This is a genomic window from Moraxella sp. Pampa, assembly GCF_035181385.1.
In the GTDB taxonomy this organism is placed as follows: Bacteria; Pseudomonadota; Gammaproteobacteria; order Pseudomonadales; family Moraxellaceae; genus Moraxella.
Genome location: NZ_JAXCJK010000001.1, coordinates 230,686 through 314,885 on the forward strand (window position 1 = coordinate 230,686; position 84,200 = coordinate 314,885).

Below are 84,200 nucleotides of genomic sequence, written 5' to 3' on the forward strand. Positions count from 1 at the left end.
TTTTGGGCGATGATGTGATTATTGGGCGAACCTGCCATGCAGATGTTGCTTTGTTTAAACAGGCCAAAAAAGAAGGTGCAAGCTATGGTGCGATGGGGGCGATATTTTCATCCTTAACCAAGCCAAAAGCTGGTCTTGTGTCAATGCCAATCTTGCAAAAAACCGCCAAAGTTGATTTGCCTTTATGTGTGATTGGTGGCATCACAGCTGATAATCTTTACCAATTGCGAGATGAACTGGGCGATGTGCCGTTGCAGTACATTGCCGTAACTGCCGATATCATGGCACACAGCAGTAGCACCATCGCCGCCAAATGCCGTGCGTGGCAATTAAAATTGCAGAACTGGTAAGTTGGTAAGATTGCTTGATTAAAGCCTGATTTTACTATGCCATGCCATTGATTTTATTTTTCTAAGATTAACAATTTTTTATGACAAATATTAGTATTAATTATCCAAAATTAAAGCCTGATTTTACCACCTATTTCCATGGTACTGATGATGCTGGTTTTGCTCTTTGGCTGGCCACTTATGCCAAAACGCATTCACATTTGATTTTGGTGATTTGTGATAATCAAGCTCAATTGCATAATTTAGAAAGTGAGTTGGATTTTTTTGGCATTAAGACGCATGGTTTTAGCGACTATGAAACACTGGTCTATGAGAACTTGTCGGTGCAACAAGACATCATCTCCGAGCGTATTAACCTACTGACACATATCCCAAAGGCGGGCGTTTTGCTTGTAGCGGTGCAAACACTCATGCAGCGTATCGCACCGCCAAGTCATCTTTTGGGAAGATTTTTTGACCTGAGTGTTGGCGATACTTTTGATCTAAGTCAAGAACGAGAACGCCTGACCCGAGCAGGTTATGAAATGGTTGATAATGTCTATGCAGTGGGCGAATTTGCGGTGCGTGGTAGCATTGTTGATATTTTTGTGGTGGGTCAGGCACTGCCATTTAGGTTGGAGTTGTTTGATGATGAAATAGAAACCATCAAATTTTTTAATCCAGATACACAGCGTACCGTCAGTCAAAATGACTTACTCAATCTACAACAAGAGAGTCATTTTGATGCCAAGCTGATACCGACATCACCAAAGGTGAGTCAATTTCGTCTACTGCCTGCTTGTGAATTTGACTTGGATAATAAAGAGGCTTTTCGCCAAAATTTTGCCAGTCTTTTTCCTGATGCATCGGCCCGTAAGTTTGGTTTGTATAATGATGTGATGGCAGGCATTAGCCCATCGGGTGTGGAATATTATGCACCACTGTTTTTTGAGCTAGATGAATGGCGTAAGGCTGGCTCGTTGTTTGAATATTTGCCGAATGATACGCTCATTATTCATGATAAGCAGTTGGCAGCTTGCCATGAAGAATTTTGGAATCAGGTAACCGCTCGTTATCACTCTCGTGCTTTTGATAAAGATGTGCCCATCGTGCCACCAGAGCTACTGTATCTACCAAGCAACGAGTTTTTTGGAAAACTAAAAGCATATCCAAAAATGGTATTTGTGCAAGATGAACCTAACGCTTTATCTATTGATGCTTTGCCTATTTTTGCTCAATTTGCACCAAAGCCTGTACCCAGTTTGCCAATTCACCACCAAAAACACGAGCCTTTAAGCGATTTTTTGGATTTTGTGGCAAATTGTCATGAATCTGTGTTGCTTGCTTGTGAAAGTGCGGGTCGTCGTGAGATTATCTTGGAGTTGTTAAAAGGCAAATTGGTTTGTCAGCAAGTGTTAGATTTTACTGAATTTGTGGATAACTTGTCTGATTTTGCTGATAAAACTGACAAAATCGCCTTGACGGTAGCGCCGATTGAGCGTGGATTATGGCTGATGGGTGAGGGTGGATTTTGTGTGATTAGCGAGGCACAAATCTTTGGCAGACAGCCCATTCAAAGCCGAAAAAAGCGTCAAAATGCCTTATCCCAAGCCTTTTTGGTCAAATCTGTCAGCGAGATGACCGAAGGCTCGCTTGTGGTGCATTTGTCCTATGGTATAGGGCGTTATGTGGGGTTGGTGGTGTTAGATGTGGGTGATGGTGAGCAAGAATTTATTCATATTAAATATGCTGATGATGCTAATGTCTATGTGCCAATTACCAATCTTGCTTTGATTGGGCGATATAGCGGTACAGACTCAGAAGCGGTACAATTATCAAAAATTGGCTCTGGAAAATGGGATAGAGCCCGTCAAAAAACTTTGACTGACATTTATGATGTGGCGGCAGAACTACTGAATGTGCAGGCAAGACGCAATGCCAAAGAGGGTATTGGTTTTGATATTGATGTGGCGGCATATGAACTGTTTGCCAGTGGTTTTGACTATGAAGAGACGCTTGACCAAAAAGCCGCCATTGATGCGGTGATGTTTGACATGAAGCAGTCTAAGCCTATGGATAGGCTTATATGCGGTGATGTTGGTTTTGGTAAAACCGAAGTTGCCATGCGAGCAGCTTTCATTGCTGTTCAGGCAGGCTATCAGGTGGCGGTACTTGTACCAACAACATTGCTGGCAGGACAGCACGAAGACAGCTTTAAGGATAGATTTGCCGATTGGCCAATTAGCATTGAAAGCTTGTCTAGATTTGTTGGCAAAAAAGCACAAGGTGAGATATTGGCTGATTTGGCAGATGGTAAAGTGGACATCATCATTGGTACGCACAGACTGCTACAAAATGATGTGAAATTTAAAAAACTGGGTCTAATGATTATTGATGAGGAGCATCGTTTTGGGGTGCGTCATAAAGAAAAAATCAAAGCCATGCAAGCTGATGTTGACACACTCACCATGACGGCTACGCCCATTCCACGCACACTGAACATGGCACTTTCTGGAATGCAGGACATTTCTGTCATTGCTACGCCACCTGCTCGCCGCCTTGCCATCAAGACTTTTGTTGCTCAAAAGAGTGAGCAAACAACCAAAGATGCGATTTTAAGAGAAATTTTGCGTGGTGGACAGGTGTATTATCTGCATAATGATGTCGCAAGCATCAATTCGGTTGCTCAAAAAATATCGGAACTTATTGCCGAGGTGCGTGTGGGCGTAGCACATGGGCAAATGAATGAAAAAGAGCTGTATGCTGTGATGAATGACTTTTATCACAAAAAAACCAATGTCTTGGTAGCAAGTACCATCATTGAAACAGGCATTGATGTGCCAAACGCCAATACGATCATCATTGATCGTGCCGATAAATTTGGTCTGGCTCAACTGCATCAGTTGCGTGGTCGGGTGGGGCGTTCGCACCATCAGGCTTACTGTTACCTATTTGTTCCATCCATCAAAGGGCTAACAACCGATGCCAAAAAACGCCTTGATGCCATCAGTAGAGCCAACACCTTGGGTGCAGGATTCATGCTTGCAAGTGAGGATTTAGAAATTCGTGGTGCAGGTGAGATTTTGGGTAAAGAGCAGTCGGGTAATATGCAAACCATTGGTTTTGGGTTGTATATGGATATGCTTGAACGCGCAACTAAGGCAATAAAACAGGGAAAAACACCAAGTTTGGAAACGCCCCTTGATTTGGTCAGTGATATCAACATTCATGCAAGCGCTCTTATTCCAAGTGATTATTTGGCAGATGTTCATGAACGGTTGTTATTTTATAAACGCATTGCAAATTGTGAGAGTATGGATGAATTAAATGACCTAAAAAGTGAAATGATAGACCGCTTTGGTAGTATGCCTGTTGCACTTGCCAATCTTTTTCTTGTGCATAAAATGAGAGTGCAAAGCATGCTACTTGGTATCGGCAGGATTGATGTTAGTGCCAGTTCGTTGAGTCTAGACTTTAAAGCCGATACGCCCATTGATGGTTTGGCGATTATCAAGCTATTGCAAAGCCAAGAGGGGTATCGCATGAATGGAGCAACTGAGCTAAAATACACTTTTAAGAGTGAAAAAGAAGTTGTAGAACGAGTGGATGCGGTATTTGAGTTGCTCAAATATTTTGAGCAGAGCCTTGTTCAAAATTCAACGGTGGATTTATCGCCAAAAGCATGAGAAATGTTCAACAACTCATGGATTTTATGCTACAATAAAAGCATTTTTATTAAGACCAAATAATCACATTTTAATAATATCAAAAAGAGAATAGCAATGTTTCAATTACATCCAGTTTTGGCAAAAGATACTTTTTTAGTGGGTGATTTTCCATTATCTACCGTGCGTTTGATGAATGATTGTCAGTTTCCTTGGCTTATTCTTGTGCCACGAGTATCGGGTATCAAGGAAATTTATGAACTGAGCCCCGCTGACCAAGTACAATTTTTAAGAGAGTCTAGTTGGGTTTCTAGCCAGATGGCAAAAATCTTTGGTGCAGATAAAATGAATGTTGCTGCACTAGGTAACCAAGTATCACAGCTTCATTTTCATCATATTGTCCGCTACCAAAATGATTCAAAATGGCCCAATCCTGTATGGGGTACGCCTGCCATTCCTTATACCGCCGAGGTGCTACAACATATGCAGCAAACTTTGATGATGGTATTGCGTGGTCATCATGAAATGCCCTTTGACTGGAAGATGAGTGTGTAAGGATTAATTTATTGATTTTATTAGATAATTTATCTGATACCTATCAAATTAAATATATTACTAAGTGTACTACCAAAAAAAGACAACCTTGAAAATTTTTGAGGTTGCTTTTTTTAACTACGGTAGCTTCTCTCCGCTTTTGTATTTCAGACATTTTTCATTTACTGGGACTGTCAATTTTAATCGGTTTGAGAAAAAGTGCTTTTTTGATGTCATAAAATAAATCACATTATTTCAATTGCCGTAGTAGTTTTGAGATTATATTTGACGGTTACGACAGCCAAAAACATAGGGCAAATGTTGATGATATAGCTAAAAAATGGGCTTAATGGTTGAATACACTGATAACATCAATCAAAGATTGAGTGATGATCGTTTAATCTCTGGTGCTTTTAATGTCCAAAGTCCTTACTTTTAAATAAAATACAAAACCCACAATGACTAACAAAAAACCAAAAAAGCTCCAAAATATATTAAGTTGGAGCTTTTTTTATATGTTAAGTAAAATGCAAAATAAATAGATTATTGCTCGTTATAAGCTAGGCTGATTTTTTCTTCTATGGCGTTTTTGCCAACAGGTTGAATGCTTACTTTTGCCAAGCCTTGTGAAAGAGGGGCGAGTTGAGAAAATGCTTTTTTGCTCAAATCAATACGACCTGCTTTGCCAATTCTATCATTAACCTTGCAGATGATGGATTCACCCGTCTTGATGTTGGTCACTTCAACATGAGTGTTTAGGGCGTAGTTATTAGATGCACAAGTCATGCCTTGATTGCTAAAAACCTCGCCACTTGCTGTTTTACGACCATTAAACTTATCTGCATAAAAGGATGCGGTCGTGGTGTTTGCTTGGGCAGTTTGTAGTGCAATCATCGTCAATAAAAAAGCACCGATATAATTTCGCATTAAGCACCTATTAATTAAAAATGGACGCTTAGTATAATATATTTATAACAAAATTGCCATCATGGGGTATGGTAAGACAATGTATTTACTCTGTATGTTTACAAAAAAAATAACGATTGAGATGGATTGATTAAGATAATTTTGGCTAACCAACCTATACTAACCTAACTAAAATGAAGTTTATGTTTAATAAACAAAAATCTTTTTACTCAATTTTGACGTTTGATGGTCTAGGCCGTCTGGGCAATTCTGGCTAATTTTGAACAATTGATGCGTGTTATTGCCTAACGATGCCATTTTGTTTATAATAAATGTCGCTTTTAAACCTTATTTCTGATTTTTTCTGATTTCAATTAAACCTAGCAGGGGTAAACATGACAATTTTAACAATGAAAGATGTGGATTTATCGGGTAAGCGTGTCTTAATTCGAGAAGATTTGAATGTACCTATTAAAGATGGGGTGGTGATTAGTGATGCGCGTTTGCAAGCCGCTTTGCCGACACTAAAAGATGCCCTAGGACAAGGTGCAGCAGTGATTGTCTGCTCGCATTTGGGTCGTCCAGTTGAGGGTGAGCCAGAAGACAAATATTCACTTGCACCCGTGGCAGATTATTTGGCAAAGGCATTGCAATGCCCTGTTAATTTTTCAAAAGATTATCTTAAAAATGGGGTGAACGCCAAGATTAGCGAGATTACTTTGCTTGAAAATGTACGGTTTAATGTTGGAGAAAAAAAGAATAGCGAAGAGTTGTCCAAGCTGTACGCTCAATTATGCGATGTGTTTGTAATGGACGCATTTGGCACAGCTCATCGTGCCCAAGCATCAACCGAAGGTGTGATTCGCGCAGCTGCCATTGAGGGCAAACCTGTGTGTGCAGGTAATTTACTTGCTGATGAACTGTCTGCCTTATCTCGTGCACTTGACAATCCAAAAGCACCTGTAATTGCTATCGTGGGTGGTTCAAAGGTCTCAACAAAACTTGATGTATTGTTAAGCCTTGCTGATATTTGCGACAGCATCGTTGTTGGTGGTGGCATTGCCAATACATTCCTTGCAGCAACTGGCGTGAATGTAGGGGCTTCATTGTATGAGAGCAATCTGGTGGACACTGCCAAAACAATCATGCAAAAAACAAAAATTTTATTGCCTAGCGAGGTTGTTGTTGCCAAGAAATCACAAATTAATTTTGATGATTTTTTAGGTTCGCTTGAAATTGCTGATCCTATTATCAAGTCAGTCGGTACCATTGCTGATGATGAAATGATTTTAGATATCGCCCCAAGTAGTGCTCATGAAATTGCCAATGCCATCAAGAGTGCCAAAACCATTCTTTGGAACGGTCCTGTTGGCGTGTTTGAGGTGGATAAGTTTGGTGAGGGTACAAAAATCTTATCACTTGCAGTCAAAGATAGTGAGGGGTTTAGTATTGCAGGTGGCGGAGATACTTTGGCAGCCATTGATAAATATGGTGTGGCAGATAATGTCAGCTATCTATCAACAGGTGGTGGGGCATTTTTGGAATTTGTTGAAGGCAGGGCTTTGCCAGCCATTAAAGCACTTGAGGAATCAAATGGTTGATGGGTTGGATTTTTTGTTAAATTTTGTTGTATTTTTTAAAGTGGGACTTGTAAATTTTTATTGACAAGGCTAAACTAATGCCAAAATGAACATGAGTACACTTTAATCGGTTGGTCAGTTTGTTTGGCGGATTGAAGTAGGTTAGCGTCATCCATCAAAATAATTCACTTATTGTTGGTGCTGATTGTCCACGCTGATTGTGTATTAGGTAAAATATAAATTAAGACAGCTGAGAAATGAATTATGAAAAAGCTATTTATCGCTACCGTTGCTTTAGGTCTTGTTGTTCTAACAGCGTGTAGTCAGCAAACCAAAGAAAAAACCAGTGAGGCCGTGGAAACTGCTAAAACAGATGTTGCCGTCGGTACTGCTGAGGTTGCTAAAGAAGCCGAGCTTGCTGCCCAAAATGCTACTGAGGCTACTAAAAATGGTGTACAGCTGGCAGCTGATAAGACCTCTGAGGTTGTCAAAGAAGTGGGTGCAAGAGCAGATGCTGTGGTCAATCCAAATGGTGCAGAAGATAAAGTACCAGAAGAGCAAAAGTATTAATTTTTATTTTTTTTGCCCCTTGACCCAACTTTACTTCAATGATAAAAATACAAAAAGTCCAACTGCGATGGTTGGGCTTTTTTTGATGGATATTTTATGTCCACGATTTTTTTTTGCAGAACTTTGTGTAAGAATTTTATGAAACTTGCTGATAAATTTTAGTATTTTTGCTATAATGGCAAAAATACTACCATTCCACCACTGATTTTTAGGAGCGACAATGGCACTTGTATCCTTACGCCAATTACTAGACCATGCAGGCGAGCACGCTTACGGTTTACCTGCGTTTAATGTCAATAACTTAGAGCAAATGCGTGCCATCATGATGGCGGCTGATAGGACAGATTCTCCCGTCATTGTGCAAGCATCGGCAGGTGCTCGTAAGTATGCGGGTGCACCTTTTTTGCGTCATCTGATTTTATCGGCGATTGAAGAGTGGCCGCACATTCCTGTGGTGATGCACCAAGACCACGGTACAAGCCCTGCGGTATGTCAGCGTTCTATCCAACTTGGATTTAGCTCAGTGATGATGGACGGCTCTTTAAAACAAGACGGCAAAACCCCTGCCGATTATGATTATAATGTGGCGGTTACTCGTGAGGTTGTGAAGTTGGCACACGCTTGTGGCGTGTCTGTGGAGGGTGAAATTGGCTGTTTGGGCAGTTTAGAAACTGGTATGGCAGGTGAAGAAGATGGTGTGGGTGCAACAGGCGTGCTTGACCATTCACAGCTTCTAACTTCGGTTGATGAAGCTCGTCAATTTGTCGCTGACACAGGCGTGGACGCACTGGCAATCGCTGTGGGTACAAGCCACGGAGCGTACAAATTCACCCGTCCACCGACAGGTGACATTCTGGCAATTGACCGTATCAAAGAAATTCACGAAGCTCTGCCAAATACGCACCTTGTCATGCACGGCTCATCAAGCGTGCCACAAGAATGGCTACAAATCATCAATGATAATGGCGGTAGTATTGGCGAAACTTACGGCGTGCCAGTAGAACAGCTTGTTGATGCAATCAAACACGGTGTGCGTAAAATCAATATTGACACCGACCTGCGTTTGGCAAGTACGGGTGCTATTCGTAAATTCTTAAACGACCATCCAGCCGAATTTGATCCTCGCAAATATTTGCAGGCAAGCATTCAAGCCATGCAAGAGATTTGCGAAGCTCGTTATGAGGCTTTTGGTGCGGCAGGTAACGCCAGCAAGATTCGCCCAATTTCGCTAGAAAAAATGGTAGAATACTACCAATAATTTATGGTGTATTAAGGCATGAAGGCGTAAAATTGATTACGCCTTTTTTCATAGAAGTTAAAATTTGACAGATGTTATATCTAAAGATATTGCAAATTGATGGTGTGGGGTAATTATGATAGGGTTTATTAAAGGTTTGGTTCACTATTTGAATGCACCATTGGCGTGCATCATGACACCAAATGGCATTGGTTATGAGATTGAATTACCAGTTCCATTGTTTTGTCAGTTGACGCTTGGGGGCGAGGTTGGTGTTTATACACATTTATTGGTTCGAGAAGATGCACAGCTTTTGTATGGTTTTATTGATAAACAAGAAAGAGATTTATTTAGAAAGCTCATAAAAATCAATGGCGTGGGGGCTAAAATGGCACTTGCCATATTATCATCTTTGTCTGCGGCCGAGCTAAAACATACGGTTGAGCAAGGAGATGACTCAGCACTTGTGCGTATTCCGGGGATTGGTAAAAAAACCGCCCAAAGACTGATTATTGAGCTAAAAGGCAGACTGTTGGATTTTGAGGGTGTAACAAATAATTTTACTGGTCAAGGTGAATTTTTTGATGAAAATGTGCATCAGACCAATCAAATGCACATCATTGCCGAGGTGGAAAGTGCCTTGATTGGTCTGGGTTATAAAGAAAAAGAAGCACAAAATGCCATCAAGCAGGCAAAACTTGACTTGGATAATATGGATACTTCAAGTTTATTAAAGGCATCATTAAGACAATTATCTGGATTTTAATATAAAAAATGGCATAATTATCATTATGCCAAATGCTAGCGAAAAAATTTCGCAAAATAAAAACCTAAAATAATCCTAAAAAATCATCTTAAATTGATGCTATTTGGCGATGGAAAGCATTTCCATTAGAGCTTGTGTGCTGGCTGAACGAGTTAAATTTGGATTGATGACCACGCCTAAATGTCGTTGTAGTTCAAAATTTTCTACCATGTCTACTTTCACCAAGTCCTGATTGATGAGTGTTTCGGGTAGCACCGACCAGCCAAGCCCGATAGAAACGAGCATACGAATAGATTCAAGTGGATTGGTGGTCATGGTAGCATAAGGGCGTAGATTATGACGATTGAACTCCGCCAAGGTAATCTGGCTGGTAAAGGTATTGGCTGCAGGTAAAATAGCAGGATGATGAGCCAGTTGAAATAAAGTAACCCCGCTTTTTTGTGCAAGAGGGCTGAGCGTGCCTGTAACAAAATACAAGGGGTCTGACCATAATGTATGATAATTCAATCTTAAATCAAAGTTGGGTGGTAATGTTAGAAATGCCACACTAACCTCACCATCAAGCACTGCTTTGTGAGCTTCTTCAGAGTCCATAAATTGCACTTCTAATTGTACAGCAGGATAGGTCTGAATGAAGCGTTTTAATACAGGGGCAAGATGGTGCAGGCCGATGTGGTGGCTTGTGCCAATCACAAGTTTGCCACTTGCGGTTTCTTTGGAGTGTTGCAAGCTGCTGCGACATAATTCATAATCATCAAGCCATTTTTTGGCATAAGGTAAAAGTTCGTGTGCCGCAGGCGTGGCAATGATACCACGACCTATTGTATCAAAGAGGGTTACGCCAAATTCGCTCTCTAAGTTTTTAATGCGTTTGCTTACCGCAGGCTGTGTGATGAATAGTTTCTCAGCGGCACTAGAAATACTTCCTGTTTGCATCACAGTGGCAAAAGTAGTTAAATTGACGGTATTCATGATGATTTTCCATGGGTCAGATTGCCATCTATTTTAATAAAAAAAAGTTTGTAAATAAATAAAAATTTTTATATTTTTTTACTCGCTTTATTCAAGTCATTATGGTGCAAGATATTTTAAACTTTCCAAAAAGTTATATAATTGATAAAAATCATAAATTAGCATTATTGTTTGATTGTGTTATAATTGCTTAAAACTGACAAATACCCACGCATTTTTGGAGACAACAATGGCAGGCAATGAAACAACCAACAACAATCCCCAAACGACAACAAAAACCTTATACGACAAACTTTGGGACACGCATTTGGTCAAACAGCGTGATGACGGCTCGGCACTCATTTATATTGACCGCCAATTGTTGCACGAAGTTACCAGCCCACAAGCCTTTGAAGGCTTGACCCTTGCCAATCGCACGCCTTGGCGGTTGTCTGCTAACATCGCAACCCCTGACCACAATGTCCCCACTTCTACCTTTGAGCGTGAACAGGGCATCGCAGGCATTGTTGATGACACTTCACGCATTCAAGTCAAAACGCTTGATGATAATTGCAATGCCTTTGACATTGTGCAATTTGGCATCAATGACGAACGCCAAGGCATCGTCCATGTGGTTGGGCCCGAACAGGGGCTGACCTTGCCTGGTATGACGGTGGTGTGTGGCGACAGTCATACCGCAACCCACGGTGCTTTGGGCTGTTTGGCACACGGCATCGGCACAAGCGAAGTGGAACACGTGCTTGCCACCCAATGCTTGATTGCCAAAAAAATGAAAAATATGCTCATTCGTGTGGACGGTAAATTGGGGGCTGGCGTTACTCCAAAAGATGTGATTTTGGCGATTATTGGCAAAATTGGCACGGCAGGTGGGACGGGCTATGCCATTGAATTTGGTGGGCAAGTGTTCCGTGATATGTCGGTAGAGGGGCGAATGACCGTGTGCAATATGGCGATTGAAGCAGGGGCAAGGGTGGGGCTTGTGGCGGTGGACGACAAGACCATAGGCTATGTCAAAGGTCGCCCCTACGCTCCGACTGGCGATGATTGGGAGCGTGCGGTCGCTTATTGGCGGTCTTTGCATTCAGATATTGATGCGTATTTTGATGAAATTGTGGTGTTAAATGGCGATGAGATTGAACCGCAAATCTCGTGGGGAACATCGCCTGAAATGGTTGTACCAGTATCCAAAACCGTACCAACGCTTGATGATGCGACAGATGAAGTGCAAAAAAATGCCTATGAGCGAGCGTATCAATATATGGGCTTGACGGCAGGTCAGTCGCTGTCGGACATTCGCCTTGACCGTGTGTTTATTGGCTCGTGTACTAATTCACGCATTGAAGATTTGCAAGAAGTTGCCAAAATTGTCAAGGGCAAAAAAGTTGCACCCACCATCAAGCAAGCGATGATTGTGGCAGGTTCGGGTCTTGTCAAAAAACAAGCCGAAAAAGAGGGCCTGGACAAGATTTTTGTGGACGCAGGCTTTGAGTGGCGGCAGCCGGGCTGTTCTATGTGCCTTGCCATGAATGCCGATAAACTGCAAGCAGGCGAGCATTGTGCCAGTACATCAAACCGCAATTTTGAAGGTCGTCAAGGCAATGGCGGTCGCACGCACCTTGTCAGCCCTGCAATGGCGGCAGCGGCAGCGATTTATGGGCATTTTGTAGATGTGCGGTCGGTGGTGTAAGCGTGAAAAATAAGGCGGTTTATGTTAATATAAATTGTCTTATTTTTTTAAATAAACCAAGAAAACAGGAAAAACTCATCTGGAAATAAAAAATTTATTCTTAACTTAAAAGTGGAGCTTTTATGAAAAAATTATTATTAGTACTACCGATGTTAAGTCTTTTAAGTGCTTGTGTTATTACAGACCCTACTGGCAAGCCTGTACCGATTGTTATCCAAACGCCAAGCCCCCAAGCGGTGATTATTGACGGTCGTATTAAAGATAGTCGTATTAAAGAGAATGCACCGATTTATGTGTGTCAAATTAAGCCGTTTATAGATACTTTTAAAGCCGAAAACACAAGCCGTGGCAAAGCGATTTTGGACACCCAAAAACAATGCCTTGCCAAAAACGATGCCATGTTTTGTGAAGTCAAAGACATTGAATGCACCGAATACAAATGATGACTTTTTGCAGACTTGTTAAAACTTTCAATTTAACTGATTTTTTTTTAAAAGGAAAACAGTATGAACGATTTAGCCCAAAACACTTACCTAGATGTGCGTAATCCTGCCCAAGTGCAAGGCGATATGGTGCTAACTTGTGATGATATTGGTGAAGGTAGCACGCTGTCCAATGACTATATCGCCAATATTTGGGGTTATACAGGGGGCAATATCAGTCCCAATCTGAAATGGCAAAATGCCCCAAAAGACACCCAAAGTTTTGTGATTACGATGTACGACCCAGACGCACCAACAGGCTCGGGCTTTTGGCATTGGAATGCGTTTAATATTCCAGCCGACTTGCATCAATTACCAAAGGGTAAGTCTAATAACTTTGGCAATGGGATTTTGGAATTAAAAAATGATGCAGGACTTGACGGTTTTATTGGGGCGTTTCCCCCAAAGGGCGACAAACCGCACCGCTATATTTTTACGCTGTATGCCCTAAATCAAAAATTGGATTTGGGCAATAACATTAGCCCTGCGGTTTTGGGATTTAATTTAAATGGTAAGGTATTGGCAACAGCGAGTTTGACGGCTTATTATAGTTGGTAAATGGGAGCATAAAATGCCTATTGAAATTGTGGAGCATTATTATCAAATGATACAACATTTAAACAATGCCGATAAAATGGTATTGGTTGAAAAAATCATTCATTCGGTTAATAATCCATTACAGCCATTAAATGCAAATCATCAAGACGGTTTATTGGGTTCTTTGGAAGATAAAAAAAATTCCCAAGACATTCAAAGTTTTTCCAATGATGTGATATTACAAAAAGATATTGATGAATATTCGTCTTTGGATTATTTGGCGGTGAGCGAAGATAAAACCGATAAAGATTGGATTACCAATTTTTTGGCAATGACCGAAAAGGCATCGCAAAATATTGCCACGCATTTACCACAAAATGAGCGTGGTTGGACACGAGATGATATCTATGAGCGATAAAGCCTTTATTGATACCAACATTTTGGTTTATACGGTTGATGGGCGGTTTCCAGAAAAACGCCAAACGGCTTTGGATTTAATCACAAATTTGCAAATCAATTAAAATCTTGTGATTTCTACCCAAGTTTTGCAAGAGTTTTATAATGTTACCACCTATAAACTTAAATTAGACCCAGTCCAAATGCAAAATACGGTTGCTAATTTGAGTAAATTGCCCATTGTATTGACCGATGTTTCGCTAATTGAACAAGGTATTAAGGTAAGCATTCATCATAAATTAAGATTGTGGGACGCTTTAATGATTGTCGCTGGATATAGAGCCGATTGCAAAATAATGTATTCCGAAGATTTAACGCACGGGCAAATCATTCAAGGCATTCGCATATTAAACCCTTTTAAACTCTAATAAGGCAAAAATTATGAAAAAATACACCACCGAAATTGGCATTGTTGCCCCACTAGACCGTGCCAATGTGGACACTGATTTGATTATTCCCAAGCAGTTTTTAAAATCCATCAAACGCACAGGCTTTGGCGATAATTTGTTTGATGAACTAAGATATTTGGACGAAGGCTATTTGGGGCAAGACATCAATGCACGCCCCAAAAATCCTGATTTTGTTTTAAATCAAGACAGCTATATTGGTGCAAGCATTCTTTTGGCACGCACCAATTTTGGCTGTGGCTCTAGCCGTGAACACGCCCCTTGGGCATTGAATGAATTTGGCTTTCGCACGATTATCGCCCCAAGTTTTGCTGATATTTTTTATAACAACTGCTTTAAAAACGGTATGCTCCCTGTTATTTTATCTGAAAGCGAAGTTGATGAACTTTTTAAAGAATGTTTTGATACTGTCGGTTATCAATTAACGGTGGATTTGGCAAATCAAAAAGTGATTAGCCCAACTGGCAAAGAATACGCCTTTGAAGTGGACGCATTTCGTAAGCATTGTTTGTTAAATGGACTTGATGACATTGGACTAACTTTGCAAAATAGCGATGACATTAAAGCCTTTGAAGAAAAAGCCAAAGTGGAGAGACCGTGGGTGTTTAAAGAATTGAATGCTTGATATGAGTATTGCAAACTATTTATTTAATGGCTTAACCAATTTAAATACAGGGTTTGATGCCCCAGATATTTTTTATGTCTGCCAAACTGATTTTGAAATCGTACTCAATCGTGCAGAACAGAAAAATATTAATATTTGGGGAATTGAGCCTTGGCTAGATGGTGAATTTTTTGGTGTGGCAGTTTATGAAGATTACGATTTATCCGCCAATGACCCAAAATGGTATCGGACAGCCTTTGAGCAATTTAAAAGAGAAAATCCTAATTTGCAATACGCAATAACTTTTGGTTGAATTGATTAAGGAAAACTTATGAAACACATCGCAATCCTAAACGGCGACGGCATTGGTCCTGAAATTGTCGCCCAAGCGGTTAAAGTATTGGATAAACTTATCCAAAATGGTTTACAGGCAAGTTATGAATACGCCAAATTGGGCGGCGAAGCCTATGACGCTTATGGCTCGCCTTATCCCAATGAGACCCAAAAAATCGTGCAAAAAGCCGATGCCGTGCTGTTGGGAGCGGTCGGTAGTCCGCAATACGACAGTTTAGACCGCCCCTTACGCCCAGAACGGGGGCTTTTGGCAATTCGTAAAGATTTGAATTTATTTGCCAATTTACGCCCTGCTATTCTTTATAAAGAACTTGCCAATGCGTCCACCTTAAAGACCGATGTTGTGGCAGGGCTTGATATTTTGATTGTCCGAGAGCTGACAGGCGATATTTATTTTGGCGAGCCACGAGGGATTGTTACCAATGACAAAGGCGAGCGTGAAGGCTTTAATACAATGCGGTATTCTGAGAGCGAGATTCGCCGTATTGCCAAAGTTGCCTTTGAGTCTGCCCAAAAGCGAAACAAAAAACTGTGTAGCGTGGATAAAGCCAATGTCTTAGAAACGACTGAACTTTGGAAACAAATTTTTAATGAAGTTGCCAAAGAGTATCCAGATGTGGCGTTGTCGCATATGTATGTGGATAATTGTGCGATGCAACTTATCAAAAACCCCAAGCAGTTTGATGTGATTGCCACAGGCAATATTTTTGGTGATATTTTGTCCGACCAAGCGTCTATGCTGACAGGTTCTATTGGTATGCTCCCATCAGCCAGCCTTGATGAAAATGGCAAAGGGCTTTATGAGCCAAGCCACGGCTCTGCCCCTGACATTGCAGGGCAGGATATTGCCAATCCTTTGGCGACCATTTTGTCGCTTGCGATGATGCTTCGGTATAGCTTAAACGATGAAATGCGTGCCAAGCAAGTGGAAAATGCCGTGCAAGCGGTATTGGCGGACGGCTATCGCACCAAAGATATTTATGAAGACGGCACAACGCTTGTGGGCTGTGGGCAAATGGGAGATTTGGTGGTGAGTGCGTTATAAGATGATGCAAGTAAAATTGATGTGATTAAAAATAGGATTTGGTACATGCTAAATCCTATTTTTTTATGATGAGCTTAAATTTATAAACTATTACCATTATGTTATAATGGTTCGTTGCTATATGTAAAATTATTGAAAAATTAGCTTGATATTTTCTGTAAAATCTAAGATAATATGACATTAATAATTATTATCGTTTGTATTATGGATTATCACGCAGTAGTATATGTGTACAGGCAATTATAACCATGAATAATATGAATTTTACTTCAAATAATGGTGTAAAAGCCATAGCCGTTGGTGTGGCGATGGTGTTGCATGGGTTGGTGTATTTTGGTTTGGCAAATATGCAGACGCCAAAGTTAAAACCGCTTAAAATCACATCGCCCATCAAAGTGGATATCATCGAGAGCGTTGCTTCGTCAGAAGCTACCGAGCTTAAAGAAGAGCCAAAAGTCGAAAAAAAACCCGAACCACCTCCAGAGCCTATCAAGCAAAAACAAGCAGAACCCAAGGTTGTGCCTAAAATTGAACCCAAAGTTGAACCCAAGCCTAAGGTTGAGCCCAAAAAGGAACCACCAAAAGTACCTGAGAAAAATATCAATCGCCCAGATGAGATATTGGCTGCCAAGCAACATGATGAGGCTCAAGCAAAATGGGAGGCGCAACAACAGGCTGAAGCACAAAGACAGGAGCGTGAAAGGGCTCATGCTGAGGCGATGCGTCTAAAGGCAGAGGCAGAAGCACGAGCCAAAGCACAGGCTGATGCCATTGCAAAGGCGCAAGCAGAGGCGCAAGCTGCTGCAAACAACAGTAACAAAAAAAGCAGTGAGGATCGCAGCACTACTAATGTTGTGGGCGAAATGACCATCAGTGCCACCAAAGCGAATGCCAGTTGGAAGAAAAAACCGAATTTTTCAAATATTGATGCAGGCTCTGATCGAGTAAAAACTGTTGAGTTTACGGTGCAATTGGTGATTGATGAAAAAGGGCGTATCATCAGTGCAACGGGTGTATCTACGAAACTTGGTCGTGCTGTGGATAGACAAATTGAATTGGCTTTAAAAAGAGCATCATTTCATCCATTTAAAGATGAGCAAGGAAATCCTATCCGTGGTAGAGCAAGTTTGCCAATGAGTTTTACAGTTAATTAATTAAGTTGTCTTATTAAAAGTTTTTATTTTTTGTGAGGAAGTTTTATGGACTTTGCATTTTATTGGAGTCATACTGACGCTGTTAGCAAAACCTTATTCTTTATTTTGTTTGCTTTGTCTGTCGTTTCTTGGGTAGTTGGTATTATTCGTGTGGTGCAGTCGTGCAAATTGGCAGGTGGCATTGGCGATGACCTAAGACAGTCTGTATTGAGTGTATCAACAGAACTTGATGGCTTGGACTTTGGTCAAAAGAAAATGGTTGTAGAGCAAAAATTATTGCAAAATATTGCACGCTATCGCTATGAGATGGAGAAAGGTCTGCCTGTTTTGGGTACGACAGCTTCTATCGCACCTTTTATTGGCTTGTTTGGTACGGTCTGGGGTATTTTTCATGCCTTACATGGCATTGCCAAAAGTGGTCAAGCAGGTCTTGCTCAGGTCGCAGGCCCTGTGGGTGAAGCACTGATCATGACGGGCTTGGGTTTGGCGGTGGCGATTCCTGCGGTGGTGTTTTATAATATCGCAACTCGTACCAATAAGCGTGCAATTCATGTTGCTAATGATACAGCCCACCAAATCCTAGCTGAAACCGCACGATAAATAAGAAGGGGGTATCATGGCTTTTGAATTGGGTAACAATGAAGATGGTGGTATGAATGAGATGAATCTCATTCCGCTTATTGATATCATGTTGGTATTGATGATTATTTTTTTGGTAACGGCAACGGTACTAAACCCAACGGTGCCACTTGATTTGCCAAAAACTACCGCAAGCATCAACGAGCAGCCACCAGAAGTACTGCAAATTAGTATCGATGACAAAGGTGATGTCTATTGGGACAGCGAAAAAATTGATTTGATGGAATTGGAAAAACGCTTTGCTGATGAAGTTGCCAAAGGTGCTGATCCACAAGTGCATTTGCGTGCTGACCGTGAAAGTAAATATGACATGGTTGCACAAGTGCTTGCCGTCGCCAGCACCACAGGGTTGTCAAAGATTGCTTTTGTGAATGAATGATTTTTGCATCGGCTTTAGTGAAAAAACCTTACAAATTGTAAGGTTTTTTTTATGAGTCTGATTCTAAAATTTGCAACTTTTGGGTCAATTGTGCTAATTGTTTGCGTAAATCATCATTATCACGAATGGATAATTGTTTGTTGAGTTTTTTGATTTGTGTGCGAAGTTTGGCATTGGCGATGGTGTTTTTGGCGGTGTTTTTATCAATGCTCATCACAGTGGTCTCGTTGGTAGTAATGACATTTGCCATGGCAGATTCTACTGTGCTTACAACAGGTTTGGTGCCATGTTTGATGTTTGTTTCAACACGATTTAGGTGATGATGGTAGCGTTTTCTTAGGTGGTTTTGCTCATCGGTTCTTTCCTCATCACTTAAAATTCTTGGGTATTCTACCAAATCAATGCAGTCCACAGGGCAGGGGGTTAGACACAGTTCGCAACCTGTACATAGTTCGGTGATGATGCTGTGCATGTGTTTGGCAGTACCAATAATAGCATCAACAGGGCAGGCAGGAATGCATTTGGTGCAACCAATACAATCACTTTCGTTGATGACCGCTCGGACTTCAATAGGGCGTGAGGTGATATCATTGGTATGCCATTTGCTAGGCGTGGCAGTCATTGGGGTGGCATTTAAAATACTTGTGATTTGATCGGTAACAGCCTGACCACCTGGTACACACAAATTCGGTGCTTCGTCATTAATGACAACGCCATACGCATAGGGCAGGCAACCATCATGATGACCGCACAATCCGCACTGAGTTTGTGGTAGGATTTTATCAATTTTGGCGATGGCAATGCGTTTATTCTCTGGCAGAGCATCTATCTTTAAAGGGCTGAATAAAACAGGCAGGTTTTCTAATCGGATGGTGATGGTCATGGCTGGTAAATGTTAGCGGTTATTATTGTTATATTAAATGTAAGCAATATTATGCAAGTTGGACGACTTTTTGAATGAGTGCGTGAGCAATGGTGCCAACTTTTGGTATGATTGGCAGTTTGTCTGTGTCAAAAAACCGTGCCTCTGCCAATTCACTTTCTTGCAAAACCACATCGCCGCTTTGATAATCAGCAATAAAGCCAATCATAAGATTACTTGGGTAAGGCCAAGGTTGAGAGCTTATGTAGCGTATATTGTCTATTTTTAAACCGACTTCCTCTGCAACTTCACGATGCACGCATTGTTCTAAGGATTCGCCCGCTTCAACAAAGCCAGCTATCAAGCCATACATGCCGATGTCTTTATGGCGTTGGTGTAAGGCGAGTAGGATTTGGCGTTTTTGATTGTCAGGGTTGATGCGTGTGATGGCAGTGATCACGCAGGGCTGTATTCGTGGGTAGGCACGATGATGGCAACGACCACACATCATGGCGTGTTCAGAATAATGTGATTTGGTGGGAGAGCCACAACGAGAACAAAACTGATGGTCAGCTTGCCAAAGTATGAGTAAAATGGCACGACTGATGGCATGAGCTGTGTCTATGTCTAAATAATTGACCACATGACGATATGCTAAAAATGACAAAGATGTAAATTGTGTGCTGTCAAATTTATCGCCATAGCAGTGGATAAGCCCCATGCTAATGGCATAATCTTTATGAATGGCAAAAATTGGCCTAAAGGCAGATGTTGCCAAAATACCATCATGAATTTCACTAAATTCAAGAGATATGCCATGCTCGTTTAATTCGCCCGTTAAGACAGCAGGGGTGCCATGTTCATCGCACAGTACGCCATCTTTATCAATCACATAATATGACACGCTCATGATAGCACCTGTGTACGCCAAGCATGATCTGCATCTGCATCGCTTGCTGATGCTTTGAGTAGATTTGCCAAATCTGAAAGATTGCCAAAGCTGGCTTCGCTGGCTGTATCACCAGTCTGGTCATCAGAATATTCCATGTGCATGGCGATTTGACCACCTGTCATGGCCAAATATACTTCAGCCAAAATCTCAGAGTCAAGCAAGGCTCCGTGGAATGTACGATCTTGTTTGCCAACATTAAGACGGCGAACTAATGCGTCCAAAGAGTTTTTTTGACCTGGGTAGAGTTCTTTGGCAATAGCAAGTGAGTCAGTCACCTGCACCTTTTCGGTAAAATCACCCAGACCTACCTTGCTAAATTCCATATTCAAAAAACGCATATCAAATGACGCATTATGAGCGATAATTTCACTACCAATCATAAAATCATAGATTGCTTGTGCAACATCAGCAAATTTTGGCTTATCAGTCAAAAACTCATTTGAAATGCCATGCACTCGGATAACTTCATCATCCATGATTTTATCAGGATTGATATATACATGTAATTTATTGCCTGTAAAGCGTCGCCCCACCATCTCAATGATACCCACCTCTACGATGCGGTCGCCACCTTGGTCATCAAAACCTGTAGTTTCTGTATCCATGATGAGTTGGCGGTTTTTTGTGCCACGATTAACAGGCTCTGGTAATATCGCCCAAAAATCAGGATTGGCACGACGAGTGTTGCCATCGTAGTTTGGATTTTGGTTGTTGTCAGGGCTGATGGTAAAATTTGTTGTCATAGATGCTGCCAAAGCTGATTTGGGTGCATCATCATTGTCATCTGCACGACTGTCTGGGCTGTTATTTTCGTTTTTAATCAATTCCTCACCAAAGCCTAATACGCCTTGATTGGCAAGGTTATCCGCCATTTCGTTGCCTGCGTGTCCTGCGTGTCCTTTAACCCATTGCCAATCAATCGATCGGTTTTGTGTGAGTGTATCTAGCTGTTGCCACAATTCAACATTTAAGACAGCTTTTTTATCCGCTTTACGCCAACCGTTTTTTTTCCAGCTGTGTATCCATTTGGTGATGCCGTCTTTGACATAGCCTGAGTCTGTCCAAATTTGGATTGGCATATTGGTGGGGGTGCGTTTTAGGGCGGTGATTGCCCCCATCAGCTCCATGCGATTGTTGGTGGTATCAGGCTCTCCGCCCCAAATGTTTAAAATATCGCCATTGGGGTAGGTGATGTGTGTGCCAAATCCGCCAGCACAAGCACCTTCTTTGCCATTGCCTTTGCAGGCGCCATCGGTGTAAGCGATGATAAAGTCAGTCATGATTGTTGGTCTTTTAGTGATTGTTGTATGATTGCTAAATATTAACTAAATATTAACTAAATATTAAAATGGATAAAGTATTATAAATCATCATGCGGTTTTTGTCATTTTTAAGAAAGCAAATGTTGTGATTTTACTAAAAAATTTTGTCAAGAATTTGTTATAATGGCATCTATCATTCGCTAAATGTCATTCACCAAAAAGAGCCGTCATGACCGATTTATCCCAAGTTCATTTACAAGCACAAGAGAATTTGCCATCGCAGGAGTTGTCGCATTATTTTGGGCGTAAGTTTCGTAAAGAAGCGGTATTTGCCCCAAAAAATGTACCAACTGTTAGTACCAACCTTCCATTATTTTTGGAGATTGGTGCAGGCAAAGGCAAGCACGCCGTATTGTTTGCCAAGGCAAATGCTGATAAGCATTTGATTGCCATTGAACGCACAAGTGAAAAATTTGAAGCTTTTCATAAACTTGCCACCAGCGAAAACTTGACCAACCTAACCGCCATTCATGCTGATGCAATTGCCTACACCGCTCATCACATTGCCCCAAATTCACTTGATGGTGTTTTTATTCTTTATCCAAATCCAGAGCCTGCCAACAAAAATCAGCGTTGGCTAAATATGCCTTTTTTTGAATTTCTCATTTCTCGCATGAAAGCGGGAGCGACCATTACAATTGCTAGTAATATTGGTGAGTATATTGATGAAGTAAAACAGCTGCTTGATCAAGTATGGTTGTTGCCTTATGAGTGTTTTGAGATTGATAAGGCATCGGCTCGCACGCATTTTGAAATCAAGTATTTGACTCGTGGCGAGCTTTGTCAAGAGTTGGTTATTTTAAAACCAAATTATTACCAAACTCGTTTTGACGCATCAAGTATTGACCAATGAAAACTCACCAAAAAAGTGTTGCCATCATTGGGGCTGGTGCCTCAGGATTGATGGCGGCAGAGACTTTATCTACGCAGGGTGTGTCCGTCTATGTTTATGAGCAAATGCCTACCGCAGGGCGAAAAATTCTCATGGCTGGAAAAACTGGTCTTAATATCTCTCATAGCGAACCATTGGACTTATTCATCACTCGCTATCAACCCCATGCCATAGGTGATTTTGTTCGCACTTTCAATGCTAAGGACATTCGTGCGTGGCTGTCTTGTCTTGGTATTGACAGTTATGTTGGTTCTAGTGGCCGAATTTTTCCTGTAGAGATGAAAGCCTCTAAATTTTTAAGAGCGTGGCTAAGTCGTTTGACCAAGCAGGGTGTGAGCTTTTATTATCGTCATCGCTGTGTGGGCGTGGCCGATGATGTGGTGAGTTTTGAGCGATTGGATAAGTATGGCAAAGTGATTGATGAATTTTCCCAAAAGTTTGATGCCGTCATCTTGGCGTGTGGTGGTGGTTCGTATGCTCGTTTGGGTTCAGATGGATTGTGGCAAAATTGGTTTTGTGCCGAAGCATTGACCCCGCTTTATGCCAGCAATGTTGGTATCATTCGCACTTGGTCGCCTTTCATACAGCACATCTTTGGACAGCCATTAAAAAGAGTAAAAGCGAGCGTGGGTGGTGAGTCTGTATATGGCGATATTATCATCAGTCATTATGGCATGGAAAGCGGAGTGATTTATCAGCTTAATCGTGCGATGCAAGATCAAATTATACGGTGCGGTAAAATCAGCCTGACGCTGGACTTGTTGCCTCATAAATCATTTAATGAGATTGCTAGGGTTGGTCATCGCACCAAAAAGCAGTCTTTAAATAACGCTCTTAGAAAAGCAGGGCTGGACCCTGTAAAAATTGCTTTAATGAGAGAATGTACACAAAAATCCGACTGGTCGGATTTAAATAAAATGCTGAGCTTTATTAAAAGATTGCCCATTAAATTTGATGGTTTTCGACCAATAGATGAAGCGATTAGCACAGGTGGTGGGATCAAGCTATCTGCTTTGAGTGATGGTTTGCAATTTAAGAACAATCCCCATGTTTTTGTTGCAGGCGAGATGCTTGATTGGGAAGCACCGACTGGCGGTTATCTTTTGACAGCGTGTCTTGCAATGGGGCATGTTGTGGGCAATGGCGTGATGAATTTTTTAAATGACATGACCAAAACAGTCTAAAAATATCATGAGTACAAATTGTAAATTTGTGATAATTTTGTCAGATTTTCCGCCATTTTATTAAAAATCTGCTACAATGACACCGCCTTTTTATTTTGATGACTCATAACTATTAACTGGAAGTAATCATGAATCGTTTAGCCAATTTTTGTGCAGGTCCTGCATCTATGCCGACTGCTGTTTTACAAAAAGCACAAGATGAAATATTAAACTGGCGTGGTACTGGTGCATCTGTGATGGAAATCAGCCATCGTAGTGCTGATTATACTGAACTTGCCACCAAAGCCGAGCGGGACTTACGCAAGCTGATGAATATCAGTGATGATTATGCGGTTTTATTTTTGCAAGGTGGGGCGGCATTGCAATTTTCTGCCATTCCTTTAAACTTACTAAACGGCGGTGTGGCAGACTACCTAATCACAGGTACATGGTCGCAAAAAGCCTACAAAGAGGCTAAGCGATATGAAACATTGGGCTTGGGTAAAATTAACTTAGTCGCCCAAGGTGATGGTACCGATGTGCCAAATGTTGATACTTGGCAGTTGTCAGGTAAAGCGTCTTATTTTCATTATTGTCCAAACGAAACCATTCATGGCGTACAAATTTTTGACACACCAAAGGTGGATTCTGCGATTGTGGCAGATTTGTCATCATGTATTTTATCTGAGCCAATTAATGTTGATGATTTTGCTTTGATTTATGCAGGTGCTCAAAAAAATATCGGACCTGCTGGTCTGACTTTGGTTATCGTGCGTAAAGACTTACTAGAACAAGCATCTGCTTGGTGTCCAAGTATCATGAACTATAAAAGTCAGTTTGAAAATGACAGTATGCTAAACACGCCCTCAACTTATGCGTGGTATCTGTCTGGTCTTGTGTTTGAGTGGCTACTTGAAAATGGTGGTGTAGAAGCCATTGCTAAGCTGAATCATGCCAAGGCGGATATGCTATACCGTGCGATTGATGAAAGTGATTTTTATAGCAATAAAGTGAATCCAAAGCACCGCTCCATCATGAATGTGCCATTTCAACTTGCTGATACAAATCTTGACAAGCTTTTCTTAGAAGAAAGCAAAAAAGCAGGCCTGCTTAATCTTAAAGGCCATCGTGTAGTAGGCGGTATGCGTGCCAGTATCTATAATGCCGTAACACTTGAACAGGTGCAATCACTTGTTGTCTTTATGAAAGAATTCGAGCAAAGATACGGCTAATTTTGACTGAGATTGGATACATCATTAATGAACAGTCCACCATGATAAAGATACCAAAGGGACAAACCATGCCAACCATCTGTGCGATTAAAGTTTTTAAGGATAACTATATTTGGATTATCAGCCAAGATGGTCAAGCCATCATTGTTGATGCAGGCGATGACAGGCCTGTGCTAGATTATCTACAAACCAATCAATTAACGCCCATTGCTATGCTCATCACGCACCATCACAATGACCATGTGGGCGGTGTGGCGGCTGTAAAATCTGCTTATCCTAGTATGCAAATTTTTGCTCACCATGAGCATGGAGTGGATACTAGCTTTTTTGTCAAAGAAGGTGATGAGTTTACTTTGCTTGGGCTTGATTTTAAGGTGTGGCACACGCCAGGGCATACCGACACGCATTTGTCTTATTTGTGCGATATCGGCGGGGTTTGTCATGTATTTTGTGGTGATACGCTGTTTAGTGGCGGTTGCGGTCGTGTGTTCACAGGAACAATTGCTGAGCTGTTTGAGAGTATATCAAGATTTAGTCAGTTGCCAAGCGATACGCTGTTTTATCCTGCACACGAATACACACTGAATAATCTAAAATTTGGTTTATCCATCTGTGCTGATGCGGTTAAAGATGGCATACAGCTTGCCATTAAGCAAACTCAAAAAAAACTGGACATGGGGCAGATTTCCTTACCAACTACGCTTGATAAGGAACGAAATATCAATGTTTTTTTGCAGGTTGACCATCAAGGTATGATTGACAACATTCAAAAACAATGTACCATCAAAGACAGCTCGCCATTATCGGTATTTGCTACTTTGCGTCAGCTTAAAGATAATTTTTAATATCAATCTGTTTTTAATCGCCACCAAAAAATGTTCAATTGATGACATTATGACTATATTTTCTTTACTTGCCTTATCTTTTGGTATGTCCATGGACGCCTTTGCCAGTGCCATTGCCAAAGGGGCGACACAAAGACAGACAAGTTTTTTTCAGGCTTTTAGGGCAGGCATTGTCTTTGGGGTTATTGAAGGTATTGCACCAATCATTGGTTGGTTTTTTGGTGGGGTAGCTCGAGGCTGGTTATCGCAGATTGACCACTGGATTGCATTTGTATTGTTGTTATTTTTGGCAATTCGCTTTATTCGTGAGGCGATGGTTAATCAAGACAGTCAAAATGATGAGGTTGGGCATCAGACGAATCCAAAAGATAATTTTGCTTTAATGATACTCACCGCTGTTGCCACAAGTATTGATTCTTTGGTGGTGGGTGTATCTCTTGCATTTTTGGCAGTTAATATTTATATGGCATCGCTATTAATTGGCGTTGCTACAACCATCATGGCAACTTTGGGGCTATATTTGGGCAATCGTTTGGGTCTTAGATTTGGCAAAATTGCCATGTTTATCGGTGGTCTGGTGCTATTTGTGATTGGTGCAAGTATTTTATATAGCCATCTAACCCATTGATTAACCAATCTTACTTATGAATGATTTTGCTGATTATCCTAAGCGTCAAACACATGGAAAAATCATCAAAATCATGCTATGATTAGCGATTTTTCTTAAAATCATTTTACTAAAATTTAAAATCTAATGCGACATATTCCAAAAACTCCCCAAGAAGTCCGTCATACGCCCAAAAAACGCTTTGGTCAAAATTTTTTGCACGACACGAGTGTGATTCGGCAGATTGTTGATTCTATTCGTTTATCCCGTACGGATAATTTACTAGAAATTGGTCCAGGGCTTGGTGCATTGACCGAGCCACTTTTGGCAGAAGTAGACGGCATGACCGTGATTGAGCTTGACCGTGATCTGGCAAGTCAATTAAAAATCAATATTGGTGTCAATAGCCATCTTGATTTTACCATCATTAATGATAATGCCATGCATATTGATTATCGCAAGCTTGCTGAAACAGTGGGTAAGGGTGCATTTCGTGTGGTGGGCAATTTGCCTTATAATATTTCTACGCCCATTTTGTTTCGTTTGCTTGAATTTGGTGATGTCATTACCGATATGCACTTCATGCTACAAAAAGAAGTGGTTGATAGAATTACTGCCGAGCCAAACAGCAAGGAATATGGTCGCTTGTCTGTCATTATGCAATATTATTGTATGGCGGAGTATCTTTTGACTGTGCCAAAAGGTGCGTTCAACCCACCACCAAAAGTAACCTCGGCGGTATTTCGTCTGATGCCTTATCAGCATAAGCCAATCACTGCTCAAAATGAGGCATTGTTTGCCACCATCGTGCGTGAGACTTTCAATCATAGACGCAAAACTTTGCGAGCAATTTTTAAAATGGTGAACTTGCTACCCACTTTAAATGAGAGTGATTTTGACAGCATTGGCATTGCTTCACAAGCTCGCCCAGAGTCGTTATTGGTGGCAGATTTTGTGCGTTTATCAGATCTGGTAAATCAAAAACAGCAAGCAAACCATTTAAATGATTAAGTAAATATGACTCACAATACAAAAAAAGTCCATCGTCATGAATATGTGATCGGTGATTTGCAAGGTTGTTTTGGGGCGTTTGAACGCCTGCTTGATGTACTTGATTTTGATGAGCATCAGGATAAAATTTGGCTTGCTGGTGATATTGTGGCAAGGGGTGAGAACTCTTTGCAGACTCTAAGGACGGTTAAGCGATTGTCTGACAAGGGAGCATTGACCACCGTACTTGGCAATCATGACATTACATTGATTGCTGTGTGGCGTGGTGTCATGCCACCCAAACCCAAGGATAAAACTTTACCAATTTTTAGTGCGTCTGACTGCGATGAGTTACTTAATTGGTTGCGTACTCAGCCGTTACTTGTTTTTCCTGATGATAAGACGGTGCTGACTCATGCTGGCATTCCACCAAATTGGTCAATTGATGAAGCAAATAGATATGCCAAAGAGTTGCAAGCTGCTTTGAGTGCAGATTTGACCAGTCTTGATAGGTTGTTGCCAAAATTGTACGCTAAAAAAACAAACATATGGCATGATGACATTGGTGGTGCCAAACGCTTGCGTTTGATTGCTAATTATTTGACTCGTATGCGTCTTTGTGATAAAGAAGGTCGGCTGGAGTTTAGTTTTAAAGAGGGTCTATTGGATAAAATGCCGATAGGCTTTCGCCCTTGGTTTTTGTGGGATACCCCAAGGGAGCGCCGAATTTTATTTGGACATTGGGCAGCTCTGCAAGCCAAAGTTGCCAGCCCTGATGTACGCTCGCTAGATGGTGGTTGTGTATGGGGTGGTCGTTTGGTGGCGTATAGATTAAGTGATGAGCGGATTTTTACGGTAGAGGGTCGTATTTCTGTTGATGAGCTTTTATGACTCTTTTTATTATGAAAGAATAAAAAAAAGACCTTAAAATAAGGTCTTTTTTTTATCTATGTTGTAGATATCATCAACGATAGATTAAGCGTCTTTAAGTGCTTTGATTGAGGCGTTCAAACGGCTCTTATGGCGAGCAGCTTTATTTTTATGAATCACACCTTTGTCAGCCATACGGTCAATGACTGGTACGGCTTTATTGTAAGCTTCAGTAGCTAATTCATATGCTTTTGCTTCGATGGCTGCGTTGACACGCTTGATGAAAGTACGCACCATTGAGCGTTGTGATGCTAGATGTTGGCGACGCTTAGTATTTTGACGAGCGCGTTTACGAGCTTGTGCTGAGTTTGCCATGGTTTATCCTTGGATAAAAGTTGTTAATGTTAAAGTTAAAATGTTAAGCTTGATGATTTGGGCAGCCACCAGATCATCATTTTTTTTAAGAAATGGCTGTAATGATTAAAAAATTTACCAAAATTTCTAAACTAAGGCCATGCTTAAAAATAGACACGATGCCTAACATTATAAAATAAAACGCCATTTTATCAAAAAATTTTAAAATTTTCAATAAAAATCGGCACTTATCTAGGGGCTGACATATTCTACGGTATTTTTGGGTGCTTTGGCAAGGTTTTGGCTGTGATTAATATCAATTTTTGCCACTTTTATGTTAAAATGGGGTATTTTATAGTTGTTACTTATTTTATTTATGAAAAGAAAGGCTGTCTTGATTGGTGCGTCTGGGCGAGTGGGCAAGGCACTTACCCAAGAGCTTGCTGCACTTTATGATACGCTTATCATCATCACACGCACACAGCCAAATACCATCAGCGAAAATACACACATCTATCATGTGCAAAATTTTGATGTGCTATCTGATACGATTGCCAGTATGCCAATTGGTTTGGATACAGATGTATTTAGCTGTTTAAGTATTGCCAAAAAGGACGCTACCAGCAGTGATGAATTTCATCAAGTTAATGTGTCGTTTAACTTAGCCTTTGCAAAAGCGTGCCATGATAAAGGTGTCAAGCGATTTTTTTATTTATCAAAAATGGGTGCGGATAAAGCCAAAGGAGATGTTGAGCTGGTTGCCAAATCTGATGTTGAGCGTTATTTGAGTTCGCTAAATTTTGGTGATGTGGTGTTTTTTCGCTTGCATAAACTGACACCTGCCAAAGAAAAGCTTTCTATCAAATCGCTGTCAAGATTTGGGGTGTATTTTGCCAAAACAACCCTAAACACAATGATTTCTTTTGATAAAAAAGAACGACTGACACCAAAACGAGTTGCTGCTGCCATGGCACTGACTGCCTATCAGTTAAATCTGCGTAATAAATATCAAACGCATGGGAAAAACTGCCTTGTCATCAGTCATGATGAAATGTGTGCCATGACTGCAGTAGATGGGCATTGATGATACTTAATTTATTCCATGGACTATTTCTTATTTTATGTCGTTGGTATTCATGGGTGAAGGTGATTGTCGCTGTTCATGGGCGATTGTTTTTGTGTAATTTTTTTTGCGTTTATGCTATAATAGACGCTTGATTTTAAAATAAAAAAGGTTGGTTTATGACCGATAGCGTAACTCCTGTTGGGATTGTTGATGAGTTGAAGCAGTCGTATCTTGACTATGCGATGAGTGTGATCGTCTCTCGTGCTTTGCCTGATGTCAGAGATGGGTTAAAACCCGTTCATCGTCGTGTGATGTATGCCATGCATGAGCTGTCTAATGACTACAATAAGGCTTATAAAAAGTCTGCTCGTGTTGTAGGAGATGTTATCGGTAAATACCATCCGCATGGTGATACTGCTGTTTATGACGCCATCGTTCGTCTTGCTCAGCCGTTTTCTATGCGATACATGATGATTGATGGTCAAGGAAACTTTGGCTCAGTTGATGGCGACCCACCTGCCGCCATGCGTTATACCGAAGTGCGTATGCAAAAACTGACTCATCAGATGCTTGGAGACCTCGATAAAGACACGGTAGATTGGGAGGATAATTACGATGGTTCAGAAAAAATGCCGTCCGTGCTACCTGCCCGTGTGCCAAATCTTTTAATTAATGGGGCGACAGGAATTGCGGTGGGCATGGCCACTAATATGGCACCCCATAATCTGGTTGAAGTGGTGAATGCTTGTCTTGCCTATGCCAATAACCCACAGATTACCGCTGATGAGCTTGCTGATTATATCAGCGGTCCTGATTTTCCGACAGGGGGTATTATCCATGGTCGTAGTGGTATTCGTGATGCTTATATGACAGGCAAAGGGCGTTTACATATTCGTGGTCGCTACACCATTGAAAATATGGAAGGGGTGAATCGTGAGCGTGAGCGTATTATTTTTACTGAGATTCCCTACCAAGTTAATAAAGCCAAGCTCATTGAGCAAATTGCCCAACTTGTTAATGACAAAAAAATTGATGGTATCTCTGCCATTCGTGATGAGTCGGACAAGGAAGGAATGCGAATCGCTATTGATTTGAAACGAGGCGAAAATAGCGAGGTGGTGGTCAATAATTTATTTTTACAAACACCTTTGGAATCTAGTTTTAGCATTAATATGGTTGCCCTTGATAATGGCCAGCCAAAATTAATGACCTTACATGGTTTGATTTCAGCGTTTATCCGCCACCGTCAAGAAGTGGTTACACGCCGTACTATTTTTGAATTAAACAAAGCTAAGGCTCGTGGGCATTTACTTGAAGGCTTAACCATTGCTCTTGCTAATATTGATGAGGTTATCGAGACCATCAAGCGATCTGCCAACCGTGCACAGGCTCGTGAAAACTTAGCATCTCGTATTTGGCAATCTGGTGATGTGGTTGCCATGCTCAAAAATGCAGGAGCCAGTTCTGTGCGTCCTGAAATTATTGAGGGTGAGGATTTAAACGCCCCATTTGGCTTGATTAATGATGATAAAGAGTACCGTTTATCACCTGACCAAATCAATGCTATTTTAGATATGCAACTCCATCGTTTGACAGGGTTGGAGCAAGATAAGCTATCGGCGGAGTATCGAGAAATTTTGGGTGAGATTGCCAGATTGCAGCTTATTTTGGCAGATTTTGACATTTTGATGAATTTAATTAAGACTGAATTGGTGCAAATCCGTGATGATTTTGGCGATGAGCGTAAGACGGACATTGTTGATTCACGCGCTGATTTTAGTCGTGAAGATTTGATCCCTGAGCAAACAGTGGTCATGACTGTATCACGCACAGGCTATGCCAAGACACAGCCAATTGGTGATTATCAGGCTCAAAAACGAGGTGGCAGAGGCAAATCAGCCACTACTATGAAAGAAGATGATGTGATAGAACACTTGCTTGTTACCAGTACGCATGCTCATATTTTATGCTTTACCAATACAGGAAAAGTTTTTGGTCTGCGTGGTTTTGAGGTGCCAATTGCCTCTCGTGGCTCAAAAGGAAGACCACTTGTCAATCTGATCAATATGGAGGCAGATGAAAGTGTAACCGCCATTTTGCCTGTCGATGATTTAAAAGCAGATGATAAATTTGTATTTTTTGCCACTGCGAGCGGGACGGTAAAACGAGTGGCTTTATCACAGTTTGCCAATCTGCGAGCCAATGGATTAAGAGCCATTGATCTGGTAGATGGCGACAGCCTTGTCGGTGTGGCAATAACAGACGGCGAACAAGAAATTATGCTGTTTTCAAGCGAGGGTAAGGCAATTCGATTTAAAGAATCTGCCATTCGTGTGATGGGTCGTACCGCCAAAGGTGTGCGAGGCATTCGTGTGAATCTGCTGGCAAATCTTGGCTTGGACGATGATGAACCTGCTGATGACGATTCAGATGATGCCGATAATGTTGTCTCAGACGATGGCATGGCATTGCTTAGCCGTGTGGTATCGCTTGTTGTTGTACCAAACGAAGGTGAGATACTGTGTGCCTGCGAGCAGGGCTATGGTAAGCGTACACCAATCGCCGAATATCCGACTAAGGGGCGTGGCGGTCAAGGTGTGATTGCAATTAAGACAAGTGAGCGTAATGGCCAGCTTGTTAAGGCGGTGGCGGTAACAGACGATGAAGATGTGATTCTTATTTCAGATAAGGGCACGCTTGTGCGTACACCCGTTGCCCAAATCGCTACCGCAGGACGAAATGCACAGGGCGTTCGCTTAATCCGCATCGGTGAGGGTGAAACATTGGTTGGTGTGGCATGTGTAGAACATGAGGAGGTTGAGGAAATAGAAGTTTTTGACGCCAAAAATTTGACAAACCCACCTGATGAAAGCGAAATATAGAAGTATAAAAAAAGTATGAAATAGGGGTATCTACCCCTATTTTTTTGACAAAATTTTGTAAACAAGTGCTCTATTGTTCATCATTGTGATGTTTTTACCTCAAAAATCATCAAAACTGTTCGCTATATTGTCATCAAATGGTAATTTTTGTTGTATCAACTAAGCTTAAATGACTTAAAATTAAATTTCATCAACCAAATAACTTGAAAAATTTTCAATATTTTTTAAAAATATATCACTTTTTTTCATCAAGAAAATATGGTTTAATACACACATTCCATAAGCAACCCAAAAAGGTGTTAAAATGACCACACAATTTCAATGCAAGGTACATACCCAGCGATTTGATGAAAACTATGAGCCAGCGAGTAGTACTCGTTTGACAACTAACTTTGCTAACTTGGCTCGTGGCGAAAACCGCAAGCAAAATTTACAAAATGCCATTGCGATGATTGATAACCGCTTTAATGATTTGGCAAATTGGGACAACCCTACCAATGACCGTTATTCGGTTAAATTGGATATTGTTTCAATTGACATTGATGTGGTGGGCAAGGGTGAGTTTTTTTCAGGGCTTGAATGGCTAAAAACTTCGGTGATTGATCATCAAACAGGCAAAACCATTGATGGTATTGTTGGCAATAGTTTTTCATCTTTTGTTCGTGATTATGATTTTAGCGTATTGTTGCGTGATTATAATCAAGATAAACCAGAATTTAGTGTACCAGAAGGTTATGGCGACTTGCACGGAAAGCTGTTCAAGTTCATGCTGAATTCACCAGAATATAAAGCTCAATTCAAAAAACCTCCCGTACTGTGCTTGAGTGTTGCAACAACAAGAACTTACCACAGAACAACAAATATTCACCCAATTTTGGGCGTAGAGTATGTGCAAAATGAGTATTCTTTGACTGATGAATATTTTGCCAAAATGGGCTTAAAAGTTCGTTATTTTATGCCACCAAAATCGGTTGCACCGTATGCGTTTTATTTTGATGAAAATGCAGACTTGCTTAATGATTATACGAATTTAGAGTTGATCAGCACGATTGCGACCATGGAAGCATTTCAAAGAATTTATCGTCCAGAGATTTATAGTGCCAATTCTGTTGCAGGGCAGGTATATAAAGGTAGCTTAACTTATCAAGATTATTCAGTGCCAAAAGTAGATTATGACCGTGTAGAGCGTACTGATCTGGCAATTAGGCAGGGTAAACTTGCAGAAGAGCAGTTCATCAAGCCTTATAAAGAAATTTTAGATGCTTGGCTAAAAGAGTCATAATTGAGTTTAATTTAAATCAGTCGATGCAATTTTAGTCGACTGATTTAATTTTTTTGATATAATTGCACGGTTCAACCATTTTAGGAAAAAATAATGAGTAATATTCTTCTTCCCACCTCTACCGCTGGCAGTTTGCCAAAACCGTCTTGGCTTGCTGAGCCTGAAAAACTTTGGTCGCCTTGGAAATTTGAAGGTGAAGAGTTATTGCAGGCCAAAAAAGATGCTCTGCTTGTATCGCTTGCTGAGCAAACAGCAGCAGGCATTGATATTGTTAGTGATGGCGAGCAGACTCGTCAGCATTTTGTAACGACTTTTATTGAGCATTTAGATGGTGTGGATTTTAATAAGCGAGAAACCGTCAGAATTCGCAATCGTTATGATGCCAGTGTGCCAAGTGTGGTTGGGGCAGTCTCTCGCCCAAAATCGGTATTTGTAGATGATGCCAAATTTTTACGCCAACACACCGATAAATTGATTAAATGGGCATTGCCTGGTCCGATGACAATGATTGATACGCTGTATGACGGCCACTATAAAAGTCGTGAGAAATTGGCTTGGGAGTTTGCTAAAATCTTGAATGAAGAAGCCAAAGAGTTGGAAGCGGCGGGTGTGGATATCATTCAGTTTGATGAGCCTGCCTTTAATGTATTTTTTGATGAGCTTAATGACTGGGGCGTGGCGGCATTAGAAAGAGCGGTTGAAGGTTTAAAATGTCAAACGGCTGTGCATATCTGTTATGGCTATGGCATTAAGGCCAATACAGATTGGAAGCAAACGCTTGGGGGTGAATGGCGACAATACGAAGAAAGTTTTCCAAAACTACAACAGTCTAAGATTGATATCATTTCTCTTGAATGCCAAAATTCTCGTGTGCCAATGGATTTGATTGAACTGATTCGTGGTAAAACGGTGATGGTTGGTGCGATTGATGTGGCAAGCAATACTGTTGAAACTCCAGAGCAGGTGGCAGATACTTTGCGTAAAGCATTGCAATTTGTTGATGCTGATAAGCTATTTCCAAGTACCAACTGCGGCATGGCACCTTTGTCTCGTACTATTGCCCGTGGTAAACTTAACGCTTTGAGTGAAGGTGCGAAAATCATTCGTGCTGAATTGGCAGGTTGATTTGATAGGTTGATTAAGAAAGACAAAATGGGGCATGACTTGTGTTCCATTTTGACTTTTTGCTTGATATTTAATGATAAGAAGAATTAAGAAATTAAAATGGTAGATGTAGCAGATTTTAAAGACGCAATGGCAAAACTAACCACAGCTGTGCATGTGGTAACAACAGACGGTACAGCAGGTAGGCATGGCTTTACTGCATCAGCGGTATGCAGTGTTACTGACTCGCCCCCAACTTTGCTTGTATGTATGAATGGCAATGCGCGCTCCTATGAGTATTTTGTTGAAAATCGTGTACTGATGGTCAATACTCTGACAGCCAAGCAATCGCATTTGTCTAATATTTTTGCATCTCCGTTAAGCTCTGAAGACCGTTTTGCTAGTGCTGAATGGGAGCTGCTATTAACAGGTTCGCCCATGCTTAATGAGGCCTTAATTAGCTTTGATTGTAAGATTAGTGAGATAAAGCAGGTTGGTACGCATGGCATTTTGATTTGTGAGATTGTAGCAATCAAGCAGGGCGATGGCGATGAGGCCTTAACTTATTTTAATCGCAATTATCACAAGACTGATGCACAGACAGCTTTGTTCTAAATCTTTGTTTGCTCGTCATTGGTTGTCTTGCTCATAAAATAATTGGTCGTCAAAAGTTTGTTGTCAAGCAAAGGCACTATGGCAAACTGTGTATGGCTTTAAGTTTTAAAAAATCAATCAAATATTAAGTGTTTGATTGATTTTTTTGGATTAAGATTCGGTGTCAAGGGTTGTTGCTAGCTTATTTTTTTGTGTTTTATCCCATTGTTGTAAGGCAAGCAAGCGTCGCTTGTGTATTTCAGACAAAATGATGTTCTTGCTTTGCTCGTGTTGTTTTTTGAAAGTTTCAGCCAGGACTTGACTTAACAACTCATTAAAAAACAAACCAATATTCTCAAATTTTTGCCCAACCATTTGCCCAAAAAATTCACGCCAAGATTCTGCCAGTACATCTTTTAGTGCTTCATTGGGTAAATTTGCCATGATAAAATGTGCCTGCTCATCGATGGTCTGTAAATCATTGGTTGGTAAAAATGAATCAATCAGACCTTGTTTGGCAAGTTCGTTTAATTGCATGATGGTACAAGTCAGCTCCATTAATGCGTCATCACCAATGCTTCGCCAAGTGGGTAATTCTGGTAAGCGTAATTCATGCTTTTCAAGGCGGTCAATAAAATCAACATGAACATCAATCACACCAGATTGGGTTAAGATGTTGCTAAGCGGATCACAGGCCAAAATGTGGGGGGCGTATAGCAAACAAAGATAAAGTAAAATATTGCGATTGATGCTTGCTTCATAATTGGCTTTGTCAATATGATAGCGTTCTTTGCGTGTATCTTTTGTACTTAATTTTTGATAAATATCGTTATTGAGCCAATATTTAAAACTAGAACCTTTGGGGAACTTGGCGGTCAGCTCTTTAAGCCTTGCCATTGCAGTTGCTTTATTCTCTGGAAGGCTAATATCATAACGACTGCTTAGTACTTCAAAAATATAATCTGATGTACTGACAGCAGACTCAATTTGTCTTTGCATTGAATCTACACCATACATCTTGATGTAGGTGTCTGGATCGTGGCTGTCTGGTAAGGTAAGAAATTTTAGCTGTTTGCCATCTGATAATATAGGTGCAGCAATCTCTAGGGTACGCCAAGCTGCACGCTGTCCTGCCTCATCACCATCAAAACACAGGGTTAGACTGTCATTGTATTTTAATAAATTGGCGATTTGTCCTTCATTTGCTGCTGTTCCCATCGGTGCGACCGCCCCATAAATCCCAGCTTGATGAAGGGCTATGACATCCATGTAGCCCTCAACCATCATGTAATTATTCGCCTTGGCTTGGCGTGCCTCGTACAGCCCATATAAAATGAACTGTTTTTGAAAGACGGGGGATTCTGATGAGTTGATATATTTTGGCATTTCATCACCCAATGACCGACCCGCAAAACCAACCACACGACCTTGTCGGTCTTTGATGGGAAATATGACACGGTCTCGCAATAGATCAAAATCTCGACCCTTTTGAGAGGTGCGTACCAAGCCCAATAGTTTTAAGCCTTCAATGTCTTGAGGAAAGGCCTCCTCTAAATGTTGCCAACCAGATGGTGCATATCCTAGATTAAAAGTATCTATTGTCTGTTTGGTCAGGCCGCGAGAGGCAAAATATGCCATCGCTGCTTGATTATTGTGCAACTGATATTGATAATACTGGCAAATATTGCTGAGTAAACTGTATAAATCACCTTGCTCATCATGTTGGATTGCATCAGCAATATTGCCATTATAATCAAAGCTTGTGTGTTGATGGTTGTTATGATAAATATTAAACTCATCAGGTTGATGGTGGGTGCCATCTAAGTCTAAATGCTGATGAGCTGGGCCATCTTGCGTGAGATGGTTCTGAATTGGTGTGTTTGTCTGATTTGGTGGAACTTGTGATTTGCTACTTTTTTTGTATTTAATGGATTTGTCAAAGGCATCATCTTTGGGTAAATCAATGCCTGTTTGTTCAGATAAAGCGTTGAGTGCCTCCATAAAGCTCATGCGCTCAAATTCTTTTAAGAAAGTAACAGGATTGCCTTTTGCACCGCAGCCAAAGCAATAGTATAGATTGGTCTCTGGATTGACATAAAATGATGGTGTTTTTTCACCATGAAAAGGACAGCACCCCTTAAACTCTCGTCCAGCGGGTTTTAGTACGGTGTGGCGGCGAATCATGCCCACAAGGTCGGCTTGACTGTTGAGCTGTTCAATGACAGATTCAGAAACTCGCATACCTTACCTAAAATGATTTTTATAAAGCTTAAAAGACAACCAATCCCATAAAGCTATTTTAAGGGATTGTGATGTCAAAGATAAAAAATGTAGCAAAAACAAATGAAAAGAGAAGCTTTATTGTATGCCCTGTTGTGGTTTTTTGGGCAAATAAACCAAACTCTTATCGGTTGCCATTATTATTTGATAGGGTTAAATTCATCGCCTGATGAATCACCTGTGTATTTGTTGCTCCTTCATAAGAGTCGGCGGTGGGTTCAAAATTATCTTTGCTACGACCCAATTTACCAAAACTAATCATAGACAGTGTACGCTTGGTCCATGATGAAGCACCTTGATTTGGCAGGCGAACCTCGCCATCATTGGTTAAATATTGAGGATAGTTGATTTGTAATAAAGTTTTGTATTGTTTGGCGGTGTCGGTCATGCCCAGTTTGTCATAGCTGTATGCCAAAATGGCGATTGACTCAGGTATGGCTTCAGATTGCGGATAGTATTGAAATACCCATTTGGCACGATTGGCGGCGGCAAGATAGGCATCTCGCTTAAGATACCAACGAGCAGCAACCAATTCGTGTTCAGCAAAGTCATTATAAATCGCAATCATTCGCTGGGCAGCGTCAGGTGCGTATTGACTATTTGGAAAATTATTTACCAAGACTTGAAAAGTATTGAATGCCAATTGTAACCAAGAAATATCACGTTGGGATTGATCCATTTTAAATAGGCGTGAAGCCTTTGGCGAACCGCCCATATTGGTTATGCCTTGCACATAAATGACATAGTCAATGTAGCGACTGCTTGGGTATGATTGTATGAATTCGGCAGTGCTTTGAATGACTGCTTCAAAATTTTTTGCTTGATATTGTGCATAAATCAAATCAAGCAAAGCTTGTTCGGCGTATTGACCTGTTGGGTAAAAAGTGCGGATGTTTGTTAAGGCAGTAATCGCCTCATGATTTCGACCCTTTTCAAGGGCGTTTTGTGCATCTTGATAGTAGTTGGCATCGGATTTTTCAGCGGTGGCAACAACTTCGCTTTTTTTGCCAAATGCACCTTTTAAAGTGGTGCAACCTGTTAAAGCCATGCTGCTTACGATGAATGCTGTGATGAGTTTTAATTGTAGTGATGACTTCATGAGGTCTCCGTGAATGCAAATTTGTTTTAAATCAATTTTAATGCTGATTAGTTTAACATAAATTTGGCAAAAAATATCAACAAATATGTGTTTTTATATGATTTTCTTGTGAGATTTCTTGCATTTTTTATTAGAAATTTATAAGAAAAAAAAGCACAAATGTGTTAAAGTGTTCAGTTATTTTTATATGATTTTTAAGAAAAATGAGAACTGATAACATTGATATTTTAGCAAATTTAACGCCTGAAATTTTGCCAAGCGATGCCAATAACGATACTAATAATGTTGATGGCGAATTTGATTTTGAAGAAAATCACGCCCCAAACAGTGTATCTTTGAGCCATGTTGTTGGCCATGATCATGAGGGCGTGCGTCTAGATAAGCTGTCGGCGATGGTTTTTGGTGATTTTTCTCGTGTGCAGTTGCAAGGATTTATTGATGATGGCAAATTGCTTGTCAATCACACCAGCCAAAAACCAAAATATCGGGTTAGATTGGGCGATATTTTATCCCTAGAAGTCATATTAGAGAGTCATTCAGAGGATTTGCCACAAAATATTGCTCTTGATGTTATTTATGAAGATGATGAGGTGATTGTGATCAATAAGGCCGCTGGCATGGTAGTGCACCCAGGGGCAGGTAATCGCACAGGGACACTTGTTAATGCACTGCTTTATCATTATCCAGATAATGCCCACCTGCCAAGAGCAGGGCTTGTGCATCGCATTGACAAGGATACAACTGGGTTGCTGGTGGTGGCACGCACCAAATCAGCCCAGATGAATTTGATTGAGCAATTAAAAGACAAGAGCGTCTATCGCCATTATCAATGTATTTGTCAGGGTACGCCAAGTGATATTTTACGCCATGCTAGGATTGATATGCCAATCGCACGCCACCCTACACAACGCACCAAGATGGCGGTGCGAGACGGTGGGCGTGTGGCAATCACGCATATTTTAAAAGCGACAAGCGTGCATGAGCGATATAGTCTGCTTGATGTGCGTTTGGAAACAGGGCGAACTCATCAAATTCGTGTGCATTTATCACATTTGGGTTTTTCGCTTGTGGGCGACCCTGTATATGGTAGGCCTATCAAATCTGGACTGTCTGCTGAGTGCCATCAAGCTGTACAGAATTTTTTGCGTCAGGCTTTACACGCCCATCAACTGGGATTTATTCACCCAAAAACGGGTGAATCCAAACGATTTCTTGTGCCGTTGCCTAATGATATGTCATATTTAATTAACGTATTACAAGAAGGCTAGAAAACATTAGGAAGTATGATGAGTAATTTGATGGGCGTGTCGGGCGATTTAACAAAAAACTGGGCGAATTCTCTGATCGTTTTGCACCGTACACCAACCATTTTGGTGGTGCAAACAACCGCAGGTATGTTTGATAAATTTGGCAGCAATGATGTCTATGGGCAGTTTAACCTAGGGCTTCATGTTGATGACATACCAAGTGATGTGCTGGTTCATCGAGCAGAACTGCTTGATGAGCTCAATCAACAATATCGGGTTGATTGCCTACATTGGCTTAATCAAATTCATAGTGATATTGTGGTCAATATCGATGAAAGTGTTGGCATTAAAGCATTAACGGCTGACGCACTGATGACGCACAAGGCTGGGCATGGGCTTGCCATCATGACGGCAGATTGTGTGCCTGTGGCTGTTTTTGCTGATGATGACGATCAAGATGCACCAATCGCTTGTATTCATGCAGGCTGGCAGGGCCTAAGCAATGGTGTTATTGCCAAAACCATTGCAACCATACGCCAAACTCACCCAAAAACCAAACTTCATGCCATCATTGGTGCTTGTATCAGCCAAAACTCTTATGAAATCACACGCAAGTTGGCTGATGATATTGTAGGGCAAGTCTGTGTAAAACAATTGACCCATTTTGATGAGCTGGATTTATATCATGCCATCATTAAAGATGGTAAGTCTTGCGATAAGTGTTTGATTGATTTGGATAAATTGGCCAGGTTTGAGCTTGAAAAATTGGGGGTGAGTGTGCTTAATGATGATACTCCTTGTACCTATAATGACACGCGTTTTTACTCTTATCGTGCACAAACTCATGCAAAAAAACCTGCCACAGGACGCATGGCGTTGGTTGTCGTGAGATTGTGATTGTGATGAGATGATTGGTTGGACTACCAGTTTTGTATTACTTTATATTTCATATCTCTTGGTGTTTGTGTTTAGTGGTGAGCTAAAGCGATTAAAACCAGCTTTCTAACAAATAAAATTCTGTCCTGCTCAACGCTTTTTTGGCATCAGACTTATTTTTGGTGGGTAGGTTGGTTGGTGTTAAGATGATTGGGTGGTGAATATGAGTATTTTGCGTGTTACTGATTGCCAACTTTTGGTGATTGCTCGGGGTGAGTGTTATGGGCATGGGATTTCTTGCTGTTTGAATGTGCTGACAACCCACTAAACTCAAAGCGACCAGTAATGCCAGTGCTATATTTGTTGTTTTTTCCATCTTTTTCATGCCAATATGATGCCTTTACTGTCTTTTGTGGTGCTTATGGAGTTTTAACTTGTTGTTTTAAAAATCATTTTGGTGCGCTGTTAAATTCAATGGTGAGTTTGCTGGCCATGCCTGCCACTTCGCCAAAAGGAGCACTGTCATTAATGGCGGCTTTTATATCATCAGCAAGTTCTTGATTGCCCTTGCCAATGTCTATGCCCATCACGCCACCTGTGTCATCAAGCTGTATGGTTACCATCAGTTTTTTGCCAGAGCCAGAGCCAGAGCCAGAGCCAGAGATAGTATCATAATTTTGATAGGGATTGCCATCATTTTCCTGTATCTTATTTTCCCATGCTTCGATGATGCGAATGGTGGCAATTTGAGCGGCCTTTTTTAGTGCAATGCTGGGGGCGGGTCTATGTACTGGTATGATGTCTGGCTTGTCTGTTGGTGCAAGTGGCTTGTCTGAGTGTGTCTGACTGATAAAATCTGATGTTTTATGTTCTTTTTGGCCGAGCGTTTGATTGGTTGTGTGTTGAAAATCTGCCATCTCTTCTTCATTTTCATTTTTAATCATGATGGGTGCGGTTTGCTTTGATTGCGTGGTTTTAAAATGATGATTGCTGTCTTTGTGGTGGGTACGAACATGATGCTGAGTGTGGCGTATTGTCTTTTTATGTGTTGTTGTGCTTACAGGGCTTTGTGTCTGCTGTGTGGCGTTGATCAAGGTGATTTGTATTGGCAAGGTGTTGGCGACAGATTGACCTTGGGCTTTTGCTGATACGGCAAGATAGATGACAAAAGCATGAGCTAAAATCACCATAAAAATAATAAATACCACCACTGGACTGGGCTTGATGTCAGTAACAATCTGCTGTATTGTGGCTTGCTTCATGAGGTGTGTTAGGATTTTAATGATGATATTTTGGTTGTTATGCTATTTTAGCACGGATTTGGCATGGATTGCACACCTTGCCAAAGTGCATTACAATACGCATCAATCTAAGCGTATCAATCTAAGTATGATAAAATTTACCAAATGATGCCCAAAAAAGTATATTAAGACTTTTAAATAATTGATGACGAATGAATTATAAATGATGAAAAAATTACCTATTTTAGCCAAAGATCGCCATTATCTGCATCGCCTACGCCAAGAAATTAAACACGCACAAGGTGATGATAAAGCCAAAAAACAAGCCAAATTTAATGAAGTTATCAATCTTTCAAATCAGGCGGTCATTGCACGACAAAATGCCATGCCATCTCATTTGCCAGAACTTTTAAATCATGATTTGCCCGTTACCAAAGAGGCACAGATGCTCATAAAGGCGATTGAAGATCATCAAGTCATCATCGTGGCAGGCGAGACAGGTTCGGGCAAAACAACTCAGTTGCCAAAACTTGCCATGCTTGCAGGCAGGGGGGTAACAGGGCAGATAGGACATACACAACCACGCCGTCTGGCCGCTCGTTCTGTGGCCAGCCGTATCGCACAAGAGCTTGGCGAACCGCTAGGAAAGACGGTCAGCTTTAAGGTGCGATTCACCGAAGAAGGCGGGAGGGATAGTATTGTCAAGCTCATGACAGATGGTATTTTGCTTGCTGAGCTTGGTACGGATAAATTTTTAACCCGCTATGACACCATCATTATTGATGAGGCACATGAACGCAGTTTGAATATTGATTTTATTTTGGGTTATTTAAAAGGCTTGCTACCAAAACGAACAGATCTTAAAATCATCATTACATCTGCCACGCTAGATACCGAGCGGTTTGCTGGTTATTTTGCCAAAGATGGGATACCTGCACCTGTCTTTAGCGTAGAAGGGCGTAGCTATCCTGTGGAGGTGCGTTATCGTCCTTTGACTGATCAGATCATCACAAGCCATGATGACGATGCCTTTGGTGAAGCGGAGGACAATCTGCCACGAGCATTGACAGCGGCCATTGCTGAGTGCTTTGATGATGCTGCAAAAAAAGGACACCCGCACCAAGCAGACATTCTGATTTTTGCCAGTACAGAGGCAGAGATTCGTGAATTACAAGAGATTTTGACCACGCACACCCCAGCTCATACCGAGATATTACCTTTGTTTGCTCGGCAGTCATTTGCTGAGCAGCAGCGTATTTTTCAGCCATCAGGCAGGGGGCGACGCATCATCATTGCCACCAATGTTGCTGAAACTGCTTTGACCGTACCAAACATTCGCTATGTGATTGATTTGGGTTTTGCTCGTATCAGTCGTTATAATTATCGCTCACGCATACAGCGTTTACCGATTGAAGCCATCAGCCAAGCTGCTGCCAATCAGCGTAAAGGTCGTTGTGGGCGTATTGGTGATGGCGTGTGTATTCGTTTGTATTCTGAGGACGATTTTAATGCTCGTCCTAAGTTTACCGAACCTGAGATTTTACGGACAAATTTGGCGAGTGTCATTTTGCAGATGACTCGGCTAAATCTTGGTGATGTGGCAGAATTTGACTTCATTACACCGCCAGATTTTCGTCTGATTAACGATGGCAAAAAGTTGCTTTTAGAGCTTGGGGCAATCACAGACGCACCAACCAAAACCGCCATAAAAAAACGCAAATCCCTGCCGATTGCCTTGACCAAAATCGGCCAAATAATGGCAAAAATGCCCATTGATCCACGCCTTGCTCGTATGCTTGTGGCAGGTGATTATTTTGACTGCTTGTCAGACATACTCATCATTGTTTCAGCTTTGGCGGTGCAAGATGTGCGTGAAAGACCAGTGAACAAGCAAGCACAAGCCGACCAAAAGCACGCTTTATTCCGCCGTGATGATTCGGACTTTTTGTTTTATTTAGAGCTGTACCAAGCCTTGTTTGGTAAGCATGAGCTTAATAACAATCAGATATTAAGTGTGAATGCTCGCCGTAATTTTGCCAAAAAACACTATCTTAGCTTTACTCGCATTCGTGAGTGGCAAAAAACACATGAACAGTTATCTGCCATGATGACAGAATTGGGTTTTGTGATTAAGAAAACTGAAGAGATGTTGGGGGTGGATTTTCAAGATGGTCAGAGTCAAGATGTCATCAAAAATACCAAAGTTGATACCAAAAAAGGCGTACGCTTATCATTAAATAAAGATAAGACCAATAAAAAAACCAAAAATAGTCTTAGTCTGTCTGCCCTAAAATCCATCAGTCATGGTGTGATGGATAAAACGGCGGTGCAATATGTCAATATTCATAGGGCGATACTCACGGCACTTTTGTCATTTGTGGCACACAAGACAGATGTTTTGGGCGAATATATGATGGCTCGTAGCCAAAAGGCACGAATATTTCCTGCCAGTACTTTGCATAAAAAAGGCGTGGATTGGTTGATGGCTTTTGAGGTGGTGGAGACTTCTCGGGTCTATATGCGTTGTAATGCAAAGATTGAGCCTGAGTGGATTGTGTCAGCGGCGGGCAATCTATTAAAATATCACTACTTTGAACCGCATTGGTCAAAGAAAACTGGGCGAGTGCGTGCCTATGTGCAGATCAGTCTGTTTGGATTGGTAGTGGTTGCCAAAGAGCTGACTAATTATGAGCCTATCAATACAGAACACGCCAGAGAGATTTTTATCCGAGATGCACTTGTGGGTAATAACTATGGATTTGCTGCCAAATTCCTTGAACATAACACCGCCAAGATTAAAAATGTGGAGCGTATTGAAGATAAGCTTCGTCGCAAAGATTTGCTTGTTGATGAAGAAAGATTGTATCAATTTTACCATGATAAAATACCAGGTCACATAGCCAACCGTAAATCTTTTGAGGAATTTTATCACGAAAAATTTAATCAAGACCCTACTTTTTTATTTTTCAATGATGATGATGTCTTGAATGAAAATGTTGAAGCCAATCATGAATTTCCAGAAGTTTGGCAGATGGGCGGTCTAAAATTACCACTGTCTTATGTGTTTGACCCTAGCTCTGATGATGATGGCGTTACTGTTCGTGTACCCGTTAAAGCGTTGTCGCAGATTGATGCAGTAGCACTGCTTTGGGGGGTTGCAGGGTGGCGTTATGAATTGGTGTTGCAATTATTAAAAACCTTGCCAAAAGAATTGCGCCGTCAAATTGTCCCCATTCCTGATACGACAAATAAGATTTTTGATAAACTTAATGTCTTAAATGGGGCAGGTTTGCTTGATCAAATCAGCCAAAATTTATTAAGGCTTGGCGTGCGTGTCTCGCCTAATGATTTTGAGCCGTCTAAGGTGGATAATTATTTGCGTCCACTGATTTGTGTCGTTGATGAGAAAAATCATGTCATTGAAAAAAGCCGAGATTTGGCACGCTTAAAAGCTCGGCATACGACCGCTATTCGCCAAGAAGTTGTGATAGAAGAGGGGCTTCATCACAATTTTCCAAGCCATTTTAATTTTGTGAGAAATAAGCACAGTGCAGGCGTGGTCATGCAGGAGTTTTCGGCATTAAAGGCGGATAAAACAGGTGCGACAGTATCAATTGCTCAGTTTACCGAATTAAGGTCTGCCCTAAATACGCACAAAAATGGTGTGCTTGCTCTGATTAAGGCCAAACTGGGGGCAAGACAAAAACAGCTTACTTCGCAAGTTGATAAAGCCTTTAAGCTGGCCTTTGCCCCACTTGGAGACCTTGAAAAACTAAAAAACATTGTGGTTGATGCAACCTTGCAGGCGTGTCTATACGACCATGCACCACGCTTGATTAACAGCACCAGTGAAAATGCACGAGTTTATATTGGTGGTCTGATTGATGATGAAACAGCTTGGCTTAGCGAACATTTACCATTTGATGAGCATGAATTTGCCCAGACAAGCGATAAAGTTTTGGCGGAATTTCTCTTAACAGGACAGGCTGTTTTACGGACGCTCAAAGACATATATACAAGCTGGCAAACTGCCCGTGGCAAACTTTTAATGCTGGATAATGAAATCTTTGGTGAAAGCATTGAAGATATTGAAGACCAGCTAGACGATTTGAGTTTATCTGATTTTATTTATCGCACTGATGTGATGCACTGGCGAGAGTATCCGCGTTATTTACAGGCACTCAATGTTCGCCTTGATCGACTAACACATAATGTGGACGCCGATCTTGATGGCGTATATCTGTTAGACACACACATGGAACGCCTTGCCAATCGGGTGCATGACCCAAAAATCGCTCAGTATCGCTGGGCAGTAGAAGAGTATCGCATCAATTTGTTTGCCCAACCAATGAAAACCAAATTTGCGATTTCCGAAAAAAGACTGGAAAAAATTTGGGCAACTCTGACTAGCCGATAGGCAAGGCGTATGCTCAATTACGCCTTGGTAAAAGTTCTTTGTTGTGATGACTTGCCATCAAATGCTTAAAATTTGAGGATTTTTTTGTAAACAGCTGTATTTTTTTACAAATGCTTACACTTTTTTATGATAAACTAATTACATCTTTTTGACTGACATCAAAGCATAAGGAAAAAATATGTCAATTTATCTGACTGCCACAGGGCTGCATAAACCAAAAGATAAGATCACCAATGAAGAGCTGGTATCGGCATTTAACGCTTATGTGGATAATTATAACGCTCAAAATGCTGATGCCATCGCAAATGGCGAAAAGGTCGCCTTGCAACACTCATCGGCTGAGTTTATCGAAAAAGCATCTGGCATCAAATCTCGCCATGTGATTGATAAAAAAGGCATTTTAGATCCAGATATTATGGCACCGATATTTCCTGCTCGCAAGTTGGGCGAAGAGCTTTCTATCATGGCGGAGATGGGTGTTGATGCACTAAATCAAGCACTTGATAATGCAGGTTTAAAGGGTGAAGATTTGGACGGTATCATCTGTGCTTGTTCAAATTTTCAGCGTGTATATCCTGCCATCGCCATTGAGATTCAAAATGCGGTAGGTATGGTAGGCGGTTTTGCCTTTGATACCAATGTGGCGTGTAGTGCGGCGACTTTTGGTATCGCACAGGCAATCGGTATGATTAAGGCAGGGCTTGGCAAGCGTGTGGCGGTGGTTAATGTGGAGATTACCTCAGCACACCTAAACTGGCGTAACCGAGACAGCCATTTTATTTTTGGTGATATTGCAGCAGCGACCATTATTGAAGAGCTGGACACGCCAAAGGGCTATGAAATTCTAGACTGTAAATTATTTACACAGTTTTCAACCAATATCAAGAACGAATATGGCTTTATGGACAGAAGCGAGTATTTGGCGGCTGGGCGAGAAATGCACTGTGATATTAAAGAGCCAGTTGCAGATAAGTTGTTTTTGCAAGAAGGGCGTAAGGTTTTTCGTGAGGTTTGCCCAAAAGTATCCGAAATCATCAGTACGCACCTAAAAGAAAATGACATTGGTACGGATAAAATCAAAAGAATGTGGTTGCACCAAGCCAATATCAATATGATTGATTTAATTTTGCGTAGTGTCATGGGTAAAGACGCAGATAAAGCCATCGCACCAATTGCTATTACTGAGTATGGTAATACCAGCTCGGCCAGCCCAGTGATTGCATTTCATGAACATCAAGATGGAGTGCAGGCAGGTGATTTGGGGGTGATTTGTTCGTTTGGTGCAGGCTATTCTATTGGCTCGGTCATTGTCAAGAAAGTCTGATGCCAAACCAAGATGGCTCATGATGACCAAAACAACCAAGTCATTTAAATAAATTGAAAAGCACTTTTAGTAATAAAAGTGCTTTTTTTTAAATAGATAAAATTTATTTAACATAATCCATATAATAACATGAGAAAAAATATTTAATAAAAATCTTAGCATTAAAAAAAATCAAAAAATCAACACAATAACCAGAAAATCAAGGCATTTTAAAGAGTGTATCAATTAAGATATTTAATTTATGTACCTAGTTTATTTGTCGTAGGGCGTGTGATTTGCTATAATGACGCTTCTTTTACTTTGGATGTATGTCCATCAGCGGAAATTTGTTAAATGACCACGCCACTCATGAATGAGCAGACCTATCAAGACCAATTAAATCATAAAATCAATCGCATTACTGCCCAATTTGCACCATTTAACCCACCTGCATTGGAAGTATATCCTTCACCCATAAGTCATTTTCGTATGCGTGCTGAATTTCGCATTTGGCATACTGATGATGATATGTTTTATGCGATGTTTGAACGCAATGAAAGTGGTAAAAAAACTGTCATACGCATTGATGATTTTGCCACTGCCAGCTTGCAGATTAATGAGTTGATGCCCATTTTGCTTGCTGAATTAAAAGCAAGCAAAACACTGTCTGAACGAATTTTTGAGATTCATTTTTTAAACACCTTAAAAGGTGAGATGCTTGTCAGTCTGATTTATCATAAAAAACTAGACAATATTTGGCAAGGTCTGGCAAAAAATCTGTCGGATAAATTAGGCATCATAATCATTGGTCGCAGTCGTGGGCAAAAAATCGTTTTGTCTGAAGATTTTGTTACTGAGCAGATGGTCGTCAATATCAAAGGCGAGCAAACGCAGTTTTTGTATCAGCAGGTTGAAAGTGGATTTAGCCAGCCTAATGCGATTGTGTGCCAATCCATGTTAAACTTTGCCTGTGATGTCGCAGATGCCATCAGTAGCAATCAAAATAATCAAAACCAACAACAAGATTTGTTGGAATTGTATTGCGGTAATGGCAATTTTACTCTGCCTTTGTCTTGTTATTTTAGACAAGTGCTGGCAACAGAACTTGCTAAATCCTCTGTGAATTCTGCAAAATGGGCAATTGACAAAAACAACATTCAAAACATCGCCATCGCACGCTTATCGGCAGAAGAGTTTAGTCAGGCCTATAACGCAGAGCGTCAGTTTAGACGCCTGATAGAGGCAGATATTGATATACAAAGCTATGATTTTAATACAGTTTTTGTAGATCCACCTCGTGCAGGCATCGATGATGAAACTTTAAAAATTTTGATGAGCTTTGATCATATTATCTATATTTCTTGCAACCCTGACACCTTGTTTGATAACTTGCAATTTTTAAATCGTACGCATGAAATAAAGCGTTTTGCCATGTTTGACCAATTTCCTTATACTCATCATATTGAAAGTGGTGTTTGGCTAAGTAAGCGATGGTAAAAAGATTGGTAAAAATGATCAATTTATGGCAAAATAGCAAGCTAATTTTAGCAAGATAACAAAAGTGCAACAGCCATCATGAAAGAAAGTTTACGCCACCGCCTTGATCAAATGGCGGACAGATTTGAAGAAGTTACTGCTTTGTTGTCCGACCCAGATACCATTGCTGACAGCAAAAAATTCCGTGAATTGTCAGTGGAACATAACGAGCTTGGCGAATTGGTAGATGCTTGGGCAAGGTTTTGTCAAGCCGAAGAAGATTTGGCGACCGCCACCGAAATGCTGTCTGATCCTGACATGAAAGAGATGGCGGAGGAAGAGGCTGATATCGCAAAGAGTGAAATTGAGCGATTAACCGAGGTGCTCAATGTATTGATGTTGCCAAAAGATCCAAACGATAAGGCGACCGCTTTTCTTGAAATTAGAGCAGGCACAGGCGGTGATGAGGCAGCCATTTTTTCTGGTGATTTGTTTCGTATGTACCAAAAATACGCTCAATCACAAGGTTGGCAAGTAGAGGTGCTGTCCGCTAATGACGGAGAGCATGGTGGTTATAAGGAAATCATTACTCGAGTTTCAGGCGTGGGTGTGTATGGGCGATTGAAGTTTGAAAGCGGAGTACATCGAGTCCAGCGTGTACCAGCTACTGAAAGCCAAGGGCGTGTGCATACATCTGCTTGCACAGTTGCCATCATGCCAGAAGTTGAGATTGATGATAGTGTAGAGATTAACCCTGCTGATTTACGCATTGACACCTATCGCTCTAGCGGTGCAGGCGGTCAGCATGTTAATACCACTGATTCAGCCGTGCGTATTACACACATTCCCACAGGTATGGTGGCAGAATGTCAGCAAGAGCGTTCTCAGCACGCCAACAAAGATAAGGCAATGAAAATGCTGGTTGCCAAAATCCAACAAGCCAAAGTTCAAGCTCAGCTAGATGCTACCAGCGACATGAGACGAAATTTGGTCGGTTCTGGCGACCGCTCTGAACGCATTCGTACTTATAATTTTCCACAAGGGCGAACTACAGATCATCGAATCAATCTCACCCTATATAAGCTAGATGCCATCATGGAGGGGGATTTGAGTGAATTACTAGACAGTTTATTGCGTGAGCATCAGGCAGATTTGATGGCAAGTGTGGGATAATGATGAATTATTAAGTGTTTAGGGTAATAAAATGCTGGTTAATTACCCTAAAATGTCTTAAGTATGTTTGAACGCAAATTTTGATGATGGCTTTTCATCAAGACTACTTCGTGCATATATGATTACTTTTTTATTGTTTTTATTCGTGCCTTTTATTTTGTGCAATGACTTTGCGATCAGTCGTCCTAAAAATTAGTAGAGCGGGCGATTAAAAAAGTGATCGCCATGGTCTATTTTATGTTTAATCTATATCCAATCCAAGGTTTTATTTATGTCAAATACACAGCAAACACAACTTTTAGAAAATGAGCTGATTGCCCAACGCCATGCCAAACTACAAGACTTAGAGCAAAAAGCAAAAACCCATGGTAAAACCGCTTATCCAAATACTTTTAAGCGTGAAGATTATGCTGCTGATTTGCAAGCACAATTTGAGGGTGTCGACAAGCAGGCCATTGAAAGCGGTGATAAGGTTTATGCCAAAGTTGCAGGGCGGGTTATGCTTAACCGTGGCTCGTTCATCGTTATCCAAGACATGACAGGGCGTATCCAGCTTTATGTCGATAGAAAAGGGCTAGATGAGCAGACATTAGAACTGATCAAATCTCTTGATTTGGGTGATATCGTAGCAGGCAGTGGTCATATTGGGCGTTCTGGTAAGGGTGATTTGTATGTACATTTGGAGCAATTTGAACTGCTTACCAAATCCTTACGCCCACTGCCTGATAAATTTCACGGTCTTACTGACACCGAGGTGAAGTATCGTAAACGCTATTTGGATTTGATGGTCAATGAAGAGACACGCAAGACTTTTGAAATTCGCTCTAAGGTGATTGCAGGCATTCGAGAATACCTCACCAATGAACGCTTTATGGAGGTGGAGACGCCAATGATGCACATGATTCCAGGCGGTGCATCTGCTAAGCCATTTGTCACGCATCACAATGCCTTGGACATGGAGTTATTTTTAAGAATAGCCCCTGAACTTTATTTAAAAAGATTGGTTGTGGGTGGTTTTGAACGAGTATTTGAAATCAACCGTAATTTTAGAAATGAGGGCGTTTCTACTCGCCACAACCCTGAATTCACGATGATTGAGTTTTATCAAGCCTATGCTGATTATAAGGATTTGATGGCACTTACAGAAAATATGCTTGAAAAACTGGCAATGGACATATTGGGCACAACCAATATTCCTTATGGTGATGAGGTATTTAGTTTTAAAGCACCATTTGATAAAATTCCAATGAGTGAAGCGATATTAAAATACAATCCAAATCTTACGCTTGATAACATCAATGACCGAGAATTTTTAGCTGATTTTGTTAAAAATACCTTAAAACAAGAGGTTAAACCTTCTTTTGGACTGGGAAAATTACAAACCATTGTCTTTGAGGAAACGGTGGAAACGCAATTACGCCAACCGACCTTTATTACCGAATATCCTGCTGAAACATCACCATTGGCAAGACGCAATGATGATAATCCACACATTACCGATCGTTTTGAATTTTTTATTGGTGGGCGAGAGCTGGCAAATGGTTTTAGCGAGTTAAACGACCCGATCGACCAAGCTGAACGCTTCCGTCAGCAGGTGGCGGAAAAAGATGCGGGCGATGATGAGGCAATGCATTATGATGCAGACTTTATTGAAGCCTTAGAATATGGGTTACCGCCAACAGCAGGGCAAGGTATTGGCATTGACCGTCTGGTCATGCTATTTGCCAACGCACCAAGCATTCGTGATGTGCTTTTATTTCCACATATGCGTCATAAGACAGACTGATTGGTATTTAATTTTATTGTTTAAAAAATCTAAAAACAGCACACCCATGTGTGCTGTTTTTTTTGTTATGCCATCAAAGTTTATTTAATGGCAATCGTATGCCAAGATTGATTTTTGGTATGATGATTTTTAGTGGCAATTTAAGAAAAATAGCAAATAAACCTTGCCTTGAACAAATTTAAGAGGGGATTTTAACTTTTTTTGCTATAATAACCCCTAAGAAAATGATAAATACTTTTAATCAATTTTGGACTTGAATATGGGCAGTTTTATCTTTCTTGAAATTTTTGTTGTGGTGTGTTTAGTATCCATTACCACAACATTGTTTAATAAACGGATTTTGGGTCTACCACAGGCGATAGGCGTTCCTATCGTCTCAGCATTATTGGTATTCTTACTACAATGGTCGGCGACACTGTTGGCCAGTAACCAGTTTGTCAGTATCAATATTCATGCCATTGAAGCGACAGTACGCCACATTAATTTTTATGATTTTTTAATCAATGGTGTGATTTGTTTTATTTTGACGGCATCGGCATTAAAATTTAAAGTCAATGATTTAAAGACTTATTGGAGACCGATTGGTATTTTGGCAAGTCTGGCACTGTTGTTGTGTGCACTTGTTTTTGGTATGCTTCTTTTTGGTTATCAATTTGTTACAGGTCATCATGTGCCACTGATTATCTTGTTGCTTTTGGGTTCAGCACTTGGGGCAACCGACCCAATTGGCATCAAGGGCGTACTAAGTTCTATTAAAGCACCTGAACATCTGATGATTAAGCTTGAAGGCGAATCTTTATTTAATGACGCCATGTGTATTGCCATTTTTATGACGATTTTAAAGGTGATTCAAGGAGGTGCATTTAATGTCTTGCATGTCATTGAGCATTTGGCGTTTGAGATTATTGTGGCGGTCATCATCGGTTTGGTATTTGGCAAAATGGCGTTATACCTTTTAAAAGGGAAAAATGAGATGGAGTCGCTGATTTTGACCACAGCAGTATTGGCGGCTGGCTCTTATTTGGTCGCACTTTATGCCCATGCTTCTGCACCGATTGCCTGTGTGATGGCAGGTTTAATCGTTGGTAATCGCTGGCAAGAGATTTTGGCTCAAAAAGATGTTGAAGAAATCAATCATTTTTGGCACACCATTGAGGGTATCATCAATTCGTTCTTATTTACACTGATTGGTCTTGAACTGTTTATTTTGGATTTGAATGCAGAAATTGTCATTGGTGGCGTGGTGGCGTTTGTCATCTTGCATTTGGCTCGTTTTATTGCCAATTTTGCCTCCTTTGCACTATTTCCTAGTGTGCGTAAAAATGCCTACAAAGGCAGTCTTGAGATTTTATCTTGGGGTGGGGTGCGTGGTGGCATTTCATTGGCGCTTATTTTGGCGGTGGCAAATGTACCTCAATTGGCTCAGTACACCAATGTTTTAATTGGTTATACTTTTATTGTGGTGTTGCTGTCTGGCGTGGTGTGTGGGCTTGGTCTGCCTGCGGTCATCAATGCCTTTTATTACAATCCCAATGAGCCAACCACAGGTTTTTATGGTTGGTATCAGCGTCTCATGCATAAAATCATGAACCGTTCTGACAGGCTGTATTTACTAAAAGAAGACCAGTACGGTAATCAGACAATCAGTCTTTATGAACCAACGCCTGAAGAATTGGAGGAGTTGCCAGATTTTGATGACACCAAGCATGAAACACATTTGAGTCTAAATAATCCAGACCGTTTTTAGTGGCTGACTTTTAAAGTATCGTATTTTCATGTAAAATTAACCCATCATAACAAGTGAAGTCATCATGAGTGAATATCAAGTACTAGCCAGAAAATACCGCCCAAAAGATTTTAGCCAGCTACTAGGGCAAAGTCATGTTTGGCAGGCCCTTGCCAATGCCATTGATACAAAAAGATTGCACCACGCTTATTTGTTCACTGGCACTCGTGGTGTGGGCAAAACAACCATTGCGCGTATTTTAGCCAAATGCCTAAACTGCGAAACAGGCATTACAAGCACACCATGCGGTGTATGTGATACTTGTATGAGTATTGATACTGGGCGGTTTATTGACTTGATTGAAATTGATGCGGCCAGCCGTACAAAGGTTGAGGACACCAGAGATTTACTAGAAAATGTACCTTATTCGCCTACACAAGGTCGTTACAAGGTGTATTTGATTGATGAAGTGCATATGCTTTCTACACATTCTTTTAATGCGTTATTAAAAACCTTAGAAGAACCGCCAGAGCATGTCAAGTTCATCTTAGCAACTACTGATCCACAAAAGCTACCAATCACCATCATATCACGCTGTTTGCAGTTTGTTTTGCGGCCAATGTCTCAGGTGCAGCTACACGAGCATTTAAGCAAAGTTCTTGCCCAAGAAGGCATTGCTTTTACTGATAATGCCATTTGGCAGCTTGCCGAATCCGCCAAAGGCTCTGTGCGTGATGCGTTGTCTTTGACTGATCAGGCCATTGCTTTTGGTGGTGGCATGATTAGCGATGAGAGTGTCAATGGTATGCTTGGATTGGTCAATGGCCTTGATGTACTTAATCTGATTGATGATATCTATATGAATAATGCAAGGGGAGTTGCTGACCATATCACACGCCTAAGACAGCAGATGGTAGATGCTGTGGCGGTGTTAGATAGGCTTGTTGATACCTTGCATGAGCTTGCTATGATACAGTATTTGCCGTTGCCAATGGATAAAAATCATGAACAAAAGCAAGCCTTCATTGAATTGTCAAAGAAAATTTCTGCCGATGTCATACAGTTGTATTATGAAATTGCTATCAAGACTCGTGATGGCGTGCGTTTGGCCAGTACGCCAATGCAGGCGTTGGAAATGGGTATTTTAAGATTACTTGCCTTTCGTCCTTTATTGGATAATGAAATGGTTGGCATACCAAGCATAGAACAACATACCAAAAAAACAGATGAACATAGCATAGATAAAAACAACATAGATAAAAATAATACAAATGACATGACCGCCATGTCATCAGCTGGTGCTGGTGATAACAATCGCCATATTGATGATGAGGACATTAAAAGCGATCAACAAAATACCGACCATCAAGCATATGCCGACCTGCATGACGACCAAGACCCAATACAATCTGGTCAATCAAACAAAAACTTAGAAGAAAACACCCAAGCCTTAGACGACTTTAATGCTGAACCAAGCCTTGCTGTCAGTCAAGATGATACACAAAATACCAAAGCGGTACAAGCAAAGCAGTTTAAAGACAGTGAGGTCGTACCTGTACAAATGGCAAAAACACAGCCAAAATCTGTCGAACCGCCTGATTTGATTGGTACTGATGTGCCAAGCGATACAAAAACCGCTTTACAAGAAAAACTGCTTGCACCACCTGTTGATTTGACTGGTGAGTGGAATGCGTATAAGTGGGATTATTGGTTATCTTTGGCTCGTTGCGACGGTGTTTTTGATAACGATGAATTGGCATTATTAAACCACAGCCAAATGATGGGTAGGATTGATGGCGATGCCATATTGTATGTGGAAAATCATAATGCACAAGTCAGTGCCAGCTTTATATCCGCCAAAGCCAAAATTTGTGAACGCCTACCGCAGATGGTGCTTGGTGATGAACTGATGCTTTTAACCGATGATGATAAGCGTGCCATTCCGTATGTATTGCAGCAGCAACGCAATGCTGAGGTTTTGATCTCTGCTCAAAATCAAATCATTCAAAGTCCTGTTGCACAAATGCTTTGGCAACAAGGGTTTGTTATTGATAAAGAAGTCATTTTATCAGGAACAAAATTAACCTTAGGCTCATAAAAAGACCATTTAAGTCCAAGGTCATTTAAATGAAATGATGTGTATAAAATAAGAAAATTTTAATTATTTGGATAGTAAGAGGATGTCTGATGTTGGATAACTTACGAAGCATGGCAGTATTTGCCAGTGTCGTGCGTCTTGGGTCTTTTAGCGGAGCGGCTAAAGAATTGGGCATCACAACAAGTGCAGTTAGCCAGCAAATCCGCTCACTTGAAGCAGACTTGGGCGTTGCTTTATTGCATCGTTCAACACGCAAACTGAGCCTAAGCGAGGCAGGTGAAAGCCTTTACCATGCTGCTGTGCAGATGGTCAAGTCTGCCGAACAAGGGCGAGACAGTGTCAATCAATTAAAAGACGAGATTGCAGGTAGTCTGAGAATTGCTACATCGCCTGAGATTGTTAGTAGCTATCTTATTCCTGCACTGAGCAAATGGCTGGGCGAACATGAGAATTTGTCGCTTAATATCATCTCTCGTGGCGATGACCTTGATGTCATTGAGGATCGCATTGATTTGGCATTACTTTTGGAGGAAAACCCACAAGGTGTCAGTCTGACCAAAGTCAAGCAATTGCTACTGGCATCGCCTAACTATCTTGCCAAGTACGATGCTATTAGCGTGCCAAAAGATTTAACAAATCATGCTTTTATCACACAAGGTGAACGCTCAAGTGAAAATTTGGAATTTCAAAGAAGTAATGATAAATTTAGTATTCGTATGTCATCACGCCTTGTTACCAACAGTCAGTTGATTGCATTAGAGCTTGCGGCATCGGGCTATGGCATTGTCAAGGCAAGTGAGTTAAATGCTAAATCATTCATTGAATCCAAAAAGCTTGTGCCTGTGCTTGCCGATTATGCCTTGCCAGCATTGACATTAAACGCTCTTACAGTAGCTAAAGATCAATTGCCAACCAAGGCCAAAAAATGCCTGACAATACTTACTGAGCATTTCAACCAATGATTTGATGGGCGTGTTTGTACTTTTTTATTATGGCGGTCAAGTTAATGATGGATAAATAAGGTATCAAACAGCCTGATGAAGCCAAACACACGACGCCCTACTAAAATTGGTGCCAGACACTTGGTAAGACGCACCATTTACCGAAAATATGTCATTGCTAAGCAAAAACGCTTATGGGCGTTTGTTTACTTAAAACAACAAAGGCAATCTGAGAAAATGAAGCAAATACCTAATAATGATGAGTCATAACAACAAAAGGCATCTAGGATACCTTTTGTTGTTTTTTTAGATTGATTTTATTGATCAATCACAAAGCATCAATGTTGGTTTTTATGATTTTAATAGATGATTTTCTAAGTAGTGGATGTTTTGTGCCTCATTCACAAAATTATCATCTTGTAAAATAACATCACGGTGCAAAGGGATATTTGTCTTAATGCCTTCAATGACCAGTTCATCAAGAGCGTGCAACATTTTGGAGACTGCTTGGCGACGCGTCTGTGCATGACAGATGAGCTTGCCAATCATTGAATCATAATAACTTGGAATATCATAACCTTGATATAGATGTGAATCAAAACGCACACCTGAACCGCTTGGCGTAAATAGGTTGTTAATCTTGCCAGGACAAGGCATGAAAGTCTTTGCGTCTTCAGCGTTGATACGACATTCGATGGCGTGTCCACGAATGGTGATTTCATCTTGATGGTAAGATAAGCCATAGCCTGCGGCGATTTTTAATTGCTCCACAATGACATCAATGCCTGTAATCATCTCAGTAACAGGGTGCTCAACTTGTACTCGTGTATTCATTTCAATAAAAAAGAATTGTCCATCTTCGTACAAGAATTCAAAAGTACCCGCACCACGATATTGAATTTGCTTGCACGCACGCACACAGGCGTCCAAAATTGGCTGTCTGATGTCATCGGGAATGCCTGGGGCAGGGGCTTCTTCCAGAACTTTTTGATGGCGACGCTGTAATGAACAATCACGGTCAAATAGGTGTATGGCATTGCCATCGCCATCACCCAAGACTTGCACCTCAACATGGCGTGGGTTTTTCAAGAATCTTTCCATGTACACTGTATCATCACCAAAGGCACTCTCAGCTTCAGCTTTAGCGGCTTGTACTTGGTTTATCAGCTCTTCAAAACGCTCCACCACACGCATACCACGACCACCACCGCCAGCGGCAGCTTTTACGATGAGTGGAAAACCGATTTGCTTGGCCTGCTCTTCGGCATTATGCAAAGTGATGGCACCAACAGAGCCAGGAACCGTGGGTACGCCAGCTTTTTTCATGGCGCGAATGGCAGATACTTTGTTGCCCATCAGACGAATGTGATCAGCGTGCGGCCCCACAAAAGTCAGCCCTGCTTCTTCAACTTTTTCAGCAAACTCAGCATTTTCAGACAAAAAACCATAACCTGGATGAATGGCATCGGCACCTGTAATTTCAGCGGCCGATAGTAAGGCATTCATATTTAGGTAGCTTTGTGATGATGGTGCTTGACCGATACATACCGCTTCATCTACAAAACGCAAGTGCATTAAATCTTTATCGGCTGTTGAATAGACACCAACAGTTTGTATGCCAAGCTGTTTACAGGCTCGCACGATACGCAAGGCAATTTCACCACGGTTTGCAATCAATAACTTTTTAATCATGGCTCACCTACGCTTTGTAGCGAATGACTGGCTGACCAAATTGCACCACATCGGCATTATTTACCAAAATTTCTTCAATAATCCCGCTTTGAGTGGCTTCAAGCGGATTCATGATTTTCATCGCTTCAATGATGCCAAGTTGATCGCCAGCTTGTACTTTTTGACCAACCTTGACAAACGGTGGATCATTTGGGCTTGGTGCTGAGTAAAAAACACCCACCATTGGTGAAGTTTCAACCTTACCGCTGGGGGTTTTTGGTAGGGGGGTAGAGGTAGCTACAGCTGATGATGCGATAACGGGTGCAGCAGCAATGCTTTGCACAGCAACATTACGCGTCAGATTAATATAGTCATTGTCATGACCACATTCTAAATTAACCAAGTCTTTCTCTTCCATTAAGTCAATCAGTGCACGAATTTTTTTGATGTCCATAGTCACCACCTCTTAAATCAAATAACAAATAATAACACCTGTTCATTGTAACAAATTTTTTCAAAAAATACCCAAATAAACTTGGGTTAGGTATCGCCTTGTGAAAAATTCCAAAAAAATATGGCAATGAACACGATTTTAGATGGATATAGTGTACATTCGTTTTATTTTATTGCAAGCATTTTTTTGTATTATTTTCTTACAATTTTCTAAAATTGTACTGGCTTGTATAAAAAATTGGCTTAAAAGCAATTATTTTTGGTAAAGTAAGTGGTTGTTGTTGAGTGTGTTGGCTTCATCTAGCCAAGCAGGGTTTACCCATTTTTGCACATCAATAAATTCAAAATGACGCATCTGTTCAAGCAAGTCATCAGGGTCGGTTGCAATACAGACAAGACTTAAATTTTCCTTTGGCATGAAGCCTTCATCAGTACATTTTTTTAGGGTTGATAAAAATGGGTCAAAAAAGCCATTGGTATTTAAAATACCTATGGGCTTGGCGTGCTGGCGAAGTTGTAGCAATGACAGCACTTCATACAGCTCTTCTAGTGTGCCAATACCACCTGCCATCGCAATGAATCCATCGGCAAGCTCAATCATTTTATATTTTCGTGTTGCCATGTCTGGGGTTTCGATGAGCTTAGTAAGACCCTTATGGGCGACTTCTTTTTTCTTTAAAAAAGTTGGTATGACGCCTGTTACCACACCGCCATTATTAAGCGTGCTGTCAGCAATCGTACCCATCAGACCAACATTACCGCCGCCATAGACCAGTTCAATATTTTGTTTGGCCAAAGTTTGCCCCATGAGCTTGGCGGCTTCATAATAATCTGGGGTGCTACCAAAATTTGATCCGCAGTACACGGCAATCTTATTTAATATTTTCATATTTGCTCGCTTATTTTGTTTACCAATACCTAAAAATAAAACAAAAATATGTCAATATTTGCCATATTTTATCCAACGCCAAGGTTGTACCGTGCCCAAACCCATGCCAATTAAGCCCAAAACCATGACCATATTCAAAGGCTCACCAAGCAATGGCACCGCTATGATGGCTGATATGAATGGTGCAAGCGAGGACAGTCCGCCTGCCATGAACGCACCAAGGCGAGAGACTGCCATTGCATAGGTTACCGTAGCGACAATCATGACCAATATGCTATGAAAAACCCCCTGAACAACAAGGTGGTGAAGACTGGCATTTGGTGATGAAAAACCAATGAATAACGCATAAATTGGCAAATAAATGAGCGCTGACCACACCACCGTGCTGCACATTGACTGCCATGGCGTAAATTGCCATTCTTTTAGTAGGATACTAAACCCTGCCCAGCAAAAAGCACACGCCAAAAAAATGACATCACCGACATTAAAATGATATGCACCCATAGCAATCATGCTACTCATTACAATCAATGTTGCGATAATGATGATTAGAGCAAGTTTTGTATCGGTATCAGGTCTAACCTTAAAAATCAACCAAAGTAATAAGGTTGTCGCCACAGGAATCATGCCATTTAAAAATACCGCTCCATGCACGACAGGTGCCAGCGAAAAGCCTGTGTAAACCAAACAGCTATAACCCACACCGCCTATTATCGCCAGTATCACAGCGTGCCAACGAAACAAAAACCGCCACTCTTGCTTGATTAGCAAAATTGGCATCAAAATGATTGCCGCCAATGTAAAACGCATGGCGATGATGTCCCAAACCGCCACTTGCCAACGCACCGTTACACGAGATAATAGACTAAAACTACCCCATACAAACATGGTAAACAGCACAAGTAAATAACCTTGTGTTTTTGGAGACAGTCGCTCAAAAAAGTGCCGAAAAAATTGGCAAATTGCCACCATAAAAAAACACCTTAACCATTTAAATATTTCAATGCCTCACATAGCAAGAGTGGCATGATAGCAAAATTTGCTCAAAAATAAGTCCCCAAATTATCATTTGAGGACTGCTGATACCATGAGTCAGTCTTTGGCATTTTGAAGTTCTGGGTCGGCAAAGACGACCACCTCTTCTTCAAATTCAGGCTTAATTTGTACCACAAAATCTTCTCGGGAAAGACCCAGACGCAGTGGTATGGAGCTTGCGATATAGACAGACGAGTAAGTCCCTGCAATTGTACCAATAAACTGTGCCAAGGCAAACCAAAACAGACTTTCGCCACCCAAAAACAGCAATGCCACAACAACGACAAATACAGTTCCTGCCGTCATGATGGTGCGTCGTAAAGTCTCTGTCAAAGAAAGGTTGACCACTTGGTAGGGTGTAAGACCTCGCACACGACGGAAATTTTCACGAATTCGGTCATAAACAACAATAGTATCGTTTACTGAATACCCAATTAGGGCAAGTACTGAGGCAAGTACGGTTAAGTCAAACGGCCAGCCAAAAATAGCAAACAGACCACAGACCACAATCACATCATGAAATAAGGCAAGTACAGCACCTAACGCCAATTTGAATTGAAAGCGTATGGACACATAGATCATCATGAGTGCCAAGGCAAGGCTCAATGCAAGCACTGCATCAATATAAATTTCATTACCAACTTGGCTACCAATAATGCTAATGTTATCAACAGTAGCAGGATTAGATGGTAGGTTTAGTGAGTCGGTTAGCTCTTGGCTAAGTCCTTCTGAATTTTTACCATCTTGGGGTGGTAGGCGTACAAGTAGTTCGCTACGATTACCAAGATATTGCACCACCACATCATCAAAACCTTTGCTTGCTAATGCAGAGACGACTTCGGTCTGTTCAACAGGTTGGTCATAGCGAACATTTGCCGATACACCACCTGTAAAGTCAAGTCCAAAATTGAGACCCTTAACCACAATAGCAATGATGCTAGCAACCACCAAAATGATTGAAAAAACCATCATTGGGACTTCTATTTTCATAAAAGGCAGGATACGACGATTGCCAATCAATTTTGCACCACCTGCCTTTTTGGTAGCCTCATCAACAGCGACAATGTCTTGATTGGCAAGTGCTTCTTCATTGGCTTGTGCGTTGCTACCTCTGCCATCACGGCGTGGACCTCGGCGACGCATTTCTTTAGCGTTTGGCGATGGTTGCTCGATTGGATTATTTTCATAAGTCATCATAGTCTCCTAACCGATGCTGATTTTTGCTAAGTTTTTGCGATAGCCATACCAAAGCTGCATGAGTGCTCGTGTCACAGTAATCGCAGTGAACAACGAGGTAACGATACCAATAGCAAGCGTGATCGCAAAGCCTTTAATCGGACCTGTACCGATGATAAATAAAATAACTGCCACAATCAAGGTGGTGATCTGACCATCAAAAATTGAACTAAATGCACGATCAAATCCTGCTGTAATCGCAGATTTTGGTCGTACGCCAGCGTCCAGCTCTTCTCGAATACGCTCAAAGATAAGCACATTAGCGTCAACCGCCATGCCCATAGTCAGCACAATACCTGCAATCCCTGGCAGGGTCAAAGATGAACCTAAAATTGACATGATGGCAGCCAGCATGATGATATTAAAAGCAAGGGCGATATTAGCAATCACACCACAAGCACGGTAGAAAACAATCATCCATAAAAATACAAGCAAATAGCCAATTTGTGAAGCAAGTAGGCCTTTATTGATGTTATCTTGACCAAGTGATGGACCAATGGTACGCTCTTCAACAAAATACATGGGTGCCGCCAGTGCTCCAGAACGCAAAAGCAAGGCAAGCTCATCAGCTTCTGCTGTTGAATCTAAGCCTGTGATTACAAATGATGAACCAAGTACAGCGTTGATGGTGGCACGATTAATGACCCGTGTTTCTGTAAAAGGCGTTCGCACTTCTTTAATTTCGCCTGTAACAACATCTGCTTCATAACTGATTTTTTGCTTGTTCTCAATAAAAAGCACTGCCATTTGCTTACCAACACTGGTGCGGGTGGCGTTTTGCATTAAGCGACCACCAGCGGTATCAAGATTGATGGCCACCTGAGGTTGACCATTTTCATCAAGACCTGCTTGTGCACCTTGCACCTTTTCGCCTGTAACAATGGCTTGGCGGTTTAATAGTATGGGCGGGCCATTTAAATCACCAAAAGGAAAGGCTTCTGTGCCAGCAGGGGCAATGCCACCTGCATAATCAGCCGCTTCGCTCACCATGCGAAATTCAAGATTTGCGGTTCTACCAAGTACACGCTTGGCTTCAGCGGTATCTTGCACACCTGGTAGCTCAACCACGATACGGTTATTACCTTGAGATTGCACCAAAGCTTCTGCTACCCCAAGCTCATTAATGCGGTTACGCAGGGTGGTTAGGTTTTGACCGACAGCATATTCATTAATCTCTTTTAGGCGTGCTTCTGTATAAGTTAATTCAAGTGCATCGCCTTCAATATCCGCCAAAGGACGCAAGACAAATTCATTTGCCAGATTGGCTTGCAAAGTATTTTGTGCACGGTTACGAGTTTCGCTACCATCAAAAATGAGCATCATGCCATTTTCGGTTGTACGCAAGCTTTTGATGGCGATTTTCTCGCCACGCAACGCTCGACGCACATCTTGACTGGCGGTCGCAAGGCGTTGTTCTAGTGCTTTTGCCATGTCTACTTCAAGCACAAATCTGACGCCACCACGCAAATCAAGACCTAATTTCATCGGTTTTGCACCGATGTTTCTTAGCCACTCTGGGGTGGTTTGGGCAAGATTTAAAGCCACGACATAGTTATCGCCAAGTTCACGGCGTAAAACTTCTTGAGCTTTTAATTGGTCTTCGGCGGTTTTTAGGCGTACCAAAGCACTGTTATTGGCAAAGCTACCATCATGGTGTGCAAGCTTTGCCTTATCTAACAAAGCTTCTGATTGCGTTAAGACATCTTCGGTCAGTTGCACGCCAGCTGATGCACCTGTAATCTGCACCGCAGGTTCATCTGGGTAGAGATTGGGCAGAGCATACAAACCAGAAACGACCAACACCACAGCGATGAGTATGTATTTCCAAGCAGGGTATTGCATAGGTTATTCTTATGGTTAAGGCACAAAACGAGCATTAAAAAAAAGAGTATAAATAGCTTGTATTTGTGCAAAAAGTAAAACATGAAAAAAGCAGAAGATTTGTCAAATTAAGACAAGTTTTGCTGATGTCTAAAAAGTTATTACTACAAATTATATGTTATCAATTGTGCCAGTAGGTAAAACACTGATGACGCTGGTACGCTGAATTTTAATTAGGTTAGTTGGGTTTAAAGCGACAACCACATAATCACCATCAATCTTGGTGATTTTACCCATCAATCCACCAGCAAATAAAATTTCGTTACCAACCGCTAGGCCATCAACCATCGCACGATGCTGTTTTCTTTGCTTAGATTGCGGACGAATGACCAAAAAGTAAAAAATGGCAAAGATGGCAATCATGGGCAAAAATTGTAAAAACATATTAGGTTCTGCACTGGCAGTAGGGGCGGCGTGTGCATTAGTAATCAATAATTCCAACATAAAAACTCCTTTAAGTTTAAGTGATTAACTTGCAACTTATGAATAAGCCACTAAGTTTTAATCAAAAAAGCATTAAAAATAATAAGATATTTGCCATAGAAAAAGGGCAAAAATAACACATATCATAACACAAAAATATGCCATCATGCCATGTAATTTTATTCGCTTTGTATTCATGAACTAAATTTTTAAAATGCTTTTTTAAAAATCCTTAAAGATGGCGTTTTGGAGTGATTAACCAAAACGAACATTTTATCACTTGCAGTCTGTGTTGTTTTGACTTAATATATTCGGTAATATTTTTATTGATTTGCATTTATGTCCCGACACCGAGTACGCTTGATCAACATTAAATCTTTCACTTTCCTTGGGTTGCTTTTCTTAACTACACCAGCCCTAGCCAATAGCAATGACATATCACCAACAGCAACTAATGTTGCGTTACTCATCTTTTTTATCTGCTTATCGCTTGTATTTTCATTCATTTGCTCTGTGTCGGAAGCCACACTGTTGACAATGACACCGTCTTATGTTGATACATTACAAGATGATCACCCAAAGGCGGCAGCATTATTAGAAGATGTGAAGATTAATAATATTGAAAAGTCCATTTCGTCAATTTTAACGCTGAACACCATTGCACATACACTAGGCTCTTTGGGGGCAGGAGCACAGGCAACAATTGTTTTTGGTAGTGCGTGGTTTGGTATATTTAGTGCGGTGATGACATTGGTCATTTTGATTGGCACAGAAATTATCCCAAAGACGCTTGGCACTACTTACTGGCGACGCTTTGCCATGCCTGTGGCGTATTATGTGCGTTTTATTAATATTGTGTTGATGCCGATTGTATGGGTGGCAGAAAAGATTTCTCGCCTGCTTACTCAGGGAAATACCGAATCAACTTTTAGCCGCCATGAGTTTATTGCTCTTGCCAATCAAGGTGAAAGTTTGGGTCAAATGAGTGAACTGGAAACTCGCATCATCAAGAATTCATTAGCACTGAGCATGATTAATGTTGAAGATATTGTTACACCACGCTCGGTCATGATCGCATTTGATGAGACGATGACGGTAGGCGATGTGTTTGCCAATTTACCCAAGTTGCCATTTTCCCGCTTTCCAATTTTTAATGAGGATTTGGATAATGCGACAGGCTTTGTGCTAAAATCTGATTTGCTGATTGCTCGGGCAAACCAAGAAATTCATACGCCTTTAAGTACTTTTCGCCGTGATATTCCATTTGTTTTTGCCAAAATGAAGTTGTTTGATTTACTCAACATGATGTTAAAAGAGCGGATACACATCGCATTGGCAGTGGGTGAGTTTGGTGAAGTTAAAGGTCTGGTAAGCCTAGAAGATGTGCTTGAAACCTTGCTTGGTCTTGAAATTGTCGATGAATTTGACCGTGTTGATGATATGCAGGCATTAGCAAGACAACTCATGGACAGACGAATGAATCGTATCGGTGCAAAACTTGAACAGGTCGAATCTTTAAAAGAAGATAAGACACTTTAAGCCAAAAACCAATTGAGGTTAGGGCTAAGATTTAAGGCGTGTAAAAGTTATGTTTTTATGCATTGTAAGGTATGGCTTGAAATCATCGGTTTAAAATAGTAAGCTTTATTGAATTTAGCCATGATTGTTTAATCTTGCATTTATTGGGTCAGCCAAAGCAAATGCCCACACTAAAAAAGATAATCAATATCTTAATATCAAAACCATCATAAAATCGCTAGGGATTTATCAATGACACAACACAACAATCTTAAAACCTTCATTAAAAAAGGCATTGTTATCAATACCTTAAATGCCGTTATTCATACCATAGCACCATCTCACCAAAGGTGGTACTATGCACTGGGGTTTGGCTTGGCTTTGGGCGGACTGGCTTTCACCAGTGTGTCTGCTCATGCCATGAGTGAATCGTCCGTGCAGGCATATGTTGTCGCCATGAACCAAGCAGCCAACAGTCAAAATATTGGACAAATCTCACGCCTCATTGCTGATGATGCCATCATCAAGATGACCAGAAATGGCGTTTCTGCTGATTTGGGTAAAACAGCCTATTTACAACACTTACAAAAAAGCTGGGCGAAGGCGACTGGCTACCATTATGACATTCGCATCAGCGATATCGTTGTTATGGGTAATCGAGCCAGTGCTCAGGTAGTAACTACCGAATCTTGGACAGAAGACGGAGTGGCTGTCAAACTGATTACCACATCAAAGATAACACTATCAGAATCTGGGTCAAATGCCATATTATTGCGTTCATCATCACAAGTTGTGATCAATTGATTGTTAAGATGATTAACTTTTGGTCCAACCCTTTTCATTGATAAAAATTTTTTATGATATTTTTTATGATATTATAGATAGATAGCTTTCCGATGAACACCGTGTTGATCTTTGGTTGATTTTGTCAATGAATATGAATAAATATGATTGACGGCATCATTAACGACTAAAAAAATTAACAACCAAATTTTAAATTCAATGGTTGATAATGTTTGAAAAATAAGGCATTATTAAGGCGCTATTTTATTAAATGCCTATATGCTTGTTTATGCATTTTTTAATTATTGACAATCGGCATTGACTCTTAACAATTAACATACATGACAATACAGAATAAAGGTTTTATCATGCCAAATTTACCACTCACACCAAACAGCGACACCAAAATCAATATAATCAACACAAAGAACCCAAAAAATACCATAAAAATCGGATTGATAAAACCGCTGGTATTGTCCATGTCAGCTTTTTTAGCAGCGTGTAGCAGTACAGGTACGACACCCACATCTGTATCTACACCCACAGTCAATAACAAAGTTCAACGCACCGCACCTGTTGTTCAGACATCTAGCTATGCTGGTGTACTTGATGAAGCCATGCTTGACGAACTAGAAAGTTTGCTTCAAGCAACTGACATGAGCATGGTTGAGGGCGATGCTTTGACGGTGCAACGCTATGGCAACCTATGGGACAGAGTTCGTCAGGGTTATCGTATGGGAGATACCTACAACGCTCGCATTGAAGCGCAAAAATCATGGTTTTATAGCCGCCAAAGCTATTTAAACCGTCTGACCGCTCGGGCATCTCGCTATCTTCATCATACGGTTACAGAGGCCGAACGCCGTGGTATCCCAACTGAGCTTGCATTATTGCCCATCATTGAAAGCTCATATGATCCTTCGGCTACATCTAATGCCGCCGCCGCAGGTCTTTGGCAATTCATTCCGAGTACAGGGCGTATTTACGGTCTTAATCAAAGTGCAGGTTATGACGGCCGTAGAGATGTCATTGAATCAACTCGTGCAGCTTATGATTTTTTAACCAGTCTGTATAATCAATTTGGTTCATGGGAGCTGGCTTTGGCGGCATATAACGCAGGTCCAGGTCGTGTGTCTCGTGCAATCAAGGCCAATCAGTTGGCGGGATTGCCAACTGATTATTGGTCTCTTAGACTGCCTGCTGAGACGATGAACTATGTACCACGCTTTATTGCTGTTTCTCAGATTGTTGCATCACCGTCAAGCTATGGTGTTAATTTACCTGCCATTGCCAATCACTCACATTTTAGAACCGTACCCACCAATTATGGGGTCAGTTTACAAGAAATTGCATCAGTTACTGGTGTGTCATTTGACGAACTGCGTCTACTAAACCCTGCATTGAGCAACTTCATTATTGATACTGCAGGTCCAAATCGCATCGTTATCCCTGACAGTTTAAGCGGTTCATTTGATGAAAAAATCTCTGCACTTACAGGGTATGGTAGTGAATATGGCGTTGTTGCTACTGCACCAGCACAAACCACCCAGTATGTGTTGCCAAAAACAGGGGTTCAAGCCAATACCAACTCACAAAAGCAATTGATGCAGTCTAATACGCTACCAACCACCATTGCACAAGTCACCCCTTATAACACGATTGTTCAAGAGCCAGCCATCACCCAAGAAGAGCGTGATTTTATTGCTGCACAGATTCAATCTAGCACCATCGAATCGGTGCAAGCGGTCAACCCAAATGATGGAAATATTCAATTAGATGCACTACAAACCGCTCAGTCGGTTCTAGAGTCTCGTGGTCAGACCAAGGCATTAAGCTATTCTGCACCAGCTATGGCCAGCACTGCAAAAACAGCAGTGCCCAAAAAATTAGTAACAACCAATACCCAGCAATCGGCTAGACCTGTTGCCCCAGTCATTGATTATACTGCACCAACACCCATCCCAGTTGTGTCAATGACGACAGCACCCCAGCAGTCAAGCCGTCCACAGCAGACAGCATCTCAAAATCAACCAAAGCCAGTCAAGCGTAAACCTGCACCCACACCTGTTGAAAGCTATGTTGTTAAAGCAGGCGATACGCTGACAGGCATTGCAGAGACGAACAATCTGAGCGTCAGCCAGTTGGCAAGCTATAATAATATCGCTGCCAATGCCTATGTTCAGCGTGGCCAACAGCTATGGCTCGTCCCAGATAAAGTCAAGCCACAGCCTACCAAATCAGCCGTCAGCACACCTGCCATAAAAACCATGATACACAAGGTTCAAGCAGGAGAAAGTTTGGCGGTGCTGGCTCGTAAATACGAAATGAGTGTGCAGGATTTGGCGGCTTTAAATGACCTTGAACCAACGCAAGGCTTATATATCGGTCAGAGTCTTAAAGTGCCAGCTACTGCAAAGACAGCATCTGCAGACTCAAATACAAATGTATGCACAAAGAATTTACGAAAAAATGACAATGTCAGCTCAAACCAGTCAAATTACACCGTCAAAGCTGGCGATACTTTGACAGGCATTGCCAACAGTTTGGGTGTCAGCAATGCTGACATCGCTGCATTGAATGATTTTTCAGCAGATTCTGGATTGATGGCGGGACAGATCATCAAAGTCCCAGTGTCTGGCGTAGCTGTTACTCGCAAGTTAAACAATAAACCTATTGAGTATACTGTTCAATCAGGGGACAGCCTAACATCGGTTGCAGCCAAGCATGACATTAGTATTGATGAGCTGGCAGCGGCAAATAATCTGAGTCGCACATCTGGTTTAATACTTGGTACAACCATTACCATTCCTGTGGCTGGTACAAAACCACAATCACAACCGACCAAAACCGTTGAGTCTACACCAAAAATCAATCGCAGCAACTCAAAAAACTCTGCCAATCAAAATGCAGGTGCTACTGAGAGTTACACTGTACAAAGTGGCGATAATCTAACTCAATTGGCTAAAAGATATGGCGTATCGTTGCCAGAACTTGCTAAATTAAATAATCTTGCAAATAACGCAAGTCTTCGTATTGGTCAAACCATCAAAGTGCCAAAACTCACCACTACCTATAAGGTCAAATCTGGTGATAATCTCATTTCTTTGGCGCGTCGTTATGGCATCACCACCGAAGAGCTTGCCCAGTTAAACAACCTTGCAAATAATGCAAGTCTTCGTATTGGTCAAACCTTGACTGTGCCAAACAAATAGACATCAAGATAAACAACCATAAAAAACCACGCCTTTTGGTGTGGTTTTTTATGGTTTTTGATATATAAAGTATTAAGCAGGATTATTTATATCAACAAATATCGCCTCAATGCCAAATTCATCAGCGATAACCTCACCAAGTGCTTGCACACCAAATCTTTCGGTAGCATGATGGCCTGCGGCAAAATAATCCAAGTCCAGCTCGCGTGCAATATGGGTCGTACGCTCAGAAATTTCACCAGAAATAAAGGCATCACAGCCCATCTTAGCTGCCTGCTCTATCATGTCTTGGGCTCCACCTGAACATAAGGCAATTTTATGCAGTGTTTGCTTACCGCTTTTGATGTGTAAGGGTGGACGCCTTAGTTTGTGGGTAATTTTATGACCAAAATCCTCAGGGCTGATGGGTGTGCAGGTGGCAATATTGCCAATCGGGTGCTTTTCATGTGGATGTAACGCCCCAGTGATTTGTAGATCTAAATCTTTGGCAAGTAAGGCGTTATTGCCAATCTTAGGGTGGGCATCTAATGGCAGGTGATAAGCGATGAGAGAAATGCCTGATTGCATGAGGGTGCGAATGCGTTTGCCTTTCATGCCAATCAGTGGTGCTGGTTCACCTTTCCAAAAATAGCCATGATGCACAACCATCGCTTGTGCGTTGTGAGCAATTGCAGCATCAATGAGTGCCTGACAGGCTGTAACGCCTGTGATGATTTTTGTGATGGGGATATCAGCATCGACTTGCAGGCCATTAGGACAGTAGTCACTAAACTCGCTTGCGTGCAGATAATCATCACAAAATTTCACCAATTGGTTTGCAGAAATTTTGACCATTTTTTACCTTTGCTTTGCTAAAAATTGGCATTTTAACGATTTTGTGTGATTTATGCAAACCGTCATCACCTTAGGCAAATTTTGATAAAAATCCGACATAATTTATCATAAAAAATCCTACATACTGCTTTATCTTGGTAAAATTGCCCCAATATTTGTTGTGTATCATACCTTTATATCATCATGATTATTTACAAGGAATATTAATGACCAAACCAGCTAAATTTACGCTAAAAAGTCAACAAGGGGCAAGTTTTTGGGCCATTTTGCCTTGGTTGATTGCATCGGTATTGGCAGTGGCTTTGTGCTGGATGCTCTTTCATCATACGCCTGCTAAACCACCAATTGAGCCTGCCAGACATAGCGAGCAGGTGTGGACACCGCCTGCTGATGATACTCCTAGATTGCCCACGCCAGCGGTCAGCTCATATAAAGATGCGGTCAATCGTGCCGCCAAGTCTGTGGTAAACATCTATACCACACAGACCATCAAACACCCTTATGTGAATGACCCTATGTTAAGAGAGTTGTTTGATCATTACTATGGCGGACAGGGCAATCAGCAAGGAGCAAACTTAGGTTCTGGTGTGATTATCTCAAAAGATGGTTATATTGTTACCAATGCCCATGTTGTTGCTCAGGCTGATGAAATCATCGTTGCACTTAATGACGGCAGAAAAACTCGTGCAACCGTCATAGGCAGTGATCAAGACAGTGATTTGGCAGTCATTAAGGTAAATCTTGATAATCTTGAGCCACTTGTTTTTCGCAACCAGCCGATCAATGTTGGTGATGTAGCGTTGGCGATTGGCAATCCTTTTGGTGTGGGTCAGACCGTTACTCAGGGCATCATCTCTGCCACAGGGCGTGCAGGGCTTGGTATCAGCAGTTTTGAGGATTTTATTCAAACAGATGCCGCAATCAATCCTGGTAATTCTGGTGGAGCGTTGGTGGATAGCGATGGGGCGTTAATTGGTATTAATACGGTCATCTATTCACGCTCTGGTGGTTCAATGGGTATTGGCTTTGCCATTCCAACAAGCATTATTGAACAGGTCATGAATGCACTCATCACTCATGGCAAAGTCAGCCGTGGTTGGCTGGGTGTGGGCATTGCTCAGGTCTTAGATAATCCGATCAACCTAGAATCCACCAAAGGTGTGATGGTCTCGCAAGTTTGGGAAAATACGCCCGCTGCTCAAGCAGGCATACGCACAGGCGATATCATCGTCAGTTTAGATGGCATTGCCACCAACAGCGTCAATACGCTAACAGGTATCGTTGCCAAACACCCACCAAACACCAAGCTTGTTGCTAAGATTTTAAGAAATGACAAGCCAATGACGCTGACCATAACACTTGGTGAGCGACCCAGCAATAATTAAGCGATTGGCCATGTTACCCATTAATAAAACTAAAAATAAAAAAAACCTGCCAACACAGCAGGTTTTTTAATCAAATAAAACACGCCAAACAAATCATCAGCCAATAAATTTAAAAAATTGCAATAAAAATAGTACAGCAAAGCCAGATAAAAAAACAATGCTGACAATCGCAAACCATTTCATAAAAGGGGTTAGCTGGCCTGCTGACTTGATGAGTGAATAATTAAGATAAGCAAAAATCGGTGCGGTAACAAAAGAGCTGATCATTGCAAATTTGAGCAGTGTTGCCATTTGTCCCAAGAAGAATGTAATTAAAATATACGCCGCCACCCCTGTGAAGGTTGTCCAAAGTTTGACATATTTTTCGGTCAACTGGGTATTGCCAGTTTTGATGAGCGATTGGCTTTCTGCATTGGCACGCCCATAACCATCCATACAAGTAATGACTGTACCAAACATACATAAAAAAGCGATGAATGTTACAAACAATCTTGACCATTCGCCTATTGTCTGTGTATACATTTGTATCAGCTGACCGACATAAGCACCGCCTTGCATGATGATCTCTTCTGCTGAGCCATACTGCACAAATACACCCAACGCCAAGAAGAATAATGCCAAAATTGCAGAGGTTAGGTAGCCTACATTAAAATCCACCAAACCCTGAAAACGGCTGGTGTGGTCGGTATGAATTTTTTTGGCAGTCCAAACTGAGGTTAGGACAGAAAACTCCATTGGTGCAGGCATCCAGCCCATAAGTGCGATGATGAACCCAAGTGTCGCCAAATTCCAAGGCGATGCTTCGATAAAATCAGGGGCAATGACTGATGGTTTGCTGCCAGCCACTATCACTGCCATGACGGTGGCAATGGTTAGAGCCATGATGATCCACTTGGTGAGATTATCCAGCAACTTATAATGACCTGCGATGAGCATTACCCATGATAAAGTCATCACAACCGCCGACAAAGCAAGAGTGTTTATCTCAAATGGTAACATATACCCTAAGATTACTGCACATAAAAGAGCGACCGCACCTGTACTAATCACCCCCGAAATGACACACAAAATAAAAAACACCCACAAATAAATAGGGGATTTTTTTGCATATCCGATAATCAAGCTGTCGCCTGTGCTGTACGCATATTCTGTACCAAAACGATAAAAAGGGTATTTAAAAAGATTTGCCAAGACAATCATGATCGCAAGTTGCCAGCCGTACAACGCACCTGCCTGCGTTGATGAAACTAAGTGCGAACCACCAATAGCAGCAGATGCCATTAAAATACCGGGTCCAAAAGCTCGCCAATCAAGTTTACGACTGTTGCCAATGCTAGATGAATCATTCATAATTGCTTACCATCAAATACAAAAAAGTAATAAAACGACATATACTAGAACAATAGCGAAATAAATACCATGATTTAAATGATGAATTTTATTCATAGGTTTTAAACTAAATGTTATGATTATGTATGTCGCTAACAATCACTAACAATTGCCAAAAAGCTAGGCATTTTTTAATAAAAAAACACTGCTTTTTATGCAAATTTATGATAGTCTTAGCCAATCATCAACCAATCACACAAAATAAACAAACAAAAAAGGTGTTTTATGCCAGTTGGTAATGTAAATCTTGTGCCATTATTGCCCATTGACGGCATTAAAATTGGCATCACACAGGCTGCCATTCGTTATAAAAATCGGCGTGATTTGACGGTTTTTGAGATTGACAAAGGTGCAAATACCGCCGTTGTTACCACACAAAACGGCTTTGCTGCTGCTCCCGTACAAATTGTGCGTAAGCATATTCAGTCGCACACACCACGCTATTTGCTGATCAACACAGGAAATGCAAATGCTGCTACAGGTCAAGATGGTATAGACAGAGCAAATGCTACTTGCCAAGCACTTGCTAAAAAAGCAGGCGTCGTATTGGGTGAGGTTTTGCCGTATTCAACTGGGGTGATTGGCGAAACCCTGCCAAGCGAACGCATCATTGACGGTTTAGATGATGCCTTCAATGACTTACAAGCCGACAATTGGTTAAATGCTGCCCATGCCATCATGACCACCGACACCACACCCAAAGGTCATAGTGTACAGACCACGATTGATGGCACGACTTATACCGTTACGGGCATCAGTAAAGGTGCTGGCATGATTAGACCAAACATGGCAACCATGCTTGGTTTTGTAGCAACCGACGCTAACATCAAACCAGCATTATTGCAAAAAATTTTGGTTGATTTAACCAATCAGACTTTCAACCGCATCACCATTGATGGCGATACCTCTACCAATGACTGCTGCACACTCATCGCAACAAATAAGGTTGGGAAGGTTATTGATGATGAAAAACATCCGCACTATCAAGCCATTTATGATGCAATCAAAGAAGTCATGCTGACCATTGCTTGGCTCATCGTCCGAGATGGCGAAGGTGCAAGCAAATTCATCACTGTCAAGGTAGTTGGTGGTCAAAGCACAGAAGACTGTGCCAAAATTGCTTATGCAGTGGCACATTCACCATTAGTAAAGACAGCATTTTTTGCATCTGATCCAAATTGGGGTCGTATTTTAGCCGCAGTAGGTCATGCTGGCGTTACAATTAAGCAAGACCGTGTCAGTGTTTGGCTTGATGAAGTGCTTATTTGTCAGCGTGGTGGGCTGGCTGATGATTATACTGAATTGCACGGACAACAGGTCATGAGTCGCCCTGAAATCACGGTCATGATTGATTTGGGGCAAGGCGAATGTACAGATACTGTTTATACTTGTGATTTATCCCATGAGTATGTCAGCATTAATGCTGATTATCGAAGTTAGCTTTTATGAATATTGGTTTTTGCCAGCATTGCTTTTTATCAGTGAATAAAAAGCAATCAAACTGGCGGTAAAAATTTTATCATCAATTGACATGAGACAAAAATAGTTATGAAAAAATTTGCATTGATTTTAGCCATTGCATTAAGTGGCACCGCCTTAGCTGGCTGTGTGCACAAAATCGTTACTGTACCTGTTAAAGTTGCTTACAAAACCACAAAAGGTGTGGTTAAAGGTACAGCAAAAGTCGTGCGTGCAGCCACATCCAATGACAAAAAATATAATAAAGATTGATTGAAAAGATGGGCATGATGCTGACAATCGAACCAAAATAATCCATCAATAAAATCAAAGACTTATAAAAAGTCAGGCGATGATAAAACGCTTGTTTTTATTGGTGGCGGGTTTAAGGGCTGATCAGCACTGACTAAATCCAATCATCACACCCACACTGGCGGTTGGAATGCGATTATCTGCATAAATGGCAAGCCCACCACGAGCCGTTTCCTTATATTTGTCCATCATGTCCTTGCCAGTCTCTTTCATGGTTAATATTGCTTTATCTAGCGATACATGATGCGAACCATCACCACGCAAAGCTAAGCGAGCGGCATTTATCGCCTTTACTGAGGCCATCGCATTACGCTCAATACATGGTACTTGTACCAGACCTGCGATTGGGTCGCAAGTTAAACCCAAATTATGCTCAAGACCGATTTCAGCAGCATTAAGACATTGTGCTACTGTGCCACCCATGACATGAGCAAGGCCAGCCGCTGCCATCGCACACGCCGAGCCAACCTCTCCTTGACAGCCAACTTCTGCACCCGAGATGGACGCATTTTGCTTAATCAATGCACCAATCGCTGCTGCGACAAGTAAAAACTCACGCACACCCTGATAACTAAAATTAGAAATAAAGCCACGATAATAATGCAATACCGCAGGAATGATGCCAGCTGCACCATTGGTTGGAGCGGTAACAACCTTGCCACCAGCAGCATTTTCTTCATTGACAGCCAAAGCATACAAATCCACCCAATCCATTGCCAAAAGCCCTCCATCTGCCGATTTGCCATATTCTTTGGAAAGCTGGTCATATAGGGATTTGGCACGGCGTTTGACATTTAAGCCGCCTGGCAAAATACCATCTTTTTTACAGCCTTGGGTTACGCATGATTGCATGACCTCCCAAATCTCAGTGAGATATTCACGAACTTCATCTTCTGAGCGAATGGCCGTTTCGTTGATGTACATCAGCTCTGCAATGTTAATCTCTTTTGCCTCACAAATCGCAGATAACTCAGATGCCAAGGTAAATGGATAAGGAAAATCATCAGTACCACCAATGATGGTATCGCTGTTAATCTCGTTGCTGTCCATCACAAAACCGCCGCCCACCGAATAGTAGGTCTGGCTGATACACTCACCATTATCTAGCAAGGCATTTAATATCATGCCGTTAGGGTGATAAGGCAGGGTGATATGGTCATACCACACAATGTCTCGATGATAATCAAATTCAATCTCTTTGATACCACCTAGATTCATACAATGATCCGCTAAGACAGGCTGTAGATAGTCATCTGTTTTTGTGGTGTCAATGGTGCGTGGTATATGACCAAGCAAACCCAAAATTGTGGCAGTATCTGTTGCATGACCCTTGCCTGTCGCTGATAGCGAACCATACAGTTCTATGCGTATTTGAACCACATCATCAATGCGTTTATCAAGCAGTGCCAAAAAACGGCTTGCCGCCATCATCGGACCTACTGTATGCGAGCTTGAAGGACCAATACCAATTTTAAATAAATCAAACACACTAATCACGACCATTCCTTTTTTATTTCATATTCTTGCTTACTATTATATTCTTACATCTTTTATTTTGCCATAAATTTCAACCATTTTTATCACACAAAAAAATTATCACACAAAAAAATTATTGAGAATTTTTTTCAAGCAGCTTAATTAAAACCAAGTATTTTACTCGGATATGTTTTATTTTTTTAATCACAAATATGGATGTGATTTATTTTCTTTATCAAATAAGAAAAATTCTTAAAAACTATTGAAAATAAGAATTCTTCTTGTTATATTATATTCCTGTGTATGAAATCACAAAAGCTTTGGTCATCTAAAAAGGAGAGTGAATATGTATGTATGCATCTGCCATGATGTGAAAGACTCACAAATTAACACCGCCATGACACAAGGCATCACCACCATGTGTGGATTGCAAGACGCACTACAAGTGGGTACTTGTTGCGGTTGCTGTTTACCTATGGTACAAGACTTAATTGATGAACACGAAGCCAATTTTCCTGCCGTTGAGCGTTCTCATATGAATGCAGTTGCTTGATAATATTTCTAAATTATTTCTGTATATGGTTTTTATTGTATTGATACGATATTCATTCTCATTGATTGATTAACTTAATCAATCATTCTTTTTTTGATTTGGTGTGCTTAATTTCTAAGAAATGATAATGGCTTGTCTTTGATAGCCATTATTTTTTATTTTTATCAGCAAAATCAACTATTTATAAATTAAAATTAGGAATGATTTTAATTTAAAATTCTCATAAAAATTAAGTTAAATTTATTCTCAATGTGAGAGCCATTCGCAGGTTGTACTTCGTTTTCAGTTCATTAGCTATACAAATATTAAGCATAATTTTTAGGTATTTATGTTAAGATAAATTTGTACTTAAAAAGGTTTTTAAACCCTTTGAGTGAATATTTTTTAATTTATTCAATAGGAATTATCTGATGAAATCATCACAAAAAGTCATTGATTATTTAAACTTTTTACTTTCAGGCGAGCTCGGTGCACGCGACCAATACTTCATTCACTCACAAATGTACGCTGAGTGGGAATTGGGCAAGTTGCACGACCGCATTTACCATGAAATGGAAGATGAGACCTTGCATGCGCGTCTGATCATCAATCGCATCATCATGTTGGGCGGTACGCCAAATATGCAAGTGGGTGAAATTAATATTGGTGCCGATGTACCTGCAATGCTAAAAAATGATTTGGAGCTTGAATACAGTGTGCAAGAACACCTAAAAGAAGGTATCGTCTTATGTGAACAAGAGCGTGATTATGTTACTCGTGATATGTTGGTACGCCAATTAGAAGATACTGAAGAGGACCATGCACATTGGTTAGAAAAACAGCTACGCCTGATTGACATGATGGGACTGCAAAATTACCTACAAAGTCAAACAGCTGAGCCTAATATGGTTAATGTAGGGCGTTGATTTACATTTTTATGAATGTATGGGCGTGTGAGTGTACAGGGCAATGCCTAAATTGCCCAAAAGCTCAACTAAGCTCAACAAAATCATCAATAAAATAAGGAACATACATGAAAGGTGATAAAGAGGTAATTCGTGCACTGAACAATGTACTTGGGCAATCTTTAATTGCAATTAACCAGTATTTTCTTCATGCACGCATTGTAAAAAATTGGGGCATTGAAGAACTTAATGACGCATTTTATCGGCAGTCTATCCAAGAAATGAAATGGTCTGATAGGCTGATTGAGCGTATTTTGCTACTTGAGGGTTTGCCAAATTTACAAGAGCTTGGCAAATTGCTTATCGGTGAAAATGTTACTGAAATACTTGCTTGTGATTTACGCCTAGAAAAACGCAAACACGATATATTGCTTGATGCCATTAGCGTATGCACCGAAAAACGCGACTTCGTTTCTCGTGAATTGTTGATTCATCTAAAAGATGGTAATGAAGAATACGAAGATTGGTTAGAAACTCAGCATGAAAAGATTGAAAGTATTGGTATTCAAAACTACATTCAAACACAATCTACTTAAAACGACAAAAATTAGTTTTTTTATGAGCCAAAAACCGATGAGCTGATGTTTCATCGGTTTTTTATTCAAAATTTAATAAATAATTATTATTCTTGTCTACTAACTAAAAAATATGTTATAATAAACTGATTTTTAATCACTATTTCTTTTAAAAATAATGATGATTTTTTCATTTTCTAAAAGCAATAAACTTTTTATTAAAAAGCCTTTATAATACCAAAGATCAATTAAAAGCGTGCGATTTTATCACCGTTGCTACATTCATTAGCAACCATGATTTAAATGGTGATTTTATATTGTTTAACAAATCTTTAAACACCCATTTAGATAACCATTTAAATAATCATATGATGACATAACGATGATCGCAATTTTCACCGCCAAATCTGGCAAAACTTCAACTAGGACAACTTTATGACAACTTATTATAAAGATACCGACCATGTCGAGACACAAGAGTGGCTAGACGCATTTTCATCGGTCATTAAAAACGCAGATAAAGAACGGGCACAATTTCTACTAAAAGCCCTATATAACATGGCGGTACAAGAAGGCTTGCCATTTAACCGCTTAGACACCGCCTATATCAACACCATCTCTGCTGAAGATGAGCCGACTTATCCTGGTGATTTGCATATGGAACGCAAATTGCGTGCGCTGATTCGCTACAATGCTTTGGCGATGGTAATGCGTGCCAATTTGAATGATGATGAGCTTGGTGGACATTTGGCAACTTTTGCATCAAGTGCCACCTTGTATGAAACTGGTTTCAACCATTTTTGGCGTGCTCCTGATGAAAATTTTGGCGGTGATATGATTTATTACCAAGGCCATGGGGCACCAGGAATGTATGCTCGTTCATTCTTAGAGGGTCGTTTGGACGAAGAACAGCTAAAAAACTTCCGTCGTGAAGTGGGCGGTAAGGGTCTATCAAGCTATCCACACCCATATTTAATGCCTGATTATTGGCAGTTTCCAACTGTATCAATGGGCTTAGGTCCGATTACTTCAATCTATCAAGCACATATTCAAAAATACTTAACCAATCGCAAATTAATTAAAGATGAAAATCGTAAAATCTGGGCGTTTTTAGGCGATGGTGAGACGGACGAGCCAGAGAGCCTAGGTGCAATCAGTTTGGCTGGGCGTGAAAAACTTGATAACTTAATTTGGGTTATTAACTGTAACTTACAGCGTCTTGATGGCCCTGTGCGTGGTAATGGTAAAATCATTCAAGAATTAGAATCTGTCTTTCGTGGTGCTGGTTGGCGTGTGATTAAGGTTGTCTGGGGTGATCGATGGGACAGCCTGCTCGCCAAAGACCATACAGGTGTACTTAAACATCGCATGGAAGAGGCAGTTGATGGCGATTATCAGTTGTACGAAGCACGAGATGGTGCATTCATTCGTAAAGAGTTTTTTGGTAAATACCCAGAACTTGCCGAAATGGTTAAAGATATGTCAGATGAAGACTTGATTCATCTAAACCGTGGCGGGCATGATCCGAAAAAAGTCTATGCTGCTTATGCAGAAGCCATGAAGACCAAAGGTCAGCCAACTGTAATTTTGGTAAAAACCGTAAAAGGTTATGGCCTATCCAACCAAATCCAATCGGTCAACAAAGCACACCAAATCAAAAAACTTGACGAGTCAGGTCTAAAATATTTCCGTGATCGTTTTGATTTGCCGTTTAATGACGAAGATTTAAAAACATTGCCATTTTATCGCCCGTCAGAAGATTCAGCAGAATACAAATATCTGATGGGTCGCCGTCAAGCATTGGGTGGGCATCTGCCAGCGCGTCGTAGTGGGCATACTCCGTTAGACATTCCAGATTTGTCCATTTTTGATCAAGTATTGCAAGGCTCAAAAGGCAAAGAGCAATCCACAACGATGGTCTTTGTACGCCTGTTGTCAGCACTATTAAAAGACAAAGCATTGAACAAATATGTTGTGCCAATTGTACCAGATGAGGCGCGTACCTTTGGTCTTGAGGGTATGTTCCGTCAATTGGGTATTTATTCTGCCGCAGGTCAAAACTATATTGCAGAAGATGCTGATGCTTTGATGGGCTATAAAGAAGCCAAAGATGGGCATATGCTAGAAGAGGGTATCAATGAAGCAGGGGCAATGAGTGCATGGATTGCATTGGCAACCAGCTATTCAACCAATGCCCTGCCAATGATTCCAATGTATATTTACTACTCAATGTTTGGTTTTCAGCGTATAGGTGACTTGGCGTGGCTGGCAGGCGATATGCAAGCACAAGGCTTCTTGCTGGGGGCAACAGCAGGTCGCACAACCCTAAATGGCGAGGGTTTACAACACCAAGATGGTCATAGCCATATCTTATTTGGTACCGTACCAAACTGCGTTACCTATGACCCATGTTTTGGTTACGAACTTGCTGTCATCATGCACGACGGTCTAAAACGAATGTATGGTGAGGGCGAGCGTGTTTATTATTACATTACTTTAATGAATGAAAACTACGAACATCACGCCATGCCACAAGGTGTTGAAGAGGGTATTAAGCGTGGTATGTATCTGCTAGAAGACAACGGCTCTAGTCAAGTTCAGTTGCTAGGATCTGGCGTGATTTTGCGTGAAGTGCAAAAAGCAGCTCGCATTCTTAATGATGACTTTGGCATCAAAGCTAATGTATGGAGCGTAACCAGTTTTAATGAATTGACTCGTGATGGCATGGCCTGTGATGACTACAATCGCCTACATCCAACCCAAGAAGCGAAAACTCCTTGGGTAACAACTCAGCTTGCACCACACAAAGGTATCGTTGTAGCAGCAACTGACTATATGCGCAATTATTCAGAGCAAATTCGTGGTTGGTTACCAGACTCTCGCCCATACAGCACCCTAGGTACAGATGGCTTTGGTCGTTCAGACAGTCGTCAGCAACTACGCAACTTTTTCCATGTGAATGCTGAGCACATTGTCATTGCAACCTTAAAGAAACTGGCGGACGAAGGTGAGATTGATGTACGCTTGGTTCAAGATGCAATTAACAGCTTTGATATTGATGTGGACCAAGCACCAGCATGGCAACCACAACCACATTACGATCATTTTCCTGATGCGCCAGCCACATCTGTGAACACCAATCCGACACCTGTACCTGATTTTGTTGAAGAATCAGACGAAGCCATCAGTACAGAAGGGCGTGCCGAAGATAGTGCTGATGCCCAAATTTTAAATAGCCACAATGTGGTAGAGCCAAAATAAGGAGACGACAATGGAAATTAAAGCCCCTGATTTGGGTGTAGAAAGTGCCGAAGTTGCCGAGATTTTGGTAAAAGTTGGCGATATCATTAACGAGAATGACAACATTGTTTTGGTGGAATCTGACAAAGCGTCGGTAGAAATACCGTCGCCTACCTCAGGTAAAATAACCGCCATTGCTATTAATGTGGGTGATAGCGTCAGTGAAGGTAGTGTATTACTTAGCATTGAGGCGTCAGAAAATACTGAGACATCAGACGATGCCAGTACAATCGGTTTGCAATCAACCGCTGCCACAGAAACAAATGAAGAAACAGCCATTATAGCAGAAGTGGAGACAGCAACTGCATCCACCACAACCAGCCAAACACATAATTTGCCAGATTTGGGTGTAGAAAGTGCTGAAATCGCTGAAATAATGGTGGCAATAGGTGATAGTATTGAAGAAAATCAACCATTATTACTGGTGGAATCTGACAAAGCATCGGTAGAAGTGCCTGCACCTACCAGTGGTGTCGTTGAGGCAATTTTGGTAGCGGTGGGTGAAAGCGTATCCAATGGTCAGGCATTTATTACCATAAAATCGGCAGACGCACCATCAGCCTCTAAGGTTGATACCGCACAGACAAAAACGGCACCAGCACCCCAAGTGCAGAGCGACACAAAGGCTGAGCCTGCCAAGTCATCATCTACCAATACTTCTACATCAAATCAAAAATTATCAGAAGACCAAGTAAATGAAAAAGCTCGTCATGCTCATGCAGGTCCTGCGGTGCGTAAATTAGCACGAGAATTAGGTGTGGACATCAGTGTTGTTACAGGTACAGCAGCTCATGGTCGCATTCTAAAAGAAGACTTATTTGGGTATATTAAATCGGTAATGACAGGTGCACAAACCGCACAAAAGGGTGCCACAACCATAGCAACCAGCCCAGCAATTAGCTTACCTCCATTGTCTGATATGTCTAATAAAGAGATTTGGGGTGAGATTGAAGTTCAAGATTTGACACGACTACAAAAAGTATCAATCCCACAACTTAATCTAAATACCTTGCTACCACAAGTTACCCAATTTGATTTAGCGGACATTACCGATACTGAAAATTTACGCAATGAACTCAAAGCTGAGTTTAAGGCAAAGGGTATCGGTTTGACCATCTTGGCATTCATCGTTAAAGCGGTGGCATATGCACTGACTCAGCACCCAAAATTCAATAGCCATGTATCTGATGATAATACTCAAATGATTATCCGCAAGTCTGTACATATGGGTATTGCAGTGGCAACTGATGATGGGCTGATTGTTCCTGTGATTCGCAATGCACAGGACAAAGGTATTGGCCAACTTGCTGTTGAGATTGGTGAACTTGCTAAAAAAGCGCGTGATAAGAAGCTTTCTGCCAAAGAACTACAAGGTGCATCGTTCACTATATCTAGTCAGGGTAATATGGGTGGCACTTACTTTACGCCTCTTGTCAATCATCCGCAAGTTGCAATTTTGGGCATTTCTGAATCAACTTACCAGCCACGCTGGAACGGTAAAGAATTCGAACCCAGATTGATGTTGCCATTATCATTGTCTTATGACCATCGCACAATCAACGGTGCTGATGCGGCAGTATTTACTCGTTATATTGCCAAGCTACTTGCTGATCCACGCAAGATCTTGTTGTAAGCTAACTTTATTTTTATATCATTTAAAAAAAGGTGGTCGTGTACCGCCTTTTTTTACACATATGAGAAGATCAAACTCACTATCCATCGCAACAAAAATCCTGATTTGCTGATTAATTGCGACCAGTTTGGCTTAGATAACTTCAACAGCCAAGACATTCAAGAGCTAAATTCATTCATAAATCATAAATCCGACTAGTTATACTTCGCATAATGTAAGCTAAGATTATGCTAAAAAAGCCCATGCTATATTATCTCTAGCATGGGCTTTTTTACCGTTGCTCGTAACGGCTGCATAATCTGCATTATGCGATGTAT

General features: G+C 41.1%; 72 protein-coding genes (1 of these 72 running past the window's edge). 52 read left to right on the forward strand and 20 right to left on the reverse strand.

Annotation, left to right across the window (positions count from 1 at the left end):
• The 3 genes from R0123_RS01125 to R0123_RS01135 all read left to right on the forward strand — a co-directional run.
• Positions 1–350: the 3' portion of a thiamine phosphate synthase gene (locus R0123_RS01125; protein ID WP_323842793.1), read on the forward strand. 301 nt of this gene lie to the left of the window's left edge; only the last 350 of its 651 coding nucleotides appear in the window; its start codon lies off the left edge, out of view; its stop codon occupies positions 348–350.
• 80 nt (positions 351–430) lie between these two features.
• Positions 431–4,015: a transcription-repair coupling factor gene (gene mfd, locus R0123_RS01130; protein ID WP_323842794.1), complete on the forward strand. Its 3,585-nt coding sequence runs from the start codon at positions 431–433 to the stop codon at positions 4,013–4,015.
• A gap of 96 nt (positions 4,016–4,111) precedes the next feature.
• The gene (locus R0123_RS01135) at positions 4,112–4,549 is read left to right on the forward strand and encodes an HIT family protein (RefSeq protein WP_323841427.1); all 438 of its coding nucleotides are present in this window, start codon (positions 4,112–4,114) and stop codon (positions 4,547–4,549) included.
• 522 nt (positions 4,550–5,071) lie between these two features.
• On the opposite strand, the gene R0123_RS01140 is transcribed toward R0123_RS01135, so the two are convergent.
• The gene (locus tag R0123_RS01140; RefSeq protein WP_323841428.1) at positions 5,072–5,455 is read right to left on the reverse strand and encodes a septal ring lytic transglycosylase RlpA family protein; all 384 of its coding nucleotides are present in this window, start codon (positions 5,453–5,455) and stop codon (positions 5,072–5,074) included.
• A 374-nt stretch (positions 5,456–5,829) separates the two neighbouring features.
• On the opposite strand from R0123_RS01140, the gene R0123_RS01145 reads away from it, so the two are divergent.
• From R0123_RS01145 to ruvA, 4 genes are all read left to right on the forward strand, one after another.
• Complete coding sequence (locus R0123_RS01145) at positions 5,830–7,035, forward strand: phosphoglycerate kinase (RefSeq protein WP_323842795.1); 1,206 nt, start codon at positions 5,830–5,832, stop codon at positions 7,033–7,035.
• Between the two features lie 243 nt (positions 7,036–7,278).
• Complete coding sequence (locus R0123_RS01150) at positions 7,279–7,584, forward strand: entericidin (RefSeq protein ID WP_323841430.1); 306 nt, start codon at positions 7,279–7,281, stop codon at positions 7,582–7,584.
• A gap of 220 nt (positions 7,585–7,804) precedes the next feature.
• On the forward strand, positions 7,805–8,842 hold the full coding sequence (gene fba, locus R0123_RS01155; RefSeq protein WP_323841431.1) for a class II fructose-bisphosphate aldolase: 1,038 nt from the start codon (positions 7,805–7,807) through the stop codon (positions 8,840–8,842).
• Between the two features lie 115 nt (positions 8,843–8,957).
• Positions 8,958–9,587, forward strand: coding sequence for a Holliday junction branch migration protein RuvA (gene ruvA / locus R0123_RS01160; RefSeq protein WP_323842796.1), 630 nt, complete (start codon positions 8,958–8,960; stop codon positions 9,585–9,587).
• A gap of 99 nt (positions 9,588–9,686) precedes the next feature.
• Here the strand turns inward: ruvA and R0123_RS01165 are convergent, their stop codons facing one another.
• The gene (locus R0123_RS01165) at positions 9,687–10,559 is read right to left on the reverse strand and encodes a LysR family transcriptional regulator (RefSeq protein WP_323841433.1); all 873 of its coding nucleotides are present in this window, start codon (positions 10,557–10,559) and stop codon (positions 9,687–9,689) included.
• Between the two features lie 229 nt (positions 10,560–10,788).
• Between R0123_RS01165 and leuC the strand changes: the two genes are divergently transcribed.
• The 11 genes from leuC to R0123_RS01220 all read left to right on the forward strand — a co-directional run bounded on the left by leuC (position 10,789) and on the right by R0123_RS01220 (position 18,303).
• Positions 10,789–12,246, forward strand: a complete 1,458-nt coding sequence (leuC, locus tag R0123_RS01170; protein ID WP_323842797.1) for a 3-isopropylmalate dehydratase large subunit — start codon at positions 10,789–10,791, stop codon at positions 12,244–12,246.
• 122 nt (positions 12,247–12,368) lie between these two features.
• Complete coding sequence (locus R0123_RS01175; RefSeq protein ID WP_323842798.1) at positions 12,369–12,689, forward strand: hypothetical protein; 321 nt, start codon at positions 12,369–12,371, stop codon at positions 12,687–12,689.
• Between the two features lie 63 nt (positions 12,690–12,752).
• Positions 12,753–13,286 carry a YbhB/YbcL family Raf kinase inhibitor-like protein gene (locus tag R0123_RS01180; RefSeq protein WP_323842799.1) on the forward strand — a complete coding sequence of 178 codons (534 nt, stop codon included), beginning with the start codon at positions 12,753–12,755 and terminating at the stop codon, positions 13,284–13,286.
• Between the two features lie 13 nt (positions 13,287–13,299).
• A complete protein-coding gene (locus R0123_RS01185) occupies positions 13,300–13,683 on the forward strand; it encodes a hypothetical protein (protein WP_323842800.1) in 384 nt (127 codons plus the stop codon).
• A 202-nt stretch (positions 13,684–13,885) separates the two neighbouring features.
• The gene (locus R0123_RS01190; protein ID WP_323842801.1) at positions 13,886–14,089 is read left to right on the forward strand and encodes a hypothetical protein; all 204 of its coding nucleotides are present in this window, start codon (positions 13,886–13,888) and stop codon (positions 14,087–14,089) included.
• Positions 14,090–14,102: 13 nt separating this feature from the next.
• Positions 14,103–14,753: a 3-isopropylmalate dehydratase small subunit gene (gene leuD / locus R0123_RS01195; RefSeq protein ID WP_323842802.1), complete on the forward strand. Its 651-nt coding sequence runs from the start codon at positions 14,103–14,105 to the stop codon at positions 14,751–14,753.
• A 1-nt stretch (position 14,754) separates the two neighbouring features.
• Positions 14,755–15,045, forward strand: coding sequence for a hypothetical protein (locus R0123_RS01200; protein WP_323842803.1), 291 nt, complete (start codon positions 14,755–14,757; stop codon positions 15,043–15,045).
• Positions 15,046–15,063: 18 nt separating this feature from the next.
• A complete protein-coding gene (leuB, locus tag R0123_RS01205) occupies positions 15,064–16,131 on the forward strand; it encodes a 3-isopropylmalate dehydrogenase (RefSeq protein ID WP_323842804.1) in 1,068 nt (355 codons plus the stop codon).
• A 248-nt stretch (positions 16,132–16,379) separates the two neighbouring features.
• The gene (locus tag R0123_RS01210; RefSeq protein WP_323842805.1) at positions 16,380–17,285 is read left to right on the forward strand and encodes a hypothetical protein; all 906 of its coding nucleotides are present in this window, start codon (positions 16,380–16,382) and stop codon (positions 17,283–17,285) included.
• 45 nt (positions 17,286–17,330) lie between these two features.
• Positions 17,331–17,885, forward strand: a complete 555-nt coding sequence (locus tag R0123_RS01215) for a MotA/TolQ/ExbB proton channel family protein (protein WP_323842806.1) — start codon at positions 17,331–17,333, stop codon at positions 17,883–17,885.
• A gap of 16 nt (positions 17,886–17,901) precedes the next feature.
• A complete protein-coding gene (locus R0123_RS01220; RefSeq protein WP_323841446.1) occupies positions 17,902–18,303 on the forward strand; it encodes a biopolymer transporter ExbD in 402 nt (133 codons plus the stop codon).
• Between the two features lie 49 nt (positions 18,304–18,352).
• On the opposite strand, the gene R0123_RS01225 is transcribed toward R0123_RS01220, so the two are convergent.
• From R0123_RS01225 to dnaQ, 3 genes are read right to left on the reverse strand one after another with little or no spacing between them, the layout of a single operon-like run.
• Positions 18,353–19,186 (reverse strand): RnfABCDGE type electron transport complex subunit B, encoded by an 834-nt coding sequence (locus R0123_RS01225; protein ID WP_323841447.1) that lies wholly within the window; start codon positions 19,184–19,186, stop codon positions 18,353–18,355.
• Between the two features lie 49 nt (positions 19,187–19,235).
• Entirely contained in the window at positions 19,236–20,075 is an 840-nt protein-coding gene (gene nudC / locus R0123_RS01230; RefSeq protein ID WP_323841448.1) for an NAD(+) diphosphatase, read from the reverse strand.
• Positions 20,072–21,397 (reverse strand): DNA polymerase III subunit epsilon, encoded by a 1,326-nt coding sequence (gene dnaQ, locus R0123_RS01235; protein ID WP_323841449.1) that lies wholly within the window; start codon positions 21,395–21,397, stop codon positions 20,072–20,074. The genes nudC and dnaQ overlap by 4 nt, the downstream gene beginning before the upstream one ends.
• A gap of 211 nt (positions 21,398–21,608) precedes the next feature.
• Here dnaQ and R0123_RS01240 point away from each other — a divergent pair, with 211 nt between their 5' ends.
• The 7 genes from R0123_RS01240 to R0123_RS01270 all read left to right on the forward strand — a co-directional run bounded on the left by R0123_RS01240 (position 21,609) and on the right by R0123_RS01270 (position 28,059).
• Complete coding sequence (locus R0123_RS01240) at positions 21,609–22,292, forward strand: SAM-dependent methyltransferase (protein WP_323841450.1); 684 nt, start codon at positions 21,609–21,611, stop codon at positions 22,290–22,292.
• Entirely contained in the window at positions 22,289–23,515 is a 1,227-nt protein-coding gene (locus R0123_RS01245) for a TIGR03862 family flavoprotein (RefSeq protein ID WP_323842807.1), read from the forward strand. The genes R0123_RS01240 and R0123_RS01245 overlap by 4 nt, the downstream gene beginning before the upstream one ends.
• A gap of 128 nt (positions 23,516–23,643) precedes the next feature.
• On the forward strand, positions 23,644–24,726 hold the full coding sequence (serC, locus tag R0123_RS01250; protein ID WP_323842808.1) for a 3-phosphoserine/phosphohydroxythreonine transaminase: 1,083 nt from the start codon (positions 23,644–23,646) through the stop codon (positions 24,724–24,726).
• Positions 24,727–24,794: 68 nt separating this feature from the next.
• A complete protein-coding gene (gloB, locus tag R0123_RS01255) occupies positions 24,795–25,571 on the forward strand; it encodes a hydroxyacylglutathione hydrolase (protein WP_323842809.1) in 777 nt (258 codons plus the stop codon).
• A gap of 49 nt (positions 25,572–25,620) precedes the next feature.
• Positions 25,621–26,199 carry a manganese efflux pump MntP family protein gene (locus tag R0123_RS01260; RefSeq protein ID WP_323841454.1) on the forward strand — a complete coding sequence of 193 codons (579 nt, stop codon included), beginning with the start codon at positions 25,621–25,623 and terminating at the stop codon, positions 26,197–26,199.
• 126 nt (positions 26,200–26,325) lie between these two features.
• Complete coding sequence (gene rsmA / locus R0123_RS01265; RefSeq protein ID WP_323842810.1) at positions 26,326–27,189, forward strand: 16S rRNA (adenine(1518)-N(6)/adenine(1519)-N(6))-dimethyltransferase RsmA; 864 nt, start codon at positions 26,326–26,328, stop codon at positions 27,187–27,189.
• Between the two features lie 6 nt (positions 27,190–27,195).
• Positions 27,196–28,059, forward strand: a complete 864-nt coding sequence (locus R0123_RS01270; RefSeq protein WP_323842811.1) for a symmetrical bis(5'-nucleosyl)-tetraphosphatase — start codon at positions 27,196–27,198, stop codon at positions 28,057–28,059.
• 84 nt (positions 28,060–28,143) lie between these two features.
• Here R0123_RS01270 and rpsT read toward each other — a convergent pair whose 3' ends face one another.
• Positions 28,144–28,413 carry a 30S ribosomal protein S20 gene (gene rpsT / locus R0123_RS01275; protein ID WP_323841457.1) on the reverse strand — a complete coding sequence of 90 codons (270 nt, stop codon included), beginning with the start codon at positions 28,411–28,413 and terminating at the stop codon, positions 28,144–28,146.
• Positions 28,414–28,768: 355 nt separating this feature from the next.
• Here rpsT and R0123_RS01280 point away from each other — a divergent pair, with 355 nt between their 5' ends.
• From R0123_RS01280 to R0123_RS01300, 5 genes are all read left to right on the forward strand, one after another.
• Positions 28,769–29,476 (forward strand): NAD(P)H-binding protein, encoded by a 708-nt coding sequence (locus R0123_RS01280; protein WP_323842812.1) that lies wholly within the window; start codon positions 28,769–28,771, stop codon positions 29,474–29,476.
• 158 nt (positions 29,477–29,634) lie between these two features.
• Entirely contained in the window at positions 29,635–32,340 is a 2,706-nt protein-coding gene (gene gyrA, locus R0123_RS01285) for a DNA gyrase subunit A (RefSeq protein ID WP_323842813.1), read from the forward strand.
• 304 nt (positions 32,341–32,644) lie between these two features.
• Positions 32,645–33,622: a DUF1852 domain-containing protein gene (locus tag R0123_RS01290; RefSeq protein ID WP_323841460.1), complete on the forward strand. Its 978-nt coding sequence runs from the start codon at positions 32,645–32,647 to the stop codon at positions 33,620–33,622.
• Positions 33,623–33,715: 93 nt separating this feature from the next.
• Entirely contained in the window at positions 33,716–34,747 is a 1,032-nt protein-coding gene (locus R0123_RS01295) for a methionine synthase (RefSeq protein WP_323841462.1), read from the forward strand.
• A 99-nt stretch (positions 34,748–34,846) separates the two neighbouring features.
• Positions 34,847–35,341 (forward strand): flavin reductase, encoded by a 495-nt coding sequence (locus tag R0123_RS01300; protein ID WP_323841463.1) that lies wholly within the window; start codon positions 34,847–34,849, stop codon positions 35,339–35,341.
• A 150-nt stretch (positions 35,342–35,491) separates the two neighbouring features.
• Here R0123_RS01300 and R0123_RS01305 read toward each other — a convergent pair whose 3' ends face one another.
• Both R0123_RS01305 and R0123_RS01310 read right to left on the reverse strand, forming a co-directional pair.
• A complete protein-coding gene (locus tag R0123_RS01305; protein ID WP_323842814.1) occupies positions 35,492–37,561 on the reverse strand; it encodes a DNA primase in 2,070 nt (689 codons plus the stop codon).
• Positions 37,562–37,724: 163 nt separating this feature from the next.
• The gene (locus R0123_RS01310) at positions 37,725–38,699 is read right to left on the reverse strand and encodes an outer membrane protein assembly factor BamD (protein ID WP_323841465.1); all 975 of its coding nucleotides are present in this window, start codon (positions 38,697–38,699) and stop codon (positions 37,725–37,727) included.
• A 203-nt stretch (positions 38,700–38,902) separates the two neighbouring features.
• Between R0123_RS01310 and R0123_RS01315 the strand changes: the two genes are divergently transcribed.
• Positions 38,903–39,967, forward strand: coding sequence for an RluA family pseudouridine synthase (locus R0123_RS01315; RefSeq protein WP_323842815.1), 1,065 nt, complete (start codon positions 38,903–38,905; stop codon positions 39,965–39,967).
• An 18-nt stretch (positions 39,968–39,985) separates the two neighbouring features.
• Complete coding sequence (locus R0123_RS01320) at positions 39,986–40,843, forward strand: polyphenol oxidase family protein (RefSeq protein WP_323842816.1); 858 nt, start codon at positions 39,986–39,988, stop codon at positions 40,841–40,843.
• A gap of 91 nt (positions 40,844–40,934) precedes the next feature.
• Here R0123_RS01320 and R0123_RS01325 read toward each other — a convergent pair whose 3' ends face one another.
• Together R0123_RS01325 and R0123_RS01330 are read right to left on the reverse strand one after the other, a co-directional pair.
• A complete protein-coding gene (locus R0123_RS01325; protein WP_323841468.1) occupies positions 40,935–41,198 on the reverse strand; it encodes a hypothetical protein in 264 nt (87 codons plus the stop codon).
• A 73-nt stretch (positions 41,199–41,271) separates the two neighbouring features.
• On the reverse strand, positions 41,272–42,084 hold the full coding sequence (locus R0123_RS01330; RefSeq protein WP_323842817.1) for a hypothetical protein: 813 nt from the start codon (positions 42,082–42,084) through the stop codon (positions 41,272–41,274).
• Positions 42,085–42,103: 19 nt separating this feature from the next.
• Here R0123_RS01330 and R0123_RS01335 point away from each other — a divergent pair, with 19 nt between their 5' ends.
• The 9 genes from R0123_RS01335 (at position 42,104) to R0123_RS01375 (ending at position 57,004) form a co-directional block, all read left to right on the forward strand.
• On the forward strand, positions 42,104–42,232 hold the full coding sequence (locus tag R0123_RS01335) for a hypothetical protein (protein ID WP_323842818.1): 129 nt from the start codon (positions 42,104–42,106) through the stop codon (positions 42,230–42,232).
• 54 nt (positions 42,233–42,286) lie between these two features.
• A complete protein-coding gene (gene hrpA / locus R0123_RS01340) occupies positions 42,287–46,480 on the forward strand; it encodes an ATP-dependent RNA helicase HrpA (protein WP_416381679.1) in 4,194 nt (1,397 codons plus the stop codon).
• 178 nt (positions 46,481–46,658) lie between these two features.
• Positions 46,659–47,804, forward strand: a complete 1,146-nt coding sequence (locus tag R0123_RS01345) for a beta-ketoacyl-ACP synthase III (protein ID WP_323842819.1) — start codon at positions 46,659–46,661, stop codon at positions 47,802–47,804.
• A 333-nt stretch (positions 47,805–48,137) separates the two neighbouring features.
• Positions 48,138–49,280 carry a tRNA (uridine(54)-C5)-methyltransferase TrmA gene (gene trmA / locus R0123_RS01350; RefSeq protein ID WP_323842820.1) on the forward strand — a complete coding sequence of 381 codons (1,143 nt, stop codon included), beginning with the start codon at positions 48,138–48,140 and terminating at the stop codon, positions 49,278–49,280.
• Between the two features lie 78 nt (positions 49,281–49,358).
• Complete coding sequence (prfA, locus tag R0123_RS01355) at positions 49,359–50,432, forward strand: peptide chain release factor 1 (protein ID WP_323841474.1); 1,074 nt, start codon at positions 49,359–49,361, stop codon at positions 50,430–50,432.
• A gap of 271 nt (positions 50,433–50,703) precedes the next feature.
• Positions 50,704–52,218, forward strand: a complete 1,515-nt coding sequence (gene lysS / locus R0123_RS01360; protein WP_323841475.1) for a lysine--tRNA ligase — start codon at positions 50,704–50,706, stop codon at positions 52,216–52,218.
• Positions 52,219–52,477: 259 nt separating this feature from the next.
• Entirely contained in the window at positions 52,478–53,965 is a 1,488-nt protein-coding gene (locus R0123_RS01365; protein ID WP_416381474.1) for a cation:proton antiporter, read from the forward strand.
• Positions 53,966–54,026: 61 nt separating this feature from the next.
• Entirely contained in the window at positions 54,027–56,042 is a 2,016-nt protein-coding gene (dnaX, locus tag R0123_RS01370) for a DNA polymerase III subunit gamma/tau (protein WP_416381688.1), read from the forward strand.
• A gap of 89 nt (positions 56,043–56,131) precedes the next feature.
• Positions 56,132–57,004: a LysR family transcriptional regulator gene (locus R0123_RS01375; protein ID WP_323841477.1), complete on the forward strand. Its 873-nt coding sequence runs from the start codon at positions 56,132–56,134 to the stop codon at positions 57,002–57,004.
• Between the two features lie 330 nt (positions 57,005–57,334).
• Here the strand turns inward: R0123_RS01375 and accC are convergent, their stop codons facing one another.
• From accC to yajC, 7 genes are all read right to left on the reverse strand, one after another.
• Positions 57,335–58,675 (reverse strand): acetyl-CoA carboxylase biotin carboxylase subunit, encoded by a 1,341-nt coding sequence (accC, locus tag R0123_RS01380; protein ID WP_323842822.1) that lies wholly within the window; start codon positions 58,673–58,675, stop codon positions 57,335–57,337.
• A gap of 7 nt (positions 58,676–58,682) precedes the next feature.
• The gene (gene accB / locus R0123_RS01385) at positions 58,683–59,108 is read right to left on the reverse strand and encodes an acetyl-CoA carboxylase biotin carboxyl carrier protein (RefSeq protein WP_323842823.1); all 426 of its coding nucleotides are present in this window, start codon (positions 59,106–59,108) and stop codon (positions 58,683–58,685) included.
• 252 nt (positions 59,109–59,360) lie between these two features.
• On the reverse strand, positions 59,361–59,996 hold the full coding sequence (locus tag R0123_RS01390; protein ID WP_323842824.1) for a TIGR00730 family Rossman fold protein: 636 nt from the start codon (positions 59,994–59,996) through the stop codon (positions 59,361–59,363).
• A gap of 51 nt (positions 59,997–60,047) precedes the next feature.
• A complete protein-coding gene (locus R0123_RS01395) occupies positions 60,048–60,968 on the reverse strand; it encodes a DMT family transporter (RefSeq protein ID WP_323842825.1) in 921 nt (306 codons plus the stop codon).
• A 120-nt stretch (positions 60,969–61,088) separates the two neighbouring features.
• Entirely contained in the window at positions 61,089–62,225 is a 1,137-nt protein-coding gene (gene secF, locus R0123_RS01400) for a protein translocase subunit SecF (RefSeq protein WP_323842826.1), read from the reverse strand.
• A gap of 9 nt (positions 62,226–62,234) precedes the next feature.
• Positions 62,235–64,109, reverse strand: coding sequence for a protein translocase subunit SecD (secD, locus tag R0123_RS01405; RefSeq protein ID WP_323842827.1), 1,875 nt, complete (start codon positions 64,107–64,109; stop codon positions 62,235–62,237).
• 150 nt (positions 64,110–64,259) lie between these two features.
• Positions 64,260–64,589, reverse strand: a complete 330-nt coding sequence (gene yajC / locus R0123_RS01410) for a preprotein translocase subunit YajC (protein WP_323841595.1) — start codon at positions 64,587–64,589, stop codon at positions 64,260–64,262.
• 321 nt (positions 64,590–64,910) lie between these two features.
• Between yajC and R0123_RS01415 the strand changes: the two genes are divergently transcribed.
• From R0123_RS01415 to R0123_RS01425, 3 genes are all read left to right on the forward strand, one after another.
• Positions 64,911–66,110, forward strand: a complete 1,200-nt coding sequence (locus R0123_RS01415) for a hemolysin family protein (protein WP_323842828.1) — start codon at positions 64,911–64,913, stop codon at positions 66,108–66,110.
• Positions 66,111–66,341: 231 nt separating this feature from the next.
• Positions 66,342–66,893: a hypothetical protein gene (locus tag R0123_RS01420; protein ID WP_323841485.1), complete on the forward strand. Its 552-nt coding sequence runs from the start codon at positions 66,342–66,344 to the stop codon at positions 66,891–66,893.
• Between the two features lie 458 nt (positions 66,894–67,351).
• Positions 67,352–70,084, forward strand: coding sequence for a LysM peptidoglycan-binding domain-containing protein (locus R0123_RS01425; RefSeq protein WP_323842829.1), 2,733 nt, complete (start codon positions 67,352–67,354; stop codon positions 70,082–70,084).
• A gap of 72 nt (positions 70,085–70,156) precedes the next feature.
• On the opposite strand, the gene R0123_RS01430 is transcribed toward R0123_RS01425, so the two are convergent.
• Positions 70,157–70,918: a Nif3-like dinuclear metal center hexameric protein gene (locus R0123_RS01430; RefSeq protein ID WP_323842830.1), complete on the reverse strand. Its 762-nt coding sequence runs from the start codon at positions 70,916–70,918 to the stop codon at positions 70,157–70,159.
• 206 nt (positions 70,919–71,124) lie between these two features.
• On the opposite strand from R0123_RS01430, the gene R0123_RS01435 reads away from it, so the two are divergent.
• Positions 71,125–72,303, forward strand: coding sequence for a S1C family serine protease (locus R0123_RS01435; RefSeq protein ID WP_323842831.1), 1,179 nt, complete (start codon positions 71,125–71,127; stop codon positions 72,301–72,303).
• A gap of 96 nt (positions 72,304–72,399) precedes the next feature.
• Here the strand turns inward: R0123_RS01435 and R0123_RS01440 are convergent, their stop codons facing one another.
• Positions 72,400–73,653 (reverse strand): divalent metal cation transporter, encoded by a 1,254-nt coding sequence (locus R0123_RS01440; protein WP_323842832.1) that lies wholly within the window; start codon positions 73,651–73,653, stop codon positions 72,400–72,402.
• A gap of 264 nt (positions 73,654–73,917) precedes the next feature.
• Here R0123_RS01440 and argJ point away from each other — a divergent pair, with 264 nt between their 5' ends.
• On the forward strand, positions 73,918–75,132 hold the full coding sequence (gene argJ, locus R0123_RS01445) for a bifunctional glutamate N-acetyltransferase/amino-acid acetyltransferase ArgJ (protein ID WP_323842833.1): 1,215 nt from the start codon (positions 73,918–73,920) through the stop codon (positions 75,130–75,132).
• A 108-nt stretch (positions 75,133–75,240) separates the two neighbouring features.
• A complete protein-coding gene (locus R0123_RS01450) occupies positions 75,241–75,423 on the forward strand; it encodes an NF038104 family lipoprotein (protein WP_323842834.1) in 183 nt (60 codons plus the stop codon).
• A 123-nt stretch (positions 75,424–75,546) separates the two neighbouring features.
• Here the strand turns inward: R0123_RS01450 and R0123_RS01455 are convergent, their stop codons facing one another.
• Positions 75,547–76,959: an L-serine ammonia-lyase gene (locus R0123_RS01455; protein ID WP_323842835.1), complete on the reverse strand. Its 1,413-nt coding sequence runs from the start codon at positions 76,957–76,959 to the stop codon at positions 75,547–75,549.
• 325 nt (positions 76,960–77,284) lie between these two features.
• Here R0123_RS01455 and R0123_RS01460 point away from each other — a divergent pair, with 325 nt between their 5' ends.
• The 5 genes from R0123_RS01460 to R0123_RS01480 all read left to right on the forward strand — a co-directional run bounded on the left by R0123_RS01460 (position 77,285) and on the right by R0123_RS01480 (position 83,883).
• The gene (locus R0123_RS01460) at positions 77,285–77,491 is read left to right on the forward strand and encodes a (2Fe-2S)-binding protein (protein ID WP_323841493.1); all 207 of its coding nucleotides are present in this window, start codon (positions 77,285–77,287) and stop codon (positions 77,489–77,491) included.
• A gap of 410 nt (positions 77,492–77,901) precedes the next feature.
• Positions 77,902–78,396, forward strand: a complete 495-nt coding sequence (bfr, locus tag R0123_RS01465) for a bacterioferritin (RefSeq protein WP_323842836.1) — start codon at positions 77,902–77,904, stop codon at positions 78,394–78,396.
• Positions 78,397–78,503: 107 nt separating this feature from the next.
• Positions 78,504–78,971, forward strand: coding sequence for a bacterioferritin (gene bfr / locus R0123_RS01470; protein ID WP_323842837.1), 468 nt, complete (start codon positions 78,504–78,506; stop codon positions 78,969–78,971).
• A 414-nt stretch (positions 78,972–79,385) separates the two neighbouring features.
• Positions 79,386–82,211 carry a pyruvate dehydrogenase (acetyl-transferring), homodimeric type gene (aceE, locus tag R0123_RS01475; RefSeq protein ID WP_323841496.1) on the forward strand — a complete coding sequence of 942 codons (2,826 nt, stop codon included), beginning with the start codon at positions 79,386–79,388 and terminating at the stop codon, positions 82,209–82,211.
• 10 nt (positions 82,212–82,221) lie between these two features.
• Positions 82,222–83,883: a 2-oxo acid dehydrogenase subunit E2 gene (locus tag R0123_RS01480; protein ID WP_323842838.1), complete on the forward strand. Its 1,662-nt coding sequence runs from the start codon at positions 82,222–82,224 to the stop codon at positions 83,881–83,883.
• The last annotated feature ends 317 nt before the right edge of the window (positions 83,884–84,200 follow it).

Coding starts and splice junctions, on each gene's coding strand:
- mfd (WP_323842794.1), top strand. CDS start 431: ATGACAAATATTAGTATTAATTATCCAAAATTAAAGCCTGATTTTACC.
- R0123_RS01135 (WP_323841427.1), top strand. CDS start 4,112: ATGTTTCAATTACATCCAGTTTTGGCAAAAGATACTTTTTTAGTGGGT.
- R0123_RS01140 (WP_323841428.1), bottom strand. CDS start 5,455: ATGCGAAATTATATCGGTGCTTTTTTATTGACGATGATTGCACTACAA.
- R0123_RS01145 (WP_323842795.1), top strand. CDS start 5,830: ATGACAATTTTAACAATGAAAGATGTGGATTTATCGGGTAAGCGTGTC.
- R0123_RS01150 (WP_323841430.1), top strand. CDS start 7,279: ATGAAAAAGCTATTTATCGCTACCGTTGCTTTAGGTCTTGTTGTTCTA.
- fba (WP_323841431.1), top strand. CDS start 7,805: ATGGCACTTGTATCCTTACGCCAATTACTAGACCATGCAGGCGAGCAC.
- ruvA (WP_323842796.1), top strand. CDS start 8,958: ATGATAGGGTTTATTAAAGGTTTGGTTCACTATTTGAATGCACCATTG.
- R0123_RS01165 (WP_323841433.1), bottom strand. CDS start 10,559: ATGAATACCGTCAATTTAACTACTTTTGCCACTGTGATGCAAACAGGA.
- leuC (WP_323842797.1), top strand. CDS start 10,789: ATGGCAGGCAATGAAACAACCAACAACAATCCCCAAACGACAACAAAA.
- R0123_RS01175 (WP_323842798.1), top strand. CDS start 12,369: ATGAAAAAATTATTATTAGTACTACCGATGTTAAGTCTTTTAAGTGCT.
- R0123_RS01180 (WP_323842799.1), top strand. CDS start 12,753: ATGAACGATTTAGCCCAAAACACTTACCTAGATGTGCGTAATCCTGCC.
- R0123_RS01185 (WP_323842800.1), top strand. CDS start 13,300: ATGCCTATTGAAATTGTGGAGCATTATTATCAAATGATACAACATTTA.
- leuD (WP_323842802.1), top strand. CDS start 14,103: ATGAAAAAATACACCACCGAAATTGGCATTGTTGCCCCACTAGACCGT.
- R0123_RS01200 (WP_323842803.1), top strand. CDS start 14,755: ATGAGTATTGCAAACTATTTATTTAATGGCTTAACCAATTTAAATACA.
- leuB (WP_323842804.1), top strand. CDS start 15,064: ATGAAACACATCGCAATCCTAAACGGCGACGGCATTGGTCCTGAAATT.
- R0123_RS01210 (WP_323842805.1), top strand. CDS start 16,380: ATGAATAATATGAATTTTACTTCAAATAATGGTGTAAAAGCCATAGCC.
- R0123_RS01215 (WP_323842806.1), top strand. CDS start 17,331: ATGGACTTTGCATTTTATTGGAGTCATACTGACGCTGTTAGCAAAACC.
- R0123_RS01220 (WP_323841446.1), top strand. CDS start 17,902: ATGGCTTTTGAATTGGGTAACAATGAAGATGGTGGTATGAATGAGATG.
- R0123_RS01225 (WP_323841447.1), bottom strand. CDS start 19,186: ATGACCATCACCATCCGATTAGAAAACCTGCCTGTTTTATTCAGCCCT.
- nudC (WP_323841448.1), bottom strand. CDS start 20,075: ATGAGCGTGTCATATTATGTGATTGATAAAGATGGCGTACTGTGCGAT.
- dnaQ (WP_323841449.1), bottom strand. CDS start 21,397: ATGACTGACTTTATCATCGCTTACACCGATGGCGCCTGCAAAGGCAAT.
- R0123_RS01240 (WP_323841450.1), top strand. CDS start 21,609: ATGACCGATTTATCCCAAGTTCATTTACAAGCACAAGAGAATTTGCCA.
- R0123_RS01245 (WP_323842807.1), top strand. CDS start 22,289: ATGAAAACTCACCAAAAAAGTGTTGCCATCATTGGGGCTGGTGCCTCA.
- serC (WP_323842808.1), top strand. CDS start 23,644: ATGAATCGTTTAGCCAATTTTTGTGCAGGTCCTGCATCTATGCCGACT.
- gloB (WP_323842809.1), top strand. CDS start 24,795: ATGCCAACCATCTGTGCGATTAAAGTTTTTAAGGATAACTATATTTGG.
- R0123_RS01260 (WP_323841454.1), top strand. CDS start 25,621: ATGACTATATTTTCTTTACTTGCCTTATCTTTTGGTATGTCCATGGAC.
- rsmA (WP_323842810.1), top strand. CDS start 26,326: ATGCGACATATTCCAAAAACTCCCCAAGAAGTCCGTCATACGCCCAAA.
- R0123_RS01270 (WP_323842811.1), top strand. CDS start 27,196: ATGACTCACAATACAAAAAAAGTCCATCGTCATGAATATGTGATCGGT.
- rpsT (WP_323841457.1), bottom strand. CDS start 28,413: ATGGCAAACTCAGCACAAGCTCGTAAACGCGCTCGTCAAAATACTAAG.
- R0123_RS01280 (WP_323842812.1), top strand. CDS start 28,769: ATGAAAAGAAAGGCTGTCTTGATTGGTGCGTCTGGGCGAGTGGGCAAG.
- gyrA (WP_323842813.1), top strand. CDS start 29,635: ATGACCGATAGCGTAACTCCTGTTGGGATTGTTGATGAGTTGAAGCAG.
- R0123_RS01290 (WP_323841460.1), top strand. CDS start 32,645: ATGACCACACAATTTCAATGCAAGGTACATACCCAGCGATTTGATGAA.
- R0123_RS01295 (WP_323841462.1), top strand. CDS start 33,716: ATGAGTAATATTCTTCTTCCCACCTCTACCGCTGGCAGTTTGCCAAAA.
- R0123_RS01300 (WP_323841463.1), top strand. CDS start 34,847: ATGGTAGATGTAGCAGATTTTAAAGACGCAATGGCAAAACTAACCACA.
- R0123_RS01305 (WP_323842814.1), bottom strand. CDS start 37,561: ATGCGAGTTTCTGAATCTGTCATTGAACAGCTCAACAGTCAAGCCGAC.
- R0123_RS01310 (WP_323841465.1), bottom strand. CDS start 38,699: ATGAAGTCATCACTACAATTAAAACTCATCACAGCATTCATCGTAAGC.
- R0123_RS01315 (WP_323842815.1), top strand. CDS start 38,903: ATGAGAACTGATAACATTGATATTTTAGCAAATTTAACGCCTGAAATT.
- R0123_RS01320 (WP_323842816.1), top strand. CDS start 39,986: ATGAGTAATTTGATGGGCGTGTCGGGCGATTTAACAAAAAACTGGGCG.
- R0123_RS01325 (WP_323841468.1), bottom strand. CDS start 41,198: ATGGAAAAAACAACAAATATAGCACTGGCATTACTGGTCGCTTTGAGT.
- R0123_RS01330 (WP_323842817.1), bottom strand. CDS start 42,084: ATGAAGCAAGCCACAATACAGCAGATTGTTACTGACATCAAGCCCAGT.
- R0123_RS01335 (WP_323842818.1), top strand. CDS start 42,104: ATGATGATATTTTGGTTGTTATGCTATTTTAGCACGGATTTGGCATGG.
- hrpA (WP_416381679.1), top strand. CDS start 42,287: ATGATGAAAAAATTACCTATTTTAGCCAAAGATCGCCATTATCTGCAT.
- R0123_RS01345 (WP_323842819.1), top strand. CDS start 46,659: ATGTCAATTTATCTGACTGCCACAGGGCTGCATAAACCAAAAGATAAG.
- trmA (WP_323842820.1), top strand. CDS start 48,138: ATGACCACGCCACTCATGAATGAGCAGACCTATCAAGACCAATTAAAT.
- prfA (WP_323841474.1), top strand. CDS start 49,359: ATGAAAGAAAGTTTACGCCACCGCCTTGATCAAATGGCGGACAGATTT.
- lysS (WP_323841475.1), top strand. CDS start 50,704: ATGTCAAATACACAGCAAACACAACTTTTAGAAAATGAGCTGATTGCC.
- R0123_RS01365 (WP_416381474.1), top strand. CDS start 52,478: ATGGGCAGTTTTATCTTTCTTGAAATTTTTGTTGTGGTGTGTTTAGTA.
- R0123_RS01375 (WP_323841477.1), top strand. CDS start 56,132: ATGTTGGATAACTTACGAAGCATGGCAGTATTTGCCAGTGTCGTGCGT.
- accC (WP_323842822.1), bottom strand. CDS start 58,675: ATGATTAAAAAGTTATTGATTGCAAACCGTGGTGAAATTGCCTTGCGT.
- accB (WP_323842823.1), bottom strand. CDS start 59,108: ATGGACATCAAAAAAATTCGTGCACTGATTGACTTAATGGAAGAGAAA.
- R0123_RS01390 (WP_323842824.1), bottom strand. CDS start 59,996: ATGAAAATATTAAATAAGATTGCCGTGTACTGCGGATCAAATTTTGGT.
- R0123_RS01395 (WP_323842825.1), bottom strand. CDS start 60,968: ATGGTGGCAATTTGCCAATTTTTTCGGCACTTTTTTGAGCGACTGTCT.
- secF (WP_323842826.1), bottom strand. CDS start 62,225: ATGACTTATGAAAATAATCCAATCGAGCAACCATCGCCAAACGCTAAA.
- secD (WP_323842827.1), bottom strand. CDS start 64,109: ATGCAATACCCTGCTTGGAAATACATACTCATCGCTGTGGTGTTGGTC.
- R0123_RS01415 (WP_323842828.1), top strand. CDS start 64,911: ATGTCCCGACACCGAGTACGCTTGATCAACATTAAATCTTTCACTTTC.
- R0123_RS01420 (WP_323841485.1), top strand. CDS start 66,342: ATGACACAACACAACAATCTTAAAACCTTCATTAAAAAAGGCATTGTT.
- R0123_RS01425 (WP_323842829.1), top strand. CDS start 67,352: ATGTCAGCTTTTTTAGCAGCGTGTAGCAGTACAGGTACGACACCCACA.
- R0123_RS01430 (WP_323842830.1), bottom strand. CDS start 70,918: ATGGTCAAAATTTCTGCAAACCAATTGGTGAAATTTTGTGATGATTAT.
- R0123_RS01435 (WP_323842831.1), top strand. CDS start 71,125: ATGACCAAACCAGCTAAATTTACGCTAAAAAGTCAACAAGGGGCAAGT.
- R0123_RS01440 (WP_323842832.1), bottom strand. CDS start 73,653: ATGAATGATTCATCTAGCATTGGCAACAGTCGTAAACTTGATTGGCGA.
- argJ (WP_323842833.1), top strand. CDS start 73,918: ATGCCAGTTGGTAATGTAAATCTTGTGCCATTATTGCCCATTGACGGC.
- R0123_RS01450 (WP_323842834.1), top strand. CDS start 75,241: ATGAAAAAATTTGCATTGATTTTAGCCATTGCATTAAGTGGCACCGCC.
- R0123_RS01460 (WP_323841493.1), top strand. CDS start 77,285: ATGTATGTATGCATCTGCCATGATGTGAAAGACTCACAAATTAACACC.
- bfr (WP_323842836.1), top strand. CDS start 77,902: ATGAAATCATCACAAAAAGTCATTGATTATTTAAACTTTTTACTTTCA.
- bfr (WP_323842837.1), top strand. CDS start 78,504: ATGAAAGGTGATAAAGAGGTAATTCGTGCACTGAACAATGTACTTGGG.
- aceE (WP_323841496.1), top strand. CDS start 79,386: ATGACAACTTATTATAAAGATACCGACCATGTCGAGACACAAGAGTGG.
- R0123_RS01480 (WP_323842838.1), top strand. CDS start 82,222: ATGGAAATTAAAGCCCCTGATTTGGGTGTAGAAAGTGCCGAAGTTGCC.